At 64.1% G+C, this 85,022-nt stretch carries 97 protein-coding genes (1 of these 97 only partly in view); 26 read left to right on the top strand and 71 right to left on the bottom strand.

Going from position 1 to position 85,022, the window contains the following annotated elements; genetic code table 11:
• A partial coding sequence (locus IPM20_10855; GenBank protein ID MBK9132117.1) for an ROK family protein occupies positions 1 to 426 on the top strand: 426 nt, incomplete at its 5' end.
• Between the two features lie 103 nt (positions 427 to 529).
• Here the strand turns inward: IPM20_10855 and IPM20_10850 are convergent.
• The 3 genes from IPM20_10850 to IPM20_10840 form a co-directional block, all read right to left on the bottom strand.
• A complete protein-coding gene (locus tag IPM20_10850; GenBank protein ID MBK9132116.1) occupies positions 530 to 916 on the bottom strand; it encodes a pentapeptide repeat-containing protein in 387 nt (128 codons plus the stop codon).
• 79 nt (positions 917 to 995) lie between these two features.
• On the bottom strand, positions 996 to 1,874 hold the full coding sequence (locus IPM20_10845) for a ketohexokinase (protein ID MBK9132115.1): 879 nt from the start codon (positions 1,872 to 1,874) through the stop codon (positions 996 to 998).
• 24 nt (positions 1,875 to 1,898) lie between these two features.
• Complete coding sequence (locus tag IPM20_10840; GenBank protein MBK9132114.1) at positions 1,899 to 2,198, bottom strand: hypothetical protein; 300 nt, start codon at positions 2,196 to 2,198, stop codon at positions 1,899 to 1,901.
• A gap of 94 nt (positions 2,199 to 2,292) precedes the next feature.
• Between IPM20_10840 and IPM20_10835 the strand changes: the two genes are divergently transcribed.
• Positions 2,293 to 2,835 carry an ankyrin repeat domain-containing protein gene (locus IPM20_10835; protein MBK9132113.1) on the top strand — a complete coding sequence of 181 codons (543 nt, stop codon included), beginning with the start codon at positions 2,293 to 2,295 and terminating at the stop codon, positions 2,833 to 2,835.
• The gene (gene nfi, locus IPM20_10830) at positions 2,828 to 3,493 is read left to right on the top strand and encodes a deoxyribonuclease V (protein MBK9132112.1); all 666 of its coding nucleotides are present in this window, start codon (positions 2,828 to 2,830) and stop codon (positions 3,491 to 3,493) included. The genes IPM20_10835 and nfi overlap by 8 nt, the downstream gene beginning before the upstream one ends.
• A gap of 44 nt (positions 3,494 to 3,537) precedes the next feature.
• On the opposite strand, the gene IPM20_10825 is transcribed toward nfi, so the two are convergent.
• The 3 genes from IPM20_10825 to IPM20_10815 all read right to left on the bottom strand — a co-directional run bounded on the left by IPM20_10825 (position 3,538) and on the right by IPM20_10815 (position 8,080).
• The gene (locus tag IPM20_10825; protein MBK9132111.1) at positions 3,538 to 4,698 is read right to left on the bottom strand and encodes an HlyD family efflux transporter periplasmic adaptor subunit; all 1,161 of its coding nucleotides are present in this window, start codon (positions 4,696 to 4,698) and stop codon (positions 3,538 to 3,540) included.
• 301 nt (positions 4,699 to 4,999) lie between these two features.
• Positions 5,000 to 7,366 (bottom strand): ABC transporter permease, encoded by a 2,367-nt coding sequence (locus tag IPM20_10820; protein ID MBK9132110.1) that lies wholly within the window; start codon positions 7,364 to 7,366, stop codon positions 5,000 to 5,002.
• A gap of 3 nt (positions 7,367 to 7,369) precedes the next feature.
• Complete coding sequence (locus tag IPM20_10815; GenBank protein ID MBK9132109.1) at positions 7,370 to 8,080, bottom strand: ABC transporter ATP-binding protein; 711 nt, start codon at positions 8,078 to 8,080, stop codon at positions 7,370 to 7,372.
• Positions 8,081 to 8,330: 250 nt separating this feature from the next.
• Between IPM20_10815 and IPM20_10810 the strand changes: the two genes are divergently transcribed.
• Both IPM20_10810 and IPM20_10805 read left to right on the top strand, forming a co-directional pair.
• Positions 8,331 to 9,368: a formylglycine-generating enzyme family protein gene (locus IPM20_10810; protein ID MBK9132108.1), complete on the top strand. Its 1,038-nt coding sequence runs from the start codon at positions 8,331 to 8,333 to the stop codon at positions 9,366 to 9,368.
• Positions 9,365 to 10,276, top strand: coding sequence for an SUMF1/EgtB/PvdO family nonheme iron enzyme (locus IPM20_10805; protein MBK9132107.1), 912 nt, complete (start codon positions 9,365 to 9,367; stop codon positions 10,274 to 10,276). The genes IPM20_10810 and IPM20_10805 overlap by 4 nt, the downstream gene beginning before the upstream one ends.
• Positions 10,277 to 10,382: 106 nt before the next feature.
• Here IPM20_10805 and IPM20_10800 read toward each other — a convergent pair whose 3' ends face one another.
• Together IPM20_10800 and IPM20_10795 are read right to left on the bottom strand one after the other, a co-directional pair.
• Positions 10,383 to 10,730: a DUF1820 family protein gene (locus IPM20_10800; GenBank protein ID MBK9132106.1), complete on the bottom strand. Its 348-nt coding sequence runs from the start codon at positions 10,728 to 10,730 to the stop codon at positions 10,383 to 10,385.
• A 71-nt stretch (positions 10,731 to 10,801) separates the two neighbouring features.
• Complete coding sequence (locus tag IPM20_10795) at positions 10,802 to 11,671, bottom strand: outer membrane lipoprotein-sorting protein (GenBank protein ID MBK9132105.1); 870 nt, start codon at positions 11,669 to 11,671, stop codon at positions 10,802 to 10,804.
• A 266-nt stretch (positions 11,672 to 11,937) separates the two neighbouring features.
• Between IPM20_10795 and IPM20_10790 the strand changes: the two genes are divergently transcribed.
• Positions 11,938 to 12,933, top strand: a complete 996-nt coding sequence (locus IPM20_10790; GenBank protein ID MBK9132104.1) for a MotA/TolQ/ExbB proton channel family protein — start codon at positions 11,938 to 11,940, stop codon at positions 12,931 to 12,933.
• A gap of 69 nt (positions 12,934 to 13,002) precedes the next feature.
• On the top strand, positions 13,003 to 13,731 hold the full coding sequence (locus IPM20_10785) for a hypothetical protein (GenBank protein MBK9132103.1): 729 nt from the start codon (positions 13,003 to 13,005) through the stop codon (positions 13,729 to 13,731).
• Between the two features lie 144 nt (positions 13,732 to 13,875).
• Here IPM20_10785 and IPM20_10780 read toward each other — a convergent pair whose 3' ends face one another.
• The 3 genes from IPM20_10780 to IPM20_10770 form a co-directional block, all read right to left on the bottom strand.
• Positions 13,876 to 14,769, bottom strand: coding sequence for a fructosamine kinase family protein (locus tag IPM20_10780; protein MBK9132102.1), 894 nt, complete (start codon positions 14,767 to 14,769; stop codon positions 13,876 to 13,878).
• Positions 14,770 to 14,944: 175 nt separating this feature from the next.
• Positions 14,945 to 16,105 (bottom strand): transaldolase, encoded by a 1,161-nt coding sequence (gene tal, locus IPM20_10775; GenBank protein ID MBK9132101.1) that lies wholly within the window; start codon positions 16,103 to 16,105, stop codon positions 14,945 to 14,947.
• A 65-nt stretch (positions 16,106 to 16,170) separates the two neighbouring features.
• Entirely contained in the window at positions 16,171 to 16,533 is a 363-nt protein-coding gene (locus tag IPM20_10770; protein MBK9132100.1) for a CZB domain-containing protein, read from the bottom strand.
• 248 nt (positions 16,534 to 16,781) lie between these two features.
• Between IPM20_10770 and IPM20_10765 the strand changes: the two genes are divergently transcribed.
• The 5 genes from IPM20_10765 (at position 16,782) to IPM20_10745 (ending at position 20,732) form a co-directional block, all read left to right on the top strand.
• On the top strand, positions 16,782 to 17,222 hold the full coding sequence (locus IPM20_10765; protein ID MBK9132099.1) for a hypothetical protein: 441 nt from the start codon (positions 16,782 to 16,784) through the stop codon (positions 17,220 to 17,222).
• Positions 17,223 to 17,302: 80 nt separating this feature from the next.
• Positions 17,303 to 18,169 (top strand): hypothetical protein, encoded by an 867-nt coding sequence (locus tag IPM20_10760; protein ID MBK9132098.1) that lies wholly within the window; start codon positions 17,303 to 17,305, stop codon positions 18,167 to 18,169.
• Positions 18,170 to 18,222: 53 nt separating this feature from the next.
• Positions 18,223 to 18,750 carry a hypothetical protein gene (locus IPM20_10755; GenBank protein ID MBK9132097.1) on the top strand — a complete coding sequence of 176 codons (528 nt, stop codon included), beginning with the start codon at positions 18,223 to 18,225 and terminating at the stop codon, positions 18,748 to 18,750.
• Between the two features lies 1 nt (position 18,751).
• Positions 18,752 to 20,125: a UDP-N-acetylmuramate:L-alanyl-gamma-D-glutamyl-meso-diaminopimelate ligase gene (gene mpl, locus IPM20_10750; protein ID MBK9132096.1), complete on the top strand. Its 1,374-nt coding sequence runs from the start codon at positions 18,752 to 18,754 to the stop codon at positions 20,123 to 20,125.
• The gene (locus IPM20_10745; GenBank protein MBK9132095.1) at positions 20,115 to 20,732 is read left to right on the top strand and encodes a UbiX family flavin prenyltransferase; all 618 of its coding nucleotides are present in this window, start codon (positions 20,115 to 20,117) and stop codon (positions 20,730 to 20,732) included. The genes mpl and IPM20_10745 overlap by 11 nt, the downstream gene beginning before the upstream one ends.
• A 285-nt stretch (positions 20,733 to 21,017) precedes the next feature.
• On the opposite strand, the gene IPM20_10740 is transcribed toward IPM20_10745, so the two are convergent.
• Together IPM20_10740 and IPM20_10735 are read right to left on the bottom strand one after the other, a co-directional pair.
• The gene (locus IPM20_10740) at positions 21,018 to 22,250 is read right to left on the bottom strand and encodes a multifunctional CCA addition/repair protein (GenBank protein MBK9132094.1); all 1,233 of its coding nucleotides are present in this window, start codon (positions 22,248 to 22,250) and stop codon (positions 21,018 to 21,020) included.
• A 133-nt stretch (positions 22,251 to 22,383) separates the two neighbouring features.
• Complete coding sequence (locus IPM20_10735; GenBank protein MBK9132093.1) at positions 22,384 to 23,361, bottom strand: complex I NDUFA9 subunit family protein; 978 nt, start codon at positions 23,359 to 23,361, stop codon at positions 22,384 to 22,386.
• A 206-nt stretch (positions 23,362 to 23,567) separates the two neighbouring features.
• Between IPM20_10735 and IPM20_10730 the strand changes: the two genes are divergently transcribed.
• The 3 genes from IPM20_10730 (at position 23,568) to IPM20_10720 (ending at position 26,808) form a co-directional block, all read left to right on the top strand.
• A complete protein-coding gene (locus IPM20_10730; protein MBK9132092.1) occupies positions 23,568 to 24,932 on the top strand; it encodes an NAD-dependent succinate-semialdehyde dehydrogenase in 1,365 nt (454 codons plus the stop codon).
• Positions 24,933 to 24,955: 23 nt separating this feature from the next.
• Positions 24,956 to 25,750, top strand: a complete 795-nt coding sequence (locus tag IPM20_10725; GenBank protein ID MBK9132091.1) for a sulfite exporter TauE/SafE family protein — start codon at positions 24,956 to 24,958, stop codon at positions 25,748 to 25,750.
• Positions 25,751 to 25,950: 200 nt separating this feature from the next.
• Positions 25,951 to 26,808, top strand: a complete 858-nt coding sequence (locus tag IPM20_10720) for an FkbM family methyltransferase (GenBank protein ID MBK9132090.1) — start codon at positions 25,951 to 25,953, stop codon at positions 26,806 to 26,808.
• A 16-nt stretch (positions 26,809 to 26,824) separates the two neighbouring features.
• Here IPM20_10720 and IPM20_10715 read toward each other — a convergent pair whose 3' ends face one another.
• Positions 26,825 to 27,307: a YajQ family cyclic di-GMP-binding protein gene (locus IPM20_10715; protein MBK9132089.1), complete on the bottom strand. Its 483-nt coding sequence runs from the start codon at positions 27,305 to 27,307 to the stop codon at positions 26,825 to 26,827.
• A 29-nt stretch (positions 27,308 to 27,336) separates the two neighbouring features.
• Between IPM20_10715 and IPM20_10710 the strand changes: the two genes are divergently transcribed.
• Positions 27,337 to 28,020, top strand: a complete 684-nt coding sequence (locus tag IPM20_10710) for a class I SAM-dependent methyltransferase (GenBank protein MBK9132088.1) — start codon at positions 27,337 to 27,339, stop codon at positions 28,018 to 28,020.
• 60 nt (positions 28,021 to 28,080) lie between these two features.
• Here the strand turns inward: IPM20_10710 and IPM20_10705 are convergent, their stop codons facing one another.
• Positions 28,081 to 29,013 carry a hypothetical protein gene (locus tag IPM20_10705; protein MBK9132087.1) on the bottom strand — a complete coding sequence of 311 codons (933 nt, stop codon included), beginning with the start codon at positions 29,011 to 29,013 and terminating at the stop codon, positions 28,081 to 28,083.
• Complete coding sequence (locus tag IPM20_10700) at positions 29,003 to 29,896, bottom strand: hypothetical protein (protein ID MBK9132086.1); 894 nt, start codon at positions 29,894 to 29,896, stop codon at positions 29,003 to 29,005. The genes IPM20_10705 and IPM20_10700 overlap by 11 nt, the downstream gene beginning before the upstream one ends.
• Positions 29,897 to 30,103: 207 nt before the next feature.
• Between IPM20_10700 and IPM20_10695 the strand changes: the two genes are divergently transcribed.
• Positions 30,104 to 30,757, top strand: a complete 654-nt coding sequence (locus IPM20_10695) for a DUF1775 domain-containing protein (protein ID MBK9132085.1) — start codon at positions 30,104 to 30,106, stop codon at positions 30,755 to 30,757.
• 13 nt (positions 30,758 to 30,770) lie between these two features.
• A complete protein-coding gene (locus IPM20_10690) occupies positions 30,771 to 30,965 on the top strand; it encodes a hypothetical protein (protein MBK9132084.1) in 195 nt (64 codons plus the stop codon).
• 62 nt (positions 30,966 to 31,027) lie between these two features.
• On the opposite strand, the gene IPM20_10685 is transcribed toward IPM20_10690, so the two are convergent.
• The 22 genes from IPM20_10685 to IPM20_10580 all read right to left on the bottom strand — a co-directional run bounded on the left by IPM20_10685 (position 31,028) and on the right by IPM20_10580 (position 49,110).
• Entirely contained in the window at positions 31,028 to 31,786 is a 759-nt protein-coding gene (locus tag IPM20_10685) for a hypothetical protein (GenBank protein ID MBK9132083.1), read from the bottom strand.
• Positions 31,787 to 32,009: 223 nt separating this feature from the next.
• A complete protein-coding gene (locus tag IPM20_10680) occupies positions 32,010 to 32,714 on the bottom strand; it encodes a hypothetical protein (protein ID MBK9132082.1) in 705 nt (234 codons plus the stop codon).
• 76 nt (positions 32,715 to 32,790) lie between these two features.
• Positions 32,791 to 33,510 carry an NYN domain-containing protein gene (locus IPM20_10675; GenBank protein MBK9132081.1) on the bottom strand — a complete coding sequence of 240 codons (720 nt, stop codon included), beginning with the start codon at positions 33,508 to 33,510 and terminating at the stop codon, positions 32,791 to 32,793.
• Positions 33,511 to 33,596: 86 nt separating this feature from the next.
• Positions 33,597 to 33,881: a hypothetical protein gene (locus IPM20_10670; protein MBK9132080.1), complete on the bottom strand. Its 285-nt coding sequence runs from the start codon at positions 33,879 to 33,881 to the stop codon at positions 33,597 to 33,599.
• Positions 33,882 to 34,417: 536 nt separating this feature from the next.
• The gene (locus IPM20_10665; protein ID MBK9132079.1) at positions 34,418 to 34,558 is read right to left on the bottom strand and encodes a hypothetical protein; all 141 of its coding nucleotides are present in this window, start codon (positions 34,556 to 34,558) and stop codon (positions 34,418 to 34,420) included.
• Positions 34,555 to 35,292 (bottom strand): hypothetical protein, encoded by a 738-nt coding sequence (locus IPM20_10660; protein ID MBK9132078.1) that lies wholly within the window; start codon positions 35,290 to 35,292, stop codon positions 34,555 to 34,557. The genes IPM20_10665 and IPM20_10660 overlap by 4 nt, the downstream gene beginning before the upstream one ends.
• A 69-nt stretch (positions 35,293 to 35,361) precedes the next feature.
• Complete coding sequence (locus tag IPM20_10655) at positions 35,362 to 35,754, bottom strand: DUF4160 domain-containing protein (protein ID MBK9132077.1); 393 nt, start codon at positions 35,752 to 35,754, stop codon at positions 35,362 to 35,364.
• A 346-nt stretch (positions 35,755 to 36,100) separates the two neighbouring features.
• A complete protein-coding gene (locus IPM20_10650) occupies positions 36,101 to 37,144 on the bottom strand; it encodes a class I SAM-dependent methyltransferase (protein ID MBK9132076.1) in 1,044 nt (347 codons plus the stop codon).
• 529 nt (positions 37,145 to 37,673) lie between these two features.
• Positions 37,674 to 39,146, bottom strand: a complete 1,473-nt coding sequence (locus IPM20_10645; GenBank protein MBK9132075.1) for a cardiolipin synthase B — start codon at positions 39,144 to 39,146, stop codon at positions 37,674 to 37,676.
• A 96-nt stretch (positions 39,147 to 39,242) separates the two neighbouring features.
• The gene (locus IPM20_10640; GenBank protein ID MBK9132074.1) at positions 39,243 to 39,803 is read right to left on the bottom strand and encodes a TIGR00645 family protein; all 561 of its coding nucleotides are present in this window, start codon (positions 39,801 to 39,803) and stop codon (positions 39,243 to 39,245) included.
• Between the two features lie 78 nt (positions 39,804 to 39,881).
• Positions 39,882 to 40,400 carry a DUF4410 domain-containing protein gene (locus IPM20_10635; protein MBK9132073.1) on the bottom strand — a complete coding sequence of 173 codons (519 nt, stop codon included), beginning with the start codon at positions 40,398 to 40,400 and terminating at the stop codon, positions 39,882 to 39,884.
• Between the two features lie 83 nt (positions 40,401 to 40,483).
• A complete protein-coding gene (locus IPM20_10630; GenBank protein ID MBK9132072.1) occupies positions 40,484 to 41,065 on the bottom strand; it encodes a hypothetical protein in 582 nt (193 codons plus the stop codon).
• A 38-nt stretch (positions 41,066 to 41,103) separates the two neighbouring features.
• Complete coding sequence (locus tag IPM20_10625; protein MBK9132071.1) at positions 41,104 to 41,556, bottom strand: hypothetical protein; 453 nt, start codon at positions 41,554 to 41,556, stop codon at positions 41,104 to 41,106.
• A gap of 25 nt (positions 41,557 to 41,581) precedes the next feature.
• A complete protein-coding gene (locus tag IPM20_10620) occupies positions 41,582 to 41,956 on the bottom strand; it encodes a DUF202 domain-containing protein (protein MBK9132070.1) in 375 nt (124 codons plus the stop codon).
• Between the two features lie 21 nt (positions 41,957 to 41,977).
• Positions 41,978 to 42,412: a phosphate-starvation-inducible PsiE family protein gene (locus tag IPM20_10615; GenBank protein MBK9132069.1), complete on the bottom strand. Its 435-nt coding sequence runs from the start codon at positions 42,410 to 42,412 to the stop codon at positions 41,978 to 41,980.
• A gap of 153 nt (positions 42,413 to 42,565) precedes the next feature.
• Positions 42,566 to 43,084: a cupin domain-containing protein gene (locus IPM20_10610; protein ID MBK9132068.1), complete on the bottom strand. Its 519-nt coding sequence runs from the start codon at positions 43,082 to 43,084 to the stop codon at positions 42,566 to 42,568.
• 40 nt (positions 43,085 to 43,124) lie between these two features.
• A complete protein-coding gene (locus IPM20_10605; GenBank protein MBK9132067.1) occupies positions 43,125 to 43,451 on the bottom strand; it encodes a TfoX/Sxy family protein in 327 nt (108 codons plus the stop codon).
• Between the two features lie 16 nt (positions 43,452 to 43,467).
• Positions 43,468 to 43,698, bottom strand: coding sequence for a hypothetical protein (locus IPM20_10600; protein ID MBK9132066.1), 231 nt, complete (start codon positions 43,696 to 43,698; stop codon positions 43,468 to 43,470).
• A 115-nt stretch (positions 43,699 to 43,813) separates the two neighbouring features.
• The gene (locus IPM20_10595) at positions 43,814 to 45,631 is read right to left on the bottom strand and encodes a HEAT repeat domain-containing protein (protein ID MBK9132065.1); all 1,818 of its coding nucleotides are present in this window, start codon (positions 45,629 to 45,631) and stop codon (positions 43,814 to 43,816) included.
• Between the two features lie 5 nt (positions 45,632 to 45,636).
• A complete protein-coding gene (locus tag IPM20_10590) occupies positions 45,637 to 47,808 on the bottom strand; it encodes a hypothetical protein (GenBank protein MBK9132064.1) in 2,172 nt (723 codons plus the stop codon).
• 411 nt (positions 47,809 to 48,219) lie between these two features.
• Positions 48,220 to 48,639: a DUF1801 domain-containing protein gene (locus IPM20_10585; GenBank protein MBK9132063.1), complete on the bottom strand. Its 420-nt coding sequence runs from the start codon at positions 48,637 to 48,639 to the stop codon at positions 48,220 to 48,222.
• A gap of 129 nt (positions 48,640 to 48,768) precedes the next feature.
• Positions 48,769 to 49,110: a helix-turn-helix transcriptional regulator gene (locus IPM20_10580; GenBank protein ID MBK9132062.1), complete on the bottom strand. Its 342-nt coding sequence runs from the start codon at positions 49,108 to 49,110 to the stop codon at positions 48,769 to 48,771.
• A gap of 120 nt (positions 49,111 to 49,230) precedes the next feature.
• On the opposite strand from IPM20_10580, the gene IPM20_10575 reads away from it, so the two are divergent.
• Entirely contained in the window at positions 49,231 to 49,467 is a 237-nt protein-coding gene (locus IPM20_10575; protein MBK9132061.1) for a thioredoxin family protein, read from the top strand.
• A 149-nt stretch (positions 49,468 to 49,616) separates the two neighbouring features.
• On the opposite strand, the gene IPM20_10570 is transcribed toward IPM20_10575, so the two are convergent.
• The 9 genes from IPM20_10570 to rsgA form a co-directional block, all read right to left on the bottom strand.
• Positions 49,617 to 49,916 carry a hypothetical protein gene (locus IPM20_10570; protein MBK9132060.1) on the bottom strand — a complete coding sequence of 100 codons (300 nt, stop codon included), beginning with the start codon at positions 49,914 to 49,916 and terminating at the stop codon, positions 49,617 to 49,619.
• Between the two features lie 54 nt (positions 49,917 to 49,970).
• Positions 49,971 to 50,432 (bottom strand): isoprenylcysteine carboxylmethyltransferase family protein, encoded by a 462-nt coding sequence (locus IPM20_10565; GenBank protein ID MBK9132059.1) that lies wholly within the window; start codon positions 50,430 to 50,432, stop codon positions 49,971 to 49,973.
• 28 nt (positions 50,433 to 50,460) lie between these two features.
• Positions 50,461 to 50,904 (bottom strand): DUF3465 domain-containing protein, encoded by a 444-nt coding sequence (locus IPM20_10560; protein ID MBK9132058.1) that lies wholly within the window; start codon positions 50,902 to 50,904, stop codon positions 50,461 to 50,463.
• Positions 50,905 to 50,997: 93 nt separating this feature from the next.
• The gene (locus tag IPM20_10555) at positions 50,998 to 51,549 is read right to left on the bottom strand and encodes a DUF4256 domain-containing protein (GenBank protein ID MBK9132057.1); all 552 of its coding nucleotides are present in this window, start codon (positions 51,547 to 51,549) and stop codon (positions 50,998 to 51,000) included.
• A 44-nt stretch (positions 51,550 to 51,593) separates the two neighbouring features.
• Entirely contained in the window at positions 51,594 to 52,079 is a 486-nt protein-coding gene (locus tag IPM20_10550) for a VOC family protein (protein MBK9132056.1), read from the bottom strand.
• Between the two features lie 91 nt (positions 52,080 to 52,170).
• Positions 52,171 to 52,839 carry a dihydrofolate reductase family protein gene (locus IPM20_10545; GenBank protein ID MBK9132055.1) on the bottom strand — a complete coding sequence of 223 codons (669 nt, stop codon included), beginning with the start codon at positions 52,837 to 52,839 and terminating at the stop codon, positions 52,171 to 52,173.
• A gap of 84 nt (positions 52,840 to 52,923) precedes the next feature.
• Positions 52,924 to 53,310 (bottom strand): nuclear transport factor 2 family protein, encoded by a 387-nt coding sequence (locus IPM20_10540; GenBank protein ID MBK9132054.1) that lies wholly within the window; start codon positions 53,308 to 53,310, stop codon positions 52,924 to 52,926.
• A 160-nt stretch (positions 53,311 to 53,470) separates the two neighbouring features.
• Positions 53,471 to 54,130 (bottom strand): dihydrofolate reductase, encoded by a 660-nt coding sequence (locus IPM20_10535; protein MBK9132053.1) that lies wholly within the window; start codon positions 54,128 to 54,130, stop codon positions 53,471 to 53,473.
• Positions 54,111 to 55,181, bottom strand: coding sequence for a ribosome small subunit-dependent GTPase A (rsgA, locus tag IPM20_10530; protein ID MBK9132052.1), 1,071 nt, complete (start codon positions 55,179 to 55,181; stop codon positions 54,111 to 54,113). Before rsgA ends, IPM20_10535 begins: the two co-directional genes overlap by 20 nt.
• Before the next feature lie 463 nt (positions 55,182 to 55,644).
• Here rsgA and IPM20_10525 point away from each other — a divergent pair, with 463 nt between their 5' ends.
• Entirely contained in the window at positions 55,645 to 56,121 is a 477-nt protein-coding gene (locus IPM20_10525; protein ID MBK9132051.1) for a cytochrome P460 family protein, read from the top strand.
• A 165-nt stretch (positions 56,122 to 56,286) separates the two neighbouring features.
• Here the strand turns inward: IPM20_10525 and IPM20_10520 are convergent, their stop codons facing one another.
• The 19 genes from IPM20_10520 to IPM20_10430 form a co-directional block, all read right to left on the bottom strand.
• Positions 56,287 to 56,742 carry a hypothetical protein gene (locus IPM20_10520; GenBank protein ID MBK9132050.1) on the bottom strand — a complete coding sequence of 152 codons (456 nt, stop codon included), beginning with the start codon at positions 56,740 to 56,742 and terminating at the stop codon, positions 56,287 to 56,289.
• A gap of 86 nt (positions 56,743 to 56,828) precedes the next feature.
• On the bottom strand, positions 56,829 to 57,116 hold the full coding sequence (locus IPM20_10515) for a hypothetical protein (protein MBK9132049.1): 288 nt from the start codon (positions 57,114 to 57,116) through the stop codon (positions 56,829 to 56,831).
• 97 nt (positions 57,117 to 57,213) lie between these two features.
• On the bottom strand, positions 57,214 to 57,924 hold the full coding sequence (locus tag IPM20_10510; protein ID MBK9132048.1) for a hypothetical protein: 711 nt from the start codon (positions 57,922 to 57,924) through the stop codon (positions 57,214 to 57,216).
• Between the two features lie 8 nt (positions 57,925 to 57,932).
• Positions 57,933 to 59,681 (bottom strand): caspase family protein, encoded by a 1,749-nt coding sequence (locus IPM20_10505; protein ID MBK9132047.1) that lies wholly within the window; start codon positions 59,679 to 59,681, stop codon positions 57,933 to 57,935.
• A 91-nt stretch (positions 59,682 to 59,772) separates the two neighbouring features.
• Positions 59,773 to 60,327, bottom strand: a complete 555-nt coding sequence (locus tag IPM20_10500) for a hypothetical protein (GenBank protein ID MBK9132046.1) — start codon at positions 60,325 to 60,327, stop codon at positions 59,773 to 59,775.
• A gap of 53 nt (positions 60,328 to 60,380) precedes the next feature.
• Positions 60,381 to 60,719, bottom strand: a complete 339-nt coding sequence (locus tag IPM20_10495) for a DUF2489 domain-containing protein (protein ID MBK9132045.1) — start codon at positions 60,717 to 60,719, stop codon at positions 60,381 to 60,383.
• Between the two features lie 89 nt (positions 60,720 to 60,808).
• Positions 60,809 to 61,531, bottom strand: coding sequence for a hypothetical protein (locus IPM20_10490; protein ID MBK9132044.1), 723 nt, complete (start codon positions 61,529 to 61,531; stop codon positions 60,809 to 60,811).
• A gap of 102 nt (positions 61,532 to 61,633) precedes the next feature.
• Entirely contained in the window at positions 61,634 to 62,230 is a 597-nt protein-coding gene (locus IPM20_10485) for a hypothetical protein (protein ID MBK9132043.1), read from the bottom strand.
• A gap of 109 nt (positions 62,231 to 62,339) precedes the next feature.
• Positions 62,340 to 63,485: a DUF4263 domain-containing protein gene (locus IPM20_10480; protein MBK9132042.1), complete on the bottom strand. Its 1,146-nt coding sequence runs from the start codon at positions 63,483 to 63,485 to the stop codon at positions 62,340 to 62,342.
• Positions 63,486 to 63,920: 435 nt separating this feature from the next.
• Positions 63,921 to 64,691 (bottom strand): monofunctional biosynthetic peptidoglycan transglycosylase, encoded by a 771-nt coding sequence (gene mtgA, locus IPM20_10475; protein MBK9132041.1) that lies wholly within the window; start codon positions 64,689 to 64,691, stop codon positions 63,921 to 63,923.
• 98 nt (positions 64,692 to 64,789) lie between these two features.
• Positions 64,790 to 65,302, bottom strand: a complete 513-nt coding sequence (locus IPM20_10470) for an OsmC family protein (protein ID MBK9132040.1) — start codon at positions 65,300 to 65,302, stop codon at positions 64,790 to 64,792.
• A 53-nt stretch (positions 65,303 to 65,355) separates the two neighbouring features.
• A complete protein-coding gene (locus IPM20_10465) occupies positions 65,356 to 65,907 on the bottom strand; it encodes a DNA-deoxyinosine glycosylase (GenBank protein ID MBK9132039.1) in 552 nt (183 codons plus the stop codon).
• Positions 65,908 to 65,914: 7 nt separating this feature from the next.
• Positions 65,915 to 68,887: a hypothetical protein gene (locus IPM20_10460; protein MBK9132038.1), complete on the bottom strand. Its 2,973-nt coding sequence runs from the start codon at positions 68,885 to 68,887 to the stop codon at positions 65,915 to 65,917.
• A gap of 26 nt (positions 68,888 to 68,913) precedes the next feature.
• Positions 68,914 to 69,954, bottom strand: a complete 1,041-nt coding sequence (locus tag IPM20_10455; protein ID MBK9132037.1) for an NADP(H)-dependent aldo-keto reductase — start codon at positions 69,952 to 69,954, stop codon at positions 68,914 to 68,916.
• 19 nt (positions 69,955 to 69,973) lie between these two features.
• On the bottom strand, positions 69,974 to 71,254 hold the full coding sequence (gene hemL / locus IPM20_10450) for a glutamate-1-semialdehyde 2,1-aminomutase (protein MBK9132036.1): 1,281 nt from the start codon (positions 71,252 to 71,254) through the stop codon (positions 69,974 to 69,976).
• A 121-nt stretch (positions 71,255 to 71,375) separates the two neighbouring features.
• Complete coding sequence (locus tag IPM20_10445; GenBank protein MBK9132035.1) at positions 71,376 to 72,056, bottom strand: thiamine phosphate synthase; 681 nt, start codon at positions 72,054 to 72,056, stop codon at positions 71,376 to 71,378.
• Entirely contained in the window at positions 72,053 to 72,865 is an 813-nt protein-coding gene (locus tag IPM20_10440; GenBank protein ID MBK9132034.1) for a hydroxymethylpyrimidine/phosphomethylpyrimidine kinase, read from the bottom strand. The genes IPM20_10445 and IPM20_10440 overlap by 4 nt, the downstream gene beginning before the upstream one ends.
• Positions 72,866 to 73,061: 196 nt before the next feature.
• Positions 73,062 to 73,661: a hypothetical protein gene (locus IPM20_10435; protein MBK9132033.1), complete on the bottom strand. Its 600-nt coding sequence runs from the start codon at positions 73,659 to 73,661 to the stop codon at positions 73,062 to 73,064.
• A gap of 206 nt (positions 73,662 to 73,867) precedes the next feature.
• Complete coding sequence (locus tag IPM20_10430; protein ID MBK9132032.1) at positions 73,868 to 74,380, bottom strand: hypothetical protein; 513 nt, start codon at positions 74,378 to 74,380, stop codon at positions 73,868 to 73,870.
• 370 nt (positions 74,381 to 74,750) lie between these two features.
• On the opposite strand from IPM20_10430, the gene IPM20_10425 reads away from it, so the two are divergent.
• Positions 74,751 to 75,617 (top strand): phosphoribulokinase, encoded by an 867-nt coding sequence (locus IPM20_10425; protein ID MBK9132031.1) that lies wholly within the window; start codon positions 74,751 to 74,753, stop codon positions 75,615 to 75,617.
• Positions 75,618 to 75,624: 7 nt separating this feature from the next.
• On the opposite strand, the gene IPM20_10420 is transcribed toward IPM20_10425, so the two are convergent.
• Positions 75,625 to 75,942, bottom strand: coding sequence for an SPOR domain-containing protein (locus tag IPM20_10420; protein MBK9132030.1), 318 nt, complete (start codon positions 75,940 to 75,942; stop codon positions 75,625 to 75,627).
• Positions 75,939 to 77,270, bottom strand: coding sequence for an AAA family ATPase (locus tag IPM20_10415; GenBank protein MBK9132029.1), 1,332 nt, complete (start codon positions 77,268 to 77,270; stop codon positions 75,939 to 75,941). The genes IPM20_10420 and IPM20_10415 overlap by 4 nt, the downstream gene beginning before the upstream one ends.
• A gap of 198 nt (positions 77,271 to 77,468) precedes the next feature.
• Here IPM20_10415 and IPM20_10410 point away from each other — a divergent pair, with 198 nt between their 5' ends.
• From IPM20_10410 to IPM20_10395, 4 genes are all read left to right on the top strand, one after another.
• Entirely contained in the window at positions 77,469 to 78,095 is a 627-nt protein-coding gene (locus IPM20_10410) for an NAAT family transporter (GenBank protein MBK9132028.1), read from the top strand.
• Positions 78,096 to 78,256: 161 nt separating this feature from the next.
• Positions 78,257 to 80,341, top strand: coding sequence for a thioredoxin domain-containing protein (locus tag IPM20_10405; GenBank protein ID MBK9132027.1), 2,085 nt, complete (start codon positions 78,257 to 78,259; stop codon positions 80,339 to 80,341).
• A 182-nt stretch (positions 80,342 to 80,523) separates the two neighbouring features.
• A complete protein-coding gene (locus IPM20_10400) occupies positions 80,524 to 81,219 on the top strand; it encodes an SIMPL domain-containing protein (protein MBK9132026.1) in 696 nt (231 codons plus the stop codon).
• A 20-nt stretch (positions 81,220 to 81,239) separates the two neighbouring features.
• Positions 81,240 to 81,671, top strand: a complete 432-nt coding sequence (locus IPM20_10395; GenBank protein ID MBK9132025.1) for a DUF2721 domain-containing protein — start codon at positions 81,240 to 81,242, stop codon at positions 81,669 to 81,671.
• Between the two features lie 3 nt (positions 81,672 to 81,674).
• On the opposite strand, the gene IPM20_10390 is transcribed toward IPM20_10395, so the two are convergent.
• Positions 81,675 to 82,304: a hypothetical protein gene (locus IPM20_10390; protein MBK9132024.1), complete on the bottom strand. Its 630-nt coding sequence runs from the start codon at positions 82,302 to 82,304 to the stop codon at positions 81,675 to 81,677.
• A 208-nt stretch (positions 82,305 to 82,512) separates the two neighbouring features.
• Here IPM20_10390 and IPM20_10385 point away from each other — a divergent pair, with 208 nt between their 5' ends.
• The gene (locus tag IPM20_10385) at positions 82,513 to 83,829 is read left to right on the top strand and encodes a hypothetical protein (GenBank protein ID MBK9132023.1); all 1,317 of its coding nucleotides are present in this window, start codon (positions 82,513 to 82,515) and stop codon (positions 83,827 to 83,829) included.
• A gap of 128 nt (positions 83,830 to 83,957) precedes the next feature.
• Here IPM20_10385 and IPM20_10380 read toward each other — a convergent pair whose 3' ends face one another.
• The gene (locus IPM20_10380) at positions 83,958 to 84,890 is read right to left on the bottom strand and encodes a carbohydrate kinase family protein (GenBank protein MBK9132022.1); all 933 of its coding nucleotides are present in this window, start codon (positions 84,888 to 84,890) and stop codon (positions 83,958 to 83,960) included.
• 78 nt (positions 84,891 to 84,968) lie between these two features.
• Positions 84,969 to 85,022, bottom strand: partial view of a diacylglycerol kinase gene (locus IPM20_10375; protein MBK9132021.1) — the 3' end only. It continues 309 nt past the right edge of the window; only the last 54 of its 363 coding nucleotides appear in the window; its start codon lies off the right edge, out of view — the gene reads right to left on this strand; it ends in the stop codon at positions 84,969 to 84,971.

Below are 85,022 nucleotides of genomic sequence, written 5' to 3'. Positions count from 1 at the left end.
GCCGGTGAATGGGGCCACAATCCGCTCGATGTCACAGGACCGCCGTGCTACTGCGGCCGGCGCGGGTGCGTCGAGACATTTCTCTCCGGCCCCGGCTTCGTGGCCGATTATCAACGCGCGGGCGGCATGGCCATCACGCCGCCCGCGATCGTGGAGGCGGCACGCGCGGGGGAGGCCTTGGCGCGGGCCTGCCTGGCGCACTATCTGGAGCGCTTCGGGCGCGCGCTCGCCGTCGTGGTCAACATCCTCGACCCCGACGTCATCGTCCTGGGCGGTGGCATGTCCAACGTCGACGAGTTATATACGGAAGGCCCCGCGCAGGTACGCCGCCACGTCTTCCACCCCGACTGGCGCGGCCGCATCGTCAAAAACCGCTGGGGCGATTCCTCCGGCGTGCGCGGTGCGGCGTGGCTGTGGGATGAATAAAGAACAGCACTGAGGAGTCAGGACTAAGTAAGAAACAAAAAACGTGGAATTGGGCCCATTGCGATAAAGCCGGACAGCAAACTTGCGGTTTTTATCCTTGCACTCAGTCCTGTCTCTTCTCGACCTTGATCTCCAGCCCCGCGAACGTCCCCGCGGCGGTGTGCGCCGCCGGCAGCCGCGCGCCGGTCAGCACGGCGCCGTCGAGCTTGGCGCCGGACAGATCCGCCTGTGACAGATCGGCGTCGGTGAGGTCGGCGCCGGACAGGTCGGCGCCGGCAAGATTGGCCTGCGCGAGATCGGCGCCGGCGAGCCGGGCCAGTCGCAGGTCGGCATGCGCGAGGTTGGCGCGCGTCAGCCGCGCCCGCGACAGGTCGATCTGCACCAGATTGGCCTCGGGCAGATCCGCCCCGGCCAGATCCGCCCCCGCCAGCGCCTCGGCCTCGATGCGCAACAGCCGGATGAAACCCTTCTTGTCGTAGATCTCGATCATGGATAAATTGGGGACAGATTTATTTTCCGGAATTCCTTGTTAGGTTAGAGAGTTACAAAAAATAAATCTGTCCCCAATTTCAGGCCGGGGCGGCGGCCAGCGAAGGGAGGCGCAGCCCCTCGACGCCGCATTTCTCGCCCGCGAGCCGGCAGCCCTGCGCCAACACCGCGGCCAGCGGCTCGCCGCGCAGGCGGGCGTCGATCACGCCGGCATTGAAGGTGTCGCCGGCGCCCAGTGTATCCACCACCGCCGGCGGAGGACAGGCCGGGGCATGCAGCTCGAGGCCGTCACGATCGATCCCCCAGGCGCCCTGCTCGCCCCAGGCGCACACCAGGTCAACGCCGGGCAATTCGCTCCGCAGTCCGCGCAGAAATGCCTGCGGCGTAGCGGCACGGGTCATGGCGTAGTCGCGTCCGAACAGGATCAGGTCGGCATGGGCGAACAGGCGCTCGATCCCGTCGCGCGGCTTTTCCACCTCCAGCGAGCATGGCAGCCCGCCGTGCGCCTTGGCGCGCTGCAGCATCCGCGCGGTCTCCTCGACATTACGGCCCTCGAAGTGGCACCAGTCGTAGTGCGACAGGTCGATGCGCTGAAACGCCTCGAACGGATATTCCGGCAGGTCGCGGTAATGCACGATGGTACGCGAGCCGTTACGGAGGTTGTGCACGATGTAGGAAATCGGCGTGTGCGCGCCGGCGAAGACCCGGCACGGGGCGATCCCCACGGCATGCGCGGCGAGGTCGTCGCGGATATACCGGCTGTCGGGATCGTCGGCCATGGACCCCGCCAGCGCGCAGCGATGCCCGAGCTGGGTCAGCACCGTCAGCGTGTTGGCCGTATTGCCGCCGCGCCGGATCGACTGGGCGCTGGCGCGCACCTTGGCATCCTCCGCGGGATAGCCGTCGACGCTGTTGATGATGTCGAGGGTGGCGATGCCGATGCCGAGGATGTGCGCCATGCGAAGCGGACCGTTCAGCGGGCGTCATGGCCCCTTCGGGCGCATAACCGAGAGCGGCATGTAGGTGATGTTGAGAAAATCGAGCAGCAGCCACACCGGCACCAGATACAGCAGCGGCGTGATGGTGTGCTCGAGCCAGGCCCAGAAACCGAACCAGGCCGCGACCCAGACATAGATCATGTAGGCGACCACCATCAGCCAGGGCTGCGCGCACAGGCGCGCCCCGCAGTTCGGGCACTGGATGATGCGCCACATCCCGGCGCGGTACTTCTCGGTGAGCGGGATCGCGTCTTGCTTGCAGCTCGGGCAGGGGTACTGTTTCATGGATGGGCCGGCCAGGGAATACCTGGCGCCCATGATACCCGGCGCCCCCGACCCAGGCCAGCCGCGGCCGCGAATAATGGTAAAATCCCGGGCCATGCGCCCAAGAGACCTCTCCTGCCCCGCCCTGCTGCTCGGCCTGCTCCTCCTCGGCGGCTGTGACAACAATACGCCGCTGATGAAGGCGGTAATGCACGAGGATATCACCGAGGCGCAAAAGCTCGCCGCGGAGGGCGACGTCAACGCGCGCAACAACTATGGCTGGACCGCGCTGACGCATGCCGCGCGCGTCGGCAACACCGAGCTCATCACGCTGCTGCTCGACCGCGGCGCGGACATCAACGCGCAGGATGAATCGGGCGCGACGGCGCTGATCCGCGCCAGCACCAGGGGAAATACCGAGGCCGTGAAGCTGCTCATCGCACGCGGCGCCGACGTCAACCTCGGCGACAGGACCCGGGCCACCGCGCTGCACTGGGCCGCGAACCGTGATCACATCGACATCGTGCAGATGCTGATCACCGCGGGCGCCGATCTCACCGCGCGCGACGAACAGGGCATGACGCCGATGATGGCGGCGATGAACAAGGGACGCAACAACATAGCCTTGCTGCTGCAGCGCGCCGGCGCGCGTGAGTGAGGCCGGCGCGAACCGCCACCCCTGGGATCTCGATCCCGCGCAAGCCGTGGGCTTGCAGCGCCGCCTCGCCGCGCTGGTCAGGCGCGAAAACGCGTTCGGCCCGGTACGTTACGTGGCCGGGGTGGACGTCGGCTTCGAGGACCGCAACACGGTGACGCGCGCCGCGGTGGTGGTGTTGGACTTTCCCGCGCTCACCGTGGTCGACCAGGCGGTGGCGCGGCGGCCGACGACCTTCCCCTACATCCCCGGTCTGCTGTCGTTCCGCGAACTGCCCGCGGTGCTGGACGCCTTCGAGGGCCTGGCCGTGCCGCCCGACCTGATCCTGTGCGACGGCCAGGGACTCGCGCACCCGCGCCGCTTCGGCATCGCCTGCCATCTCGGGATCTGGCTCGATCGACCCACGATCGGCGTCGCCAAGAGCCGGCTCATCGGGACGCATGAGGAAGTTCCGCCCGCGAAGGGCGCCCAGCAGCCGCTGATGGACCGTGGCGAGTGCATCGGCGCCGTGGTGCGCACGCGCGCCGGCGTGCAGCCACTGTACATCTCCATCGGCCACCGCATCGACCTGCCAACCGCCGTCGACTACGTGCTGCGCTGCACCACCCGCTACCGCCTGCCGGAAACGACCCGGGCGGCGCACCGGCTGGCATCGAATTAAACGGGAACGGGGACAGATTTCAAATCTGTCCCCTCACATCTAGGTCACCGCATCTTCACCCGCGCCCCATCCTCCAGCGTATCGTCCGGGTGCACGATTACGATCTCGCCGCCCGTGAGGCCGCCGAGCACCTGCGCCTGCAGGCCGTTGCGGTGGCCGATCTCGAGCTTGTGCCGGCGGGCGCGTCCGTCCTCGAACACGAAGGCATACCAGTCGCCGCCGGCGCGGAACAGGGCGCTGGACGGGATCTGCAGAATATCCGGCGCCTCCCACAGGATGAAGGCCGCCTCGACGCGATAACCATCGCCGAGTCGCGCCCACTGCTCCGGCGGCGAGGTGATATCGGCGATGACCAGGACCCGCTGCTCCTCGACACCCAGCGCCGAGATCTTGGTAAAGCCGGCGGGCTCCACCACGCGCACCACGCCGGTCAGCGGTTCATCACCGCCCCAGCGCGCGAACTCCACCTGCATACCCGGGCGGATGCGCACCGCATCGTCCGACAGGACGTCGACCTCCACCTCCAGCGCGTGCGCGTCACCGACGTCGATCAGCGCCTCGCCGTTCGCCACCACGCCCTCGCTTTCGCGATGGACCGTCAGCACGCGCCCGTCCACGGGTGAACGCAGGGTGATGCGTTCCGGAGTCTCGCCGCGCTCCTGTGCCGCCGAATAGGCGAGCGCGGTCCGGGCGGCATCGAGATCGTGGCGCGCGACCTCGACCTGGAGCTGGGCCGCGCGCAGCGCGGCCTGCGTACGCTCGGCCTCGGTGCGCGCGCGATCCTCCTGCTCGGCACTCGCCAGCTTGCTCCTGCGCAGCTCCAGCACACGCTCATGCTCGACGCGCGCGAGCTGCGCGCCCGAGGCGACGGCGGCGGCGTTTTCCTTCGCCGCGAGATGGGCGGCACCGGCCGCGGCCACGCGCGCCTCCGCCGCCGCCCGGCTGCGCGGATCGAGCACATCGGAGGGCAGCGGCTCCAGCACCAGCAGCGGCATCCCCCGCTTCACCTCGTCGCCCACCTTGAGGTCCACGCGGCGGGCATAGGCGGCCACCGGCGCCGAGATCGTGAAGCGGTCGATGACGCGCGTGCGGCCCTCTTCTTCCACCGTCACGCGCAGGGTGCCGCGTTCCGCGCGCGCGGTATCAACAGCGACCGGCTGCGGCCGGAAACCGTAGACCAGCAGCGCCAGCACCAGCAGGGCGATGCCGAGGTATGCAATGCGAGTACGCCAGCGTTTCAATGTTCGACTCCCAGGTTCTTCTGTCCGATCAAACCCCGCGGTACATAACGTGTCAAGTGTCTGACTCCTCGTCCATCACGGCCTTGACTCTGACTCATTCCAGTTCCGCATCCTTAGGCACGTAGCCCGGATGAAGCTCAGCGGATCCGGGAGCGGGTCAGGGAATTGCTTCCCGGATGCCGGCGCTGCGCGCCTCTATCCGGGCTACATGCTCATTAATAATCACCCATTACCCATCACGCCGTTGGTCCTGAGTCCTCAGGTCCTATTCTTTTGTTTTCAGCACACCGATCAGGTCCAGCCGATCGAGGCGGCGTCGCACCACCAGGCCCGACACCACCGCCGCGGCGATCACCACGGTGGCGGCGAAGGCATAGGTGTTGGGCTGCAGGATCAGCGGGATGCGATAGAGGTCGTTCTGCAGATTGTAGGCGATCATCCAGCACAGCAGCCGCCCGGCGTACAGGCCCAGCGGCAGCGCGACCAGGGTCAGCAGGCCGAGCTCGCCGAGCAGGATGTACGAGATCTCGCCGCGCGTGAAACCGAGCACGCGCAGACTGGCCAGCTCGCGGCTGCGCTCGGTGAGCGCGATGCGCGCGCTGTTGTACACCACCCCGAAGGCGATGATGACGGAGAAGATCATGGCGACGAAGGTATAGAACAGCAGGGACTCGTTCATGGTCTTGTTGAAGTTGCGGATCTCCTGCTTGCGCAGCGCCACGCCGGCCACGCGCGGCATGTCCTTCAGGGCGCGGTAGAGACGCGCCAGCTCGTCGCCGTCGCCGACGGCGAGCCAGGCACCCGAGATCGCCGGGCCCTCGCGCATGAAGCGGTTGAGCGCGCCGAGTTCCATATAAGCGGACACACCGAGATATTCCTTCACGACGCCGGCCACCTGCGCCTCGCGCACCGGGCGGCCGCCTTCGAGCACCTCGACGGTCAGCCGGTCGCCCGGCCGAACGCCGAGCATCTCGGCCAGGTAGTCGGTCAGGATCACTCCCGAGGACGGCAGCTCGATCGGCCGCAGCTCCGCATCGAGCAGGCGCTGCAGGTCGCCGCCCGGCTGCATGCCCCGGATGGCGGTGCGATAGCTGTGGTGGCCGAAGCGCAGCTCGACCGGGACGCTGCGCTGCACCTCGACCCGGCGCACACCGGGCAGGGCGGCCAGCTCGTAGCGCGCGCGGTAGGACGTCGGCTCGGTGAACACCAGAGAGATATCCTCGCGCTGCGACATGCCATATTGAACCTCCAGCATGTAACCGACCGTGTCCTTCTGGAAATGGCCCGTCATGGTGATGCCGCAGGCGACGGCGATGCCGCACACCGTCACCGCGGACTTGAACGGCCGCCGGCCGATGTGGCGCAGGATCATCCGGTTCGGCGGCGTCAGCCAGCGCCGCAGCCCGAGCCGTTCCGGCCACGACTCGCGGTAGCGCGCGGGCGGCTCCGCCTGCATGGCCTCGGCCGGCTTCAGCACCGCCGCGCGGCGCACGGCCAGGAGGGTGCCGAACGCCCCCGCGCCCACGCTCGCCGCGGTCGCCTCGATCAGCACATGCGCATTCAGGATGAAGGCGAGATAGGGAAAGCGGAAGAACTCCATATAGATCTTGCCCATCAGATGCGCGAGCCAGGCGCCGGTGGCGATCCCGCCGACGACGCCGAAGGCCACCACCAGCAGCACCAGCTTGAGGTAGTGCCAGGTCACGGCGGCGTTGCCGTAGCCGAAGGCCTTCAGGATCGCGATCTGTTCGCGCTGCAGGCCGACCAGGCGCGTGATCACCACGTTGAGCAGGAAGGCGGCGACGCCGAGGAAGATGACCGGAAACATCTTCGACATCATCGCGAGCTGATCGAACTCCTCGTCGAGGAACCGGTGCGAGCGCTGATCCTCGCGCCCGTAGGCGCCGAGCCCGCCGTAGCGGTCGAGCAGGCGGTCGAGGCGGTCGATGACGTCGTGTTCGCCGGCGCCAGCGGCGAGCTCCAGCACGACGTCGTTGAAGGCGCCGTCCATATCGAGCGCGTTGCCGAGCGCCTTGCGCCCCATCCACATGACGCCGTAGCGCTTGTAATCGGGGAAGATGCCGCCCGGACGCAGCTGATGGATGTATTCGGGGGACAGCGCCGTACCGACGATGACCAGAGACTGACGTCGCCCGTTGATGACCGCGGCGAGCCGGTCGCCCGGCGTGAAGCCGTGCGCCTCGGCGAAGGCCTCGCTGACGATGACCTCATCCGAACGATAGGGCTCGACGTAACGGCCGCTGCGCAGGTACAGCCTGTTGAGCGGCTGATGGCCCTCGTCCGGCACCGAAATAATGAGCCCGGTCACCGGTTCGGCGAAACCCTCGACGTCGATGTTTACCCCGGCCACCACCCGGGTCTCGACCCGCGCCACGCCCGGGATCGCCTCGATCTGGCGGCGCAGGCCCTCCGGCGCGCGCTTCAGGCTCACGAACACATCCGCGAAGCGGTTGTGCGAATAATAGTCGGCGCGCGTCGCGCGCAGGCTGTCGAGGATGGCGATGAACATGATGTAGGTCGCGACCCCGCACAGGATCACCAGCCCGATCGCCACCGCCTGCCCCTTCATGAGCCAGAGGTCACGCCACAGCTTGCGGTCGAGCGCGCGCATCGGCTACCAGCTCAGTTGCCCCGGCGCGACGCGCGCGGCGTTGCGCTCCTCGCTCTGGATCAGGCCGTTGCTCAGATGGATGACGCGATCGGCCATGCCGGCGATGACCACATTATGGGTGATGACGACGGTCGTGGTGCCGATCTCGCGATTGACGCGCTCGATCACCTCCAGCACCTTGATGCCGGTGGCGACATCGAGCGCGCCGGTCGGCTCGTCGCACAGCAGCACCGCCGGCCGCTTCGCCACCGCGCGCGCGATCGCGACCCGCTGCTGCTCGCCGCCCGACAACTGGGCCGGAAAATGATTCATCCGCTCGCCGAGGTCGACCAGCCGCAGCGCCTCCTCGGGTGTCATCGGATTCTGCGCGATGTCCGTCACCAGCGCGACGTTCTCGCGCGCGGTGAGGCTGGGGATCAGGTTGTAGAACTGGAACACGAAACCGACGTGCTCGCGCCGGTAGGCGGTCAGCTCGGCGTCGTCGTAACGCGTCAGCTCCCGCTCGCCGTACATCACGCGGCCGCCGGTCGGCGTGTCGAGCCCGCCCAGGATGTTGAGCAAGGTGGATTTCCCACTGCCGGAGGGGCCGAGCAGCACGACGAACTCCCCACTGAAGAGGTCGAGGTCGATGCCGCGCAGGGCGTGCACCTCCACTTCACCCATGTGGTAAACCTTGGTGAGACCGTGGGCCTGAAAGACGGCGGCGGGATTCATGGCGCGGAATTCCCTCTGAAATTGCGAAAGAATTGTAGCATCGAATAAATGCAGGACTAAGGCGTAATGGGTGATTAACGTAGATGTAGCCCGGATGGAGCGGAGCGGAATCCGGGAAATCCATCAGCAACCATTCCCGGATTCCGGCGCTACACGCCTCCATCCGGGCTACATGCAATGACACATCACCCATCACACCCTTGATCTCGTGACTGGGTCCTGTGCCTAAAGTGTTATCATTTCCCCACCCATGTCCCTCCGCGCCCTCATCGCCCGAGCCCGCCCCGCGGGCCTGCTGCTCGCCGCCGGTGTGTTCGCGAGCGGGACCGCGCTGGCGGCGGCCGATCTCAAGAGCCTGCATCACAGCCGGGAGATCGAGCGCTGCGCGACCTGTCACACCCAGACCGATTTCTCCCGCCTCGACCTGACGCGCGGCTGCTCCACCTGTCATGAAGACGGTGAGCGCGGCGGCCCGCTCAAACCGCTGGCCGGCGCGAAGTCCGCGGACCCGGAGCTCGCCGACGGCGACACCCTCGGCCTGGAGGGCGAGATGTACTACGAAGGCACGCGCTTCGGCGCCGCGCCCGGACCGATGGTGCGCATCCCGGCCGGGGAGTTCCGGATGGGCAGCAATGACCGCCTGTCCGACGAGGGGCCGGAGCACACCGTGCATCTCGATGCCTACCTGATCGACAAATACGAAGTCACCAACCTGCAATACCAGGCATTCATCGAGGCGACCGGGCGACGCGCGCCGGACGATTTCGAGGACCGCGCCCCGCCGCGCGGCAAGGCCGATCATCCGGTCACCTTCGTCAACTGGTTCGACGCCCGCGACTACTGTGCCTGGGCCGGCAAGCGCCTGCCGACCGAGCAGGAATGGGAAAAGGCCGCGCGCGGCACCGACGCGCGCATCTTTCCCTGGGGCGACGAATTCAATATCCGCGCCGCCAACACGCCGGTCCGCTGGGCGCGTCTCGGGCGCGAGGGCGATACCACGCCGGTCGGCGCCTTCAAGGCCGGCGCGAGCCCCTACGGGCTTGAGGACATGTCCGGCAATGTATGGGAATGGACCGCGTCCTGGTACCTCCCGCATCCCGGCAACACCACGAAGTCGGAAAACTTCGGCGAGATCTACAAGGTGCTCAAGGGCGGTTCGTGGTGGGATTGCTCGTTCTACAAATGCGGCATCTCGGCCCCCACCTTCAATCGCAGCTTCTTCAACGCGCGCGTGAAGAACTCCTCCTTCGGCTTTCGCTGCGCAAGCGACGCGGAGGGCGGACAATGACGCGCATCCTGTTCATGCTGCTGCTGGCGGTCGTCGCCGTGGCCGCCGGCGCGGGCGAGATGATCGAGATACCGGCCGGCGACTTCCTGTTCGGCAGCGACCTGCTCGATGGCGGGGCGAACAGCCGCGAGCTCGGCCTCAACAAGCCACTCTACCAGGACGAGCATCCGCAACAGAAGATCCCCCTCGGCGCCTTTCTGATCGACCGCTTCGAGGTCACCAATGCCGATTACCGCGCCTTCGTGGTCGACCAGAACTACTGGCTGCCGGACCCGTGGCAGGGCAACGGTTTCCTGCTTGAGCGCCCGATCCTCGAGGTTGCCGACCTCCCCACCCTGCGCCGCCTGGCGGCGGATACCTTCAACCTGAACCGCGATACCCGCATGCTGGACAAGAACGCGCTGCTGGACGCGATCGAGTCCAGGCGCCACGAACTGGAAAACCTGCCCGTCAGCGGGGTGAGCTGGGAGGACGCGCGGCGCTACTGCGCCTGGGCGGGCAAGCGCCTGCCGACCGAACGCGAATGGGAAAAGGCCGCGCGCGGCACCGACGGGCGCGAATTTCCCTGGGGCAACGAATGGTCCCTCACGCGCGTAAACGCCGGTCGCGGCGAGGAATACGGCGTGATGCCTGTCGGATCGCTGCCGGCGGGTCGTTCTCCCTACGGCGTCGAGGACATGGCCGGCAACGTCATGGAATGGGTCTCGGACTGGTACCAGCCCTACCCCGGCAACGACCAGCCCTCGAAGGACTACGGCGAGCGCTTCAAGGTCGCGCGCGGCGGCGGCTGGGGCGGCGTTGGCCACTATGTCATGAGCCACTTCTACCGCACCGCGTACCGTTTCTATCTGAAGCCGGAATCGCGTTTCAACGACCTCGGTTTCCGCTGCGCCGGTGACAAGAAGTGAACATCGGCTGCCTGGGGAATGGGGACAGATTTGTCGGGAATATGGGGACAGATTTTAAATCTGTCCCCAATCTCGGTGTAAATCCGCCCCCATGTATCCGCTCCCGCTATTCCTTGGACCCGTCGGGCGGTCTGCCGGGCGCGTAGAGGGGTGTCGGAAAGCGCGCGACGTTGCCGCCTTTCTCGCCGTCACTGATCTTCGCGGTGCCCTGCTTGTCGACCTCGTCGATGCGGATCACGGCGTGCAGGGGGATATAGCTGCGGCGCACCCCGCCGAACTCGGCCTTGAGCCGCTCTTCCGACGGATCGACCACCACGGCCGATTTCTCGCCAAAGACGATCTCCGCGATCTCGATGAACCCGTACAAGCCGCCCTGGTTCACCTGGTGCGCATAGATCTCGTAGATCTTGCCCTCGTTGTGAAATACCACCTTGTACAGATGTTTCGTCTTCATCAATCCCAACCTGCGAGCGCGGCCTTCCGCGCAGTCTACACCCTTACCGGCCTGCGCGGGCGAGGCCGGACTCAGCGGACATAGCGGGAAACCCGCTGGGCGAAGGTGTCCGCCCCCTGATCCAGCACGCGCTTGGCGAACATGTCGTCCGGCAGTCCGAGATTGACCTGGACGTCGCGCTGCTCCAGCAGGGTCTTGTTGCCGTTGACGCGGTTCACCGCGGCGACCCGATCCCAGACCCAGTCCTTGCCGACCTGGGACCAGGTGAAGATCAAGGTCTTTACCAGATGCGATTCGCGGTCATAGCAATCGACCTGCAGCGGCAGATAGGCATCCTTGCTGATCCAGGCGACACGCTTGCCATAGGGACTGCTGTCGGGGTCGCGCGGCACGGATTCCACCCGGTACACCGCGCGCCCGTCCAGGGTCTCGCTGCCGAGCAGGGTATGGCGGTCCAGCACCGGCGCGCGCGGCGCCAGCTCCTCCAGATCGAGCTCGGACACCGAAAACTCGTCGCCCTCGGTACGCCTCCGGGTGCCGGAGTAGTCGCGCGGCTTGCGCGTCAGCTTGCGCGTCAGCCTGAGATCGGGCAGGTACAGCCACTGGTCGGCGTCCCGATCCTGCTCGACGCGGTAGAACCAGCCGAGATAGCCGATGTCCTTTTTCTCAGGCGGATATTCATTGAACATGACGACCTTGGACTCCACCCCGGCCGAGGCCGGATAGCGCTTGTAGGCCATCACCAGGCCGAGGGTACCGGTCTTGCCCCCGTCGTACTCGAAGCTGAAACGCAGGCGGGAAAAGCTGTCGTCTCCGCCGTACACCTCGTAGACCTGCTGCATGATCCTGGCGGCGACGTCCCCCTCGGCGGCGAACGGGGCGCTGGCGGCCAACAGGCAGAGGCCGGCGACGACGAAGCGGGGGAGGATCCTGACGGTCATTCTGTTGCGCCTCCGAATTGGGTGCCCCGGACAGACAGGGGCGGGACTGAAGTGGGCCGCCGGCATGAGGCGGTGTTCACCAACGGAAAAACCGGCCGGCGGTGGCTATTCCTGCGTTTCCCGTCCGGGGTTAAACTCTATTACAATTCATCATGCATTTCACCCGAAACGCGACCCGCCCAGTCCCGCGACCAGACCCGCCCGCGCGCACGGTCCGCGCCGTCGGTCCCGTGGTTTGCATCGCGGCGATGACTTAAGGTAATCGGATGAATCAAAAACCTTTTCGCACACTGCTGCTGTGGATCATCTGGGCCGCCACCGCCGTCATCACCTATTTCTCCCTGTATCGCGGCGGCGAGGTGTGGGAGTTCGTGCGCACCGACCAGAGCCGCGTCACCTGGCTGATCATCGGCCTGTTCGTGTTCGGCCTCATCGCCAGCTTCATCGTCACGATCCTGATCACGCTGGAGGCGCTGGTGGCGAACCAGGTGGACGAACGGGTCGCCGGCAAGGGCCTGACCGCCATCGACAGGCTCTCCCGCCGCCGCGCCGTGGGTCGCTTCTTCAGCGCGCTCAAGAAGACGACGCAGTCCGGCAACGGCAGCGTCGACACCGAGGCGCTGCTCACCAGCGAACTGTCGATCTACCAGCGCATCAGCCATTCGACCGACGTCATCGGCAATCTGCTCATCACCCTTGGCCTGATCGGCACCGTGGTCGGACTCACCCTGGTGCTCACCGGACTGACCGGATCGCTGGAGGCGCTCGGCCACGATTCGGAAATGATGCTGAGCGGCATGCGCAAGGCGATGGCGGGCATGGGCACCGCCTTCTACACCACCCTGCTCGGGGCAGTGCTCGGCGGTGTGCTGCTGCGCGTGTTCGCCCAGATCACCGAGCACGGCATCAACAGCGTGTACGACGCCGTGATGCGGACCTGCCTGGTGCACTGCGCCGCCGACCTGCAGCCCTCGATGCAGCGCGACCTGCATCAGCTCGACGCCCAGATCGAGGCGCTCGGTCTGCGCATGAAGGTGCTGCAGCACGCGTTCAACGAGTCACGCGAGACCATGGCCCGGTTCCGCGAGGAGGCCGCCCTGCTGCGTGACGTGTCGCAGGAGGAAAACAAGATCCTGTTCGACAATCTCCGCCTGCACAAGCACAACATCGAGATGATGCGCGGCGAGATCACCGCGATGCGGCGGATCAACAAATCCTGGTGGGAACGCCTGCGCGACGCCCTCTGGCGCCGGGAAACCTGAGCCGCGGACCGCGTCATGAAGGAACGTCGCAAATTCACCTTCACGAACATCCACGAGAGTTTCTCGGACATGGCGCTGCTCATGCTGGCGACCTTCATCTTCCTGTTCGTCCTGATCCTGATCACCTCGCGGCTGGCGGAGGAGTACGAGACCCCGCAACTCAAGGAAAGGATCGAGGAGATGCGCCGGGAACTGCAGCAAAGCGACGCCGATCGCAATCGCCTGATGCGCGAAATCGACGACATGGCCGGCATGAGCACCGATGCCCAGATGCAGCGGGCGCTCGAGGCGGCCCAGCTCTCCACCGGCCAGGGACGCAAGGACTTCGACATCTTCATCACCGGCCTGCGCGACCTGCCCGGCAAGGACCTGCACCTGGTGGTGGACGCCACCGGCTCCATGCACGGGCTGTCGTCCTTCCTGATCCCGATACTGCGCGTGATCGTGATCCGTTCCGGCAAGCATCTCGACGCCATCACCTGGTTTTCCGATGAAAAGGCCGAGACCTACACCGGCTCGATGGGCGAGATGTTCGACCAGCTCGTGCAGGGCGCGCCCTTCATCGGCGCCAATGAGACCATCGGCGACGCCTTCCGCAAGGCCGCCATGAACGCCAAGAAGCCGGGCGCCTACCTGCTGCTCGGCGACGAGCCCTCGGATGACCGCATCTTCTATCTCGACATCCCGAGCCCGGTGTTCACCCTGCCGATCGGCCGCTCCAACCCCACCACCCAGTGGGAATATCAGACCCTGGCGGACAAGACCGGCGGCAAGATGCTGCAGCTCGACTTCAGGTAAACCCCGGCCACCCGGGGACGGACTTGAGTCCGTTCCCTCCCGCAGATGTTTTACTCGATGCGCGGATGAATTTTCCCGACCCACAGGGCCCGTAAGGATCAGGAACCCGGTTTTTACTTGGTCCTTGGCCCCGGGCCCTTCCTTTCACTGCCCCACTTCCCCCAGCAACGCGTCGATCATGGCCTCCGCCTGCGCGCGGTAGCCGCCGCCGAACAGGTTGAGGTGGTTGAGCACATGGTAGAGCTTGTAGAGCGTCCGGCGCAGGTCATAGCCGGGATCGAGCGGCAAAACCTCGCGGTAGGCATCGTAGAAAACGGCGGGAAAGCCGCCGAACAGTTCGGTCATCGCCAGATCGGTCTCGCGGTCGCCGAAATAGACCGCCGGATCGAAGATGACCGGCTCGCCGTCGCGGGTGAAGGCGACATTACCGGACCAGAGATCGCCGTGCAGCAGCGCGGCGGTGGGGGCATGTCCCGCCAGCAGCATCGGCAGCGCCGCCAGCAGGCGCTCACCGCGCTGTTGCAGACGGCCGCGGTGCCCGTTGGCGGCGGCCAGCACAAGCTGATGACCCAGGCGCCGCTCGCCCCAGAAGCGCGCCCAGTCAGCATCGGGCCGGTTGGGCTGCGGTGTCGATCCGATGGTGTTGTCGCGCGACCATCCGAACGCGGGTCGCGTCACGCGATGCTGGGCGGCGAGCCGGCGCCCCAGGAGCTCGAAGCCCGTGCCTCCGCCTCGCCCCAGCTCCAGCCATTCCAGCACCAGGAAGGCCGCGCGCGCCGTCACGCCGACACAGACCGGCGCCGGCACGCGCACGGCCTGTGCCGCACGCAGCTCCTCCAGACCGGCGAACTCGGCGGCGAACATCTCCTCGCGCGCGGGATCGTTCAGCTTGACGAAGAAACTCCGCCCGTCGCCGTCGAGCCGCCACGCGTCATTGATACATCCGCCACCGACGCCTTCCTGTCCGCGCACGGTGAAGGACGCGCCGGTGGCCGCGCGGATCGCCTCCGCGATGGCATTCGCCAGTTCCCGCTCCATCGCCTCCCGCCGGAGTCAAAAATGCAAAAATGGGGACAGATTTATTTTTCCCGGATTACCCGTCGCCATTGGCGGGGCGTCCGGACGCAAAATCGGAAAAATAAATCTGTCCCCGATAGGATAAAAAAGAAAAAGGTCCCCGGCGGATGGCGCCGGGGACCTTTATCATACGGGATCAGCTGCGGCGAGTCCCGCCGCTGGCACGCGCGGGCGACATCCCCGCCACCTTCTTCGCGATGACGTCCAGCAGGGTGTGGAAGGATTGCGCGAACTTCTTCACGCCGTCCGCCTCGAGCTCGCGCGTGATCGCGGCGAGATCGATGCCGAGGCCGGTGATGCGTTGCAGCACCTCACGCGCCTCCCCGGCGCCCTGCGTCAGCGTGACGTGCGGATCGCCGTGATCGCGGTAGGCCAGATACGTCCCAGGCGGCACGGTATTCACCGTTTCGGGACCGATGAGCTCCTCGACGTAGAGCACGTCGCTGTAATCCGGATTCTTGGTGCCGGTGCTGCCCCACAGCAGGCGCTGGGCATGCGCGCCGGCATGGGCGAGCGCGCGGAAACGGCCGGAACCGAACATCTCGCGATAGACCTGATAGGCCAGCTTGGCGTTGGCGATGGCCGCCTTGCCGCGCAGCGCGAGGATCGCGGCGCGCTCGCCCTCCGGCGCGGCCGCCGCCTTCTGCTCCAGCAGCTTGTCGACCTGGTTGTCGACCCGGCTGATGAAAAAGCTGGCGACGGAGGCGACATCGTTGTGCTTGTGGCCGCTGTCGCGGCGCGCCTCCAGACCGGCCAGATAGGCCTCGGCCACGGCGCGGTAACGGTCGACCGCGAACAGCAGCGTGACGTTGACGTTGATCCCCTCGGCGATCAGCTGCTGGATCGCCGGCAGCCCCTCGCGGGTCGCCGGCACCTTGATCATCAGGTTCGGACGGTCCACGCGCTTGTGCAGCGCGCGCGCTTCCGCGATGGTGCCCGCCGTATCGTGCGCCAGCTCCGGCGAGACCTCCAGGCTGACCATGCCGTCGCGATGGCCGCTCGACTCATAGACCGGCAGCAGGATGTCCGCCGCCGCCTGGATGTCCTCCACCGCCAGCGTGTAGAACAATTCCTGCGGCGACTGCCCGGGACTGCGCGTCACCAGCGCCTGCAGGGCGGAATCGTAATCCGGGCTGCCGTTGATCGCCTGTTCGAAGATGGTCGGATTGGAGGTGATGCCGCAGATGCCGTCCTCGCGGATCATGCGTTCCAGCTCGCCGGATTCGAGCAGATTGCGGTGGATGTTATCGAGCCAGATGCTCTGTCCGTAGGTTTTCAAACGCAGTAATGGATTCATGGGGTTCCGTCTCCGAAGTCGGATGGCCGCGGCGCTTGTCTCACCGCGGCCATGCTTTCTCTATACTAAACCTTTTTCCACTCCATCATGGCGGCCGTCAGCCGGGACGATACCGAGGCGAAATCGCCGCCCAGCGCGAGCATCCTGACCGCCTCATCCTTTTGCCCGGTGACCGCCAGATCCGCGACACGGGCGGCACATTTGTGAAATTCGGCGTGCAGCTCGCGCACCGACCGGTAATGCGCCGAGGACTTGTCCGTCGCGCTGAGGGAGGTTCCATAGAGCCACTTGCCGAAATTGCACTGATTGTCCTGCCGGATCGTGTCCGCCGAGACCTCGCTCTTGCCGGTCTCGATCGCCTGTTTGAGGCGCGCCTTCCACATGCCATGGGCACCGATGGCCTTGTCGATCTCTTCTTTATTGATCATTTGCCGTAGCCTCACGCTATTTGGGTTTCTGGAATCGTAGATACGGGCACCGGGCCTCGGCGCGCGCGGAACCGCGCCGGGGTCATCCCGAATAGCCCTGCGAAGTTAGCGGCATCCGGGCGGAAAAATATGAGTCGCGGCCGGTGCGGCCGCCCCCGGGCATGACCTCGGCTTATGCGATAGCCATCACGGCTGGACCGGGGGAAACCGGCTACTCTGTCCCCCGTATCCGGCACCAGGCGCACGGCATGGCGGTATCCACTGGCACCACCCCCCTTTCAGTCATCAGCCTATTGCTCGCCGCCCTGGCGGCGCCGGCGGCCCAGGCCGGCCCCCTGACCCACACCCTGGCCCCGGTGGCCGAGGCCGTCAGCGCCGCGGTCTGCATCGACCCCTGGCACAAGGCCCGGCCGTGCCGCCCCCCGACAAGCCTCCTGGGCAGCGCCGCCCGGCAGGCCGACCTGGCGAATCGCTGGCTGTCGAGCCTGTGGTCGGTGGCCGGCGAAGTGGCCGCGGCCCCCGGACTGTTCCTGTCCGGAAAGCGCGTCGCCTGCGGCGGCGCCTTCGACAGCGCCTCCCTGATCAAACTCGACTTCACCCGCTTCCAGCTCAACATGGATCTGTATCTCGATACGGACGAAGACCGCCTCGACGCCCTCCAGGTCGCCTATCGCAGTTGCTGGCGCTGACGCGCCCCGGGTCGCCGGGATCCGCGCGGCACGCGCAAATCCGCTTAAGTCTTACACCCGGTCACGGTATGATGTCCGACGTGACGGACATCGATACGACAGACCAGCCTCCCCACGACGGCGAGCCGGCGGGCATCCGGCACGATAACGTGGTCCCCGCGCCACCGTTCTGGGGCAGCCGCTGCATCGAGCGCATACCGCTGCGGGCGGTGGTGCCCTATATCAACCGTAAGACCCTGTACAAGTTCCAATGGGGCTACAAGGCCGCCGGGCGCTCGGAGGACGAGTACCAGGCCTTCGCCCGCGCCGAACTCGACCCGATCCTGAACCGCCTGCTCGAACGCAGCGAACGGGAGGATATCCTGCGCCCGCAGGCGGTATACGGCTACTTCCCCTGCAATGCCGACGGCAACGACCTGATCGTGTACGAGGATCCCGCCGGCCAGCGCGAACGCTGCCGTTTCACCTTCCCGCGCCAGCCGAAGGGGCGCCACCTCTGCCTGGCCGATTTCTTCCGCCCGCGCGAATCCGGGGCGATCGACGTGGTCGGATTCCAGCTCGTCACCGTCGGGCAACACGCGTCGGACTTCGCGCGCGAACTGTTCAAGGCCGACCAGTACCAGGAATACCTGTACTGGCACGGCATGAACGTGGAATCGACCGAAGGCCTGGCGGAATACGTGCACAAGCGCATTCGCGCCGAGCTCGGTTTCAGCCGGGAAGAGGCGCGCGCCATGCACGAGGTCCTCAAACAGGGCTACCGGGGCTCGCGCTATTCCTTCGGCTATCCCGCCTGTCCCAACCTCGCGGACCAGGACAAGATCCTCGCGCTGCTCGACGCCTCCCGCATCGGCGTCACGCTCGGCGACGAGGACCAGCTGTGGCCGGAGGAAAGCACCAGCGCCATCGTCGCGCACCACCCGCAGGCCAAGTACTTCACCATGTAGTTGCCGGCAGACGGCCGGCCATGCAGGCGCACGCCAGATTCCAGGGAGAATGAATGGGTAGATTGCTGCAGCGCTATTTCGATATCTGCCTGCTGCGCGCGGGACCGCAGGACCTGCCGTCCTCGGGCTTTCTGCTGTGGCTGAGCGGCCTGGGCTATTTCGCCGCCGGCATGCTGATGTCGCTGCAGAATCTCGATGTCGCGCACGCGACGCTGCTGGTGGGGCAGGACATCGGGCTGCTCGCGGGGCTGCTGTTCGCCCTGCTGTGGAGCCGCGATATGCTGGTGCGCTATCGCCAGACGCTGACCGCGCTGCTGGGGACCGGCGCGATCCTGCAGATCGTGGCCCTGCCGATTCTCTCCTGGCAGCAGGCCGGGCTGGCCGAAGACACCATCAGCTCCGCCCTGATGTTCGCCTCCCTGCTGTTGTGGATCTGGCTGCTGTGGGATCTGATGGTGATCGGCCACATCCTGCGCCACACGCTGTCGACCCGGCTGCCGATCGGGGTGTTGCTGGCCCTGGTCTATCTGTTCGTATCCTACAGCGTGACCCGAATCCTGTTCTTTCCGGAGACCAACTGAGATGCGCGTTCACATCCTCGGGATCTGCGGCACGTTCATGGGCGGCATCGCCCTGATCGCGCGCGAGCTCGGCCTCGAGGTCGAGGGTTCCGACCTCAATGTCTATCCGCCCATGAGCACCCAGCTGGCGGACAGCGGCATCCGGCTCTATGAGGGCTACAAGCCCGAACACCTCGAACCGGCGCCGGACCTGGTAGTGATCGGCAACGCGCTGTCGCGCGGCAATCCGGCGGTGGAACATGTGCTCAACCGCGGGCTCGACTACGTCTCGGGACCGGAATTCCTCGCGCGCCACGTGCTGAAGGATCGCTGGGTGCTGGCGGTGGCCGGCACGCACGGCAAGACCACGACCTCCAGCATGCTGGCCTGGATCCTCGAATACGCGCAGCTGAAGCCGGGCTTCCTGATCGGCGGCGCCCCGCTCAACTTCAGCGGCTCCGCCCGCCTCGGCGACGCGCCGTTCTTCGTCGTCGAGGCCGACGAATACGATTCGGCCTTCTTCGACAAGCGCTCGAAGTTCGTGCACTACCGGCCGCGCACGCTGGTGATGAACAACCTCGAATTCGACCACGCCGACATCTTCCCCGACCTCGCCGCGATCCGGCGCCAGTTCCATCACCTGGTCCGCACCGTGCCCGGCTCGGGCCTGATCATCTCGCCGGTCGACGACGCCGAGCTGAACACCGTGCTCGGCATGGGCTGCTGGACCCCGGTCGAACACCTGCGCGGTGACGACGCGCCGGACGCCACGCACTGGTGGGCGCGCCCGCTCAGGGCCGACGGCGGCGAGTTCGCCGTGATGCACGGCGCGCGCGAGATCGGCGCCGTGCGCTGGGAGCTCAGCGGACGCCACAATATCAGCAACGCGCTCGCCGCCATCGTCGCGGCGCGCCACGCCGGCGTGCCGCCGCTGGAGGCGATCGCGGCGCTGGGCGAGTTCCGCAACGTCCGCCGCCGGCTGGAGCTGCGCGGCACGGTCGCCGGCATCGCGGTCTACGACGACTTCGCCCACCACCCGACGGCGATCGCGACCACACTGGACGGCTTCCGGGGCCGCATCGGACCGGCGCGCATCGTCGCGGTGCTGGAGCTGCGCTCGAACACGATGAAGATGGGCGTGCACAAGCAACAGATCGCCCCGGCGCTCGCACTGGCCGACGAGGTGATCCTGTTCCAGCCGCCCGACCTGGGCTGGTCGCTGGGCGAAATCGCCGAGGCGATCGGCCCGCGCGCGCGCGTATTCGATCGGGTACAATCCATCATCGACCATCTGAAGGCCAACGGCCGCGGCGGCGACCACATCCTGATCATGAGCAACGGCGGATTCGAAAATATCCACACTCGGCTGCTCGAGGCCCTGCGCCATGACGACTAAGACCGTCGCCGTCGCGATGACCGGCGCCTCCGGCGCGGCCTATGGCCTGCGCCTGCTGGAATGCCTGATCGAGGCCGGCGTGCAGGTGCCGCTGATGCTGTCGCCGCCGGGACAGGTGGTGATCGCGATGGAAACCGATCTGAAACTGCCGGGCGTGCCGCGCGAGATCGAACGCTTCCTGAGTGAATACTACGGCGCCGAACCCGGCCAGCTGCAGGTCTACGGCAAGGACCAGTGGACCGCCCCCCTCGCCAGCGGCTCCGGCGCGCCGGACGCGATGGTCGTATGTCCCTGCACCAGCGGCACGCTGGCCGCGATCGCCATGGGCAGCAGCGACCACCTGCTCGAGCGCGCCGCCGACGTCGTCATCAAGGAACAGCGCAAGCTGATCCTGGTGCACCGCGAGATGCCGGTGTCCGCCATCCACCTCGAACACATGCTCAAGCTCGCGCGCCTCGGTGTCGTCATCATGCCGGCGAACCCCGGCTTCTATCACCGCCCGCAGCAGATCGAGGACCTGGTCGACTTCGTCGTCGCCCGCATCCTCGACCACCTCGGCGTCGAGCATGCGCTCGTGCCGCGGTGGGGAGACGAAAAGCAGGATTGAGTGATCAATCAAAAGGCGTGTTGCACTTCGGATGCGGTCAAACGGGGACAGATTTTAAATCTGTCCCCTATACATTAACATCGCGCTGTCGACCGTTGGGCTTCGCTGCGCTCAGCGCCAACCTACAATACCGCGATTCTCCGATGTAGCCCGGATGCAGGCGCGCAGCGCCGGAATCCGGGAAGTCCTCCTCGTAAGCCCTGCCCCGGATTCCGCTGCGCTTCATCCGGGCTACATGGTGAATGGGGACAGATTTAAAATCTGTCCCCGGGTCCTTCCTGTCCCCTACTTCTGCGGTCGGATCGAGGTCAGCGCCTCGACGCGGCGGCGTGCCAGTTCATCGCCGAGTGCCTTGCCGGTCAAGCCTTCCTTCGCGAGCGCCGCCGCGTCCACCGCGCGCGCCACCGCGAAGGCACGGCGCAGATAGAACCCCTGCGTGAACACACTGTCCTCGTAGCCGGTGCGGCCGCGCGAGTCGGCCTCGCAGGCGAGCAGGAACTGCTCGAAGCGCTCCGGGCGGCGGAAGGCGTCGGTGGATTCCAGCAGGCGCAGCACCGTCTCCGGTCGCAGTTCCTCGGCGCGGTGCACCTGGCCGTGATAGCGCGCGACCAGCACGGCGAGGTCGCGGTAGTCGTTGGGGATGCGGTAACGCCGGCACAGTTCCTCGACCAGCGTGACGCTGCGCTCCTCGTGCGCGATGTGGCGCGGCCACTGCTCGGGCGGCGTCGTGCCCTTGCCGAGGTCGTGCACCAGCGCGGCGAAGCGCACGCGGGTGTCGCCGCTCAGGCGCGCGGCGCATTCCAGCACCATCATGGTATGTACGCCGGTATCGATCTCGGGATGGTGCTGCGGCGGCTGCGGCACGCCCCACAGGCGGTCGAGCGCGGGGAACAGGCGCGCCAGCGCCCCGCAGGCGCGCAGGGTCTCGAAGAACGCCGACGGTCGGGTCTCGCCGAGCGCGCGCAGCAGTTCCTGCCACACGCGCTCCGGCACCAGCGCGTCCACCTCGCCGGCCTCGGCCATGCGCCGCATCAGCGCGCGCGTTTCCGGCGCGACCGTGAAGCCGAGCGGTGCGAAACGGGCGGCGAAGCGCGCCACGCGCAGGATACGCACCGGATCCTCGGCGAAGGCCTCCGACACATGGCGCAGTGCGCGATCGTGCAGGTCGCGCCGGCCGCCGAAGGGATCGATCAGCGCGCCGTCCTCGTCCTCGGCCATCGCATTGATGGTGAGATCGCGCCGGTGCAGGTCCTCCTCCAGCGTCACCTCCGGCGTCGCCTGCACCGTGAAGCCCTTGTAGCCCGCCGCCACCTTGCGCTCGGTGCGCGCCAGCGCGTACTCCTCGTGGGTCTCGGGATGCAGGAAGACGGGGAAGTCCTGGCCGACGGGCCGGAAGCCGCGCGCGCGCATCGCCTCGATATCCGCCGCCGTCGCGCCGACCACCACCCAGTCGCGATCCCGCACCGGGAGTCCAAGCAGCCTGTCGCGCACCGCGCCGCCGACGATGTAGGCCTTCATGGCGCCTCCACGGATTTCAGACCTCCCGGGCGCTGCGCCGCGCCGGGATCGATGTACGGGATCGATGTATCAGGGTACTGGATTCCCGCCCGCGCGGGAATGACGGCGAATGAACGTCGTCCGCGGCGGCGGCTCAATAATTGTGGCGCGCGCGCTGGCGGTATTCGTCAAACCGTCCGCGCTGATCGCGGTGCCCCAGATACACCGGCACCACCGCCTCCACCGTGGCCGGCGCGACCCCGAACACCGCGGGGAAATCGCCGCCGCACACCGCATCCACCTGCAGCGAGAGATAGTTGTCGTGCGTGAAGGCCTTGCCCGGCAGATGGCCCATCACCGCGGCCTGCAGGCGGGACAGCATCGGCGACAGCCCGAGCACCTGGCGGCGCAGCCTGAGTACGCGCACGGTGAACTCCACCAGTTCCTTCAGCGTATAGGCGCGCGGCCCGCACAGGTCGTAGCGCTGGCCGATCGTGCGCGGATCCTCCAGCGCGATGCGCATGGCCTGCGCGACGTCGCCGACGAACACCGGCGCGAAGCGCGCGCGCGGACAGGCGAGCGGGAACACCGGGACCGGCAGTCGGAGCAGGCAGGCGAAGCGATTGAAGAAGTGATCGTCGGGTCCGAAGATGACCGACGGACGGAATGTCGTGACCTCCAGGCCTTCCGCCTGGTGCACCAGGTCCTCGCCTTCGCCCCTGGATTTCAGATAGCGGCTCGGCCCGCGCTGCGCGTCGGCGTTGAGCGCGCTCATGTGCAGCAGGCGATTCACCCCGGCCTCGCGGCACAGCTTGACGAGGTTGCGCGGCAATTTGACATGGACGTCCTGGAAGCGGCCGGCGCCGCCCTCGTTCAGGACGGCGACCAGATTGACCGCCGCCGCGCAGCCCTGCAGCAGCGCGCGCAGGGCGACGGTATCGTGGACATCGGCCTCGACCAGCTCGACGCCGGGCAGCACGCGCAGATCCCGGTGACGCTGCGCGCGCCGCGTCGGGATGCGCACGCGGTAACCGTGGGCGGACAACAGGGCGGCAAGGTGGCCGCCGACGAAGCCGGTGCCTCCCAGCAGGCATACGAGCGGCTTGACCGCCGGTTCAACTCTCAAGGGCATTACGACTCTCCGGTGATTGGCTCGACGCGACGCGCACATCCGGTCTTCCCCGGCCGCCGGCGCGCCTGCCGATTTTACGCGAGTCCGCCGCGCTTTGTCAGGCGCGGGCTGCGCCGGCGCGCCTGTCCCCGGGTTCCGGCGCCGCGTGGCTCCATCCCGGCCATGAGCTGTGTTAATCTGGAGCGCAATATATATGGAGTCGATGCATGGCTTTCCGATCGATCAATCCGGCCGACGGGTCCGTCCTGAAGGTGATCGAGCCCTGGAACGAGGCCCGGATCGATTCCGCCCTCGACGGCGCGGCCGCCGCGGCGGCGTTGTGGGCGGATACCCCGCTTGCCCGCCGCTGCGAGCTGCTGGGTGAGCTTGCCTGGCTCCTGCGCGAACGGCTCGACCCGCTCGCCCGCCTGATCACCCTCGAGATGGGCAAGCTCATCGGCGAGGCGCGCGCCGAGGTCGAGAAGTGCGCGCTCGGCTGCGAATACTACGCCGACCACGCGGCCACCTTCCTGGCCGATGAACCCGTCGCCAGCGACGCCGGCCGCAGTCTCGTCGCCTGGCAGCCGCTCGGCCCCGTGCTCGCGATCATGCCGTGGAATTTTCCCTTCTGGCAGGTCTTCCGTTTCGCCGCGCCGGCGCTCGCCGCCGGCAACACCGCCCTGCTCAAGCACGCCTCCAACGTGCCGCAGTGCGCGCTCGCCATCGAGGAAGTGTTCCGCGACGCCGGCTTCCTGCCCGGCGCGTTCACCACGCTGATGATCGAGTCCGGACAGGTCGGGGCGGTGATCGCGGACCCGCGCGTGCGCGCGGTGACCCTCACCGGCAGCGAGGCCGCCGGCCGCACGGTGGGCGCCGCCGCCGGGCGCGCGCTCAAGAAGAGCGTGCTCGAACTGGGCGGCTCCGACGCGTTCATCGTGCTGGCCGACGCGGACCTCGAGCTCGCCGCGGCGAACGCCGTCGCCTCGCGTTTCGTCAACGCGGGCCAGAGCTGCATCGCCGCCAAGCGCTTCATCGTCGAGGCGGCCGTCGCCGACGAGTTCGTCGAACGCTTCCGCATCGGCGTGGAGGCGCTGCGCGCGGGCGATCCGCTCGATCCGGCCACCACGCTGGCGCCGCTCGCGCGGCCGGACCTGCGCGACGAGCTGCACCGCCAGGTCGAGGCAAGCATCGCCCGCGGCGCCGTCGCGGTGACAGGCTGCGAGCCGATCCCGGGACCGGGCGCGTATTATCACGGCTCGATCCTCGACCGCGTCACGCCCGGCATGCCGGCCGCCGACGAGGAACTGTTCGGCCCGGTGGCGGCGGTGCTGCGCGTGCGCGACGAGGCGGAGGCCGTGGAACTGGCCAACGCCTCGCGCTTCGGACTCGGCGGCAGCGTGTGGACGCGCGACGCCGCGCGCGGCGAGCACGTCGCGCGCCGGCTGCAGTGCGGCTGCGCCTTCGTCAACGGCATGGTCAAGAGCGACCCGCGCCTGCCCTTCGGCGGCGTCAAGGATTCCGGCTACGGGCGCGAGCTGGCGCGCCTCGGCATGCTCGAGTTCGTCAACGCCAAGACCGTCTGGATCCGCTGAGCGCGACGGCGCGGCGCGCACCGGTGGAGAGCCTCCCGCAGTTTCTGCCGTTCTATCTCCTGCTCGGCGCCGCCACCGGTTTTTTCGCCGGCCTGTTCGGCATCGGCGGCGGCCTCATCATCGTGCCCGCGCTCGCATTCCTGTTCGCGGCCCAGAACGGTGACGCGCTGATGCACAGCGCCATCGGAACCTCGCTCGCGACCATCATCCCGACTGCGCTGTCCTCGATCCGCGCCCACCACCGTCACGGCGCGATCTCCTGGCCGCTGGCACGCCGGCTCATGCCGGGCATCGTGCTCGGCACCGCCGCCGGCGCGATGCTCGCGGACCGGGTCGACGGCGAGACCCTGCGCCTCATCTTCGGCGTCTTCATGCTGGCGGTCTCGCTGCAGATGGCTCTCGGCGCCATGCCGGCGGGACGACGCGCGCTGCCCGGCCGGGCGGGCATGGGCGCGGCGGGGATCACGATCGGCGCCGTGTCCGCGCTGATCGGCATCGGCGGCGGCACGCTTACCACGCCGTTCCTCACCTGGTGCCGCGTCGAACTGCGCCGCGCCATCGCCACCTCGGCCGCCTGCGGCCTGCCCATCGCACTGACCGGGACGGCCGCCTATCTGATCGCCGGACTCGACGTGACCGGCCTGCCGCCCGGCAGCAGCGGTTACATCAACTGGCCGGCGGCGATCGCGATCGCCGCGGCGAGCATCTTCACCGCGCCCCTGGGCGCGCGCCTCACGCACCGCCTGCCCGTCGCGCGGCTGCGGCGCCTGTTCGCGCTGCTGCTGGTGCTGGTGGCGCTGCGCCTGCTGTGGACCTGAGGCCGGACGGCCTTCCCGCCACCGCGGAAAATCTCCAGCCAGGCTAAGGGGTTGTGACGCGATGCCACGCCGTGGCGCGGACCGTCCGCGATTCCGCCTTGAGCGCCGTTCCGGTTCCATGGTCAAATAGCCCAAGGCGGCGACTATTAGAACTATACCGATCGCAGACCGCCGGCCACGAGCCCACGAGCAGGACGATCATGCTGAACTTCTCCCTCTCCGAGCTGATCCAGCCGGAAACCCGGATCACTATTCTCGATGTCGGCGCGAGCATGACGGAAAAGCCGCCCTACGCGCACCTGATCGCCTCCGGACTGGTGCGCCTGATCGGTTTCGAGCCCAACCGGGCCGAGTGCGAACGGCTGCGGGAACATTACGGCAAGCCGCACGAATTCTTCCCCTATTTCATCGGCGATGGAAAACCCGCGGTGTTCTGGGAGACGAACTGGTTCGCGACCGGCTCCCTGTTCAAGCCGAACACCCCGCTGCTGGAAAAATTCCAGAACCTGGCGGAGCTGGTCACGCCGGTCGCGCAGCACGACATCGAGACCAGGCGGCTGGATGACATCCCCGAAATCGACGACGTGGATTACATCAAGATCGACGTCCAGGGCGCGGAGCTGATGGTGTTCAAGGGCGGCGAGAAGCTGCTGGACAAGGTCCTGCTGATCCACAGCGAGGCCGAGTTCCACCCGCTGTACGAGAATCAGCCGCTGTTCGCCGACGTCGACACCTACCTGCGCAGCAGGAATTTCATGTTCGCAAAATTCGTCGGCTTTGGAACGCGCTGCATCAAGCCGACGCTGCTCAACGAAAACCCCAACCTCGGCACCAACATCCTGTGGTGCGACGCGCTGTACACGAAGAACTGGCTCGATCTCTCGCCCCTGTCCACCGACAAGATCATCAAGTACGCGATCCTCGCGCACGACATCTACGAACAGGTCGACCTTACCGCGTACCTGCTGAAGTACCTCGACGACACGAAAGGCACGAACTACGGACTGGCCTACCAGCAGTGGCTGGAAAAGCCCCGGCCCGGAACAGCGGCGGTCTGACCCGCCTGCCCGGGCGTCAGTCCCTGAAATTCTTGAACTGCAGCGGCATCTCCAGCTTCGACTGGCGCAGCAGCGCGATGGCGTCCTGCAGATCATCCTTCTTCTTGCCGGTCACGCGCACGCTGTCGCCCTGGATCGCCGCCTGCACCTTGAGCTTGCTCTCCTTGATCCGCTTGACGATCTCCTTGGCCAGCGTCGTCTCCAGTCCCTCGCGCACGGTGACGCGCTGGCGCGCCTCGCGCCCGAAGATCTCGGGCTCGTCGATCTTGAGGCAGGCGATGTCGATGCCGCGGCGCGTCAGCTTGTCCTGCAGGATGTCCAGCATCTGCTTGAGCTGAAAATCGGACTGCGTATGCAGCGTGACCACCTGCTCCTCCTGTTCATATTTGGAGCCGGTGCCCTTAAAATCGAAGCGGTTTCCGACCTCGCGATTGGCCTGATCGAGCGCGTTGGCCAGCTCGTGCTTGTCCACTTCGGAGACGACATCGAACGACGGCATGGCGATAACCTCCATGAGCTTTGACTGACATGACGACCGGCACCGGAACATCGGCAGAGACCCGCGCCCCCCGGGACGGCGGCGCCTGCCCGCTGTGCGGCGCGCCCGATGCCGCGCCGTATCACCGCGACGGCGCGCGCGCGTACCTGCGCTGCGCCGCCTGCGCGCTGATCCACGTGCCTGCGCGCCATCATCTGACAGCCGACCGGGAAAAGCAACGCTACGACCTTCACAATAACGATCCCGGCGACGCCGGCTACCGGCGCTTCCTCGCGCAACTGTTCGAGCCGCTGGCGCCGCGGCTGGCGCCCGGCGCGACGGGCATCGATTACGGCTGCGGGCCCGGCCCGGCGCTGGCGATGATGTTCGAGGCGGCGGGCTTCCCGATGCGCCTGTACGATCCGTTCTATGCCCCCGATCGCGGCACATTGGCGCAAACCTACGATTTCCTGACCTGCACCGAGGCGGCGGAGCATTTCGCCCGCCCGGAACGGGAATGGCGGCGCATCGTTTCGCTGGTCCGGCCCGGCGGCTGGATCGGCGTCATGACCAGCCTCTATGATGAGGCGCCCGCCTTCGCGGACTGGTATTACAAGAACGATCCGACGCACGTCTGCTTCTATGCGCGCGCGACCTTCGAACGGCTGGCGGAGGACTATCGTCTGCAGCCTTACTTTCCTGGCGGACCGGTCATCCTGCTGCGACGACGCTGAATCACGGCTGAATTACGAACGGGGGACGGATTCGCGAATCCGACCCCTTCGCTCCGCGGCTCATCCCGCGATATTCGGCGGTAACGCGCCGAGGCCGGCGCCGTAAACGTGGATCGAGGCGGCGATGTTGTCCAGCAGTTTCCGGAGTTCACCGGCATCGGCAGCGAGCCGGGTCACATCGACATCACGCATCCACTCGCCGTGGGCGATGCCGACGATGATATAGACCTCGCGCCGGGCGGCACTCAGCTCGATCGGCGCATCAAAGGACAACATCACCGGCGCCGGTTCGGGCAGGCCGCCATCGTCGACATCCACCTTCACGCGCCGCGTACACAAACCGGAGCCGTCGGTCTCGGCGCAATAGTCCGCGCGGATGGCGAAGATCCGGCCCGCCATTTCCGGGACCTCGGGCGCCGTGGTCGGGTCGTCATTCGAGGCGGCCGCGTAGTCCGGCGTGCCGTAGGCCTCGGACGCCAGACGGACCAGCGCGGCGCGGATCCCGCAGTAGCGGCCGGGCGCGATGGCCTGATCGCCGAGCGGCAGGATGAATTCCTCCTGGGTGACGATATCGATCACGTTCGGATGATCCAGCGCGCGGCCGCCGACCGGCTCGCTGCCATGACCGGCATGGGCATGCGCCGCCGGCACGATCGCATCCAGCAGACGCCGCGGCAAGGCGGCCAGGCCGGTACACGGCACCAGCTCCAGGTTATCCAGCACCAGGTAGGCGCGGTACAGCGCGAGCGAGCGGCCGTTGGCGTCGCGGATCGGGTGTTTCTCGAGATTGGCCTGGTCATATCCTCCCTCGATGAGCGGGCTGCTCGGGGTGACCGTCACCTCGACCGGCTCCTCGCCCGCGCGCGCACTGGCATGCAGCTCGGCGAGATGCACGGTCAGGCCGGACTCGATGCTGTCATCCTCATTGCAGGCGGACACGGCCGCGGCGCCCGCAAGCATCAGCGCGATGCCGAGGGATCGTTTACAGATCATAGGTCACTCCGATGCGGAACACGGGGTCCTCTTCCTGCCGGCCGTGCAGATTCTCGATCGCGGGGATCTGATAGCTCAGGTTGACGATCAGGTCCGTCAGCGGCATCCACACGACGCCCGGCGTCGCCATCACCAGCACGCCGCCCGAATCCGGGTCGACCACACCGGAATAGTGATCGTGTTCCTTGCTGCGCGCGTCGAGGCTGAAGGACAGCGCCAGCCCGTTACCGGCCAGCGCGTACTGCGCATGCGCGGTCATCAGCATGACATCGCCGGCCTCATAGCCCTGATAGCCTTCGTCCACGGCATGTTGGTAGGCGGCGCTCAGATAGAAAAAGGACGGCGTGCGGAAATAGCCGTACCACACGCCGAGATTCGGGATCGTCGCCCCGCCGCCGGGCTGGGCATCGATATCGATCGGAACGCCGTTGCTTTGCTGTTCGGAGGAGGTCGGAACGCGCACGCCGAACTGCAGGCCCCACAGATGGCGGGCCGGAATCTGCGCGGCGTCGCGCAGGTACCAGCGCGCGGACAGATCGGCGTCGCCGAGACCGCTCGCCGTCTCATGCGAGAGATCGAAGCGCCGCACCTCCTTGTGCACGTATGGCAGGCTGGCCGCGAAGATCCAGTCTGCACTCGGCGCATAACTCAGGCTGTAGGTGACGCGCGTCTCATCGATGTCCTGGCCGTCGACGCCGGGATCACCCACCGTCTCCCCGCGCGTCAGCGCATCCACGCCGATGCGCAGCCGGCCCGCGAAGGGCTTCTCCGCCCCCATGGTCGTGATGGTCGGGTCTCCGCACAGACAGGTCGCGCAGGCGAGGACAGGCTCCGCATGGATGATACCGATGACTGCCAGGCTGGCCGCGGTGATCCGTAGCATCGTTCCCCCGGAATGAATGAGCGGCCATTATCAATCGACATGGTAGTGCGGTAAATGCGGCAAATTGTCGCACCTTCGGTGTTCCTGTTTATCTGTATACCGTGGGTTCCGCCAGGCACGGGGTGCGGCAATATGTCGCATTATCAGACGCACGCGGGTTGATTAAGATGCCCTTCCTGATTTCACATTCGAGGGAGGCTGATTCAAATGAAAATCCGCACGACTTTGCTGTCCGGCTCGGGCCTGCTGCTGCTCGCCACCGTCCCGGCGGCCCATGCCCATGTCACTTTCGTCGACGCCACGGCGGAGGCCGGACGCTCGTTCATCGCGGTCGCCAACATCAATCACGGCTGCGAGGACGAGCTCGGCAACTACGATACCTACAAGGTCGAGATCGAACTGCCCGCCGGCATCACCGCACGTCCGATGAGCTCGCCCGTCGGGCAGGCGAGCGTTGACGACTCGGGCGATCCCGTCAAGCTGGTGTGGGAACGCGATTCCTCTGATGTCGGTGCGGACGACGCGCTGTTCTATCAGGTGAGCTTCCGCTTCACCGCACCCAACACGCCGCTCGCCTCGCTGCAATTCCGCACCACACAATCCTGCGCGGGCAGCACGCAAATCGTCTGGGAAGGCGTTGATGCGCCGACGCTGCGGATCGTTCCGACCCATGCCACCGGCTGGAACAAGTACACGGCACAGGCCGATATCTCACTCGAGGATATCGCGGCGACCTTCGCCGACGCCCAGATCGTGTGGGCCGGCAGCCAGGCCTACAGCGCCAACCCGGTGATCGCGGACCTGATCCAGAACCCGCTGACCGTCATCACGGCCGGGACGGAATACTGGGTCAAATACTGAGGTGGAGGAAAAGATGAAACGCACCCTGCGTATCCTGCCGGCGCTCCTTCTCGCCGGACTTGCCGCCTGCAACGGATCGGATGGAAACTCTGACCCCAATGAAGACGGCGAAGCGGCCGGCGACACCCTGAACCCGACCGCCATCGCATCCGAGATCGCCCCGCCCGCGGGCGGGCAACTGCCGGCGGAGCTGCTGCCGCCGTCCTGAACCACAATTTATGTTGCAGCGGGGACAGATTTTAAATCTGTCCCCGTTTCCACTTCTTGATTTCAATCCGGCCGCGCGCCCTCCGGCGGTGCGCGCAGGAACCACAGCTGATGGGCGCAGATCAGCCACTGCAACGCGAAGGCAATCCCCATCACGCCGCCGCCGATAAACACCGTATACGCAAACACCATCGACACTTTGGTCAGCCACCACGAACCGATGTCGATGAAGATCGCGAGGAAGGGCAGCGCGATCAGGATCGACTTGAGATAGCGCTGACGCACATAGGCGTGACTAAAGATCAGACCCATGAACGCGAAGATGAAGGTCATGCCGAACAGGTGAACGTGCGAGACGCGCACCAGCGTGCCGATGGACACGCCGCCATCGGTCGCCGCCAGTGGCGTGACGTCCGCGTACGAAACCAGCGCGGGAAGCTTCGGGTCGGCGCCGGAATGGCACGCCACGCAGCGCGCGCGCAGGATGGGCTCGATCTCAGCCGCGAACTCCGTCTCGTCCGCGCCGGTGCGCACCCAGGCGATGATCTGCCGGATCTGTTCCGGACTCGCCATGCCAGCCATCGGTCCGCGCAGCGCGGTCTCCAACCGGCTGTTGTCCGGCGTACCGGCGTAGGCGATCTGGATGTCACGCACCGACAAGCCGGGTTTGCCGTCCACGCCCGCATGTACCTCAAAGATCTGGATCACCGCGAACAGATAGCCGAGGCCCAGGATGAGCAGGATCATGCTGTACAGCACCTGCAAGTGGCGCGGCAGGTCGGAAAAGAACGGATGCTGATAGACAGGGCGGCTGGTGTTCATGGTAATGCCTCATGGCGAGTGGCGGCGCGGAACCGGATCAGCCGACATTCTAAACGAGTCAGCGCCAATGAAAAAACTGGGTCTGTCCGGTCCTCAATGGGGTCAGACTCGATTGGTACTTGCTTCGCCGCTTACCACTGATAAGTGAGCTTTCAATCGAGTCTGACCCCGTTGTTCTCAAAGTATACTGGCCGGTTTGTATCGATCTGATCTCTATTTATCGTTAAACCACACTCGCGATGACATCGTCATTGGAGGGATCGCACGAGACCCACCCGAGGTAGAGGCTGAGACTGTCTGTTCGAGGTACCTTAACCAATCGTCCCTCTCCGACATCGACTCCGAGGGCAGCGCCGAACGCCACGAAATCGGCCAAGGACACAGGATCCGACCGAAACGACTGGACCATCATTACGGCGTACTTGGCTCCAAAGCGCTCGGCTTCAATCAGCGCGGACGCGGTGCGATGAAAGAGCTGATACCGAAGCTTGTTATCCGGAGGATATGCGGCACCGAGCAAACTACATAGATGCTCTAGACGAGTGACCTTTCCAGGCGAGGCATCCTTGAACCAAACATCGAGCAACTCGCCGAACGTCTCGCCCGCCTTACCTTCGACAGCCATCGATACGTAACCATCGGGTGCTTTCAACAGCACCCAAACATCGTTCTGAGAAGCTTTTCCTCGACCTTGCAGCTTAACTTGATGTTCTGGCAGCGCCAGAAGCACCTTTGAACTTTTCAATACCTCCTGAGTATCAAGCAGGGCCGCGATCTGCCCCGGGAGGCCGCGATCCGTTCTCTGGGCGGCTTCCCACGATATAGCTGTTTCAAATGCCGAGGCACCGCGTACCCAATGCTTATCCGGATCAGCAAGTAACTGGCGCCAGCTCGAAGGACCGCAAGACGGAATTAACACTCGATTCATGAACTACACTCCTTATTTCTCTAACGCTTGAGCTCAGGCCGCAGCCCGTTAAGTCCATCGCGCCTGCAGCGAATGATTAGGCTTCCTTCGCTCGTACATATATCTGCATACTCTGTGAGTCCTCGCTGGAAGGAACCGACTTGACCTCTAGGTATGGCTGAGCCTTTACCAGTTCTCCTAACTTCCTAAATCCAAAGTTGCGAGGGTCAAAGGAGGGGTCATTCTTCAGAAGAAGACCGCCAACTACGCCCAAGAATGCCCACCCGTCATCTTGTCCCGCCGCCGCCACAGCCGGAATGATCAAGGACTTCAGTGGACCCTGAATGGGCGCTTCAACAGCTGCCCCAGTGGCGGGCTTGCGGAGGATTTCGGTATAGATGAACTTGTCGCACGCCGCCATGAACGGTTTAGGAGTTTTCTTCTCCCCAAACCCATACACTGAGAGCCCGGCCTCCCTGATTCGGGTAGCAAGCCTGGTGAAGTCGCTGTCCGATGAGACCAGACAGAAGCCATCGACCTTGCCCCCATGCAGGATGTCCATAGCCTCGATGATGAGTGCCGAGTCGGTGGCGTTCTTGCCAGTGGTATAGCGGAACTGCTGAATCGGCTGAATGGCATGATCGTGAAGTACGTCCTTCCAGCCCGAAAGATTTGGGGTAGTCCAGTCGCCGTAGGCGCGCTTAACTGTTGCGGTTCCGTACCTCGCGACCTCTGCAAGGACATCTGAAATTACCGACGCCTGAGCATTGTCAGCGTCTATTAGTACGGAAAGGTTGTCTGTAACTTCAGATTTCATGCAATTCTCCATGGAAACCTACGACCAAGCTCAGACGCGGCGCCGCGTAAGCGGCGACGTCGGCTGGAGCGCCTTGTTGGGCGCGCTCACGGTTTTAACCCGGACAAATAATTAAACAGATCTTCGATACTCTTTACCTGCGCAATTGGTTTGCCGTTTGGAAGATTGGCCCAGGTATGTCCAGTGACGCTGTTGTAGATACGAAGCTGATGCTGTTTCCCAACATCAACGTAAACCACACGGGGTGATTTATTTCCTTTCTCTCTTTTGTTCTTCGGAGCCGATACTTTGTAGTCGAATCCGAGGAGTTCTAGAACCCGAACGGTGGAGGCCACCTTTTCTGCAACGATTTGTCTTTGCCCTCTATTCACAGACACCCCTCCCGATGTTGTTTTGCGCCCAACGTTTGAGCTCAGGCCGCGGCCCGTCAGGGCCGTCGCGCCTGCAGCGAATGGTTATGCTGCAACACGCCGTATTGCATCTTCAACGGACTCTCCGCACCCAATGACTCTGCCGTGGTGATTCTCACAGACCAACCAGGATAGGTCTTTGGGAACGATGTAGTACTCGAAGCCAAAGCACTCTCCGATGATGCTCACGGCCTCTTCCGGTGAAGCCTCATATACCGGGTACGGCCCACTCTCTTGGCCCTCTACGATGAACCAACACCGCTCGCTTGGATTTGGAACCACGTTGGGAACTCGTTGATATCCTAAGCCATCATCGAACGACACGGATTCAGACTGCGGGAAGGCCTCCCACCACCAACGCCGATTTTTGCCACCAGAAAACCGGGCCAAGACCGTTCGGTTGACCTCTTCCGCTTTGGGGCGCGAGAGCCTTGCCACTTTGCCTTTCAGCTGAAGCGACTCAATGGCACGATCGATTTCGTCAGTTACTTCGCACATTACCTTGCCGCATAACGACTGAGCTCACCGGCGGGTGGCTCGCCGAGGCTGATGATGGGCACATTATCGATACCGGCCAGCGACTCGCATACCAAGTACCACCGGCCACCCGTGCGCTGCAGCGATTTGTTAGCCGTCATGGCACAGCGCTGATGGCTTTAATGGCTCTGTCGACATAGATCTGCATTTGGTCTCTGAGTATCAAGACTTCGGACGTGTCGAATCGAATGATCTCCCCAGCATTGATCCGTGGTTTCAAGGTTCGCGGGAAGGCCCCTGAGACCTGACGGACGGTTCTTTCATTGGCCTTGCCGCTTGCGTGTACGATTACGTGGCGAGCTGCCTGACCCAGAATAATGTCGTTCGTGACCGCGTCCTTCTCTAGCTGGACGCCGAGGTAGTCTCTGAAGGCGCGAGCCACTGACTGCATGTCTTGGAAATGAATGTCTTTCTTTTCAATAAGAAGGTCGGCGGCCGATTCCTTGAGTGCCCACCCCCTGTCTCTCATTTCACGAAAGGAGAGCTTCACCTCCTCATTCAAGACCTTCTCCGGTTCTCCGGCATCAAGAAGCTGTGATACAGACGTCCTAAACATGTCTGCAAGAGCGGACGTGAAGTGGGAGACCAAAAGAACCACGGCCTGGCTATGAATGGTGTCGTAGCGGGGCCGTAAGCTGTCATTGTCTTTAATGTTCCGGACCATGGTCAGCACGCGACCGCCATTCATCTGCTCATTGTCAGATTTTCTCTTCAGTTCGCTATGCAAGCCTTCAAGCAACTGAATAACAACCGTCAACACGTCCTTGTCAAAGGTCAGCAACCGCTCGACCTCTGCGCAGTTCTTCCGAAAAGTGTCAGCAACTTGCTCCAACATGACGGCTAACGCCGCGCATCACGCGCGTGCGTCCTCGCACGTCGCGTGCATGCGCTTGTTGGATGTTCCTTACGCAACTGGACCCACCGGACAGTCTGATGGGCGCGTTGCATTCCATGCGGCAACAATCGTCTCTCTTCCCCGTTCATACCACCATTCAACGAGCTTTCGGCTACGACCGTCGATCGTGCCTCGTATCAGGGAACAGTCCTCAACAGAGAAAACTGCATCGATATCTGCCGACGACACATGGAAGTGCGGCGGCGCATGTTCTCTCGAGAAGACGTCAATACGTAGCCCCTGCACTTGCGCCACAAGCTGCCTGATCTCGTACAGGCTTCCGTCTGTCCAAACCGCAAAGCCACCGGACAAAAGAAGCTCAAGGGCCGCAGCCAGCTCCACGAGTGATTTCGCCTCGCGGACACGGCGTTCGATTTCAGCATACGGGTTCACTCTTTCCATTCTGACATCCAACAGTTAATTAGACGGAATCGGTGATATTGGTGATAGGCCGATTCCGTATAACACGGATATTCCTCCCCGCTCTCCATCTGGATTCAACACCGATAATCCTACCTCAATCAATAACGAAGGGCATGGTTGTCACCATCGACAAGGAGATAATAAACCGCCTGAACGAAGTAACCTGATTACATTACCTTTATCTTGCTAACCAATATGTATTAATTCGAATCGGCCACGCAGCCTGGATCGATGGCGCGCATGCCAGTGAAGTACCTGAACCACAAAAACAAAAAGGCCGCCCCGATAACGGTGGCGGCCTTTATGTTTCAGTCTTGCTGTGACGTCAGCGCTTGTAGCCGCTGACCATGATGAAGGGGCTCGGCGGCGCCATCTGTTCGGACTTGATGTCCTTGAAGCCGACCTCGCGCAGGATGTTTTCCATTTCGGTGGTGGAGTAGGACGAACCCAGCATGGTGTTGATGATCTGGTTGACGCCGATCAGGGCGGCGAGCTTGGGGCCCTTCTTGTCGCCCCACAGCAGCTGCTCCTGGATCATGATGACGCCGTCCTTGTTCATGGAGTCGTAGCACTTCTTCAGCAGCTTCTTGATGGTCTCCGGCGATTCCTGGTTGGTCATCGAGGAGAGCAGCATGGCGTCGTTGCCGGTGCCGAGGCTGTCGGTGTTGTAGTCGCCGGGCAGCAGCTTCACGCGGTCGTGCATGTTGTACATGTCGACGACCTCCTTCGCGATCTTCAGGTTCTGCTCACGGTCCATCGCCACGGCCTTGAGGCCGGGGTAGCGCTCGCAGAACTTCACGGCGAAGGTCGCCGGGCCGCAGCCGACGTCCATCAGCTGCTTCTTGCCGGTGAGGTTGAACATCGAGGTCAGCACGTCGGACTGCGACAGCGCGCGGTTGTGCATGCCCATCATGTAATTGCGCGTCTCCTCGTCGGTGTAGGCCTGATGCATCAGCGCCGAGGGCTTGCCGGTCTTCACCGTGTTGTACAACCCGCCCCAGGCCTGGTACCAGTTCTCGAACATGTAGACGATGCCGCCCTGGTAGAACTTGCTGGACTCGGCGAGGAAGGTCTTGCTGAATTCATTGTTGCGGAAGACGTCGCCGTCGCGATCGAGGAAGCCGATCGAGACCAGCGCGCTCAGCAGCGCGCCCAGGCAGCGGCGATCGGACTCGGTCTCGCGGGCGAGGGTGTCGAGGTCCTTGCTCTTGTCGTCCAGGATGCTGAAGATGTTCAGCCGGTTGGCGGCATGCAGCACGCAGGAGTCCCAGTACGCGGAGGCCACCTGCATCACCTTCATCGGATCCATGCCGGCCGGCATGTCCCAACCCCATTCACCACTCTTCTTGTCACCCTGGGAACCTGACATGGAAACCCCCTTGATAAGATCTTATAAGTAACCTCTGAGTAATTTGTCGACCGTCATTCCGCGCTATTTAACGCCTGCCCCCGCGAAGGCGGGGGGCGGAGAGGCAGAACATCAAAGACCTGTAGCCTGCTGGAGCCTGCCCTCACACTGATCGGGGCGGGCCACATGAATTAATCCGACCTTTCCATAAGTGCAGGTAAGGTATTGAAAAATACCGGCAAAATATAGCGAAAAACAGGGGAATTGTCCAGCCGTCGGGCCGGTCCCGCGCCGGGGTCAGCCCCACCCGTGATCAGCTATGGCCTTGCCTGGCGGGGAAAAAATCGCGGTTCGGCCCCCCGTCAGTCCCGCACATGCCACAGCAACTGCCCGATGCGTTTGCGCATAGTGTTCACGCGCACCTGCCACAGGTACTTGCCGTTCTTAGCGACATGCGGGTAGCGAATCTTGAGGTCGCGCACTTCTCGTAGATCGAGTCCACCCGGGCCTCGGGCTCCTTGCCGGTCCAGGACGACAGGAGCGCCCTGCCTCACCCTCCGCGCGTGCCGGTGTCGCGCGGCGTCTTGTCGCGATGCAGCTTGTAGCCCCGGTACAGCAGCACGGCGCCGAACCAGGCGAAAACAAACAGCACCGGATACAGCAGCAGGCGGGGAAACAGCAGGAACACGCCGGCCAGCAGCAGCAGGGCCGCACCGGCGCCGAGCATCAGGCGGGCCTCGATCGGCTCCAGCACGCGCCGCCCGGTGAAGGCGGCGCCGACCGTGTTGCCGATACGCACCACGCCGGCGGCGGCGCGGCCGACACGGCCGCCGCCGCTGGTCATGACGGGATGCGGCGAATGCGGCGCGCCGGGCGCGCGCACCTTGCGCTTCGCGTCGAGCACGATCTCGGTCGCGTTGCCCAGGTCCTGGAGATAGACGCGCTCCATCTCGGCGCCGAAGCCTTCGTCCTCGACCACCACGTCCAGCTCGCAGTTGCCGAGCCAGCTCGCGAGGTTCAGATTGGTCGAGCCGACGCGCGCCCAGTTGCCGTCGGCGACCGCGGTCTTGGCGTGCAGCATGGCGCCATTCCATTCGAACACACGCACGCCCGCCTCCAGCAGCGGACGATAGCCCGCGCGCGACAGCGGCTTCAGCAACGGGATGTCGGTGCCGTTCGGCACCAGCAGGCGCACGTCGACGCCGTCCTCGGCGGCCGCGCGCAGCGCCTGCACATAGGGCGTGGTGCCGGCGTAGTAGGCATCGGTCAGCCACAGGCGCTTGCGCGCCAGCGCGGCGACGAGCTGATCGAGACGGAACATGCCCGCCGTCGACGGGACGCTGGCCACCACGCGCAGGCTCATGTCCCCCGCCGGCGCGATCCGCTCGCGCCCGGCGATCTCATCGTCGGGCAGCGGCTCGCCCAGCATCTCCCAGACCTGCGCGAAGGCCTGCTCGATGTCCGCCACCGCCGGGCCGCGCACCCTGACGCCGGCATCGCGCCAGGGCTCGAGCCTCCGCTCCGGGATGCCCGCCCACATGCGGCCGATGCACAGGCCGGTCACGAAGCCGACCTCGCCGTCGACCGCCAGCATCTTGCGATGGTCGCGCGAGGTCCAGCCGAGCGGGCTGTCCAGCCGCGGCGGATTGTAGCAGCGCACCTCGACACCGCCGCTGCGCAGGTGATTCCAGAAACCGCGCGCGGCCTTGCCGAAGCCGCCCAGCCAGTCGTAGACGAGGCGCACGCGCACGCCCGCCTGCGCCTTGCGGATCAGCGCGGCGGCGAATTCGTAGCCGATCGCGTCGTCGTGGATGATGTAGCTTTCGAAGTGGATATGGCGGCGCGCCGCCGCGATCGCAGTGAGCCAGGCGGGATAATTCTCGCGCGCGTCGCTCAGCAGACGCACTTCGTTGCCGGCGACGAGCGGGGCGCCAGCGGCGCGCGAGAAGGCCTGCCCGGCGAGGGCACGCACCTCGCTGAGGGATTCGCGGTCACGGACGGCCGCGCGGTTGCCTGCGCCCATCATCGCCTCCCTTCACCGGATGCGGACGGCGGAAAATCGTCCCCGCCGCGGGAACCGCGGACAGCCGGCGTCTTACATCATGCCGCGCGGGCGCGGCTACTCGTGCTCCAGGTCGCGATGCGCGTCCATCAGCGTCCGCGTCATGATGCGGTCGGTGAAGGCGATGGCGACGGACGAGATGATGAATGTGATGTGGATGATCACCTGCCACTTGATCGCGTGCTCGGTCATCTGCTCGGCGTTGATGAAGGTCTTCAGCAGATGGATCGACGAGATGCCGATCAGCGCCATGGACAGCTTGATCTTCATGGTCGCCGCGTTGACGTGGGCGAGCCATTCCGGCTGGTCCGGGTGCTCGCGCAGGTTGAGGCGGGAGACAAATGTCTCGTAGCCGCCGATGATGACCATGATGAGCAGGTTAGCGATCATCACCACGTCGATCAGGCCGAGCACGATCAGCATGATCTGGGTCTCGCCGATCTTGTGCGCGTCGTGCACGAGATGCCAGAGTTCGACCCCGAACAGATAGACATAGACGCCCTGGGCGACGATCAGGCCCAGGTAGAGCGGGGCCTGCAGCCAGCGGCTCCAGAAAATGATCTCGGCCAGACCGGTCAGCGCGGTGTTGCGATGCACCAGGGTTTTGCTTTCGCTCATGCCATCCTCAGGATCGGAGTATTCGGGTTCGGGATAAAAATACCGGACTATCTTATAGAATTTTCGTCCGCCTCCCAACTATCCCGCGGCATCCGCCGTCCGGCGCCAGTCGGACAATACGGTGGCCAATGCCTGACTCAGGCGATCCATGGCGATCTCGATGGTGCCCCGCGGCCAATCGGTGTTCGGGGGATAGAGCGGGGATTCACCCTGCAGATGAAAGGTGCTCAGGTCCCGTCCCGTCGCGCTGTCGCGCACGGTGATATCGGCGCCCACTTCGTTGCTGCCCGCCATCCGGCCCAGGGCGATGCGCAGCGGCTCATGCACGCGGACGAAGCGCGTGATGTTCACCTGCAGGATCAGCCGGTCGGCGGCGGACGTGTCGTCGCCGGCCTCGACCGCGCTGAACACCCGGCGTTCACGCAGCGCCGCGACGATGCGGTCCTGCAGCGCCTGCACATAGGGCTCGCCCTTCTGCACCTCGGTGGTCACCTGGACCGTCACCGAACGATAGGTCTCGAAGCCGGCGGGCCGCTGCGGCCGGCCCGCGCAGGCGGCCAGCAACACCATTCCGGAAATCCACAAGATCTTTCGCATGGTCGACGACTCCGGCGCCCTGCGCGCGGGTTTCAGATCCACTCAGTATAGTGCCGTCCGCGCGGCCGTCCCAAATCGATCCCTTAGGCGGCCAGGACGCGCCGACGGTGGAGCGCGAGTGCGATCAGCAGGACACAGGCCGCGCCGATGACGGCCGGGAACAGGACGGTGGTCAGCGAATAATTCTCCAGCGCCAGGATCACGATCAGGTTGCGGGCGGCGAACAGCCCGAAGAACACCAGGGATTCGGACCACGGGAAGTGATAGACCTTGCGCACCGTCGGCCCGAAGCCGAGCACATCAACGAGGGTCAGGATCGCCACCGCCCACAGCGGGTCGGCGGTCGCATACCACAGCGGCAGGGCCCACAGCGCGAGGGTGAAGAACAGCCAGTCGAGCCGCGAGATCGAGATGTCCGACTTTCTGCTCCAGGCCAGCAGCGCGATCAGCAGCGTGATGACGCCCGAGATCCCGATCGGCCAGGCGCCGACACCGCCGCCGCCCTCGCGCTGCGCCAGAAACACGATGAAGGTGGTCGAACCCCAGATGACCCAGGAGAACACGTGCGGCTTGCTCTCGTGTTTCAGGATCGAGCGGATGTACGGCAGGAACGCCGCCAGCGTGAGGACGACGGCGACTACACTCAGGAGTTCTTTGACGGACATGGGAGTTCCACGGCAATGGACGGGCGCGGCACTGCGCGCTATTTCATCAACACGAACCGGATCAGCAGATCGCCGAAGCCCCACAGGAACGTCCCGGTCGCGAGCAGGGAAAATTCCTGCACGCCGAAGGAAAATTTCAGGCCCTGCGCCAGTTGCTCCGCGTGCTGCTGAAAGCCTTTTTCGATTTCATCGAGCTTGTCCTCGATCTCCCCGGGCGCGTTGCCGCGCGCGCTGAGCGAAGCCTTGGCGCGGACGATCGCGTTGCGGCGGCGCCAGCGGAGCCGTCCGAGGAGCACCCGTTCCTGCAGGATGCCGCCGAGGGCGGACCACAGGCCGAGCATCACCACCGCGCACCCGGCGCGGGACAGCCATTCGTAGCCCAGGTAGCGGATATGGGATAAATACAGGCCCAGGGTGACGAGCGCGAGCGCGGCGGCCCAGATCATCGCCTGCAGTGGCCAACTGTGAATCGAGGTCTGCTGCGCGGACACGCGTGCTCTCCCGGACCGGCCGCGCTTACCCGACCCGGCCGAGGATCAGCGCGAGGATCAGCAGGACGCCCAGCACGGCGACGAGGCCGTTGACGACCAGCCCCCACTTGGCCGGATAGTCCGGCGGGAACTCCTCCGGGCTCAGGGTCTTCAGCACGATGACGTACTGGCGGGCGGACAGGAACGAGAATACACAGCCCAGGAAGATGAAGAAGACCCCGATCCAGAAGCTCAGCACGGCCTGTATCGCATGCGTGCTGCCCGGCGCCAGCACCTGCAGCAGCAGGCCGGCGCGCTCGACGATGAAGCCGAAGGCGATCAGCGACAGGCTGGTACGGTTCCACGACAGCAGCGTGCGCTCGGCGGCGAACAGCACCCTGGGGTCTTTCAGATCGGACATTTGATCCCCCCTGACCGGCGCTCAATACGGCGGCGCATTTGCGTCCCGGACCCTGCGCGCCGAACGCGCGTGGCCGTAGCGGAGCAGCAGGTAGGTCAGCCCGAGCAGCGCGGCGGTCGCGGCCCACATGCCGACATCCTCGAACGTCGGCTGCTCGTTGTCCACCGGGATCAGGATGATCTCGCGCACGACGACCACGAGGGCGACCTCAATGAACACTGCCACGTCGATGGGCTGTCCGCGCAGGAAACCGATCTCGGTCTGGATCAGTTCGAGCATGGTCCACAGCAGCAGCAGTATGGCCAGCGCGTGGATGAAGCCCGTGAACAGGGTGCGGGCCTCGATGGCGTGGAGGATCTCCACGAAGAAATGGACGGTGATCACCGCCGTGGCGACGACCAGCGCGACGCCGATGACGGCATGGCCGACGGTCGTGGTCACGGTCAGCAGTTTCATCACGTGGCGCGTCAGCGGCGTGTCGTCGGCCGGACGCGGGTCCTGCGCTGCCGGGTCTACGTTCATGGATCACCTGCCCTGTAGTTGCCCGTCGCCCATACTACACAAGCGCGTACTTATCAGAAAGACAGGCCGGACGCCGCGCGGTTCCGGCTATTCGCCTTCCCAGTAACCGACCGAGTCCTCCGCGCGGCCGACATAGCGGAAGACCTGGGGCGGCTCGCCGGCCCCGGCCGGGAATTCGGCGAGCACGCCGAACTTGCCCGAATCGGGGTATTCGGCGATCTCGGGCGTGATCTTGGTGCTGACGGCCAGGTATCTCAGCACACCGTCGCCGGTATTGATGATCTGGTGCGCCGCCTCGCGGCCGCCCGGCGGACAGGCGAAGAAATCCCCGGGCCGGATCGGATAGCGCGCCTGCCCGAGACGCAGCTCGCCGCTGCCTTCGAGGATGAAGAACATCTCCTCGTTCACCCGGTGGTTGTGGAACGGAAAGGCGCGCTTGCCGGGCGGGACCTCGGTAATGTTGTAGCCCAGCTTCTGCGCCCCGACGCGGGGGCCGATCATGCCCATCCTGGCATCGAAGCGCTCCGCCGCCGCGCCTGTGGCCGCCATTCCCGTCGATCGCGGTTGAAGGTCGATCTCGGTGATGTTGATGACTGGTCGGGTCATGTATCTCTCCTCTGCTCGGTATCCCTTGTGGCGCGCCCGCTCAGGTTCGGCGCCCGCGCAGCGCGGCTTCAAACGCGCGCCGGGCCCAGCGCGCCGCCTCGGCGGGATCCTCCAGCACGACATCGGGCGCGCGGTAGTAGGACAGCCGGGTCGGCTTGCCCCGCCGCAGGTATTCGAACTGCGGCAAGCGCTGCTCGCGGAAGTGCGCCGCGTTGACCCCATCCGCCTTCAGGTACAGCGTCTCATCCACGATCAGCCCGAACATCAGGCCGTCGTGATAGACGCCATGGCCGCCGAACATCCGGCGCGCCTCGATCGGCCCGAATTCCCGCAACACATCCCGCAGATGATCGATGAACTCATTCATCTCTATATATATGGCATCAGCCCTGGGCCATGAACGCGTCATGGAACATGACACTCCCCCGCGGGATGCGGCCGTCGAGTTCCGCCACCAGCGAGACCGTCAGGGCCCCGGCCGCGCACAGGGCGGCGACGATGAACTGCTCGGTGTGATTGCTGATCGCCATGTCCCGGAACGCGGTGACGGTGACCGCGGCGATCGCGTCCACGTCGGCCGGGGTCTCGTCCCTGATGACGATATCGGGATTCATGAATGTCGCGCGAAAACCCTGGGGACGCCCACCTGGATGCACCGGGACCGACGGCGATGAAATCGTAGCATTCCTTGCGATCGGGTGGGTAGAGAATCCCGGCGCCGGGGAATGGCTACGGATTCCCGGCCAGCGCCTCGGCGACCTTCTGCCGGATGCGCTTCGAGGGTTCGCTGCGCATGATGTCCCGGAGCACGGGCTCGTTGGCGGGAAATTTGCCGAGGTTGTCGCTCAACAGCACCGCGATGTTGTAGCGCGTGCCTTCATCGACTTCCGTGCGTACCGCCTGCCTGAACATCGCCATCGCGGATTCGGTGGGCTGCGTCCAGGATTGCAGCGACTCGGCGATCGCGCCGCGCACATACCCGTTGTCGTCCTCGCGGAACCGGGTCACCAGTTCCCCGGCGATCGGGTCGGCGCCCAGCGTGCCCAGCGACAGCGCCGTCGCGCGCCGGACCGACGGGGCGGAATCGTACAGGAATGCGGAGACATCCTGCGCCAGCGTCGGATCCCGGGTGTTGCCCAGGGCGGTGATGAAATCACTGCGCGCGGCCGTATCTCGCGCGCCCTGCGCATTGCTGAGCAGGTCCGCACGCAGCGATTCATAGGCCGGATCCTCGGCCTTGCGCAGCGCGCCGCCGATACTGCCGAGGGCGAAGGCGGCGGAACTCGCCATTCGCTGGCGATCGCCGCCCGCGTAGTTCCGGGTTGCGCCCCACAGCGTCGAGAGGGTTTCCCCGGAGGGCTGCCTGATCCCGCTCATCGCCACGATGGCGCGCATGCCGTCCTTGAGTGACCAGCTGCTGTCGTTGACCACCCTGGCCAGCGCGGTCTGCGCGCTGTCGGTACCCGCCAGTTCGAGCGCCAGGTACAGGTCGGCGCGGGTGCGATCGCCGAGTTCCTGCGTGCGCAGGGCATCGAGTATCAGCGCGGGCAGCGAGGCATCGACGCGCAGCAGGTCGCGCAGGCGATGGATCAGCGTCAATCGCCCCTGCGTGGCGGCGTCGAGTTGCGGTATCGTCGCCCGGATCTCCCGCCGCGCCTGTTCGGGCGTCATGTCCAGCTTCTTGTCCTGCACCCGTGCCCGGTCGTCGACCGCGGCCGGTGCCGGGGTGAAATCCCACAGTTTCGCCGGGAACGCGGCCCGTGCATCTTCCTGCAGTGCCAGCGTCGCGTGATTGCTCACCTTCATCACCGGACCGCCCTGGTCCTTCGAGGTCATGTTCTCCGCCACGTCCATCGCCGCGATCCAGTCGCGCGCGGCGTCGAGTCTGAACGTCTCCGTGGATTCGACGTCCGACCAGATGACCATACCGGCCGCCGCGGCGGTGAAGCGGCGCTTGGATTTCTCGAAACGGTTCGGTCCGCTGCGCCGATAGGCCGCCTCATAGGTCCCTGAACCGTTGGTCTCCAGCGTTACCCAACTGTCGGCCGGCGCCAGGCTGACCTGAAAGGTGCGCACCAGGTTTTCCAGGATGCTGCGGTTTTGCTGGCTGACTTCGGCGGGAAACTCGAATGCCTGCGGCATGCCGCTGGCGGCGAAACGCACCCTGAACGGCGCGGCGAGCGCACGATTGGTGCCGGCATCCATGGCGCCGTTGATCTTCAGCTCCGGCGAGGACAGCCGCATGCCGACCAGGGCCTCGCTGGCGTCGGATTTCAGGGTCAGGGTATCGAGCAGTCCCTGCAACTGCACCTGTATGGAGGATGGTCTGTTCGTCGCCCCCTGCATCCGCATCGAGGACTCCGACACCACCCGGTATTGCTGGGACACCCCGTCATGCCACTGCAGCGAAGTCGCGGCCGGGTTCGCCGAAGTAGCCGACGGGTCAGGCGCCGGGGGGGTCTTGTCTCCGCGCCACGGCAACCCGACCGCGAGCACTATCACGACACCCAGCGCCAGCGCGGCCGGCAGTATCCATCGCCGTTTCATTCACATCAAGGCACGAAGTACGCCGGCGACTGGCCGCTGACGATGACCACGTCGAGCTGGGCGAACGGATCCTCGAACAGGACATCCTCGCGGCGGAACAGCGCCGGCGTGCTGTAGATGTTCTTCGTCGCCTTGATCGTGACCAGCTTCAGGCACGGCACCTTGACGAATCCCCACTTGCAGGTCTTGATCGCCGGCACCGAGTACTTGGCGAACAGGTTTATCTTGCCCTGCGGCCCGGTGAAGATATTGCTCAGCTTCTGCAGCTGGGTGATCATGAATTCCACGTCACCGCTGGCGAAGCCGTCATCGATCACCTCAATCTCGGTGCCGATGAAATAGATGAGCCGTTCATCGAGCAGCGTCAACACGCCTTCGACGCCGACCGCGAATACCACGGTGCCGACCCCGGCGAACATGCCCGCCTCGAGGTTGGCGAATGGACCGATGGAACTTCCCACGGACACCACCGCGTTGCCGCCGCCGAACACCGGAGGGTCATCGTCGGCATAACCGACGGCCAGCTCGAGACCGAAATTGCCGCCGACGGAACCGCCGGCGATCATCGGGACGGGTCCGACGAAGAACTGCTGCTGCTTTTCGATCTCTTTCGAATACGAGATCAGGCTTCCCGATATCGCGACCGTGAGCGGTGGCGTGGACTCGAGCACGAGGCCCAGAAAGCGTATCTCGCGCGAGAATCCCGACTGTTCCGAGGCCGGTTTGTTCAGGTAATCGGGCACCAGTTGCGCGCGCGCGGTGATGCGATAGAAATCGAATGTCGTGCCGAACAGCGTGACCGGAATACCGGCGGTGACTTCCTCGATATAGCCCCGACTGTCCGCCGTGGCGCCGGCGCCGAAATCGAGATTGAAGGCGAAGTGTTCGTTGTTGTTCTTCGTGGCGAAGCCGTCGCCCGACGTCAGCGGCTCGGAAGGCGTGTTGTGCAGGGGCACGTAGCTGCCGGTGTTATATAAAGGTGTGCCGGGCGGCAGGGGCGGCAGGAAGATCTCGATCGATGGACACTGCTCGTTATCGGTCGCATCGCCGTCGGTGACCGCCGGGTCGGACGGGCGGATCTTGACACAGACCGCGAAATCCAGCGCGGCCAGACTGGTGCTTTCATCGCCGCGCACGCCGCTGAACGGCAACCCGGAGAGGAATGCCCGCAACTGATCGATCGCGGCCGCGGTGAGGTCCGGCGGCGGGATGGTCGGCGGCGTCGCGTCCAGGGCGCAGGTCCCGGTGCAGGGTACCACCGGGTAACGCAGCGCCTGCTCCAGCTCGTCACCGAGCTTGCCGGGGAAATAGAAATCCATGTGCTCGGAATTGCGATCGAGATCGTCGAGATCCGCCTCGTCCCCGATGATCTCCGCCAGCTGCGGCGTGAACGTGCCCATCGGGAGCCATTCGACCGTGGTCGGAGTGCCGGTTTCGGGATCGATGCCGTAGGCATTCATGTAGCGCTGCTCGTCCGAGTTCCACAGGTACACCGGCAGGTCGAGCGTCGCGTTGGTGTCCGTGCGCGTGATGCGCAGGCTGGCGAAGGCCTCGATGTCGACCGTCTCGCCCACTTCCAGACCGTCGGAGCCGACCGTGATCGTGCCGCCGGCGTCGGCGTTGTAGACGTTGCCGGCGTCCACATCCACCTGATCGCTGTATTCGCCGGTATTGATGATCAGCGCGCTGCGATCGAGCGCCACTTCGGTCAGCAGGACATTCGGATCGATGGTGGGTCCCAGCGTGATCTGGACCGAGGCGGTGTTATCGTCCTCGTTTTCCTCTTCGATCTCCTCGACCGGATCGACGACGGCGGCGATGTGATACGGGCCGCTGAATTCGACGCTGGACGGCACATTGACGTTCAGCTCGTGGTCGCTGCTGCCCGCCGGCAGGTCCGCGATGACCTCGGTGCCGATCGGGATCTGCCGGACCTCGGCGTTGGGGTCCGAGGTCTCGTCGATGGCAAACAGCGAGACGGTGACGTCGTTCGCCGCCCGGTCCGCGGTCAAGGACACGTTCGCCGTCAGCGGGTGAGCGATGCGGGGATCCGGTGTCGTGATCGCGATCGAGGTGACGGCGATATTGTTCGGGGAGTCGCCGCCCCCGCTATTGCAGGCCGCCAGCGAGGTGATCGCGGTAAGAAAAGCCGTCGCGCGGAAAATATTCATGGTCATAGCCCCCATGCTGCGCCATAGAAGATCTCTTCTTCCAGAAGATACGGTCGCAGGGTCGCTGTAACGACAGGCCAGGGAGACTGACCATGGACGCATCGTGGTCCACGGCAGAACAGCGGCAGGCGACGGGTGTTTTGCTCTCGTTTTTTCCGAGTGTATACACAAACGCCGGGATCACCAAAAGTAAATTGGCTGACGCGTATCGAGTCATGTCCGCGCGTGACCCGATATCCCGATAAACTACTTAACCACCTGGATAAAACTGTCCTCGCGCGCGCTCGACGCGATGATCCTAAACCCTACTTGCATGCGGGACTCTATGCGGCGAGATCAGACAGACAATCACCCGGAATTCCCGCCTGCGCGAGGATGACACCTGCATTTTCGCCCATGACCGATTTCAGATAGGGACTAGATCTCCAGACGGCGACGCATGTCCGCGCAGGCAGTCTCGATCAGCGCCCGGAGCGCCCGTTCATCGATCCCGACTCCGGGCCTGAGCTTCACATGACGCATGAATTTTCCGCTGCCTTCCAGCAGCGCCGCCGGATCCGCCAGTTCCGCGCCACGGAAGAATCCAACATTGACGTGCGCGCTGAAGACGTTGACGTAGGCGAAGGCCGCATCGCCGATGCACGCGGTCGGATGACCGTCGTGCAGCAGCTCCCGTACATCCTCCCCGCAGCGGCGCATGACCTCGAACCAGCGCCGCGCGATCGCGCCCAGTTCCCCCGGATGATCGCGCATCCAGCCCTCGATGGCCGGATCCCGCCTTACCCCGCCGGGAAAGCGCAGCAGGCGGTTCGCGGAGTTTTCCGTATCGCGTCTCATCCCGCGCGCACCTGACGGGCAGTCACCGGACAGGCGCCTGGCGCAATCCGATCTGTGCAGAAACCGCCAGGGTATTTCAAGTGTATTCTCCCGGACGTGTCACGGCGGGCGGTAAACGAATGGCGCTGCTTACCTGAGCTTCTTCTCATCGAGATCAGAATCGAGGGCCTGAATCTGCTGAATGATTCTGACGAGGTCCTCGCCCGAGGACGTCAGCGAGTATTCGGTGCGCGGCGGCACCTCCGCGAAGCTTTTCTTCTCGAGCAGGCCGTAGGAAGTCAGCTTGCGCAGACGCTCCGACAGCACCTTGGTGGAAATGCCGTCGATGTGCCGCTCCAGGCTGCCGGGACGATTGACCCCGGCGCCGATGGACAGCAGCACCGACACCGACCACTTGCAGCCGATGACGTCCTCCAGTTTGCGGTAGACGCTCGGTGCACGGCCGCTGATTTTCTTTTTCCTGAGAGTCATGAATTTACACCAAAAGGTGCCTACCCCACCCGCGGGTGCCCGCTTTTCCGGCGGTGATCCCGGCACTATTGTGATGGCGTAGTTTCATCATGACGGCAACATACCATCAGGAGTGACATCATGAAAGCGAAAGCGATTTTTTATCATGCGGGCTGTCCGGTATGCGTGGCGGCCGAACAAAGCGTGGCCGGGGCGATCGACCCGTCCCGCTATGACCTGGAGATCGTGCATCTCGGCACCAGCAAGAACCGCGTGCGCGAGGCGGAAGCCGCCGGGATCAAGTCGGTGCCCGCGCTGCTGCTGGATGGCGCACCGTTCCACATCAACTACGGCGCGAGTCTCGCCGACCTGAAATAGCCGTTCCTGTTGCACAGCACCTCTTTGAGAGAGGTAGCGATTTGTTGGCTCGTGCTGAAGGGGCCGGTACCTAGAGATCGACACCGGGGTGCCGGCCCTTTTTTTCCAATGGCGATAGAATAAAAACCGGGCATTGCCAGGAACCCTCCTCATTCGAGGATCTGATAAACCGCGTATTTCCGCATCGCGTGCCTGGGCACGCGGCATTCAACAACAACCTCCGCGCTGCGAACACGCCAGGATCCCTTGACGATCAGCGTCGCGCCCTCCTCCCACCAGGAGGCCGACCAGTTGTAAGGCGTTTCGCCCGTTCCGACAAAATGCGCCTCGGTCTCGGCCTTGCACCAGTCGCGCAACTCGGAACCGGAATTGATCGGCACATCCTCATCGTCCGCCTGAACCGCGATCGAACATATCAGCAATACAAGAAAACCGATTCGCTTCACCATGATCTTTCACCTTGAATCAGCACCGATATCCCTCCCCATAAAGTCAATTGGACTTCACAACCAGCGCCGGACGCGGCGGACGTACTGCTCGTAGCGTTCACCGAAGACCCCGGCGAGAATTCGCTCTTCCGGCAGGATCTGAAAGCGGGTGATGTAGATCATAGTGAGGATCGGGCCCGCGAACGCCAGCCATGCCGACAAATAGACCGCCCAGCCGAGCAGCAGGAACAGCAGGCCGACGTACATCGGATTGCGCGTGATCGCGTACACGCCGGTGACAACCAGCACCGAGGCCCGTTCCGGGTGCAAGGGATTGAAGGTCGTGCGGGCGGTGCGAAAGGCGTGCAGGCCAACCAGGTCGAAGCCGAGGCCGATGGCGACGAGCAGTCCGGCGAGGACATGGCGCAGTGTATCCTCGAGCGGGAGCAGCGGTCCCACCGAGGAGACGAGCCACATCGCCGCTGCGGCAAGCGCGCCCACGATGGGGGGAGGGATCTTGTGATCAAGCGATGACATCACTTACTGAAGAAGTGAGATTGCGGGCTCACTGATAGGTGCGGCCCTTGTGCCGGATCCATCCAGCCTCGTGGATGCCCTGCGGGTCGTGATGCGTCCAGTGGATCACCCCGCCCTTCGCATTCCATTCATACTCACCGTTGAATTCAACCGTATCGCCGACCTTCAGCGCGGCGACCCTGTCGGCCAGGTCGATGTTGTGCGCCACCAGGAGCGTCTGGCCGGACGGCAGTCGCAGGATGAACCGCTGGTGCCGGCTCCCATCGTTATCATCGGGAAGTACCTTGATCACCTCGCCACGTCCCTGGACCTGGATGTCGCTCCGGCGGTCTTCAAACGCCTGCACCAGTTCATCGTCGACCTGACCGGCGCTGCTGACGGCACCGACCTGCGGCGAATCGATGAGGCCGCTCTGGAGGCCGCCGAGATAGGCGACGACCAGAACGATGCCTGTGAGCAGAAACTTCTTCATGACACGGACACGATAGAGTGCTGCATCTTCATGAATGGATCCCTCCAGCCTGTTTGGTCAGCCTGTCTCGACCGGGTCAGTGAGACCATGCTCCTAGACCCGCACCATGCCGCGAAATCCCCGCGCCGCATAGTACGACTGGGCGCCGTTGTGATAGAGGAACACCGTATCGTAGCGGCGATCGCAGAAGAGCGCGCCGCCGAGCTTGCGGATTTCCGGCGGGGTCTTCACCCAGCTGGAGGTCTTGAGGTCGAAGGTGCCCAGTTGCTGGAGCGCCCGATACTCCTGTTCGGTCAGCAGCTCGATCCCGATCGATGCCGCCATGTCGACGGCCGAGCCCTCGGGCCGGTTTTCCTTTCTGGACTCCAGGGCCGCGCGATCGTAGCAGAGACTCCGGCGGCCGGCCGGGCTCTCCGCCGCGCAATCGCAGAACAGGATCTCCCCGCCCTTCGGATCCCGGCCGATCACGTCGGGCTCGCCGCCGGTGCGCTCCATCTCATGCAGCGCCTTCAGCTTCTCCGGATTCGCCGCGAGCCTCAATTCGACGCCGGGCCAGTCGATTCCCGTGTGCCGGCCCGGGTTCTGTTCGAACCGGTCTTTCAGCGTGGCGATCAGCGCGCCGGCCTGGGTCTTCGTCAGCTTCACGGTATCTCTACCCTTGTGATCAGCTCATGTCGGGCTGCCATCGATTACCCACGACGCGCCGCCTCGATCGCGGCGATATCGATCCTGGTCATCTCCATCATCGCATCGAATGCGCGCCTGGCGGCCGCGGGATCGGCATCGGAAATCGCGTCCATCAGGGCGGTCGGCGTGATCTGCCAGGAAATCCCCCACTTGTCCTTGCACCAGCCGCACGCGCTCTCGCGGCCGCCATTGCCGATGATCGCGTTCCAGTAGCGATCCGTCTCCGCCTGGTCGGCGGTTGCCACCTGAAACGAAAACGCTTCGTTGTGCGTGAACGCCGGCCCGCCGTTGAGCCCGACACAGGGGATGCCCATCACGGTAAACTGGATGGTCAATACGTTCCCCTGCTTTCCCGAGGGGTAGTCTCCCGGCGCGCGATAGACGGCGCCGACGGACGAGTCGGGAAAGGTCTTTGCGTAGAACCGCGCCGCTTCTTCGGCGTCTCCGTTGTACCAAAGGCAAATCGTGTTCTTCGCCATCGTTGCCATGTTACTTCTCCATTAAGATTGGACCTTGTATCACAAGGTACTGGCTCGCGGGCGCGACCTGAAGCCTGGACCCGGCCGCGCCGCCATTACATCACCAGTCCCCCTTCGCCATCATTCCGCGTCGCGCCCGTTCCAGCTCGCTGGGATCGGCGCCGGGGAACGAACCGGGCCGGATCTCGCCGTCCGGCACATAGGCATTCATCATAACGCCGGTGTCCGAAACCTCCGAACGGACGAGCCGCAGCGCCGCGGGCCGGGCGGTCTCGCTGAACAGACGCTTGCCCCGCCCGAGCACGACCGGAAATGTCCACAGGTTGTACTCGTCAATCAGCGACGCGCCATGGAGGGTCTGGATCAGGTTGCCGCTGCCAATCACCTGCAGATCCGGGCCGGGCTGCTGCTTGAGCGCGATGATCGCCGGGACGACATCGCCCTCGAGCAGGGTCGAGTTGTTCCACCGGAGCGACGTCAGGGTGCGCGAGGCCACGTATTTCTTCGCCGCATTGAGTGTCCGTGCAATCGGATTCTCCGCCGGCTGGTACGGCCAGTAGGCCTCGAATATCTGATAGGTCCGGCGCCCGAGCAGCAGCTCGCGACCCGCGCCGTCAAATCCCGCCGCGGAAATGTCCATGCTGTCGTCCGCGTAATTGAACATCCATCCGCCCAGTGCGAAGCCGCCGGTCGGGTCCTCTTCCGGTCCGCCGGGTGCCTGCAGGATGCCGTCAAGCGAGACGAATGTGGATACGATGAGATTTCTCATGGAACACTCCTGATATGAGAAGGGTCGTGGATGCCAATGCTGGAACCGGACAGCGCGCGGCTGCGGTCTCACCCGCGCCGCACTTCACTGTCGTTCTACGATCTTCCAGTAGGAGTCCTTGCGGATGACCTGCCCGTCATGAAATTCATAGTGGTCGCATCCCCGGACCCGGACACGCTCTCCCCCCGCTTTCGTTCCGGTGAGCAGCCACTCCGATACAATCATGTTTCCACTGCCCCAGTGCCGGTCTTCGGAATAACGGACATCGGGGAGACCCTCGAAGCGCGCTGCCAACCCTTTTCGGACAGCCGCCCTGCCGACGAAACGTTGTCCCCATTCGTCCGGCCCGCGAGGCATGTCGAGCGAACAGTCCTCCGCGAAGTAGCTCATGATCCGGTCGAGATCATGCGCATTGAACGCGTCGAAGATTTCCTTTGCCAGGTCGAGGGTGCTCTTGTCCTGCGCGGGCATGCCTGCCTCCTGTTGCCGAGCCGGAATGTCGAATCGCCTGCGACAAGTCTACGCCGAAGTCCCCCGGACGTCCCGACACGCGTCGGCGGCAAATGGGGCGGCCAGAGCGCCCTAAATACCGCATGAAACGTAGCGGAGCGCGGTCAATCTGACGACATTGTCAGGCCGTGCTCACCTTGCGCCTGAGGACAACATGCGTGGCCTTTTCGCTCGCCGCATGTTCAACGCATGCGTATCCCAGCGCCCGCAGGTCTACCCCTTCGAACAGCCGCTCCCCGCTGCCGAGCAGGACCGGGGAGATCGCAATGTGCAGCTCATCGATGAGACGTTCGCGAAGATACTGCCGGAGGGTATTTGCGCCACCGCCGATCCGCACATCCCGTCCGGCGGCCGCCTCCCGCGCCCAATCAAGCGCCTCGTGAATCCCGCCCGTGATGAAGTGAAACGTCGTGCCGCCATCCATGCTGAGGGGCGGACGCGCATGGTGTGTCAGGACGAAGACCGGGACGTGATACGGCGGATTGTCACCCCACCAGCCTTTCCAGTTCAGGTCCGGCCAGGGACCGCGAACCGGTCCGAACATGTTCCGACCGAGAATCCAGGCCCCGACATTCCGAAAGCCGCGCGCGGCGAAGTCGTCGTCAATTCCCGTCGTGCCGCCGTCCTTGCCAAACAGGGTCTGCTGGAACGTGCGTGTCGGGATGAGCCACTGGTGCAGATCCGTCCCGCCGATGCCGAGCGGGTTGTTGATGTCCTGATTCGGTCCCGCTCCGTATCCGTCGAGCGAGATGGTGAAGCTCTCAACGCGAACTTGGGCCATTCTCACCCCCTTTCTGTTTGATAGCCTTCACTTCTTTGACCATTTTCGCGAAGCCCCGTTCCCGGGCGCGCTTCTCCGCCAGAGTTGCCGTCGCCAGCGCGTTTTCACGCATCAACTTTTTATAATTGGACAGCCGACGAATATCGATCTCACCTGCTTCTATCGCTCGAAGCACCGCGCAACCCGGTTCGGTTTCGTGTTTACAGTCAGCGAACTTGCACTGAGCCGCAAGCCTATCGATGTCGTCGAAAACGGCGCCAATCGAGCTGTTGACGTCGGCGACCCTGAGCTCCCGCATACCCGGGACATCGACCAGGAGGCCGCCGGACGGCAGGATGTGCAATTCACGGTGAGTCGTCGTATGGCGGCCCTTCTTGTCATCCTCGCGAATTTCACCGGTAGCGGCTAAAGAACGTCCTGCCAATGTATTCAGAATCGTAGACTTTCCAACACCGGAGGAACCGACGAGTGCAACGGTGGATGCGGTATCAATCCAGGAACGAAGACCATTGAGAGAAGCGGGGTCAAGCGCATTGATAGCCTCAACCGGAACTCCTGCCCGGGTTTTTCGGGCGCGACGGACGTAAGTATCTACATCGTCAACGAGGTCGGCCTTGGTGAGAACGATGACTGGCATCGCTCCGGCCTCCGTACACAGTGCGAGGTACCGTTCCAGGCGTGATTCCTTGAATTCTTCATTGCAGGACGTAACGATAAAAAGGGTATCAATATTCGCGGCTATGGGCTGAAGTTCGCTGCTCGCGCCCGCACCCAGGCGCTTGAACAAACTTTTCCGCTCGAGGACTTTTTCAATCCTCGAAAGTGACTCATCCAGTACGACCCAGTCGCCCACAGTCGGTCGATCAATGGCGGCCGACCGTCGTAAGGCGGGCGAGAGTTCTACAACCCGCTCACCCGAACCACAGACAACGGTGCTTCTCGAGCGCTGTACCGCCATCACGCGTCCGAGTCGCTCCTGTAATAAGGCGGCGTCTGCTAATTGCTGAGTAAAGAAGGGAACAAGACCCAATTGTTGTAATAAGCCATTCACAGAATAGGCCCATTATTAAAACGCTCACGCTCAGCGGCGCCGCTTTTGACGTCTGCTGGAGCGCCTTGTTCGACGCTCCCTATTATTCATCTATAAAATTGATCTGACAATCAGCGGTATCCGGCCATTTGCCATTACCTGCCAGTGTGTCCATGCTGCCGTAGCTGGTCAGAAAGCACTTTGATTGAAATTCCTTGAACATGGCGCTCTAGAGCGCCGGGTCGCGATATACCAGCGACGTGGCTTTCTGAACCGACGCGGACCCGTTGCAGCCAATCACATCTTGTATCTGCTGATACAAATGCGCAGATGGCCGGTCTTAAATTGACTTCGTTTTCCACAAATTACACCAAAAAGTAACCTAGGTACCGAAAAGTGCCTTCTTGGCAGCCGCGGGATATGTTCCTAGTCTCATACCCGTTATGGCGTCGCAATCGTCGATCTTGAATAAGGAGACTTGATCATGAAAACGATACTCCTGGCTGCCCTTGGCATCATCATCCCCACCGTGGCCCTGGCGTCAGAGCCCGAGGTGCCCTATCCGACCGGTTACCGCGACTGGCATCACGTCAAGAGCATGGTGATAGAAGAAGGTCATCCGCTGTTCGCGTCCTTCGGCGGGATTCACCATATCTATGCCAACGATAAGGCACTCAAGGGTTACCAGGGTAAGAAATTCCCCGATGGCGCGGTGATCATTTTCGACTTGCTCGAATCGATAAGCGCAGACAATGCCCTTACCGAGGGGAAGCGCAAGGTTCTGGGCGTCATGCACAAGGATTCGAAGAAGTTCGCGGCCACTGGCGGATGGGGCTTTGAAGGTTTCGGCGGAGGTGACCCGACCCAACGGGTAGTGGGCAATAACGCCGCTTCAGCCTGCTTTGACTGCCATCAGCCCCAGAAGGATCACGACTACATATTTAGTCGGCTGCGCGACTGACGGTCTGCAACGAATTTTGCCTCTGAAGATTACAGGTTAGTTGACTGCAAAAGCGCCGGCTTTTGGAATTTTGGAATTCTGTATCAACGCCGCAAATCAGCGACGCGCCGATGCATGAAACCCAGAACACATTTATGGCCGGTGCGCGCTCGCTGCATTTGCTTGTTAGGCGCCACTGCCGCGGCCGATCGAAGGCAACTGAGGCGCGAGGACTTTCTGCCGATACGCCCAAAGACGCTCTTTCCACACGAAGATTTGTTCGGCGAGCTGCGTGATCTCGTTCGGCGTGATGCGCCGCTCTCGCACAGCACGGCGATTGGACACTAGCCGTCCTCCTGCAAAGAGCTGCCCATGAACCAGGGCGTTGCGACTCTCGAATAGCGTACGACCCTCATCGAGTAGATCACCGAGCGGAGACCAGTCTTGAAGGTGCAGCTCACCGAGCAGTTTTCTGGCAAGTCCCAGTTTGCGGCCCACGGACCATTGCCGCTTCTCGTCATCGTACGGCTCAACAACAGACGCTGCCTCAATAAGCTCGTCGATCTCTCCCTCGGCATACGCGAAATACAGGGTTACTAGGCCGAGCGGCCGGATGAGATCTCCTTCGAAGGTGGCATTCACGTTGAATATGCGCCTAACATTTAAGGCAATGCGCGACCAACAACGCGCACGAAGTGCGCGGTGGGGCGTCGCGATTGGCCGCCTTGTTAGGTGCCCATAACATAAAATGTAAAACCTGCATTTATTTCAGGCACCTCGCTTTCGGAAACTTCTTCTATTTCTTCAAAATATACTTTTGCATTATTAGGGGGCGTAACACCTTCAGGTAATTGCAAACTTTCTTCATTTTTTAAATTTGAAAGCGCTTTCATTTCGGCTTCTTCTGGCGTGCTGGCTTCAATGAAACGAGTGGTGTAAAAGCCAATTAATTCTTCTGTACCAGCAAGTACACCAGGAAAGTTTTCGCCCTCGATTAAACACCTATACCATTTCATTTTTGGCGCCTAACGCTAGTATTAAGGGGCGTGCCTGTAAGGCACGTCCCAGACGCGTAGCTGCGACTTGAATGACTTGTTATACGTTTCTTTCATTTCAGCAGTTTAATACTGGCGCATACCGCTCTTTGTCTAGTTTGAATTTGATTGGAGCAATAATGAATTTTTCGTTATTAACGAATACATCTGGAAGCACAACAGTAAACTCCCTAAGTGTGTCAGGCGAAACTTGAACACCATTAGCCCACCAACTCGTTCGGTCTTCTTTCGGGTTGTGTGGGCCAGTAAATAATGGGATTTTGATTTTTTTTTCTTCTCCGTTTGGGAGAACGACAGAAACATAAGGGCTTGATGCTACGATGTTGTACTCTCTTTTACTCCGCTCCTCGATAACTTTCTCCCACTTTTTCCGTTTTTCTGTTCGTGGAAAGAGCCCGATTGGCTCAAGGTCATTCCAGTACCTAAGGGTGATATGGATTCGTAGTTCGGTGCCTTTGGAACCAATGCGGCCTGGAGGAGTAGCGTAAACGCGAAGAAGAACCCATTGTTGCATCACGGGAATGAAATTGATGACCTCTGGTGCGCCGGGACAGGCTGGGTTGACCGTGCTATAAGTCCCTACCTCTGCTGAAGGGCGCAAGAAAGACCCGGTGCTGCAGCCAGCAACTAAAAACAGTATGGGAATAAATCGAAGCCTGAGACAGCGGTGTAACGTATAACGTTGCACTTGAGCCGCCGCCGAGGAGCGAAGCGACGAGGGAGCCGCAAGCGCGCGAAGCCCTCTTGCGGCGGTCGGCTTGAAGCGCATGTTAGAGTTCACCACCATCCCAGTTTGCTGATCCGTTCCGTATATGTCGTCGCGACGGCGTCGAATCGCTCGTAGCTCCCGCCGAAAAGCCCTGCTTGGAGGGGCGCCCAGCCAGCTTGCTGCGCACGACCCTGTGCAACGACTCTCGCGAGTGGACCATTGTCGCGGGACCTATGCTTCCAGCCGAACCGACCGACAGGACCCCAGCCATTGTGGCCCTTCAGGAGGTCGAGGTCAGCGACTGCAAGAGCATAGAAGACTTCGAAGGTGTCGAAAGCTTGCTCATAATTCTTCCCAAGAAACAGGACGTCGTCTAGCTTCGGCTGGAGGATCTTGAACAGGTACTCGCTCAGCGGGACGTAGTTCTTTTCGTGCCCTGGGATCTGCTTGAGTACATTACTTCGATGCAGCTCAAGCAAGCCCCCCGCGGTGCTATCCACGAACGTTTCTGTTCGAGCCTGATACTCGGATGTGGGTATCGGTGTATAGAAGACTGTCGCCAGTGAATCGAAGCGTTGCGCATCGACGGCGGCGATACCTGAGCAGTACAGCTCTAGAAGTAGCGGGTACCACCGCAATGCCAGCCATACGGTCAGCCCGCCTTGCTGCTCCAAGCGATCCGCCGAACGCGCTAGGGCCTTTTGTAACGTGGCCTTGTGAGCAGGCTTTGCCCAATGGGTAACACACGCCAGTAGGACCGCAATGTCCGTGCTTACCTCTTCGTAGCGTGCGAGGCGGCGAAGAAACTCTGCCTGCGAGAATTGGCCCTCAGCACGGAAGCCGTCTTCTGATGTGGCGGCTAAGAACTGCCGCACTTCGCCGATGAGGAAGTCATGCAGTTCAATTGAGGCAGAGTCCGTCGCAAGTAGTGCTTTGACCCGACGTACCTTCGCGTCTGTTGTTTCGGGTTGCGGATGCTCGTCGGGATAGGGAACAGCGATGAGGCGATCTATGTCCTTGTTCTCGGGTGTCTCCAGCTCAGTCAGATTAGGGGCTCGGATAATAAAATCGCCGTCACCGTCAAAGTATCCGTAATGTGGGGTTTGGTTCGAATTCTTGTCGTTGGCGACCTTTCCGTAAACGTAAGCCATCAGCCCGCCTGCGGTGATGACGCCCTCCGCCGTTGCAGCGTTTCCGCGCAGTCCTTCGATGAGATGACCTGTGAATACGGAATGCTTCGGTATAGGGCCTCCAGCATCGGCTACGACCTCGTCCGCCTTCCCAGCTGTGAGCACCTGTCGCGAGTACCGCAGCATCATGTCTTTTAGAAATCGCGTGCTACCCGGCTGAAGATGGCGCGTTAGCGCGAGGCCGCCGTAGCATGCGTCCATAATGAACAGGATGTGCTTGGCGCGGATGAGTTCGGCGTTGCGAGTTAAGTCATCCCATCGAAGAAGAGTTGCAAGATCGGACAAGTCTGCATCGGAAGGAACAAGGTATCCAATTTCACCTCGACTGCCAGTTCTCGTATATCCGTGTCCGGCGAAGAAGACGAGTAAACGTTCATCGACGTCTATGTCCTCGGCTGTGAAGCGAAGATAGGCCTTGAGGATCCTGTCTCTAGTTGCTTCTGCGTCGGTCAGGTAGGTGATGTTTTCCGCTGGGAACCCCAACTCTTCCGCAAGAATTCTGCGAATCTCGCTGGCGTCACTAACTGCGTAGGAGAGCGGTGAAGCTTTCGCATACTTGTCGATACCAATAATGAGAGCGCGACTGTTCGTATAGTGCGTCTTAAGGAGAAATCGGACGTCGCGCATCAAGAGAGGTTCCCGTGAGCTCTAACGCCCAGAATAAGGCGCGCCGCGGAGTGGCGTCGCAGTGAGCGAAGCCAACGACTTGATTGTGTTGTTAAGTGTTTTGGCTCGAAAAATAGCGCACATATCTTTTTACCAAATAGGTAACAGACACACCACCATATACCCAAGCAAATGCCAAAGGGCTTTGTCCTGGCTCCCACCAAGGCGAAGTAACTAAAAACCATACTGCTAATGCGAGCACCAATATAGCAATTAGATCACCACAGTACCCACGGTATCTGCGTGGGAGCAAACATGCTCCGGCCACCAAGAGACAAAACAGGCCGGGCAGCTTAGTGAAGTAAGGATTTCCCGGCGCTGATGATGCCCACACGAACATAATCAATGCAAATAAAAGCGCAACTATTCCAATCGCAATCTGTGAACCTCTGCTGAGGCCAAAATCGCCTTGACCGGAAACATTTTGTAAAACGGTATCGGTTTGGCGTTGGTCACTACCAGAAAGCCTTAAATCCAGTCGTATAGCTAACCCAACCAGAGCGAGGGGCACAACAAACAACCACTTAGGAAGATCATATTCCACCATGGCCCAGCTAGATATGCCGATTCCGATAATGACTTGCGGCCATAACCATATGCGATACATTTCTTAACACCTAACGTTTGAGGTAAGCCGCGCTGGTACGGTGTCGGCTTGAGCTACTGGTTAGCTGCTTCACCGAACCTGCCTATTAGGTTACGACATGCTTGGGGTGCGAACTCGCTAGCCCATTGCTCGGTTCTTTGAAACTCTGGCTCCAGGGCTGTTAATGCTATAGGGGACCACTGATGCCTATGAGCCTCCAATGGCAAGTGGTCGGTTTCGGACGAAATAACCGTAAAGGCATCGAAATCCGGGTCTCTATCCGAAATGCCACCGACTACGTCCTTTAAGGCAAGGACTTTGGGGGCGCCCTCGAAATACGAAAGGTCTCCATCAATCATTCTTTGAGCCAGGGACACCAGTTCCTTGCGGGCAGATGACTCGACATCGTTGATCGCTGTGCGGTCCATTTTCTTGCAGCTAACGATAAGCTAACAGGCGCCCCGCTTTATGGCGCGTCCTGGTTGAGCGCCTTGTTAGGGTGCTATTTGACTTTGACTTCATATTGACCAATGTTTTTTATTTTCGAGATAAGATTTACTGACGATTTCAATTTTTTAATCTTGCCATTAGCTTCAAACTGTTCTGGCGATATTCCTTCAAATAATTCTGAGTCTGTTGATATAGTGTCGATTCGTGCTGCTAAATAGCCGATTATGTCGGCATAGAGAAGACCGACGGTATTAAAGTTCGAAGTAGACATTAATGGTTCTTCGAGAATTACATAATGCTTCTTGTGAAATACCGGCGTAATTGCGTCACGCAATTGTTTTATATCTATATCGCTACGGTAATCACAGTGAATTGAGACTATATTCTTACCTGCACCTAGCGGAGCTTTTGGAATACCTTTGTTGAGTAATAATGGTAGGAGGCGTAGGTATTCTTTTCCATGCTCTTTTGGCGGGACCGTATGCCGAAGATAGTGAAAATTAATTCGCGCGTTTGCTTTTGATATATTTAGATCTATAACTTTTTCCGCTATTTCGATTCGTTCTTCAACTGATACATTCGTATCACCAGATTTTGTCGAAAATAGGCATGAGCCTTTAAACTCGATCGATTCATCCCATTTGCTCTTTTTAAATATTTTCTGAAATTCAGTTTTAACCGTTGGGTATTTTGTGTAATTAATCGTGGCAACGCTCAAACCAAAATAATCTTTGAATTTAGAGTCGCTCGTTTCATCCACAAAGACTAAAAGCATATTGCACCCTAACGCTCGCGTTGAGGGGCGCCCGATGAGCGTAGCGAGGAGGGCACCGCAAGCAAGCAAAGCGCGCTTGCGGCCGTCCGCTCGAACGTGGGGTTAGGCCTCGGATGGACGTGCATTAGCCTTCCTCAGCAAGGCGAACAGCCGATCCACGTCGTCATCAATCGGCACAAGGACGTCGCCATAGAACGTCTTGGATTTACGAAGCGGCGCCTCGACGCTGTTCAGGAGCTTTGCCAGGAGGCTCAGGGCGGTGTTGACGTCCTCAAGCGAAATGCCCGGCAAAGGTTCTGGTGCAATCTGAAGCGCGTGCTTGAGATCGGCGTGTGCAATCCGGGCATTGCGGAGAGTTCGCATCTTGGAGCATGCCGCTTCTAGTTCCTTTAGATAGGGCTCCAGATTAGGTACCAAGTTTTCGACAGCAGCACTTCGGATGGGCTCCGCAAGCTGGTAGACACTAAGGTATTCGTAGGGACCACGTGAATGCGGATCAGTGATTCTGCAGATGCGCAGAACGCAATCATCGAAGAGAAGGGATTGCAGAATCGCGAATACGCTCGGAGCGCTTCTGTTCAAGAGGACGACCTCCTCTTTAGAACCAGCATAGAGATGGCGGTACAGCTTCCATCGTATATGTAGGTCGATAGCTTCACCTCTCAGCGACTCGAACAGTTTCGTGAACGCATCGTCCATTACTTGAGAAGCCTAACGCCCCTGTTAAGGAGCCAAAGTATGTTGGCGTGGCTTTCGCGCATTTTGCAAAAGGCATGACAGCATACTTTGGTCTCTTTTGAACGACTTGTTAGCGCGCATTAGCTACTTCCCCCAATCCCTCAAGGGTATCGACCAATCTCTTTGTTCGATCAAATAGCTCGTCATAGGTAATTACTTCGACGTCAGCAAGCTGATTCCTAAAAAGTTCAAACGATCTCACCATATCGGCATCCGTGAGCTCCTTCTTCGCATGACCAATAATCACAACACACTTTGGATCAAACGCGCCACACTCGGCTAGCTCTCCGGACAATAGCGTCGCCCTTTCGTGGGAGAGAGAATCGCGATAATTAAGAACTTGAAGTACTGCGCCACTAAGCTCGGAAGAGATGTTATATATTCCATTTCTGTAGATGGGGCCGAGCAGCTTGGTGGAAGGCGTTTTTATTTCGACGAGACCAACTGCTTTTGTAATGTCGTTCCGAATTAGGAAGTCTACAACTCGGCCCCCTTCATTAGTTGCGTTCTTGCCGCCCATGTACGCCTTGCTCTTAATAACGAAGATTGGCACATGGAATATCTGCTCCAACACAAACTCTTGCTTTATAAGCACCTGTTGCCAGAAGTCCTCATCAGCGTTGTTTCGATTTTTGGACCACGTTACTAAAGCCGATTTCAGAGTCGATATGCCAATGGCTGTATTGAGGTTGGAAAGGCTTTCTGGCTCCAGAACTTCCAATTTCTCGAACATCAATTTGAAATTTCGCGCATTACTCGCCCATTTAATTAGCCTGCCAATGGCTTGAGCACCCAGGTACTGCTGACCTTGGATTAAGGTGGTAATCTCCTCGTCTCCGAGTGCAAATATGGCTTCGAAAGCTTTGTTGGCTTTCACATAGTGGGCTTTCCCCTTGGGGATACCTCCCTGCGTGTACATTTCATAAAGAATTTCGATTTCATGAAACAGAGTAAGAAGCTCGGCAGACTTTAGCTCTAGCTTTACGCCTTCGCCTTTCTTAAGCTTTGAAAGCGGTATCGCCTCTATGTCCTCCCACTCATCAGCCTTTCCCTTTCTTTGAAATAGGAAGGCACCCTTAACCGATGCTTCCTGCTGATTTTGGTTATCAACCAGAATTGGTCGAAAGATCAAGCGCGTGATGTCTGTCTCGCGCAGGATTAAATCGTCTGAGGATGCAGTCATTCTTGAAGTAGATTTAACTGTCCTTGTTTCCATAGCCAATGCCTAATGATGCGCCCTAACAGTGAGTAGATATAAAAGTTATACGTTATAACGTAGCAGTTTTATATTTATCACGCAGCCATGTCGTTTATCTGATTGATTATCCGGATAGATAATGGAATCCCTGCGGACAAAGGGATACTTTATCGGTTTCATGTTGCCACGGAGGGCAGATCATGAAGAAGTCGCCATTACTGGAAAGACTGCGCACTACGATTCGCGTACGCCATTACAGCTACCATACCTAAAAGTCTTAAGTCTTTCGGGTGGAGCGTTTGATGATCTTGAACGGTAAGCACCTCTGCAGAAGCTTAGAACCAGTCGTCACCAGCCCGTGCGGGCATTCCAAAAAATCTGATCCGACAGATCCGCAGTTCGTTGTTCCCGAATAACGGTGTAGTGCCGTGAAATCTAAATCTCGGCTACCCGTTACTCCGGCACCCTGACATCACGCATATAGCCCGAAATCATCCGGGCGCGGATGCCGAGCCAGCGGGAGTCGCCATGGGTTTCGTAGTAGCCCGGGCGCGGGAGCATGGCGGCGAGGCGGGCGGACTGCCAGCTGGTGAGGCCGATGGCCGGGATCCGGTAGTACTGGCGCGCGGCGGCCTCGGCACCGTAGATGCGCTCGCCCCATTCGGCCACGTTGAGATAGACCTCGAGGATGCGGCGCTTGCTCCACATGGACTCGATCATCACGGTGATCAGCGCCTCCTCGCCCTTGCGCAGGAAGCTGCGCCGGCCGGACAGGAACAGGTTCTTGGCCAGCTGCTGGCTGATGGTGGAACCGCCGGCGACGAGCTTGCCCTGTTTCAGGTTCTTGCTGAGCGCGTTCTCGATGCCTTCCCAGTCGAAGCCCGTGTGCTCCATGAAGCGCGCGTCCTCGGCCGCGACGACGGCCTGCTTCAGGCTCAGCGAGATGCGGTCGTACGGCATCCAGCGATGATGCAGGCCGGCATCAGGGTGGGTCTCCTGCAGGCGCGCGAGGCGCGCCTCCATGAACGCGCTGGCGCCCGGATTGTGGTCTCTCCACCACCAGAGCTGCGCCAGCACCCACAGGTTGAAGCCGAGAAACAGCGCGAGCAGGAGGCCGGCCGTCCATGCGAGGAAGCGGCGGACCGGGTGCCGGCGCTTCTTGCGCTTGCGCGCCGGCCGGAAGTAGTCGGCGTTGAACTGGCGGAAGTCCTGCGGGATTTTCATGTGATTGGTATTCGGGGATGGATTGGTAAACCGGTTCGTAGAGTGTAAGGGGACAGATTTAAATCTGTCCCCTTTCCCTGCTTACCTCTAGCCGGTCCTCAGCGACCGCTGCTCCAGTGCGTCATCGTCAGCACCGGCGGTCGGGCCAATGTCTGGTACACCACGCAGTAACGCTCGGTCAGGCGCAGCAGTGTTTCGATCGTTTCCTCATCGGCATCGGTATCGAGCTCGAAGCCGAGACGGATTTCGCGGAATCCGACCGGAACCTCCTTCGATACGCCGAGCGTGCCGCGAAAATCGAGATCGCCTTCCACATGGACCGTTGCGTCGCGCAGCTCGATGCCGATCGCGGTCGCAACCGCGTTCAGGGTCACGCCGGCGCAGGCGGCCAGTGCCTGGAGCAGCATGTCGCCGGAACACACGCTGAGACCGTCGCCGCCCGTGGCCGGATGCAGCCCGGCCTTGACGAGGGCCTGACCGGTCTCGATGCTGCAACTCACGCCCGCTCCGAGCCGGCCCTGCGCGCGCAACGTCACCAGCGCCGTCTCGGGCGCGGTGCGATAGCGTTCTTTCACCGGCGCCTGCAGGGCGCGCAGCTCTTCCGAATTCATGGCGATTCTCCTCCGCGGGCAATCGCACCCGGAACGAATGGATGATACACAGTCTAGCGCACCTGTCCGGATGAGGTATCCACGCCCCCCTGGCTCGTGGATTTCAGCGCGCTGCGCCAGCGGCGGAGTTTTTCCGCGGCCGGCAGCGCGGCGTGGGCGGGGCTGGTCGAGGGCAGGGTGTGATAGACGATGTGGTCACAGTGTGCATCGAGTCGCGGCTGCACAAATCGGCGATAGAGCGCGGCGGCCTTCTGGCCGTTGAAGCAAACGGTGCCGAGGGTCGGGTGCGCATGAAAGACCGCGGCGAAATCATTGACGACTACGGAGGCCGGATCGATCGCGCTGTCCAGGCTGCCCGGGCGCCGGCAGCGCCCGACGACATCCCACAGCGCGAGCCGCGCATCCTTCATCCGTGCCAGTCGCTCTTCATAGGGCAATGCGCGCGGGATGGCGCACACCTGTTCGATCATATCCCAGAACAGGTTGCGCGGGTGGGCGTAGTATTCGTGTCGGCGCAGCGATTCGGCGCCGGGCAGCGAACCGAGGATCAGCAGGCGCGCGCCGGGCGCAATCACCGCGGGCAGCCCGGTCAGGAGTCCGGACATGGCGCGCCTAGGGTTGTCCCGCGGATTTCTTGTACTGCTCCATCAGCGCCTTGAATTGCTCCGGCGTGATCTTCGGCTTGCCGAAGCGCAGCGGCTCGATGGTCAGCGCGTCACGGCGCGCGATGCGATCCAGCGGTTTCCCGTCGCGGTCGACCGCGACGAGGTCATAGCTGCCGGCGGGCAGATCGGTCGGCAGCTCGACGCGGCCCTTGCCGTCAGCGCCGGGTTGCAGCGCGAGCGGCGGCAGCGCCTGCAGCGCGGCGAGGGTGTCGCCGCCGGTGAGATAGAGGAAGCCGCCGCGCGCGACGAGGCCATTGACCGCGCCCAGGGTGTCGTAGCGGTTGAGCAGGCGCCAGTGCGCGGGCTCGGCAACGTCGAAGGTATAGACGCGGGAACGGTCCGCGATCGCGTACAGGGTGTTGCCGTCGAGCTGGATGTCGGTGATCTCGCTGGCCAGCGGCAGGCGCGCGAGCTCGGTCATGCCGCTGTCGCCCAGCGCGAGGATGCGCACGCCCTCACCCGCCACGGCGAGGTACGCGCGCTGGCCGGCGATGCGCAGCCGGGTGATCTCGCCTTCCAGCGGATATACGGTGAGCGGCCGGACCTTGCCATGGTCGGGCACGGCGGCCATGAGCCCGCTGCCGCGCACGGCGAGGTAGAGGCGTTCGTCGGCGTAGGCGGCGGTGCTGATGCGGTCGCGCAGCGCGTAACGCGTCGTGGTGCGCTCGACCGGATCGAACAGGGTAACGGCGCGCTCCTCCGTCAGCAGCAGGCGATCGACCGCCGCGCTCAGTCCGTGCGCGGGCGCCTCGAGTTTCAGGTCGTCGATCAGACGCGTCTGGAATGGATTCGCGATATCGAGTTCGGCGAGACGCCCGCCGTCGTGCAGCACATAGGCGCGCTCGCCGAGCACGGCCACCTGCTCCGCCGCCGCGATGTCGACGCCGGTCATCCAGGTCGGGTTGAGCGGGTTCTGGGTGTCGAACACCTGCACGCCGGCCGCGCCCTGTGCGATCAGGGCGAAGCGGTCGCCGAGGGCGACGGCGCGCACGGTGTCCTTGCGCGGATAACCGCCGGCGCGGCGCGGCTCGCCGGGCCGGGAGATATCGAGCACGCTGATACCGCCCCACCAGTCCATCACATAGGCATAGTCGCCCCTGAGCTGCACGCCCCAGGCGGCGCCGTCGGTGTCGTAACCGCCGATGATGCGTGGATGCTCGGCATCGGCGACGTCGACCACCTGCACGCCGGCGAGCCAGTCGGCCACGTACAACAGCGTGCCGCGCCGATCGAGCCCGCGCGCGTTGCCGGGCGTGGCGACATGGCCGATCTCGACCGGCAGGCCGGGTTCGGAGATGTCGAGCACATAGACGCCGCGATCGAAGAAGGCGACGTAGGCGCGCGATCCGTCGAGCAACACTTCCTCGGCGGCGCCGCCGGGATTGAAGCGGCCGATCTCGAGCGGCGCGCGCGGGTCGCGCACGTCGAACACCAGCAGGCCGCTGTCGTCGTCGGCGACATAGAGCACGCCGTCGCGCACGCGCAGCGACCAGGCCTTGCCGGGCGTGTCGACCTCGGCGATCGTGCGCGGCGCGCGCGGGTCGCTGACGTCGGCGATGATGAAGCCGCCGCGATGCACGGCGAGATAGAGCAGATCGCCGTCCAGCACCGGCGTGTAGGCCAGGCCCGGCGTCGGCAGTTCCGCGATCCGGACCGGCGCGCGCGGGTCGCTGACGTCGAGGATCTGCAGGCCGTGATCGTCGTCGGCGACATAGGCGATGCCGTCGCGCACCACGACGCCCTTCGATGAGCCGTCGGTGTGAAAGCTCGAGAGCAGCTGCGGACGCCGTTCATCGTGCAGATCATAGATATGCAAGCCGGAGAACCAGTCGGCGACGTAGGCGATGGCGTCCGCGATGAAGACGCGGCGTTGGCCGCCGAGATTGACGCCCTGGCCGAAGTCGAGGCCTTCGTTGCCGAGGCGCGGCGTCTGTGGACGCAGATCGTAGACGGACAGGCGGCCATCGGCGAGCACGCCGGCGCGCACGTCATCCATAACGCTTGAGACGTGCTGTCCCGGCGGAATCAGGATGGATTGCAGGCTCGGGAAGGCCGGGCGGCCGATGTCGAGCAGGTAGAGTCCGCCGTCGACGCCTTCGGCCAGTGCGCGCGTGCCGGCGGCCGCGATGTGTTGCAGGGCCGGGATGCGGCGGAAGCTGCCGAGCCAGCGCGGCATCACGTCATCGTTCTGGATATCGAACACCGCGACACCCGCGGCGCCGTCCGCCACCAGCAGAGCGGAATCCGCGATCGCCACGTCGAGCGCGGGGCCGGCGGTACGCAGGCTCGTGACGGCCGCCGCCGGATGCTGCGCATCGAGCACCAGCACGCCGGCCTCGCCGGCGGCGATGAACACCTGGGTCTGCGTCGCGGCGAGGCCCTGTCCACGCGCGGGCAGGGTAAGGTGAGCGGACTCGACGGGATCGGGGCCGGACAGATCGAGCCGGCTCAGCTCGCGCCCGGCGAGCAGCCAGGCCTGCGCGCGATCCAGCATCATGTCATCGAGCGGCTGCGCCAGGCGGTGACGCGCGCGCAGGCGCGGCGCCGCGGGGTCGAATATGTCTACGATGAACAGCTCGCGCGCCCCCGCCAGCAGCGCGACATCGCCCTGGACGCGGATCTGCGTTACGGGCGCGGCCAGCGCAAGGCGCGCGAGTTCCGTGTCGTCGTGCGCCGTATCGACGATGCGCAGGCCTTCGCGCCCGGCGGCGATGAAGGCCATGTCGCCGATGAAGGCGGCCGCGCGTGCCTCAGCGCCGACCGCGAGCGAGGCCCGCACGTATGGCCCACCGGGGGCGAGCAGGAATTCCTGCCCCGGGCGGGAGGCATCGAGCTCGAGCGCGAGTTCACGCGCCGGCGCGACATGAACGAAGCACAAGGTCAGCGCGATGGCCGCGGCGAGGCGTCTCAGTTGATGCATGCCGTGGCCTGGAATCGAACCGTCACTCACGGACAGGGATTCGGGTGCGCGACATGGATCGCCTCGATGCCGGCGATCACCTCGTCGGGTAGCGTCAGCTCGATGCTGGCGATGTCGTCGCGCAACTGTTGCAGCGTGGTCGCGCCGATGATGGTGCTGGTGAGGAACGGCCGCGTGTTGACGTAGGCGAGCGCCATTTGTGCCGGGTCGAGGCCATGGCGGCGCGCCAGGTCGGCATAGGCGCGCACGGCCTGCTGCGCGCTCTCGCCGGTGTAGCGCCGGAAGCGGGTGAACAGCGTCAGGCGCGCGCCTTCCGGACGCGCGCCGTCGAGATACTTGCCGCTCAGCACGCCGAAGCCGAGCGGCGAATACGCGAGCAGGCCGAGGTCTTCGCGATGCGCGAATTCGGCGAGGCCGACCTCGAAGCTGCGGTTGAGCAGGCTGTAGGGATTCTGGATGCTGGCGATGCGCGGCCAGTCGCGCTCCTGCGACAGCCGCAGGAACTGCGCGACGCCCCACGGCGTCTCGTTCGACACGCCGATGTGGCGCACCTTGCCGGCCGTGACCAGATCGGCCAGCGCGGCCAGCGATTCCTCGATCGGCACCGGCGCGTCCGCGCCGTCGTGCACATAGCCGAGCCGGCCAAAGGTGTTGGTGCGGCGGTCAGGCCAGTGCAGCTGATAGAGATCGATGTAATCGGTCTGCAACCGCTTTAGGCTGGCATCGAGCGCGGCCTCGATGTTGGCGCGCGTCAGGCGCGTGCTGCCGCCGCGCACGTGGGTGAGGTCATCGGAGCGGCTCATCACCTTGGTCGCGAGGATCACGCGATCGCGGTTGGCGCGCGCCTTGAGCCAGCTGCCGATGTATTGCTCGGTGCGGCCGTAGGTCTCGGCCTTCGGCGGCACCGGGTACATCTCCGCGGTGTCGATGAAGTTGACGCCGGCCGCGAGCGCGGCATCGAGCTGCGCGTGCGCCTCGCGCTCGCTGTTCTGCTCGCCCCAGGTCATGGTGCCGAGACAGATGCGGCTCACCTCGAGGCCGGTGCGTCCGAGCGGTGAATAGCGCATGCCCATCCGGCGATCCCGCTCAGAGCCGGGAGAGCACCTGCTCCGCGGCGATCAGCGTCTGCTTGATCTCGGTCTTGCCGTGCGCCGACGACACGAAGCACGCCTCGTAGGCCGAGGGCGCGAGATAGATCCCCTGCTCCAGCATGCCGTGGAAGAACAGGCGGAAGCGGTCGATGTTGGAATTGGTGACCTGGTAGTAATCCTCGACCTTCTCCTCCTCGGTGAAGAAGACGCCGAACATGCCGCCGACGTAGTTGACGGTGAGCGGGATGTTGAAGGCCTTGGCGCGCGTCAGCAGGCCCTCGGCGATGCGCTTGGTCGTCGCGCTGAGTTCCTCGTAGAAGCCCGGCTGGGTCAGTTCCAGCAGCGTGGCGAGACCGGCGGCGAGCGCGACCGGGTTGCCCGACAGCGTGCCGGCCTGATAGACCGGGCCGAGCGGGGCGAGCTTTTCCATGATCGCGCGCCGGCCGCCGAAGGCGCCGACCGGCAACCCGCCGCCGATGACCTTGCCGAGCGTGGTGAGGTCGGGCCGGACGCCGAAGCGCTGCTGCGCGCCGCCGAGCGCGACGCGGAAGCCGGTCATCACCTCGTCGAAGATCAGCACCGACTCGTACTTGTCGCACAGCGCGCGCAGTCCGCTCAGGAAACCGGCCTTGGGCAGGATGCAGTTCATATTGCCGGCCACCGGCTCGACGATGATGCAGGCGATCTGGTGTCCGACCTGGTCGAACACCTGTTTGACCTGGTCGAGGTCGTTGTAGGGCACTGTGATGGTGTGCTCGGCGAGCGCCACCGGCACGCCGGGCGAGGTCGGCACGCCGAGCGTCAGCGCGCCCGAGCCAGCCTTCACCAGCAGAGAATCGGAATGGCCGTGGTAACAGCCCTCGAACTTCACGATCTTGTCGCGGCCGGTGTAGGCGCGCGCCAGACGGATCGCGCTCATGGTGGCCTCGGTGCCGGAGCTGACCATGCGCACCATCTCGATCGAACCGACCAGGCGGCAGATCATCTCGGCCATGCGCGTCTCGATCTCGGTCGGCGCGCCGAAGCCGAGGCCGTTATCGACCGCGGCCTTCACCGCGGCGATGACCTTGGGATGGGCATGGCCGAGGATCATCGGCCCCCAGGAACCGACGTAGTCGACGTAGCGGCGCTCGTCGGCATCGACGATGTAGGCGCCCTCGGCGCGCTTGATGAAGACCGGTTCGCCGCCGACGCCGCGGAAGGCGCGCACCGGGGAGTTGACGCCACCGGGGATCACCCGCTGGGCCTTGGCAAACAGTTCGTGGGACTGGGTCATGGTCGCTTTCCTTATATATATGGCTCAGCAATAAATTGGGGACAGATTTATTTTTGGGAATTCGGCTCTCCGCAACAACAGGGGCATCAGAAAAATAAATCTGTCCCCAATTATTATGCTGTCAGCCCTTTGATTGCCGTGCGCTTTTAATAAATAAATCTGTCCCCGACGGGGCGGCTGTGAACAGGGGCGCGTAGGACCGCGCGGCGGCGGCGGGATCCGCGGCGGCGAACACGCCGCTCGCCACCGCCAGCATGTCCGCGCCCGCGTCCAGCAGGACCGCGCCGTTCTCCGGGGTGATGCCGCCGATGGCCGCGAGCGGGATGCCGAGCCCGGCGCGCGCCCGGCGCAGCAGTTCGGGATCGGCCCGGACCGCGTCGGGCTTGGTGGGCGACGGAAAGAAACTCCCGAAGGCCGCGTAGTCCGCGCCCGCGTGCGCCGCGGCGTGGGCGAGATCGAGGCGATTATAGCAGGAGGCGCCGATGATCATGCGCGCGCCGAGTGCGCCGCGCGCGGCGGCGACCGTCATGTCGTCACGGCCGAGGTGCACGCCGTCGGCGCCGACCTCACGCGCCAGCGCGATGTCGTCATTGACGATCAGCGGCGTGCCGCGCGCGTGGCACAGCCGGGCCAGTTCGGCCAGCTCCTCGCGGCGGACTGCGCTGAGCGGGTCCTTGTTACGGTATTGCACCAGGGCGCCGCCGCCGTCGAGCGCCGCCGCGACGGCGGCGACGAGCCGGCCCGCTTGCAGCCAGCCGGTATCGGCGATCAGATAGAGGCCGCGCAGCGCGGGTGTGCTCACCGGCCCGGCCCCCGCTCGTTCGCGGCCCAGAACAGGCGGTTGGGAATGTATTGCCCCATGCCGATCCGGTAGCCCTGCTTCAGGGTCTCCCAGGTGTATTCCTGCGCCTCGCGCGCGGCATTCACCGGATCGGCGCCATGGGCCAGCAACCCGGCGAGGGCCGCGGCGAGCGTGCAGCCGGAACCGTGGTAGGTGCCGGGCAGGCGTTCCCAGGCGTAACTGTCGATCAGGCGGCCGCTGCCGTAGAGCGTGTTGACGACCCCGGGGGTGGTCTCGTGGGTGCCGGTGATGAGCACGAATTCGGTGCCGCGCCCCATCAGGGCATGGGCGCAGGCCTCCAGCGAGTCGGCCTCCGGCGCCAGCGCGCGCGCCTCGAGACTGTTCGGCGTCAGCATCGTGGTGAGCGGAAGCAGCAGCTCGATCATCGCGGCGCGGACGTCTGCGCCGGCGAGCTCGGTCCCGCTGCCGGAGCGGAGCACCGGATCGAACACCACGGGCAGGCGCGGATAATCCTGCAGGATCGTGTGCACCGCCTCGACCACGCCGACGCTGCCGAGCATGCCGAGCTTGATCGCGGCCACCTCCATGTCCTCGAGCACGGCGCGGATCTGCTGGATCAGCACCATCGGATTCACCGTCTCGAAGCTCATGAAACGCTGTGTGTCCTGCACGGTGAGCGCCGTGACGACCGGCGCGGTGTGGCAGCCCATACTGACCAGCGCCTCGATGTCGGCCTGGATGCCGGCGCCGCCGGTGGGATCGCCGCCCGAGACGGCGATTACGACAGGGATCTTGTGTTGTGCGCCCATTGTGGCGAGTCCGAAATCACGGGAGCGGTTGTCGTGCGCCGGCGGATCCGGCGATCCCGATTGCTCGCCGCCGCAAACCGGCGGACGCCGTCCATTCTAGCACTCCGGGGCGCAAAATGACCGCAGGACGGGGGGCGCGGAAATGAAACGCCCGGCGGCCAATGGCTCCGCCGGGCGCGGGAGGAAAGACTCGCGATCAACCGAAGCGGTGTTTGCCGCCGTGCTTGTGGTGCTTGCCGTGGCGGTGGTGGTGATGGCGCTTGTCGTTGCAGTGACGGCGGTGGCAGGATTTCACCGCTTCGGCGTCGTCCGCATCCTCGGCGGAACCGGAACCGTCGGCGACCTCGTCGCCGGTGTCGCCCCCGGTATCGTCCTCGGCGACCGGGTCCTCCGGGAACGCGATCTGGCGCAGGCGCAGCGTATCGCCGGAGGCGATCTCCAGATCCAGCAGCGTCTCGGATTCGCTCAGCAACAGGTATTCCTCGGTGGTGATGACCAGGGGCAGACCGGTGACGGGATCGTATTGACCGCGCACCGCCGTCGTGGTCACCACCTTTTTCTCCACGGCATAGAGCGGGCTCTGCAGGACCGACAGGCCGATGTCGCTCATCACCTGCTGCTTCACGGTCAGCAGCGGGCTCTCATCCGGCGCGGTCACTTCGTAGGCCTGGGAGGTGGCGGCGTTGACCCAGATCATGGACAGGGTTTCGGCGTGGGCGGGGCGCACCAAGGCCAGGGCGAACAGCACGGGGAGCATCAGGTGCGCCAGTGGGCGTATTTGGGCAAGGGCGGTCATCACAACCTCCTTCACGTTTCGTTGCGGGCGAGGTTTCGGGAACCGGACCGGTGATGCCGTCTTTGCGCGGCATGCGGCCATGAGACACAGGATAGAGAAAGCGGGGAAGGCGTTTAGTGAAGTCGTTCACACTTCCGACGATGGCTGTCGGTAAATGGAAACACCCGGGGGAGACCTGGGGGGCAGCGGGCCCGCGGCCCGTGGAATCAGAGCGAGTCGATCGGTGCGCCGCGGGCCGCCGCGCCCGAGGGCTGCAGCGTGGCGCCCAGCTCGCGCGCCCGATCCAGGTCCACGCTTTCCGGACGGTAGGTCACGCCGCGAAACTCGCCGTCGACGGCGGTCAGGGTCAGGAAATAGGTGCGTCCCGCGGCGAAGGAGAATTCCTGGCTGGTGCTCATTTCCTTGATGTCGTGCGACGGCCCCCAGGAGGTGTCGGAATTCACCGTGATCCAGACGGAGCCGGGTTTCATCGGCACCAGGGCGTATTCGCCCTTGGCCAGCTCGAGCAAGGGCGCGCGGTCGGCCTCGATCCTCAGCGCGTTGTCGGCCACGCCGAGGTAGCGCTCGGTGCGCGGGCGGATGAAATAGACCTGGGCGACCTCCTCCTCCCCGCCGCCGGCGACCAGCGGATGCCCCGACTCCAGGCGGCTCGCGGTGCAGGCCGCGAGCGCGGCCAGAAACAGGGCCATGACGGCAGCCGTCAGGGCCGATCTGATCACGGCGGTTCCCGGGATTCCGCTGGCGTCGCGCATGGCGCAGATAATCGCATCCCGCCCGCGGCGTGACAAGTCCGGCGGCGGCGCGCGGGGGTTGATAAGCGGGTGAATGCGCGGCCATTTCCCGACAAAAGCGGCAAAAAATCCCGCCGGATGCTTGTCAACTCCCCCCCGGTTTGATCCAATAGGTAACCTGTCTGTCATAGTTTGGGAATCCGTCCCGGCCATTCCATCGGTAGATCGTCCAGACCCGGCGCGGCTTGCCGCCTGCCGCCGGGCGGACCGACGCGACGCACAGCGCCGCGAGCCTTCACGGGGCCCTACGACAATAAATTGAATTTATAAATATTTTTCACATTCGAGGAGCTGTGCCATGTCAGTGAAACATCCCGTCATCGCCGTCACCGGTTCGTCCGGCGCGGGTACCACCACGGTGAAGAACGCTTTCGAGCACCTGTTTCGCCGCCAGGGGGTCAAGTCGGTGATCGTCGAGGGAGACGCCTTTCACCGCTATGATCGCCAGGAGATGAAGAAGGCGGTCGCGGCGGCCAATGAGCGCGGCGAGACGCTGAGCCACTTCGGGCCCGAGGCCAATCTGTTCGACAAGATCGAGGAACTGTTCCGCAACTACAGCGAGACGGGCAAGGGCCAGGTGCGCAAGTACCTCCACGACGAGGTCGAGGCCGCGCCCTACAAGCAGTCCCCGGGCACGTTTACGCCGTGGGAGGAGATCGCGTCCGGGTCGGACCTGCTGTTCTATGAAGGCCTGCACGGCGGCGTGGTGAACGACCAGGTCGACATCGCGCGCTGGGTCGATCTGCTGATCGGCGTGGTGCCGATCGTGAACCTGGAGTGGATCCAGAAGATCCACCGCGACACTTCATCGCGCGGCTATTCGGCGGAGGCGGTGACCGACACGATCCTGCGCCGCATGCCGGACTACGTCAACACGATCACCCCGCAGTTCTCGCGCACCGACATCAACTTCCAGCGCGTGCCGGTGGTCGACACCTCCAATCCGTTCATCGCGCGCGACATCCCGACGCCGGACGAGAGCCTGGTGGTGATCCGCTTCCGGTACCCGGAGAAGCACGACTTCCCGTACTACCTGTCGATGATCAAGGATTCGTGGATGGCGCGCCCCAACACCATCGTCGTGCCGGGCGGCAAGATGGGTCTCGCCATGGAGATCATCCTGCAGCCGATCATTCACGAACTGATCGAAAGAAAACGTTCCTGACGCGACGCTACGGCGCGGGCGCGATCGCCTGCACCGAGCCGAAGCTGCGCGCGAAGGGATCGTTGCGGCTGACCTGCGGCGGGAGCGACTCCAGTTCCCGCCGCGCCTCGCCCCAGGTCGGGTAGCTGTTGTACAACACCATGTACCACGGTTTCCCGCTGCGCTGTACCTCCACCACCACCGTCCTGCCGGGTAGCGCGTGGCGCGCGATGAACTCGTCCACGTCCTCGCGCTTGTCCGCCCCGGCCAGCTGTATCGTGTAATACGCGGGGTTCTGTGCCCGCAGCCAGGCGTTGCCGTCTTGAGCCGCGGTCTCATTCGTCACGCGCGGGGGCGGTGTGGCGGGCGGCGGTTCCGGTGCGGCCTCCTTTTTGGGTTCCGCTTTGGGCTCGGGTCTGGATTCCGCTTTCGCCTCCGGTGCGGGCGTGGGTTCGGGCCTGGATTCGGGTTTGGGCTCCGCCTTCGTTTCCGGCCTCGGTGCTGGTTTCGCTTCGGTCGCGGCCCCCCCCCCCCGCCCCGCCCCGCCGCGGCGAGCGCGGCAACGGCAGCGGGCGGCGCGGTCACCGTCTCCCGCGCGGGCGGAGGCGCTGCGACGGGCGCCGGCTCCGCGGTCACGTCCGCGCGGTCCACCGCGCCGGCCGCGAGGGCGTCCTCCGGCAGCTGCACGGCCACGCCCGGGGCCTCGACGTCGGCGGTCGACATGAGCCGGGCCACCATGGCGTCGTCCGCCGGACTTTTGAAGATCGCATAGAGCAGCAGCCCGATGCCCGTTATCGGCACGACGACGGCGGCGACGGGGAACAGCATCTGGCGCAGTTGCGCGAGACGCTGCTGGCGCCGGGCGCTGAGGTAACGCCGCGGCCGGGCGCCGTCCAGCATTTCCCCGGCGACCCGCTTGATGTGCTGCGGGAGGCCGCCCGAGGCGCGGTGGATACGCTCCACCTGCGTCTCGTCGAAGCTGATCGCCTCGGCCATGCCGGCGCCTTCGATGCGCGCGCGCAGGTAGTCCGCCGTCTCCTGCGCGGAAAAATGCGGGAGACCGACCCGGGTCAGGCCGCGCGCCTGATAGGGCGCGAACGACGGCAGCTTCAGTATGGCATCCAGCCGCGCCGGGCTCATGGTGACCACGATGCCGAGCCGGCTGCCCGCCTGCGCCACCGCGCGCTTCAGCGTAAAGAGAAACCGCAGGCCGAACACCGACAGCTTGTCGGCATCGTCGACGACGATCAGGCAACCCGTGTCGCGGCGGCCGCGCTCGATCAGCTGCGTGAGCAGGGTCTGCATGTCGGCGGCGGGGTCCGCGCAGAAGGCGCGCCGCAGGCAATCGAACACATAACGCTCGCCCTGCGGGATGCGCACGTCGATATAGCACAGCTCCCGGCTCGGGCCGACGCGCTGCTGCAGCATGCGCACGAAAGTGGTCTTGCCGCAGCCGCGCTCGCCCTCCACCACGGCGACGGTATCGCTGTCGAGCGCGGCGCGCGCGACACGGGCGTGGCACTCGCGCAGCGCGGGGGTCTCGAAATAGCGGTCGGGAACGGCGGGGGAAAACAGCGACAGCGTGGTGGCGGAGTCCGGTGTCGCGGCGGTCTGCTCCGCGCGGTCGGTATCCACGAGCGAAAGGCGCGAACGGGAGGCCTCTATGCCTTTCATGGCTTCGATCCTGATTTATGATCCATTCTATATATTCGCTTCAAGGCGGGGCCGGCGCGGACAGCCCGCAGTGTAAGCCAAAATCCGCCCGGACAAAATGCCGACGTCACCCGCATCGGTGACGCCCGCCATTCTAGCGCCCGCGCGGCGCGCCTGGCCACCTGCCGTCGCGCGGTGCCTTGTGCTAGAGTGCGACGCGTGGATCTGCTGCTCAGCACATTCGTCGTTCTGCTGGTGGTCATCGACCCCATCGGGCTGGCGCCGCTGTTCTTCGCGCTGGCCCGCAACCAGACCCGCGCCCAGCAGCGCCGCACCGCCGTGCAGAGCGTCGCGCTCGCGGCCGCCATGCTGTTGGTCTTCTTCTTCACCGGCGACACCCTGCTGCATGTGCTCGGCATCGGCATGCCCGCGTTTCGCATCGCCGGCGGGGCGCTGCTGTTCCTGCTCGCGATCGACATGGTGTTCGCGCGGCATTCCGGCCTGCGTTCGACCACGACGCGCGAACAGAAGGAGGCGGCCACCCGCAACGGCATCGCGGTCTTTCCGCTCGCGTTTCCGCTCATCGCCGGCCCCGGGTCCCTCACCACGGTCCTGCTGATGGCCTCCTCGTGGAGCAACCGCCTCGAGTTCCTCGGCATGCTGGCCGTGCTGCTGGCGGTGTTGCTGCTGGCGCTGCTGTCGCTGCTCGCCTCTCCCTACCTGATGCGTCTGCTGGGCGAAACGGGCGCCAACGTCGTGAGCCGCCTGCTGGGTCTGATCCTCGCCGCGCTCGCCGTGCAGTACATCCTGGACGGCGTGGTCATGAGCCTGGCCGGCCAGACCTGAACCTGCCGTGCGGAACGCGAGATTTACAAAACCCGTACAAAACCCGGGACAGATTTATTTTCCGGGTACTGCCGGGAATCGCGCTGCTGGCAGAAAATAGCGGAAAATAAATCTGTCCCCGGCGACGAGACTTTGGCGCTTGGTCGTGCTAGCGTGAGGGCATGAGCGAGAACGCCTCTGCTAGCAATCATCTCGCGGGCGAGACCAGCCCCTACCTGCTGCAGCACGCCCATAATCCGGTCGAGTGGTATCCCTGGTGCGATGAGGCGCTCGCGCTTGCGGCGCGCGCGGACCGGCCGATCCTGCTGTCCATCGGTTACTCGGCCTGTCACTGGTGCCATGTGATGGCGCACGAGTCGTTCGAGGATCCGGCCACCGCCGCGCTGATGAACCGGCTGTTCGTCAACATCAAGGTCGACCGCGAGGAACGGCCGGATCTCGACAAGATCTACCAGCTCGCGCACCAGATGCTGGCGCGCCGCTCCGGCGGCTGGCCGCTGACCATGTTCCTGGCCCCGGTCAGCCTGGTCCCCTTCTTCGGCGGCACCTATTTCCCGCCCTTGCCGCGCTACGGAATGCCCGCCTTCAGCGAGATCCTGGAACGCGTCGCCGCGTTCTACCGCGAACACCGCACGGACCTCGAGGCGCAGAACGCCGAGCTGATGACGGCGTTCGCGTCCCTGGGCACGCGCGCGCCGGCCGACCACGCGGCGACGCTCGAACCTTCGGTCCTCGACATGGCGCGCCACCAGCTCGGCCACAGCTTCGATCCCGGGCAGGGTGGCTTCGGCCAGGCGCCCAAGTTCCCGCATCCGCCCAACATCGCGCGCCTGCTGCGCCACTGGGCCGCCACCCGGCAGGACGGCAGGCCGGACGAACAGGCGCTGCACATGGCGGTGTTCACGCTGGAAAAGATGGCGCGCGGCGGCATCTACGACCATCTCGGCGGCGGCTTCTGCCGCTACTCGGTGGACGGGCTGTGGATGATCCCGCACTTCGAGAAGATGCTCTACGACAACGCGCAACTGCTCCCGCTCTACGCCGAGGCCTGGCGCGCCATCGGCACTCCCCTGTTCCGGCGCACCGCACTGGAGACGGCGGACTGGGTCATACGCGAGATGCAGGCGCCCGCCGGCGGTTATTACTCGGCGCTCGATGCCGACAGCGAAGGCGAGGAAGGAAAGTTCTACGTCTGGTCGCGCGACGAGATCCGTGCCCGGCTCGACGACGCCGAGTACGAGGTGTTCGCGCCGCGCTTCGGGCTCGACCGCGAGGCGAACTTCGAAGGCCACTGGCATCTGCGCGTCACGTCGACGGTGACCGAGATCGCGCGGGCGCGCGGCGAGCCCGAGCAAACGGTGCGAAGAAGGCTGGACGCCGCGCGCGCGAAGCTGCGGACGGCGCGCGAGGCGCGCGTGCGTCCCGGCTGCGACGACAAGATCCTGACCGCGTGGAACGCGCTGATGATCCGCGGCATGGCGATCGCGGCGCGGCTGCTCGAGGAGCCGCGCCTGCTCGATTCCGCCGAGCGCGCCCTCGCCTTCCTGCGCGACCATGTGTGGACCGACGGCCGGCTGCTGGCGACCTGGCGTGACGGCCGCGCGCACCTGCGCGCCTATCTGGACGATTACGCCTTCCTGCTCGATGCCCTGCTCGAACTGCTGCAGGCGCGCTGGCGCAACGAGGACCTGGAATTCGCCCTGCAGCTCGCCGAGGCGCTGCTCACACGCTTCGAGGACCACGAAGACGGCGGCTTCTTCTTCACCGCGCACGACCACGAGACGCTGATCCACCGTCCCAAGCCCTTCGGCGACGATGCCCTGCCCGCCGGCAATGCCATCGCCGCACGCGCGCTGGGACGGCTGGGCCACCTGCTCGGCGAGACGCGTTATCTGGATGCGGCGGAGCGTACCCTGCGCGCCGCGTGGCCGCAGCTGGCGGAGCTGCCCTATGCGCACAACGCCATGCTCGACGCGCTGGAAGAATACCTCCGGCCGCCGCCGCTGGTGCTGATCCGCGCCGGCGCGGAGGAAGGCCGCGAGTGGCTGCGCATCGCGCGCTCCACCGGGGAACCGGCCCTGCTCGCCTTCGCCATACCGGACGACGCCGGAGACCTGCCGGGGGTACTCGGCACGCGTCGCGCCGGAGACCGCGGCGCCGTCGCCTACGTCTGCCGCGGGACGAGCTGCTCGGCGCCGGCCGGGAACCCGCAGGAACTGCTCGCCCGCCTGCAGGAGCTGGATTGAACCCCGGACCATCCATCGGGGACAGATTTATTTTCTGCCAAGCCGTTGTTTTTCCTGGTCTGGTCGCGCGAGGAAAATAAATCTGTCCCCAAATTTCACGGCCGCGAGTTTCGGTGTATGTTAGCGTCACCCGGCGCGGTATCGCCGCGCTTTCATCGTGACATCGTGAGCGAGAACGAAACATGACCCTGACCCGATCGCTGTGGCTGCCCCTGCTCTCCGCCCTGGTCATACTCGGCGCCGCGCGCGCGGACGAATCCGATACCGCGCTCGACCGCGTCGAATTCCAGACCCAGGCGGCACGCGAGGTCGACAACGACCTCACGCGCGTCGTGCTCGCGGTGGAAAAGGAGAACGCGGACCCCGCGCGGCTGGCGGATGAGATCAACCGCGCCATGGACTGGGCCCTGAAGGCGGCGCGCGCCGAGGCCGGTGTGCGCAGCCGCAGCGGCGCCTACCACACCTTCCCGGTCTACGATCAGCAGCGCATCGTGCGCTGGCGCGCGGCGCAGGAACTGATCCTGGAGAGCGAGCAGAATGCGATGCTGAACGGCCTGGTCGGCCGGCTGCAGGAACGCCTGCAGGTGCGCTCGATGACCTTCGGCGTGTCGGAGCAGCAGCGCGCCCGCATCGAACAGGCGCTGACCCAGGAGGCGCTGGACAATTTCCGGGAGCGCGCGCAGGCGATCGCGCAACGCCTCGGCGCCTCCGGATACGACATCGTGCGCCTGCAATTGCAGGACGACGCCGGCATGCCGCCGATGCCGGTGCAGTCCATGGCGCGGATGCTGAAGACGGAAGACGCCGCGGTCGCAAGCGAGGCCGGTACCAGCCGGCTCAGCGTGGGCGTCTACGCGGTGATCCAGCTGCGGCGCTGAGGCGCGCGGAGGGCACGGCCATGGATGCCCCGGTCACGAACATCGCGCATGCGATCCAGCTCGCCGTCGCACCCGTCTTTCTGCTCGCCGGGATCGGCGGGCTGCTCGGCGTCCTCACCAACCGCATCGGGCGCATCATCGACCGCAGCCGCAAGCTGCAGGAACAGCTCCCCGCCAGCGCGGAACCGCGGCGCGCCGAACTGCGCGACGAGCTCGGCCTGCTGGCCCGGCGCGCGCGGCTGATCAACCGCGCGATCGCCCTGTGCACCGCCAGCGCCCTGCTGGTCTGCGTAGTGATCGCGGTGCTGTTCCTCGGTTCCTTCGTCGCGCTCAGCATGTCGGCCCCGATCGCGCTGCTGTTCATCGGCGCGATGCTGTGCCTGATCTCGGCGCTGCTCCTGCTGATGCGCGAGATCCTGCTGTCGACGGCCCGCCTGCGCATCAGTAGCTGAAGGTCAGGACGGGCGCGCGGACAGCTTCTCGTTCACCCACAGGGCCAGCGCGCGCCAGAAGCTCGGCTGTTCGCCGCAGGCCTTGTTGATTTCGATCGACAGGGTGGCGGTGTTCTGGGTGCTGACGGGCGCCGCGCGCTTTTCCACCCGCGTGATGATGCCGGTATTGGTCTGGTACACCTTGTAGACGTAGTCCGGATCCATCGTGCTGTAGGTCGAGCTGCCGTAACTCGCGTCGAACAGGAAGTTGAACGGCCCGAGGATCTCGGTGAAGCGCACCAGATCGACCGCACCCTCGTCCTTGAGCGCATAGGACAGCTTGGTGCGCCGGTTCTGTTCCTCGACCAGTTTGTAGCGTCCCTCGATGCGTTCGAGCCGGTACAGCGGATCGAGGCCGATCAGGGTGCCGAGCGGCTTCCATTTCACGAACTGGCTGTCGATGCGCCACTGGTCGCCGTACAGCTCGAAGGTGCGCACGCTGCAGCGGTCGCCGGTGGCCAGGCTCGCCTGGTACACCTGCGCGCCCAGCGGTTCGAAGGTGAGTTCGGCGATGAGCGACTCGAACGTCAGGCGATGGAAGGTGTAGTACCAGGAGGAAAACAGCACGGCCAGCCCGAACAGCAGGACCAGCACTGTGAACCATCCGTATCGTATGAACCTGCCCACGACGACACCTCGCTATGCAAATCCCGTCCCGGGGACCCATTCTATCCCAGCCGGGTGCACCCCGCCTGAGAACCCTGGCATATTATCGGCCGGCGCCGCCCGTCACGACGGCGCCGGGACGACAGCCGCCGCGCCCCTCTGCTATGCTGGGCCCCCGTCGCCCGCGTTCGCCATCATGCCCCTGCTGCCGTATCTGCTGCTCCTGCTGATCGCCCTGCCCGCCGCCGCCGCGGACCCGGTGTGGGTGCCCGGCTGGCGCACCACCACGCCGATGACCACGGCGCGGGCGGGTGCGGCGGTGATCGAGGTCAACGGCACTGTCTATGCGCTCGGCGGCGTCGACGGGCGCAACTTCCTGAAGACCGTCGAGTATGCGCCCATCCGCCCCGACGGCACGCTCGGCGCATGGAACCTGACCGCCCCGCTCCGCGAGGCGCGCGGCTTCTTCGACGCCGTCGTGCACGACGGCTACCTCTACGCGGCGGGCGGCGGCAACGGCCCGAACGGCGAACATCTGCTCGCCTCCGTCGAACGCGCGCCGCTGCGCGCCGATGGCCGGCTCGGGCCCTGGGAGGCCCTGCCCGTCACGCTGAACCTGCCGCGCCGCTGCGTGAAGCTCGCGGTCGTCGGGGATGCGCTCTTCGCCCTCGGCGGCTTCGGCGGCGCGCTGCTGGATTCGGTCGAGCGGGCGGAGTTCCGCGCCGGCGGGCTGGGGCCGTTCACGCTGGAACCGGGGCGCATGACGATGCCGCGCTACGTCAATGCGGCGAAGGCGCACGGCGACGTGCTCTACGTATTCGGCGGCCACGATGAAAGCGAGGGCCGCGGTCTCACCGCGGTCGAATATGCACAGGTCGGCGGCACGGGGGCGCCGGTCTGGAAGCGCACCGCCGCCATGGGCGCCGGACGTTACGGCCTCGCGGCGTTCGGCCACGGCGATCGCCTCTATGCGCTGGGCGGACTCGACGGGGCGCGCTACAGCGATTCGATCGAATCGAGCCGGATCCTGCCCGACGGCTCACTCGCGCCGTGGCAGGCGACGACCGCGCTGTCCTCGCCGCGCGCCAACTTCGGCGCCGTGACGCGGGACGGCCGCGTCTACATCGTCGGCGGCACCAACCGCGACGGATATTACCGCACGGTCGAGGTCGCGGAGTTCAACGCGGACGGCGACATCGGCTATCAGGCGACTCCGGAGGAAGCGGCCGCCGCCGCGGCACAACGCGAGGCCGCGCACGCCGAGCGAACCCGCGCGGCCGGCCTGCCCAACGCGGGCGAGGTGCGGGAGATCCTGCACACGGAGGCGTACAGCTACATCCGGGTGGCCGACGGCACGGAGGAACAGTGGCTGGCAACCGAGCGCAGCGACTACCGCGTCGGCGAACGCATCCGTTACGGCCGCGGCACGCTGATGGGCAACTTCCACAGTCGCGCGCTCGACCGCGACTTCGACTCGATCCTGTTCGTCGAGCGGACCGAGCGGGCCGAATAAGGACCTGGCATCTCCATCCGGCTCGCATAAATGCACCCAGGGCCGAATGGAGCGAATTCCGGCGGGATGGCGCGGCTGATGATGCCGGGCTTCGCCGTGCGAAGCCCGGGCGACGATCTGTCGAATCTCTAGAGTGAAGTGCCGAAGGCGGCGCGGTAACGCGACGCGAATTCCTCCGGCGTGAAGCGGTGGTTCTGCGTGCCCGGGTGCTCGATCTTGATGGTGCCCATCAGCGAGGCGATGCGCGCGGCGGTGGCCAGATCGCGGCCCAGCATCAGGCCGTGGATCAGCCCGGCGCGATAGGCATCGCCGCAGCCGGTGGGATCGACCACGCCGGAGGGCTTGACCGGCGGAATCTCGATTTCCTTCTGTTCGGTGTAGATGCGCGAGCCCTTGGCGCCGCGCGTGATGAACACCGCCTTCACCTGCTCGGACATCTCGTGCGGCGACAGGCCGGTGCGCTCCTGCACCAGCTGCGCCTCGTAGTCGTTGACCGTCAGGTAGGTGGCCATGCGCAGGAAATTGCGCAGATCGTCGCCGTTGAACATCGGCAGCCCCTGGCCGGGATCGAAGATGAACGGGATACCCGCCTCGAAGAACTGCTCGGCGTGCTGCAGCATGCCGTCGCGGCCGTCGGGCGACACGATGCCGAGCGTGATGCCGCGGTCGAGCGGGACGCGGTTCTCGTGCGCGAGCCCCATCGCCCCCGGGTGGAACGCGGTGATCTGGTTGTCGTCGAGGTCGGTGGTGATGTAGGCCTGGGCCGTGAAGCTGTCGGGGAACTCGCGGATCAGCGCGCGGCTGATGCCGTTGCGGTCCATCCAGCGCGCGTAGGGCTCGAAGTCCTTGCCGACGGTGCCCATCGGCAGGCCGTCGCCGCCGAGCAGCTTCAGGTTGTAGGCGATGTTGCCGGCGCAGCCGCCGAACTCGCGCCGCATCTGCGGCACCATGAACGACACGTTCAGCATGTGGATCTTGTCCGGCAGGATGTGGTTCTTGAAGCGGTCCGGAAAGATCATGATGGAATCGTAGGCGAAGGAACCGCAGATCAGTGCCGTCATGGTCGTTATCCTTGCAGTGTTTGGAATCGGCTTGTATTCAATCCGGCGCCGGGGAGGCGCCTGGCGCGGTAACCGGGCCTAGTCTAGCAAAACCAGCGCCCACACCACAGCGGCCAGCGCCAGCGCCACGAA

It is taken from the genome of Gammaproteobacteria bacterium (assembly GCA_016716465.1).
GTDB lineage: Bacteria > Pseudomonadota > Gammaproteobacteria > SZUA-140 > SZUA-140 > JADJWH01.
Note: the sequence above shows the minus strand (reverse complement) of the source record. Positions and strands in the feature narration are given on the sequence as shown.

Coding starts and splice junctions, on each gene's coding strand:
- IPM20_10850 (MBK9132116.1), bottom strand. CDS start 916: ATGATCGAGATCTACGACAAGAAGGGTTTCATCCGGCTGTTGCGCATC.
- IPM20_10845 (MBK9132115.1), bottom strand. CDS start 1,874: ATGGCGCACATCCTCGGCATCGGCATCGCCACCCTCGACATCATCAAC.
- IPM20_10840 (MBK9132114.1), bottom strand. CDS start 2,198: ATGAAACAGTACCCCTGCCCGAGCTGCAAGCAAGACGCGATCCCGCTC.
- IPM20_10835 (MBK9132113.1), top strand. CDS start 2,293: ATGCGCCCAAGAGACCTCTCCTGCCCCGCCCTGCTGCTCGGCCTGCTC.
- IPM20_10820 (MBK9132110.1), bottom strand. CDS start 7,366: ATGCGCGCGCTCGACCGCAAGCTGTGGCGTGACCTCTGGCTCATGAAG.
- IPM20_10815 (MBK9132109.1), bottom strand. CDS start 8,080: ATGAATCCCGCCGCCGTCTTTCAGGCCCACGGTCTCACCAAGGTTTAC.
- IPM20_10810 (MBK9132108.1), top strand. CDS start 8,331: ATGTCCCTCCGCGCCCTCATCGCCCGAGCCCGCCCCGCGGGCCTGCTG.
- IPM20_10805 (MBK9132107.1), top strand. CDS start 9,365: ATGACGCGCATCCTGTTCATGCTGCTGCTGGCGGTCGTCGCCGTGGCC.
- IPM20_10800 (MBK9132106.1), bottom strand. CDS start 10,730: ATGAAGACGAAACATCTGTACAAGGTGGTATTTCACAACGAGGGCAAG.
- IPM20_10795 (MBK9132105.1), bottom strand. CDS start 11,671: ATGACCGTCAGGATCCTCCCCCGCTTCGTCGTCGCCGGCCTCTGCCTG.
- IPM20_10790 (MBK9132104.1), top strand. CDS start 11,938: ATGAATCAAAAACCTTTTCGCACACTGCTGCTGTGGATCATCTGGGCC.
- IPM20_10785 (MBK9132103.1), top strand. CDS start 13,003: ATGGCGCTGCTCATGCTGGCGACCTTCATCTTCCTGTTCGTCCTGATC.
- IPM20_10780 (MBK9132102.1), bottom strand. CDS start 14,769: ATGGAGCGGGAACTGGCGAATGCCATCGCGGAGGCGATCCGCGCGGCC.
- tal (MBK9132101.1), bottom strand. CDS start 16,105: ATGAATCCATTACTGCGTTTGAAAACCTACGGACAGAGCATCTGGCTC.
- IPM20_10770 (MBK9132100.1), bottom strand. CDS start 16,533: ATGATCAATAAAGAAGAGATCGACAAGGCCATCGGTGCCCATGGCATG.
- IPM20_10765 (MBK9132099.1), top strand. CDS start 16,782: ATGGCGGTATCCACTGGCACCACCCCCCTTTCAGTCATCAGCCTATTG.
- IPM20_10755 (MBK9132097.1), top strand. CDS start 18,223: ATGGGTAGATTGCTGCAGCGCTATTTCGATATCTGCCTGCTGCGCGCG.
- mpl (MBK9132096.1), top strand. CDS start 18,752: ATGCGCGTTCACATCCTCGGGATCTGCGGCACGTTCATGGGCGGCATC.
- IPM20_10745 (MBK9132095.1), top strand. CDS start 20,115: ATGACGACTAAGACCGTCGCCGTCGCGATGACCGGCGCCTCCGGCGCG.
- IPM20_10740 (MBK9132094.1), bottom strand. CDS start 22,250: ATGAAGGCCTACATCGTCGGCGGCGCGGTGCGCGACAGGCTGCTTGGA.
- IPM20_10735 (MBK9132093.1), bottom strand. CDS start 23,361: ATGCCCTTGAGAGTTGAACCGGCGGTCAAGCCGCTCGTATGCCTGCTG.
- IPM20_10730 (MBK9132092.1), top strand. CDS start 23,568: ATGGCTTTCCGATCGATCAATCCGGCCGACGGGTCCGTCCTGAAGGTG.
- IPM20_10720 (MBK9132090.1), top strand. CDS start 25,951: ATGCTGAACTTCTCCCTCTCCGAGCTGATCCAGCCGGAAACCCGGATC.
- IPM20_10715 (MBK9132089.1), bottom strand. CDS start 27,307: ATGCCGTCGTTCGATGTCGTCTCCGAAGTGGACAAGCACGAGCTGGCC.
- IPM20_10710 (MBK9132088.1), top strand. CDS start 27,337: ATGACGACCGGCACCGGAACATCGGCAGAGACCCGCGCCCCCCGGGAC.
- IPM20_10705 (MBK9132087.1), bottom strand. CDS start 29,013: ATGATCTGTAAACGATCCCTCGGCATCGCGCTGATGCTTGCGGGCGCC.
- IPM20_10700 (MBK9132086.1), bottom strand. CDS start 29,896: ATGCTACGGATCACCGCGGCCAGCCTGGCAGTCATCGGTATCATCCAT.
- IPM20_10695 (MBK9132085.1), top strand. CDS start 30,104: ATGAAAATCCGCACGACTTTGCTGTCCGGCTCGGGCCTGCTGCTGCTC.
- IPM20_10690 (MBK9132084.1), top strand. CDS start 30,771: ATGAAACGCACCCTGCGTATCCTGCCGGCGCTCCTTCTCGCCGGACTT.
- IPM20_10685 (MBK9132083.1), bottom strand. CDS start 31,786: ATGAACACCAGCCGCCCTGTCTATCAGCATCCGTTCTTTTCCGACCTG.
- IPM20_10680 (MBK9132082.1), bottom strand. CDS start 32,714: ATGAATCGAGTGTTAATTCCGTCTTGCGGTCCTTCGAGCTGGCGCCAG.
- IPM20_10675 (MBK9132081.1), bottom strand. CDS start 33,510: ATGAAATCTGAAGTTACAGACAACCTTTCCGTACTAATAGACGCTGAC.
- IPM20_10665 (MBK9132079.1), bottom strand. CDS start 34,558: ATGACGGCTAACAAATCGCTGCAGCGCACGGGTGGCCGGTGGTACTTG.
- IPM20_10660 (MBK9132078.1), bottom strand. CDS start 35,292: ATGTTGGAGCAAGTTGCTGACACTTTTCGGAAGAACTGCGCAGAGGTC.
- IPM20_10655 (MBK9132077.1), bottom strand. CDS start 35,754: ATGGAAAGAGTGAACCCGTATGCTGAAATCGAACGCCGTGTCCGCGAG.
- IPM20_10650 (MBK9132076.1), bottom strand. CDS start 37,144: ATGTCAGGTTCCCAGGGTGACAAGAAGAGTGGTGAATGGGGTTGGGAC.
- IPM20_10645 (MBK9132075.1), bottom strand. CDS start 39,146: ATGGGCGCAGGCAACCGCGCGGCCGTCCGTGACCGCGAATCCCTCAGC.
- IPM20_10640 (MBK9132074.1), bottom strand. CDS start 39,803: ATGAGCGAAAGCAAAACCCTGGTGCATCGCAACACCGCGCTGACCGGT.
- IPM20_10635 (MBK9132073.1), bottom strand. CDS start 40,400: ATGCGAAAGATCTTGTGGATTTCCGGAATGGTGTTGCTGGCCGCCTGC.
- IPM20_10630 (MBK9132072.1), bottom strand. CDS start 41,065: ATGTCCGTCAAAGAACTCCTGAGTGTAGTCGCCGTCGTCCTCACGCTG.
- IPM20_10620 (MBK9132070.1), bottom strand. CDS start 41,956: ATGTCCGATCTGAAAGACCCCAGGGTGCTGTTCGCCGCCGAGCGCACG.
- IPM20_10615 (MBK9132069.1), bottom strand. CDS start 42,412: ATGAAACTGCTGACCGTGACCACGACCGTCGGCCATGCCGTCATCGGC.
- IPM20_10610 (MBK9132068.1), bottom strand. CDS start 43,084: ATGACCCGACCAGTCATCAACATCACCGAGATCGACCTTCAACCGCGA.
- IPM20_10605 (MBK9132067.1), bottom strand. CDS start 43,451: ATGAATGAGTTCATCGATCATCTGCGGGATGTGTTGCGGGAATTCGGG.
- IPM20_10600 (MBK9132066.1), bottom strand. CDS start 43,698: ATGAATCCCGATATCGTCATCAGGGACGAGACCCCGGCCGACGTGGAC.
- IPM20_10595 (MBK9132065.1), bottom strand. CDS start 45,631: ATGAAACGGCGATGGATACTGCCGGCCGCGCTGGCGCTGGGTGTCGTG.
- IPM20_10590 (MBK9132064.1), bottom strand. CDS start 47,808: ATGACCATGAATATTTTCCGCGCGACGGCTTTTCTTACCGCGATCACC.
- IPM20_10585 (MBK9132063.1), bottom strand. CDS start 48,639: ATGAGACGCGATACGGAAAACTCCGCGAACCGCCTGCTGCGCTTTCCC.
- IPM20_10580 (MBK9132062.1), bottom strand. CDS start 49,110: ATGACTCTCAGGAAAAAGAAAATCAGCGGCCGTGCACCGAGCGTCTAC.
- IPM20_10575 (MBK9132061.1), top strand. CDS start 49,231: ATGAAAGCGAAAGCGATTTTTTATCATGCGGGCTGTCCGGTATGCGTG.
- IPM20_10570 (MBK9132060.1), bottom strand. CDS start 49,916: ATGGTGAAGCGAATCGGTTTTCTTGTATTGCTGATATGTTCGATCGCG.
- IPM20_10565 (MBK9132059.1), bottom strand. CDS start 50,432: ATGTCATCGCTTGATCACAAGATCCCTCCCCCCATCGTGGGCGCGCTT.
- IPM20_10560 (MBK9132058.1), bottom strand. CDS start 50,904: ATGAAGAAGTTTCTGCTCACAGGCATCGTTCTGGTCGTCGCCTATCTC.
- IPM20_10550 (MBK9132056.1), bottom strand. CDS start 52,079: ATGGCAACGATGGCGAAGAACACGATTTGCCTTTGGTACAACGGAGAC.
- IPM20_10545 (MBK9132055.1), bottom strand. CDS start 52,839: ATGAGAAATCTCATCGTATCCACATTCGTCTCGCTTGACGGCATCCTG.
- IPM20_10540 (MBK9132054.1), bottom strand. CDS start 53,310: ATGCCCGCGCAGGACAAGAGCACCCTCGACCTGGCAAAGGAAATCTTC.
- IPM20_10535 (MBK9132053.1), bottom strand. CDS start 54,130: ATGGCCCAAGTTCGCGTTGAGAGCTTCACCATCTCGCTCGACGGATAC.
- IPM20_10525 (MBK9132051.1), top strand. CDS start 55,645: ATGAAAACGATACTCCTGGCTGCCCTTGGCATCATCATCCCCACCGTG.
- IPM20_10515 (MBK9132049.1), bottom strand. CDS start 57,116: ATGAAATGGTATAGGTGTTTAATCGAGGGCGAAAACTTTCCTGGTGTA.
- IPM20_10510 (MBK9132048.1), bottom strand. CDS start 57,924: ATGCGCTTCAAGCCGACCGCCGCAAGAGGGCTTCGCGCGCTTGCGGCT.
- IPM20_10505 (MBK9132047.1), bottom strand. CDS start 59,681: ATGCGCGACGTCCGATTTCTCCTTAAGACGCACTATACGAACAGTCGC.
- IPM20_10500 (MBK9132046.1), bottom strand. CDS start 60,327: ATGTATCGCATATGGTTATGGCCGCAAGTCATTATCGGAATCGGCATA.
- IPM20_10490 (MBK9132044.1), bottom strand. CDS start 61,531: ATGCTTTTAGTCTTTGTGGATGAAACGAGCGACTCTAAATTCAAAGAT.
- IPM20_10485 (MBK9132043.1), bottom strand. CDS start 62,230: ATGGACGATGCGTTCACGAAACTGTTCGAGTCGCTGAGAGGTGAAGCT.
- IPM20_10480 (MBK9132042.1), bottom strand. CDS start 63,485: ATGGAAACAAGGACAGTTAAATCTACTTCAAGAATGACTGCATCCTCA.
- mtgA (MBK9132041.1), bottom strand. CDS start 64,691: ATGAAAATCCCGCAGGACTTCCGCCAGTTCAACGCCGACTACTTCCGG.
- IPM20_10470 (MBK9132040.1), bottom strand. CDS start 65,302: ATGAATTCGGAAGAGCTGCGCGCCCTGCAGGCGCCGGTGAAAGAACGC.
- IPM20_10465 (MBK9132039.1), bottom strand. CDS start 65,907: ATGTCCGGACTCCTGACCGGGCTGCCCGCGGTGATTGCGCCCGGCGCG.
- IPM20_10460 (MBK9132038.1), bottom strand. CDS start 68,887: ATGCATCAACTGAGACGCCTCGCCGCGGCCATCGCGCTGACCTTGTGC.
- IPM20_10455 (MBK9132037.1), bottom strand. CDS start 69,954: ATGCGCTATTCACCGCTCGGACGCACCGGCCTCGAGGTGAGCCGCATC.
- hemL (MBK9132036.1), bottom strand. CDS start 71,254: ATGACCCAGTCCCACGAACTGTTTGCCAAGGCCCAGCGGGTGATCCCC.
- IPM20_10440 (MBK9132034.1), bottom strand. CDS start 72,865: ATGGGCGCACAACACAAGATCCCTGTCGTAATCGCCGTCTCGGGCGGC.
- IPM20_10435 (MBK9132033.1), bottom strand. CDS start 73,661: ATGACCGCCCTTGCCCAAATACGCCCACTGGCGCACCTGATGCTCCCC.
- IPM20_10425 (MBK9132031.1), top strand. CDS start 74,751: ATGTCAGTGAAACATCCCGTCATCGCCGTCACCGGTTCGTCCGGCGCG.
- IPM20_10415 (MBK9132029.1), bottom strand. CDS start 77,270: ATGAAAGGCATAGAGGCCTCCCGTTCGCGCCTTTCGCTCGTGGATACC.
- IPM20_10405 (MBK9132027.1), top strand. CDS start 78,257: ATGAGCGAGAACGCCTCTGCTAGCAATCATCTCGCGGGCGAGACCAGC.
- IPM20_10400 (MBK9132026.1), top strand. CDS start 80,524: ATGACCCTGACCCGATCGCTGTGGCTGCCCCTGCTCTCCGCCCTGGTC.
- IPM20_10395 (MBK9132025.1), top strand. CDS start 81,240: ATGGATGCCCCGGTCACGAACATCGCGCATGCGATCCAGCTCGCCGTC.
- IPM20_10385 (MBK9132023.1), top strand. CDS start 82,513: ATGCCCCTGCTGCCGTATCTGCTGCTCCTGCTGATCGCCCTGCCCGCC.
- IPM20_10380 (MBK9132022.1), bottom strand. CDS start 84,890: ATGACGGCACTGATCTGCGGTTCCTTCGCCTACGATTCCATCATGATC.